Genomic DNA, 110,946 nt, shown 5'->3' with positions numbered 1-110,946 from the left:
CGGAGGATCGCCGACTGGACGATGTACTTCGCGCAGGAGACGGCCGGGCGCCCCTGGCAGGACGTCCTCACCGAATGGTGGCCGCGGCTACTGCCGGGCATCGCCGCGGGCGCCACCCACCCCGTGATCCGGGTCGGCCACGCCGTGCGCACCCTCCTCGGCGGTGAAGCGAACGCGCCCCGGGTCGCCGAGCTCGCGCACGGCCTCGGCTACTGGGCCGCCCGCCACCAGCCGCTGCCCGCGCTGAGCCCACCGGCCTCGCTCGCGCCCGCGCCGAGTGCCGCGGCCGCGCTGGACGCCGTACCGCCGGTGGCCGACCAGAGCGGCGGCATCCGCGACCGGCTGGCGCGGCTCACCACGTTCCCGCTGTGGCCGGAGCAGTTCGCGGACGATCCGGACGAGGCGCGCGCCCGGCTGGCGGAACTGGTCAGGGCCGCGACCCACCGCTACGCCACCCACGGCCACGGCGAACCGGTCATGCTGGTGCACGCCGCGACCGCACCCAACGCCGTGCTGCGTACGCTGCCCGCCCTCCCCCGTGAACTGTGGCCGCAGAGCCTGGTCGCCGCCTGGGCCGCGAGCGCCGCGGTCACCGCCGCGTACAGCCCGGCCGACCCCGTCCCGTGCACCGCAGCGCCGTCGGCATCCTCCGCGGGCGAGATCTTCGCGCGGGCCGCGGCGCACGGCGACGACCACACCATCAAGTTCACCGACACCGCACTGGACGTCGGTGACACGACGGCCCTGGCCGCCGCGCTCCGCTCGATCGAACTGAACCCTCCGGCCCTCTGACCACTCAGCCGAATTGCACCGAGCGCTTCGCGAGCCCCATCCAGAACCCGTCGATGACGCTGCGTCCTTGATCCAGCTCGCCCTCCGAGGCACCCAGCGTCACGAAGAGCGGCGCGAAGTGCTCGGTGCGGGGGTGGGCCAGCCGCCCGGCCGGGGACTTGCGCTCGAAGTCCAGCAGCGCGTCGATGTCCTGCGCCTGCAGCGCCCGGTGCCCCCAGTCGTCGAACTCCACCGACCAGCCGGGGTTGCCGCCGCCCGCGTGCCGCAGGGCTGCCAGGTTGTGGGTGAAGAAGCCGCTGCCGACGATCAGGACGCCCTCGTCGCGCAGCGGCGCGAGCTTGCGGCCGATGTCCATCAGCTTCTGCGGGTCCAGCGTCGGCATGGAGATCTGGAGTACGGGGATGTCCGCGCCCGGGAACATCTCCACCAGCGGGACGTACGCCCCGTGGTCGAGCCCGCGGTCCGGGATGTCCTGGACCGGCGTACCGGCGCCGCGCAGCAGCTTGCGTACGCTCTCCGCCAGCTGCGGGGCACCCGGGGCCGCGTACCGCACGCGATAGTAGTGCTCCGGAAAGCCCCAGAAGTCGTAGACGAGCGGGACGGCCTCGGTCGCACCGAGAGCAAGCGGAGCCTCCTCCCAGTGGGCGGAGACCATGAGGATCGCGGTGGGACGCGGCAGCTCGGCGGACCAGGCGGCCAGCTGGCCGGGCCAGACCGGATCGTCGGCCAGCGGCGGCGCACCGTGGGAGAGATAGAGGGCGGGCATGCGCTCCGCGGTGACAGTCATGACACTCCCCATCCACTACTGCTCAAGGCAAGTCTTCTGCGGCGATGGGATCAGCTTATTGAAGCTTCAAGTTCCCATCCCAGGAGACCTTAGCTCTATCTAGTTCAACTTTCAAGAAAAGGCGTACAGTGGGGTACATGACCACGGCATCCACCGGCGGGACCCGCTGGCTCTCCGACGAGGAACAGAGCGTTTGGCGCGCCTACCTCCACGCAACCACGCTGCTGGAGGACCACCTCGACCGCCAGCTGCAACGCGACGCCGGTATGCCGCACATCTATTACGGACTGCTCGTCCAGCTCTCCCAGGCGCCCCACCGCCGGATGCGGATGACCGAGCTGGCCAAGGACGTCAAGATCACCCGCTCCCGCCTCTCGCACGCCGTCGCCCGGCTGGAGCGGAACGGCTGGGTGCGCCGCGAGGACTGCCCGTCCGACAAGCGCGGGCAGAACGCGGTCCTCACCGACGAGGGGTACGAGATGCTCCGCCGGTCCGCGCCAGGTCATGTCCGCGCCGTACGCCAGGCGATGTTCGACCGGCTCACACCGGAGCAGGTGCGCTCGTTCGGCGAGATCATGCAGGTCATCGCCACCGGCCTGGAGCCGGAGGGTACGGGCGCCGACCTGCCCTGGCTTCGCTGAGCCGCCCTCGCGCACCGATACGGGTCTGCCCCGGTTCCGCCGAGCGGAACCGGGGCAGACCCGTGTTCACATCACTTCACCTCGCGCGTCCCGCGTCAGTGCGCGACGACCGGCACCTTGAACTCGTCCTCGACGCCGTCGGCGTCACCGGAGCCCGAGCCGGCCGGGGCGGTCGGCGGACGCCCGGCGGTGATGAACGTCACCGCGATCGCGGAGGCCACCACCAGGATGCCGACCGCCCACCAGATGGCACCGGTGAAGCCGTGCACCATCGACTGCAGCTTCAGCAGCTGCGGGTCGGTTGCGCCGAGCGCGGCGTGCGAGGTGCCGTATGCCGTCGCGGCCGAGGCGGCGATGGTGTTCAGCAGCGCGGTGCCGATCGCGCCGCCGACCTGCTGCGAGGTGTTGACCATCGCGGACGCGACGCCCGAGTCCCGCGGCTCGACCCCGTGGGTGGCCAGCGACATGGCCGGCATGAACGCCGTACCCATGCCCAGGCCCAGCAGGAGCTGCGCCGGGAGGATGAGCGCCGCGTAGGAGGAGTCGACCTCCAGCTGCGTCAGCAGCAGCATGCCCACGGCGGCGGTCAGGAAGCCCGGACCCATCAGCTTGCGGGCCGGGACCCGCGTCATCAGCCGTGCGCCGATCTGCGTCGAACCGGTGATCATGCCCGCGATCATCGGGAGGAAGGCGAAGCCCGTCCTGATCGGCGAGTAGCCCCTCACGACCTGCAGGTAGTACGTCAGGAAGAGGAACAGCCCGAACATCCCGATGACCGCCAGCCCCAGCGAGAGGTAGACGCCGGCGCGGTTACGGTCCATCACCACGCGCAGTGGCAGCAGCGGCGACGCGACCTTGGCCTCGGTCAGGACGAACGACAGGAGCAGCACACCGGAGGCGACGAACATGCCGACGGTCAGCGGGTCCGACCAGCCGGAGGACTCGGCACGGGTGAATCCGTACACCAGCGAGACCAGACCCAGCGCGGAGAGGACCACGCCCGGGATGTCGAGCGGGGAGCGGTTACGGCTGCCGGCCGGCTCACGGATCACGAAGTACGCGCCTGCGGCGGCGATGACGGCGAACGGGATGTTGACGAAGAACGTCCAGCGCCAGTTCAGCGTCTGGGTGAGGAAACCGCCGAGGATCAGGCCGACGGCGCCACCGCCACCGGCGATCGCCCCGTAGATCCCGAACGCCTTGGCGCGCTCCTTGGCGTCGGTGAACGTCACGGCGAGCAGCGAGAGTGCGGCCGGGGCGAGCAGGGCGCCGAAGACACCCTGAAGCGCACGCGAGCCGAACAGCATGCCCTGGTTCTGCGCCGCGCCACCGAGCGCGGAGGCCAGCGCGAAGCCGATCAGACCGACGACAAAGGTGCGCTTACGGCCCCAGAGGTCGGCGATCCGGCCGCCGAAGAGCAGCAGTCCGCCGAAGGCGAGGGCGTAGGCCGTGATGACCCACTGCTTGTTGGCGTCGGTGATACCGAGGGCCGTCTGGGCGTGTGGCAGCGCGATGTTCACGATCGTGGCATCGAGCACGACCATCAGCTGCGCGAGCGCGATGAAGGCCAGCGCTTTCCAGCGACTGGGGTCGGGAAGTCGGATATCAGCTGTTTTTGACATGGGAGTAGCCACCTAAGGACGCGCGTGGACGCGAGGAGTCGTGAACCGTGATCCGTGACCGTGAAGACGTGCACCCGGTCAGCGGTGAAAGTGGGAGAGGTGAGGGTGGTGGACGTGGACGTGAGGTGAGTCGGGTGGTGAGGGCCTGGCGGACACGCGGCCCGGGGCCTGTCTCAGGAGCCGAGCACGGGCGTCATGAGCGATGCCGCAGATCCTCCAAGGTCGCCGCCGTCCCGGGCAGTTCGGACCGGGCCGGAGCCTCCAGGCCGTCCAGGAACAGCTGGAGATGACGGTGGGTGAAGCGGTCGATGCCCTGGCAGGCGACGCCGGGCAGCGGCCGGGTGAGCTGGGAGAGGCCGACCATGACGTCACCGACGGCGATGTCGGTGCGCAGGCGCCCCGCGGACATGGCGCGCGCCACGAGCCCTTCGACGGCCTCTTCGAGGCGGCGACGCTCGGCGAGCAGTTCGGGATGGTCCCTGTCGAAGCTGCCGGACAGCATCGGGCAGAGCGCACCTATGCGTTCGTCGGCCGCCGCGTGCACGAAGCGGCAGAGCGCGGCGAAGGGGTCGGCCTCCTCGGCCACCGCCTCTTCCGCGCGGTCGGTGGTCCGGGAGGTGACCGAGAGGACGACCTCATGGATCAGCGCTGCCCGGTCGGGGAAGTTCCGGTAGAGCGTGGCGTTGCCGACGCCTGCACGGCGGGCCACCTCGTCGAGCGGCACATCCTGCCCGAACTCGACGAACATCTCGCGCGCGGCCGCGACGATCCGCTCCCGGTTGCGCAGCGCGTCGGCCCGCGGGCGGGGCGTACGGCGCGGCACGGTTCCGGCGGCGGTGCGGTCAGCGGTTTTCACGAGACGGTCCTTCTCTTCCTCTTCCGGGTCTTCCTGGTCGTGCAGCTCCTGCGGTGGCCCCTGCGCGCACAATTTCGCGCAACCGGGGACCACGTCCCCGTTCAGCGGGGGACACCAGGCTTAAACGGGGAATCCGTCCCCGGTTATTTCCCGCCCCACTGTGACCTGCGTCACATCAGATAGGCGGGAAATTACACCGATCGGCGCACCCAACGCGCGGCGCCGTACCGCCCGCCCGAGGGTGATCAGAGAGCGCAGTCAGGGTCGGCCGACTGCCGCGGACCCCGAAGGCGCCTCTATGCAGCAGCCCCGCCGCCGGATACGCAACCAGCGCCACCCGGTCGCACTGGCGGGGGCAAGCGCCCTGGTCATAGGGGCACTGGCCTCCGCCAGCAGCACGCTCTTGCCGCCCGGCCACGCCGGCGCGGGGCCGGTGGCCAGCACCGAGACGGCAGGGGTCGGACCGTGCCGGATATCCGCGACGATGGGCGTGCAGATGTCGGAGGGTATGCCGACACCGGCGGGGTACGTCCATTCCACGGGCCAGGTCCACGCACTGAACCTGATGATCGACTTCCCGGACGCGCCGGGTACGGAGCCGGCGATGAAACGGCTCGCCGAATTCTTCCCGCAGACCACCAACTGGTTCCGTACCAGTTCGTACGGCCGGCTCATCTACCGGCCCGACGCCCCCGTGAAGAGCTGGCTTCGGATGCCTCTGCCGTTCTCGGCGTACGGGATAGGGCGCGGATCACCGTACGAGCCGGGCTACCGGCACCTGGTCCAGGACATCGTGGCCGTCGCCGACCCGAAGGTGGACTTCGGCGCGTACGACCTGGTCAACATCCTGGTCACACCGAACGCCGGGCCCCCGGCCCTGGACACCGTCCTGTCCGTGACCTTCTCCGGCAACGACGACGCACCGCTCGCGGACGGTGTCCCGCTCTCCAACACGTCCTTCATCTACAGCCGCCAGGACGACGACTCGGGCTCGTACCGACAGACCGGCTACCGCGTCCTGCCGCACGAGAACGGCCATGTCTTCGGCCTGCCCGACCTCTACACCATGGAGGGCGGCGGTTCGGTCGGGCACTGGGACATCATGTCCGAGGACTGGGGGGCCAACAACGACTTCCTGGGCTGGCACAAGTGGAAACTCGGCTGGCTCGACAAGAACCAGGTCAGCTGCGCGTCCAAGCCAGGCACCACCGACCACGTCCTCACGCCCCTTGCCACCCGGGGCGGCCGGAAGCTGGCCTTCGTGCCGCTGAACGGGGAGTCCGGCTACGCGGTGGAGGTACGGACCCAGGCGGGCAACGACCAGGCGATCTGCCGACCCGGCGTACTGATCTACAAGGTCAGCTCCGACGTCGACACGGGGCAGGGTCCGGTCTCCGTCGTGGACAGCACCAAGGACAGCGGCGGCTGCACGCGGCTGCCCAATGTGCATGCCGAGCTCTCCGACGCCCCGTTCCAGCCCGGCCAGAGCTTCACCGACCGGACCAACGGCATACACATATCCGTCGTCGACAAGGACTCCAGGGGGAACTACCGGGTCCGCGTCACCCGCCTCTGATCACGCCCCCTCCTCGCCGCGCCTGAGGGCGCGGACCTCCTCGTCGACCACACTGCGCAGCTCACGCTTGAGGATCTTCCCGGTCGGGTTCCGGGGAAGTTGCTCGTCCCGCACAAGGACATGGGCCGGGACCTTGAAGGCGGCCAGGCTCCGCCCGACGTGTGCCCGCAGCTCGTCGGCCGTGACGGTGGCACCGGGCCGCAGCCGGACGACCGCCGCGACCTCCTCGCCCAGGACCGGATGCGGCACCCCCAGCACCGCCGCGTCCTCGACGTCCGGGTGGTCATGGAGCGCGGCCTCGACCTCCACGCAGTACACGTTCTCGCCACCGCGGATCACCATGTCCTTGATCCGGTCGACGATGGTGACCCGCCCGTCGCGCACCAGCGCGAGATCGCCGGTCCGGAACCAGCCGTCCGTGAACGCCTCGGCCGTCGCCGCCTCATCGCGCCAGTAGCCACGGACCAGCGACTGGCCGCGCAGCCACAGCTCGCCGATCTCACCCTCGGGCAGCGCCTCGCCCGCCGGACCGGTGATCCGCACCTCGGTGACGGGTGACGGCCGGCCGACACTGCCCGGGTGGAGCCGGTAGTCGGCGCCGAAGTTGGCCAGGACGCCGCCGCTGGTCTCGGTCAGGCCGTAGCCGTTGCGCGGCTCGATCCGCTCGCCGTAGCGGGCGGTGAGCCGTGCGACCAGGTCGGGCGGGGCGGCGGCGCCACCGGTGTTCAGCATCTGGAGGCTCTCCAGCCGGTCGTCCGCACGCTCGGCGGCGGCGAGCAGCTGAAGGGCGGCGGCCGGGACGCCGGCGTAGTGCGTGACGCCGTGCTCCCGGATCAGCCGGAGCGCCTCCTCTGCGTCCCACTTCCGCATGACCACGAGCGAGCCGCCCGCCGCCATCGCGGCGTAGAAACCGGTGAACGCGGCGACATGGAAGAACGGGAAGGTCATCAGCGTGACAGGAGCGGGCCCCTGCCCCGGGACGACCCCGCGGCCCAGCGCGGAAGCGGCCGCGTAGAACCGCGGGTTGAGTGCGGCCCCCACCTGGGCGAGCTGGGTGGCGACAGCACCCTTGGGCCGCCCCGTGGTGCCCGAGGTGTACATGATCGTCGCGTCGTCCTCGGGCCGGATCTCGACCTCGGGCGGTGCGGCGAACGGGTCGGGCACGGGCAGGTCCTCGTACCGCTCGACCCCCTCCGGCACCGCGCCGTCCCGGTGGTGGAAGACGACGACGCGCGCCCCGGCCTTCTCCGCCCAGGCGGCAACCCGCGGCAGCCGCTCACCGTCCACCAGCAGCACCCGCGGCTCGCAGTCGTCGAGCGCGTATGCGAACTCGCCCTCCGTCCACCAGGCGTTGAGCGGTACGGCGACCAGACCGGCCAGCTGCGCGGCCCAGAAGGCGATCTGCCACTCGGGGTGATTGCGCATCGCGACAACGGCCCGGTCGCCGGGGCGGAGCCCGTACTCCTCGGTCATCCGGCACGCCAGTGCGGATGCGGCGGCGAAGAACTCCCCGTACGAGTAGCTGCGCTCGGCGCCGATCAGGAACGGCTGGTCCCCGAACGCCCAGGTGGTCTCGACGAACTCGCGGAGGGTCCTGGGCCCGCTCGCATAGACGAGCGAGCCCGCCTGCACGCCGTCCTGAGCCCGCACGACAGCGAACGGCGCGCCGGGCCCGGTGAGCGCGGCGTCGATTCGGGCGGCGGACGCCGCGGCAGCGGCGGGCGAGTCGGCGGAGGACGGGGAAGCTGTGGAAGCGGCGGCGGGGGTCGGATCGGGGTGCGGCACGAACGACCCTTCCAAGCGCCTGCTCAGGACTCCGCGACGCTATGCCCGCCCCCACCCCCCGTCAAGACACCGCCCCGCCCCGCGCTCCCCCTCCACCTGCCCCGCTGCACGCCGCCCTCTACACGGTGCGATGGTGAGCAGCAAGTTCGTTGTGTTCTCGACTCGCCACCGCGGGTACTTCCGGCGGGTCTTCCTGCGCTACAGCCACGTCCCCCACGACCAAGAGGGCGGGGAAGCCGCAGTCGCCTCGAACTCGCCTGCGCCATCCTCGACGCCGCCGAAGGCTGCATGGGCGTCCGCTACGACGGGGCCTTCCGCGGCATGCACCGCGACGTCATCGCCCGACGCGGCAAACTCCTCATCAACAAACAGCACAAGGGTGCCGGACCCCGCTACCTGCGCACCCTCGACTACGGCCGCTGCCACCACGAATTCCGGTCCCAGGGCGGCCTCGCCCACGAACGCGTCTTCCTCGACACCGGCACCACCGCTCTCCTGCCGCTACCCGTCCGCAAGTTAGAGCGCCGCGCCAGCCCCCACACCCACCGCTGGTACCACCTGATCGCCATCCCCTGCCCCCGCGGCCCCCACGAACACCGTGAGCCTGTCGGCATCACCACCACCCCTGGTGAACGCGACGACGGACAGAGCGATACCGAAACCGGCTTCCACCGCGCCGAACACCTCCTCCAGATCCCCGAGGCCACCGCCGCCCACCAGCACCTCTACGGCGGCCGCGAAGACACCGAAGCCGGCTTCTCCCAGCTCGACCGCTCCCTCTGGAACCGCCGCATGATCGCCTTCGGTGCCGACGCCCAGAGCCTGGTCATCCTCTGCTTCCTCCTCGCCCAGAACGCAACCAGCGCAGCCCGCTACCAAGAAGACCCCATCTAGGCAGATGCCGACACCGAGACCGCAGAAGACCGCACCCGGTCCGTCAAGAACTGAGCAGCAGAGCCCCACCACGATCCGCTACCCTGTCCCTGGGCTGCCCTCGCGGCAGTCCAGGATCTTGCTCGGGACCAGCCGGACACTCACGCAGAGTATTCAGCCACGTTTCACGCAAGGCCCGCCTTCGTAGCTCAGGGGATAGAGCACCGCTCTCCTAAAGCGGGTGTCGCAGGTTCGAATCCTGCCGGGGGCACTGCGGCCAGGGCCGGTTCAGGGGGCTTGGTCCCCGAACCGGCCCTTCTGCGTGATCGCGTCCGTGCCACGCTGGCACCACGAAGTCCGTTGTGCTGCCACCGACCCGGTGCCCTGGCATCAGCCTTCGTGGGGCACCTTTGGACGGGTGACCGGTACGACGGTGAGGAGGTCGTCCAGCCCTTTGAAGTCGTCGGGGTTGGTGGTGAAGAGGGGAAGGTCCTCAGCCACAGCGATGGCGGCAATCATCAGGTCGGCCACCCGGCGGCGCGGCTTACGGCCCGCACTGATCACCGCGGCACAGATGCGACCGTAGACGCGGGCCGCCTCGGCATCGAAGGGGATGGGGTCGAACTCGTTCTCGGCGCGTTGCAGAACGTCGAGCCTGCGGGCGCGTTCGGCGTGTTCGTCGTAGCCGCTCTGTTCGTCGTTGCGACGGACCTCGTGCGGACCGGCGGACAACTCGGCCAGAGTGACGGCGGTGATCGCCATTTCGTCCGGCAGTTCCTCGGGAGCCACCCACCGGCGCAGAATCATGATGTTGGTGTCGAGGAGTCCCTGCTCGTACGTCGGGCGGTCAGCGGGCATAGGGATCGTCCAGGTAGGTGTCGGCGGTGGCGTCCTGGTCGGCACGGAACGTGTCGAGGTCGATGCCGGGGGCAGTCCTGGACATCGCGGCGAACTCCTGACGGGAGACGAACCGACGACGTCGCCGCAGAGGAACAAGCTGACCGATCGGGTGTCCGTCACGGGTGACGGTGAACGACTGGCCGCCCTGTATGGCATCCATGATCTCTCGGGACCGGTTACGCAGATCCCGCTGGGTGATTTCGGGCTGAACGCTCATACCACTCACGGTAGCACCCGGTGCTACCGGGTAGCACTCACACCTAAGGGCTGCGTTGACAAGCCTCCGACCGTGAACCCAGCGAGTGACCAGGGCGGGTCGGCAGCCGTCATGGGCAGCCTGGAGCACTCCGGCAAGCGTGAACCTCATCGGCGCACCCCAGACCGTGACACGAGTGGCAGAGCTCCTCCCACCTGCGGCGCAGAGCCGACGGGTGGCCGTCTCGCAGGCAGCCCCCGCCGGAACGGATCCAGCACACATGAGGCCGGGAAACCCCGTGAACACGTGAGAACTACGGAGGGGTGTTTCCGCAGGCCAGGTACCGGTCAGGCGACGATTCCACAGGTCACAGCCCCGCCCATGGAAAACTCCTAAAGCGGGGGTCGCAGGTTCGAATCCTGCCGGGGGCACAAGGCCAAGGGCCAGTTCAGAGGCTTGATCTTCTCGAACTGGCCCTTTTCCATGATCACGGCCGTGCCACACCCGTGCCACAGAGTCCGCTGAGAGTCCACATCGCCCCCCTCCTTGCGGATCATCGAGCCGAGCCGATCGGCGATGTCGCGGTCACGCCCGTTGACCATGTGCTGATAGATCAGCGCCGCGCGAGGCGTGCTGTGGCCCATCCTGGTCATCAACTCACGCAGGCTCGCCCCAGACGCGGCGAGGGTGTTCCCCGCGTGCCGAAGATCATGGAAGTGCACGTCGGCCGTGATCCCTGCCTTCTTCCTGGCCTTGATCCAGTCGTCTCGGAAGTTGCTGCGCCGGAGCCGACCGCCCCGAGGGCCGAGGAAGACGTGACCGTCACGACCGGACCCTGCTAAAGCTTCGAGGTGCCGCTTCACGTCCGGCAGGAGTTCGGTCGGGAATGCCACCGGTCGGACACCGGCACCGACTTCGGAGCCTTGTCAAAGAGAGCTCCCGTCTGCATTTGCGCCTGTGAGCGCTGAACCATGAGAACGGAATTCTCGGTGTCGACGTCCCGCCGGCGGAGCGAGGGACACCGGCTCCGGGGTCTTCGCCCTGGCAGTCGCAGCCGTCGCCTTCGGTTTCGGCCCGCTGCGCGCCGCCCCTGCCCGCTGCTCCACCCTCTACGCCCTGATGGCCGGGCTGGCAGTCCTTCTGGTGGACATCTGTCTGTACTGAACCGCCATTAGCCGGTGCCGTCCTCACTTCGTGGAAGCCGTCGGGGTGCGCGGTACGGCGTTGCTCGCCTCAGGCATCAGCGGTGCCGGGTGACCACGCCGTCGGCGTAGCCAGACGTACAGCACCAGGGTCGGCAGCAGCAGTCCGACGACCGTGAGGTCGAGGAACGCTGTGAAGCTGTCGATGTGCTTGACCAGCCAGGCGAAGTTCTGCCCGAAGAAGCCGACCACGAAGGACAACGGAAGGAACACGGTCGCTACGATCGTGAGCCGCTCCATCGCGGCGCTCTGCTGGAGGCTGATCTTGTTCTGCTCGACGGAGACCACCGCGATGTTCGCCTCCAGGACGGTGGCCAGCAGGTCGCGCTGGGCGGCGACCTCCTCGTTGACCAGCAGCAGATGATCGTGAACGTTGTGGAAGTACGGCAGGAGCTCGGCCGGGTACTTGCCGGGCTGCAGCTGCCGGGAGAGCACGGCGAGCAGCGGGTGCACGGCGCGGTAGAAGTCGGTGGCCTCACGACGCAGGAAGTAGATCCGTTCGGTCGGTGCGACCACCCCGGAGAACACCGTGGCCTCGATCTGCTCGATGTCGTGGTCGAGTTCCGCGACGACCGGCGCGTAGCTGTCGACGACCTGGTCGAGGATGGCCCACAGGATTGAGGCGGTACCGGCCCGCAGCAGCTCGGAGCGGCGTTCGAGCCGGGCGCGGGCGCGGTGCAGCTCGCTGGCGATGCCCTGGCGAACGGTGATCACGAAGTGTTCCGCGAGGAAGACGCTGATCTCGCCGGTGTCGATCTCCTCGCGCTCGTCGTCGTAGCGGGCGGTGCGCAGGATGATCAGCTCGGTGCCGTCCTCATACCGCTCTGCCTTCGGCCGGAGGTGGGAGGTCCGGGCATCCTCGACGGCGAGTTCGTGCAGTCCGAAGCACTCGCGCACGTTGTCCATTTCCTCCTGGCCGGGCTCGAAGAGGCCCAGCCAGACGAAGCCGCCCTGCCTGCAGCGGGCGGCGGCCTGCTCCAGTGGCATCGGACCCTCCTGCTGCCGGCGCCCGTCGCGGTAGTGCGCGCAGTCGACGATCATGGCGTTCCTCCTCGCGTCCGGCCGACGTGCACCACCGCTCGCCCACCGACGGCGCCCGTCGCGGCTGCCCTACATCCATGGTTGCCTCCGACCGGTCACGGCGCGCAGGACAGTGTGGGCTGGGCGCCCGTCTCGACCAGCACTTCACCACACGGGCATTCGCTGATTCGGAGTACCCCGGGGGGTCTAACCGCGCGCTTGCGCCTCCGGCCCACATACGCTGAGCTGGCCGTCTCCTGGACAGCCGGCCCGTTTCGCAGCACGAGGGGAGCACAGGATGGCCGCCTCCGCTCCTGCGGGCTCCGAGGCCGGCGGCACGGCGCGGCGGCGCCTGCGCGCGTGGATGCTGGAGGGCTCGGCCGATATCGCCAAGCATCACCCGCAAACCCGCCCTGACCAGCTAGTCAGCACCTCCCGCACAGCGGGGGAAGCTCAGTGCTGAGCTTGCGGCGCGGCTCGATGTAGTGCTCCAGCCAGTCACCGGGCGCAAGGCCCTGGAGCAGCGGCTGAAGTGCTCGGGGACGGCATCAGCACTCTCATCTCCCGGCGGCGGCCGTCGCCCCCCTTCGCCCCTCGTGCCGCATCCCGTGGCAGCCTCGTCACACAGGGCGGACAGTGGAACCAGGGGCATCAGGGAGGCGAGCTGATCATGGACCGTTACCCGCCCATTGCCGACCACGGCCTCGTCGGCGACCTGCAGACCGCTGCTCTGGTGTCGTCCCAGGGGGTCGTCGACTGGTTCGCGGCTCCCCGGTTCGACTCGCCCAGTGTCTTCGCCGCCCTGCTCGACCACGACCGCGGCGGCTACTTCCTGTTCGCTCCGGAAAGCCGGAACACCACCTGCAAGCAGCTCTACTACCCCGACACCGCAGTCCTGGTGACGCGGTTCATGTCGCCCGACGGGGTCGGCGAGGTTTTCGACTGCATGCCACCGGATCGCACTGGCACCCCCACTGACAGACATGTACTGATACGCGGCGTGCGGGCGGTGCGCGGAACGGTGCACTTCACTTTGGAGTGCCGTCCGCGCTTCGACTACGGCCGGGCCACCCACGATCTCGACATGCAGGACGGTACCGCCACGTTCCGGGCACCGAACGTCACCGCCTATCTGCAAAGCACCTTCCCCCTGCAGCAGGACGGCACGGACGTGCGGGGTGCGGTGACCTTGAGGGCGGGTGAGGTGGCTGCGGCGGTGTTCACCGTCTGCGGTCCCGATGGTGCCCCACCGCCGCCGGTCACTCCGGACCGGGCGATGGAACGGTTCTGGGACACGGTGGACTTCTGGCAGCGCTGGGTGCGCTCCTCGCAGTACCGCGGCCGGTGGCCGGGTGTGGTGCACCGCTCGGCCATCACGCTCAAGCTGCTCACCTATGCGCCCACAGGTGCGCCCGTCGCCGCCGCGACCATGGGTCTGCCCGAGCAGATCGGGGGTGAACGCAACTGGGACTACCGCTACACCTGGGTCCGCGACGGCTCCCTGTCCGTGCGTGCCCTGCTCGACCTGGGGTTCGCCGAGGAGGCGGCCCAGTTCACACACTGGATGGGCGATCGCCTCCAGGCCCGGGAGGGCATCGATGGCGAGCCGCTGCAGATCATGTACCGCGTCGACGGAGACCCCGAGGTGCCGGAAGAGGTTCTCGCGCACTTCGAGGGCTATCGGGGTTCGTACCCGGTGCGGCTGGGGAACGCGGCGGCCGATCAGCTGCAGCTGGACATTTACGGGGAGGCGCTCTACGCCTTGTCGGAGGGGCGTGAGGTCACCATGGGAGGCAGCTACCACGGCTGGAAGAACCTCGCGCGGACGCTGGACTGGCTCGCCGACTCCTGGGACCGCCCCGACGAAGGCATCTGGGAGACCCGTGGCGGGCGCCAGGACTACACCTTCAGCCGGGTGATGACGTGGGTGGCCTTCGACCGGGGGCTGCGCCTGGCGAGAGAGCACAGCCGTCCGGCCGACGCTCCTCGGTGGACCGCGGCTCGCGACGCCATCCTCGAACAGGTGATGGAGCGGGGCTGGAACGAGAAGGAGCAGGCCCTCGTCCAGCACTACGGAAGCGATGTCCTCGACGCTTCGCTGCTGCTCATTCCACGCGTCGGGTTCCTGGCGCCCAGGACGGTGAGCTGGCTGTCGACCTTGGACGCGATGGAACGCACGCTGGTGTCGGACAGCCTCGTCTACCGCTATGACCCTGCGGCCTCCCCGGACGGTCTGCGGGGCTCCGAAGGCACCTTCAGCCTCTGCACCTTCCTCTACGTGGACGCTCTCGCTCGCGCCGGGCGGATTCGTCCGGCGCGCTACGCCTTCGAGAAGATGCAGACCTACGCCAACCACGTCGGCCTGTTCGCTGAGGAGATCGGCCCCAGTGGCGAGCAGTTGGGCAACTTCCCGCAGGCTTTCACGCATCTGTCCCTGATCATGGCCGCCACCACCCTGGACGACGCCCTCGACCAGCAGCGCGACTGAGAACCACCCTCAGCCGCCGGTGGCGAAACCAGGGAAGAGGGTCATGCCGCCGTCCACGTAGAGAGTCGTACCCACCACGTAGTCCATGAGGTCCGAGGCAAGCCCGACGACCGCGCGGGCGATGTCCTCCGGATCGCCGACGCGCCCGTAAGGAATCAGCTCCAATAGGTCCTTCTCGGCATCGGAAGTGTCCCAGGCGCTGCGATTGATGGGCGTCCTGATGGCTCCCGGAGCGATTGCGTTGACCCTGACCTTATGGGGCGCGAGCTCCTGGGCGAGCGTCTCCATCATCATCTGCACGCCGCCCTTGGAGGCCGCGTAGTTGACGTGACCGGCCCAAGGGATGAGTTGGTGCACCGAGCTCATGCAGATGATCTTCCCGGCTGCGCGCGACACCTCGGGGACGACCCCCCTTCTCAAGAACTCCTTCGTCGCCTCCCGCGCGCAGAGGAACTGGCCGGTGAGGTTGACGTCCAGCACCTTCTGCCACTGGGCCGTCGTCATCTCGGTGAACGGAGCGTCGCGCTGCAGCCCGGCGTTGGCCACGAGGATGTCGACGGTCCCGAACTCCTGAACCATCCGATCGATCATCGCGACGACCTGGTCCTCCTGGGACACATCGGCCTCGTACGCCATCGCGCGCACCCCGAACCCGGAGATCTCCTCGACCACCTGCTCGGCCTCCTCGCGCCCGGCGACGTAGTTCACGACCACGTCGGCTCCGGCACGCCCCAGGCCGATGGCCGTCGCCTTACCGATGCCCGAGTTCGCGCCGGTGACGAGTGCCTTCTGGCCTTTCAGCAGATGCGCGGGAACGACGCCCTGAGGGGCTTCCTGAGTCATGCTCACGCCGGTTCTCCTCCTCGAGTGGCTGCCCTGACGACCTCATGCGGGTCTGGTCGGCTCCTGCCGACACCGAATCATCCGGGAGCCCAGGCCACATGCCGGGCGCGGTCAGAATGCGCCGATCGGTCGAACGCGACCGGGCCTCGGGGGACATGGGACTCCCGCGCCAATCGGCAGAGCAGCCTTTCCCGGAGTGCGGGCAATGTACGCGCGGGATACGCTGTTTGGCAGGAAGGTCAGGATCTCTGGGCGGTTTTACCCGCCGGTCGCCTTGTACGCGATAACCAATTCCTTCTGCGGCGACCCGACGAGCGCGGTGCATCTCCTATGCGTCCGCGGAGCTGGGCAACGGCTACATCCTTTCTCTCGCGCCGTCTCGCGCCGTCTCGCGCCTTGCGCTCCTTGCGCTCCTTGCGCTCCTTGCGCTCCTTGCGCTCCTTGCGCTCCTTGCGCACCGAGTGGCGCCGGCTTCCGGGCCCGCAGCTTGTAGTCCCTATGGAGGCCGGGATGAGAATTGTCGTTGATCTTTCCCGATGTGAAGGGTATGCGCAGTGCGCGTTCCTGGCTCCGGAGGCGTTCCGGATGCACGGGGAGGAAGCGCTGATGTACGACCCGAACCCCGACGACGCCCGGCGCGACCAGGTACTGCGCGCCGCGGCGGCCTGCCCGGTCCAAGCAATTCTGGTCGACCAGCTTGAGGGACGGGACGCACCGGCGGAGGCGTCGCCGTCATGACCAGCGCCGACAATCTGCAAGCGTTCAAGCGCGATGGCCACATCGTGGTTGTCGGGGCGTCGCTGGCGGGACTGCGGGCCGCGGAGGCGCTGCGCGGCGAGGGTTTCACCGGGTCGCTGACCATGATTGGCGACGAGCTGGGCGAGCCCTACGACCGGCCTCCCCTGTCCAAACAGGTACTGACCGGGTGGGTGCCGGCCGAAGGCACCAAGCTGCCGCGACGTCGTGACATCGATGCGGAGTGGCTGCTGGGCGTGCCCGCCAGCGGGCTGGACCTGGCGACCAACCACGTGCGTCTCGCCGACGGGTGCGAGGTTCCCTTCGACCGGGTGTTGATCTCCACCGGGGTACGGGCCCGGCCATGGTTCGTCGAGAGCGAGGCGGCTCTGGACGGGGTCTTTGTCGTGCGGACGCGTGAGCACGCCGAGGGCCTGCAGCGAGCCCTCGCCGCCGGGCCCTCCCGCGTCCTGGTCATCGGTGCGGGATTCACCGGCTCCGAGATCGCCTCCATCTGCCGCGAACGGGACATCCCGGTGACCGTTGCCGAACTCGCGCCGGCCCCGCTGGTCGGGGCCCTCGGCGCCATGATCGGCGAGGTCGCGGCGGACATGCAGCGCGCACACGGTGTCGACCTGCGCTGCGGTGTCAAGGTGACCCAGCTGGAGGGCGACGCGCAGGGGCGGCTTCGCCGTGCTCACTTCGACGACGGCACCACGATCGACGCCGACGTGGCGGTGGTGGCACTCGGTGGCATCCGCAACACCGAGTGGCTGCAAGGCTCAGGACTGGCGGCGGGTGTCTGGGGAATCGCCTGCGACACGGGCTGCCGCGCCCTCGACCTCAACGGCCTGGTCACCGACGATGTCTTCGTCGCCGGAGACGTGGCACGCTGCCCGAACCCGATCTACGAGTACCGGCTCATCTCGCTGGAGCACTGGGCCAACGCCGTGGAGCAGGCCGAGGTCGCGGCGCACAACATGGTCAGCGGCCAGGCGGACCGCTGGCCCCACCTGTCCATCCCGCTGTTCTGGTCGATCCAGTTCGGCGTCAACATCAAGTCCGTCGGCGTGCCGACCTTCGCCGACGAGGTGGTCGTCACCCAGGGGTCTGTGTCCGACCACCGCTTCGTCGCCGCGTACGGCTATCGGGGCCGTGTCACCGCGGCAGTGAGTTTCAACAACGCGAAGTGGCTGGACCACTACCGGAGGCTCATCGAGACGGCCGCACCCTTCCCGCCTCCCTGTCCCACGCCCGGCCAGCCCGCCGACATGAAACCGGTGCCCGTCGACTTCCCCGGCCCCGTCCTGCTCGCCCAGGGCGCCACTGTGGTCGTCACCGGCCACGACCCGAGTGAGCGGCGCGTCACGGCCGTGCACCAGCACCGATAGGAGGGAAAGCGAGATGACCACGACCGAGACGCCCGACATGCTGCGCCGGATCCTCGACTACTCCTCCCGGGCCGACCCGTATCCGCTGTACGCCGAGCTGCGCAAGACGCCGGTGGCCCGGCAGGAGGACGGCAGCTACGTCGTCAGCACCTATCGCGAGATCACGGACATGCTGCACAACCCGCACCTGAGCTCGGACACTCGCAATCTCTCGCATCCGACGGCCGGAGCCGAGGAGCAGACCACACCGGCGTTCATCAACCTCGACCCGCCCGAGCACGACCGCCTGCGGCGTATGGCGATGCACCATTTCGGCCCCCCGCACACCCCGGGGCTGGTGACCGGCATGGAACCCGTCCTGACCACCACCGTCAGCGGCCTGATCGACGACTTCGCGGGCAAGGAGCAGATCGACGTCGTCGACGACTTCGCCTACCCGTTCCCCGTCACCGTGATCTGCCACCTGCTCGGCGTGCCACGCGAGGACGAACCGAGGTTCCGCCTCTGGGTGGACGACATCATCAACGCGATCGACTACAACCCCAAGACCGACCCCAAGGAAAAGCTGGACAAGGGCGTGCAGGCCCGTGAAGACCTTCGCCAGTACCTCGGCGGGCTGCTGGAGCAACGCCACGGCCGGCCGGGCGACGACCTGTTGTCACGGCTGGCCAACGACGACGGGCCCGACGGGCGGATGACCGACGAGGAAATCGTCAGCACCGCCAATCTGCTGCTGATCGCCGGCCACGAGACCACCGTCAATCTCATCACCAACGGCATGCTGACGCTGCTGCGCCACCCGCAGGTGCTCCAGCGCCTGCGCGACGAACCGGACCTGGTCGTGCCGCTGGTCGAGGAACTGCTGCGCTACGAGCCGCCCGTGCACATCATTCCCTGGCGGGCGGCGTACAGCGACATCACTGTCGCCGACACCGTGATCCCCAAGGGCTCGCAGATCATGCTGATGCTGGCCTCGGGCAACCGCGATCCGGACCGCTTCCACGATCCCGACCGCTTCGACCCCGATCGGCCTGACAATCAGCACCTCGGCTTCGGCAGCGGCATTCACCTGTGCTTCGGCGGCCCGCTGGCCCGACGGGAAACCCACATCGCACTGACCGAGCTGGTACGCCGCCTCGACCGGCCCAGGCTGGTCGCCGACCCGCCACCGTACCGGCGCAGCCCCGTTCTGCGCGGGCCGATCCATCTGCACATCGAGCAGGGCGACGGTTAGCGCGACGATCTCACGTGGCGAGGATGCTGATGCCATCGCCCAGGAGCTTGAGGCCGAGCACGAAGAACAGGACGGCCATGACGGCGACGTTGTGCAGCGCGGCCCAGTCTCGCCAGTTGCCGAGGACGCTTCTGGCATCGGCCATGGCCAGGTAGACGGCGAGTGGTGCAAGCACTCCGAGGGAGGCGATGACCACGAAGATCGCGAGCGTTCCGATCTGCTGTGGCACGGGGAGCCCGGCAGAGCTGATCGAGGCGCCCGCAGCGATGGTCAGGGGCGCGTTTTTGAGATTGGCCGCCGAAAGCAACAGCCCTAGGCCGAGGATCTTGACGGGGGTGAAGCGGTCAATCGCTGCCATCCACTTCGGGAGCTGCGCCTGGGAGGCGTCTTTGGGGCGGCGCTGCCATTGACGGACGCCGAAGAGGGCAAGGAGTGCACCCAGGGCGAGTTTGAGGGCTCCGACCCAAGTGGCTGGGTGCTTGTGGGCGGAGGCTCCGCCTGTGCCACCGACGGCGAGCATGATCGCGCCGAGCGCTGCGAGCCCCAGCACCCAGCCGAGGGCGAACAGCAGTCCGTTGAGGCGCCCCTGCGGGGTGGCCAGGATGAGGATGATCGCCACGATCGGGAGGGGGCTGACTGCGACACCTGCGGCCAGGCCCAGCACATCACCGACAGCGTGTCCCACTACGGCCTCCGGGGAGAGAGACGGATGATCCGGAGCGGACTGCCCATGTCGGCTGACTGGAAGCCGGCATGCCCGGCCCTGGTACGGGCGCAGCCCTCTTCGCCATCGTGAGGGTCTTTGGGCCCGGCATCCATCGGCCGGTGGCAAACGGGTGATCTCTGACCACCGGCCTGAGGGCCTTGTGGAGTGATCCGCACGTCAGATGACTTCTTGCTGCCAGGTCCTGAAGCAGCACCGTACCCAGCAGGACGAGAACGGGAGGTATGGGGGAGTGCCTGGGCGGAGACCGGCAGGGTCTCCACCCGGGAGAACGGAGGGCTGCTCCACCCCCGCCAATGCCGGACGGCGCTTCGTCGATCTGGTACGAGGAGATCGGCCCCCGCCGATCCGTCTCCACAACCTCCGTCACGGCGCCGCAACCCCGGCTGGCGCAGCCGGCGCCGATCTCAAGGACATCCAGGAGATGCTCGGCCACTCCTCGATCACCATCACGTTCGGGCACGTACACGAGCCTGCTCCCCCGAAGCGGACAGCGCGCTCAACGCCAGAGCCGGCCATTGCTCGCGAGGAGGCCGAAGCCCTGCGGGCGCCCGGGCGAAGACGCCGTCGATTGTCGCCCGGGTGGCGGCGAACCCCGCCGCCGGGTCGCTGCTCCTGGAGAACGTGGAACCGGGACAGGGACGAGGGAGTCGCCGATGACCGTGGTCCTAGGCCGGAGATGATGTGTCCGGTGTCCGGGGCCCGCGGGGACAGTACGCTGATTCCGGCGGGATCGGGCCCGCCCGACGGATGTCCGGGAGGAGCGTCATGACTGCCGAGACGGTGGCCCCCGCGTGGATGCATGAGCAGATCACGGCGGAGCAGTACAACTCCTGGTCCGCGGAGCAGTGTGCGGGGATCGAGATCGTGGACGGGATGGTCGTTGTGAGTCCCAGTGCGTCCAAGCGGCCCAACCGCCTCGCCCGGATCCTGGCGAACGCGCTGGATGCCGCGGCCGGACCGGACTGGAACGCCGACACGGACTTCGACGTCCGCCTCCAGGACGTGCCGCTCACCAATCGCCGCCCGGACGTCGTGGTCTACCGCGCGGACACCATCGACGTCACACCCACCCGCCCCGAGCACGTGCTGCTGGTGGCCGAGGTCGTCTCGCCGGGGTCGGAGACCACTGACCGGATTGTGAAGGTGGACCAGTACGCCAAGGCCGGTATCGCCTTCTACTGGCGGATCGAGCAGGCCGCCACCGGCGTCCCGCTTATCTACACCTACGTCCTCGACCCGGCGACCAGGAGCTACCGGACCGGCGACATGTTCACCGGTGTCGTCAAAGTTTCCGCTCCTTTCACCGTGGAAATCGACCTCGGCCGGCTCTGACCTCGCACTCAAGCATCACCAGCGCGAGCTTCCGCGCGTGAGCGATGCGTGAGCGGACGGTCCGGCACGGGACGTCATGAGGAGGATCGGCCGGGTCTGCCTCGCGACGCCGACCAGGAAAAACAGCACCACGCAGCAGCACCGGGCACCACCCGGCAGAGATCCGATCCCACTCCTAAAGCGGGTGTCGCAGGTTCGAATCCTGCCGGGGGCACAGACAGAAGGGCCAGCTCAGGAGGGGTTTCCTCCTAGGCTGGCCCTTCGCTGGGCTGAACCCCGCGACCGTCCACCGGGTCCTAACCCGCTACCGTCTCGCCCGTCTGGCCCATCTGGACCGTGCCACCGGCCGCGTCATACGCCGCTACGAACGCGAACGCCCCGGCGAACTGGTGCACGTCGACATCAAGAAGCTCGGCAACATCCCCGACGGCGGAGGCCACAAGACCCTCGGACGTCAGGCCGGCCGCAAGACCCGATCCGGCGCCGGCTACAGCTACCTCCACAACGCCGTCGACGACCACTCCCGCCTCGCCTACAGCGAGATCCTCGCCGACGAGAAGAAGGAGACAGCCGTCGGATTCTGGCAGCGCGCCCACACGTTCTTCGCCCAGGCCGGGATCACCGTCGAACGCGTCCTGACCGACAACGGCTCCTGCTACAAATCCCACCTGTGGCGCAACTGCCTCACAGAGCAAGGGATTTCACACAAACGGACCCGCCCCTACCGGCCCCAGACCAACGGGAAGGTGGAGAGGTTCAACCGAACCCTCCTCGACGAATGGGCCTACGCACAGCCCTACCGGAGCGAAGCCGAGCGACGCCACGCATACCCCGCCTGGCTGCACACCTACAATCACCACCGCGGACACACCGCGCTCAAGGGCCAACCACCCGCCAGCCGCGTCCCCAACCTCGCGGGTCAGTACAGCTAGGGCAGCCGCTTCTCGTGGTTCTTGTCCTCGTCGGAGTCGTAGACCAGCTTGCTGTCGGCGTCATAACCCTTGATGCGCGGGGCCACGGTGACCTGCTGGTTCAGGACGCCAGCGGCGACGAACCAGCCGTGGTCCAGGGCGGCCTGGCTGGTGGCGCCGCCGTAGGAGACGGTCACCCGGGCCACTGACGGCTCGACGGTGCCAATGACACCCCACCGGAACGGCAGCTTCCAGTTGCCGCGGTCGAGGACCGACTGCTGGTAGAGCTTGCCGCCGTTGATGTCGGCCATCACGGGGCCGGCGCCCGGCACATCGTCGGAGCCTACGCTGGCGCCCAGGCCGTTTACCTCGCCGTCCTTCACGTTGCACATCAGTCGGGTCTGCTTCGGTTGCTCCTTCACCGCGACGACGTACATGCCATCGCCGGGCGCGTTGGAGTCGCCGATGCTGTTCATCGCCAGGATGATCCGGTAATCCTCGGCCGCGCCCAAGTCCGTGCGGAAGCCGGACGGGCCGCGTGTGTGCGACTGGTCGTATGCGAGGCACTTCTTCAGCCCGTCGACGGCCTGCCCGAAGGTGATCCCGTCGAGGAGCTGGTCCTCCGTGGCCGGCCGCGCGGGCCTCGCCGGCGACGCGGACGGCGTCGGTGTCGCTATGTCCGCGGTGTGGCGCTGACCGACGGTGTCGATGCCACCGTGTTCCCACCTGCATTTCCGTCGGCCAGCGCGTACGCCCCCACGGGCATCGCCGCCAGCGTCACCAGGGCCGCCCCGGTCGCCGCCACCCGGCGTCGCCGCTCGATCGTGCCCCGGCGGCGGATCACCGGATACAGCACCGGCGCGGGCCGGATTGTGTTCGCGTCCTCGGCGAGCAGCTCGCGCAGCTGCTCCTCGAAGTCCCCGCTGGTTCCAGTCCCCTGCTGCTTCTGTTCCTCGTTCACCTGCTGCCTTCCTGCCCGGACGGCACTAGGCTGCGGACAGGATCGTCCACGACCTGCGCGAGCCCCGGATACGTACGCAACTTCGCCAGCGCCTTGGACGCCTGGCTCTTGACCGTGCCGGGCGAGCAGCCGAGCACCTCGGCGACCTCGGCCTCGGACAGGTCCTCCCAGTAGCGCATGCCGATCACCGCCCGCTGCTTTGGCGGTACTCCGGCCAGCGCCGCGAGCAGGACGCTGCGCTCGTCGGCCCACGAGACGGCCTCGTCGCGCCCGGCCACCTCCGGCGGCGCCGCGGTTAGAGCCTCCGTAACCCGCCGCTTGCGGAACCGGTCGCTGTTGCAGCTGACCAGTATCCGCCGGACGTACGCATCCGGTCTGTCGCTGCGCGAGACGCGCCGCCATGAGCGGTACGCCTTGGCCAGCGCCGTCTGAGTCAGATCTTCGGCGTAGTGCACGTCGCCCGTGAGCAGATACGCGGTCCGTACGAGATGGGACCACCGCGCTCTGACGAATTCTTGGAACTCGGCCTCTTGTCCGGCCTGCATCAAGCACCCTCCCTCGCCCTCCAGGCCAGAGTTTCGGCGGATTCGGTTGCCCGGGATCCGGTGCCTCTTCGGTCAGGTGAGCGGGGCCACTGACAACCATCAGCTGGAACCGAAATGTCAAGCATCTCCCGGAACCGGACACAAGGCTCTCAGTAGGCGAGTTTCAACCTTCTCTACGGGTTCAAGGCACCCGGCTCCGTTCCGCTCCGCCGGGCGCGCTTCCCGGCTCCGCTCCGCGCAACGCTCCTGCCTTCGGCCCGCTCTGCGCGCGCTGCGCCGATGCGCGCCCACAGTGGATAGGCCCGGGGGCATAAGACGAGAACCAAGCCCGCGGCTTCAGGACATGCCTCCGGCGGGAGCGCTCAGACTCCGGGATGGACGGGGCGCCGTTCGCGAGTGCCCGCCGGAGCGTGGCGAGCGTCGTGGGCTCCCATCCCGACCACCATCGACCCAGGCAGAGCCGAGCAGACGCGGCCCCTGGCGTCCAGGTCGTTCGTACAGTGGCGCGCTCCACCGGGACGCCAGGAACCACGCCCGCTCCACGGTGTGTGGGTCGACGGCGGACGGGATGGGAGCTGGGGAAAGTGGTGGATGGAGGCGAGCGTGAAGGTCGGACGAAGTGGCCTGAAAGGGTGCGACTCCGTCACTTGTCCGCTCGGTAGAGCTCGATGTCCTTGTTGACGAAGAGGTGCACGTAGCCACACCGCCAGCAGATCAGGCCCGTGGCCTTCTCGTCGGCCCATGCCAACTTCATGAACTCCATCCCGGTGCTGTTGAGCAAGACGTCCCGCTCTCGAAACACGTCGCCCTGGCAGACCTGGCACTTGAGCCAGACCTCCCCCAGTGCTGCACGTACCGGCTTCGCCATCGAGTGAACGCCCCCCATCCTTGCCGTGTGGACAGACCGAGACTACGGGACAGCGCTAGCAGCCCACAGCCCACATGAGCGCACAGCAGGGTCGCCTGCGCGGGGACTGCCATCTGGTCGCCGAGAACGCGACAGAGGGGCACATGTGCCCTTTGCGTGCCCGATCGAGCAGCGACCGGCGGGGAACATCGGTGAGCACCCCGCGAACCCGCACGTCAGCGTCTCGCCGGCTCAGCCCCGATCCGCGTACGGGATCTTCCAAACTAGTGCTCCAACCCCAGGTGTTGAACGACGTGATGGATGGGGATGAGCGGGTGGTTCCGCGACGTTCGCCGTGACCATGAAAGGGTGGCCGTCCGTGCGGGTGTCATCGGCCAGAGCGGCGACGACACGGTGAACATGAGGGCAGCCGCTGCGGTTGTCGGTGAGTGAGACGGCGGGGTCGTAGATGCGGCTGTTTTCGGGACCCTGGGGTGAGCTTCGTGTTTTCGCGGACGAGGCTCTTCCGGTGGCTGTGGAGAAGATGGCCGGGGTTCCGGTGCGATTCGGTGCCAGGTTTCGGCCGGCGCTGCTGCGTTTCCCGCAGCGGCCGACGTGGCCGGATGGTGCGTACGTCGCGGTGTGGCCCAAAGAGGGTGTCCTGCCTGATTTGGCTGGGGACGCTGCCGCAGGGGTGCCGGAGGATCTGGCGGGCGTGGTACTGGCCGAACTGATGCACCACACCTGCTTCGTCTGCGCTGCCAGGTTCGAGGCGATCTACTTCGAGGCCGCGATCCCAGTGCTGGGACGCAACCTTGCCCGGCACCGCTTCGTGAGCGGATGCCCTGCTTGCGGCAGCGATTTCGGCCGATCCCGGATTGGCGGCCTTGCTCTGTCGCAACTGCCTTGACCATCGTCACCGGCAGGGGCGACGTTCTTCGATGCCATTGCCCGCAGACATCACTGACGAACGCTGGCCGATGAGCACGCGGGACATCGATGCCCGCGTGAGCGTGGACAAGCCGTCGTGACGGACCGACTGTCGGTGCCCGCAAGCGGGATGTGGCACCGGATACACGGCCTGCAGCCCAGACCCGCAGCGCCCGGCGAAAGGCCTGGATCGGCTTGATCAGCAGGCTGGTGCGAGCGCATGCGACCCGTGGACCAGGAGGGCGCAGGAGCAGGCGCGCAGCAAGGATACGCAATGACTTGGCCAAGTCTTCGCGATGTGGGACGCCACAGCTTGTTAGGTAAACCTTCCCTGACTTATCTTTCGTGCGCTTCTTGTGCACATCAGACCGGAGAGTCCCCCTTGTCCAGCGCAAACATCGCCCTGCTCGGCGCCATAGCAGGCTTCACCATCTACCTCGGCCTCCCCATAGGCCGCCTCCGCACACCCACTCCCCGCCTCAGGGCCGGGCTCAACGCCGTGGCCATCGGCATCCTGATCTTCCTCGTGTGGGACGTACTGACCCACGCATGGGAGCCGATCGACGGGGCGCTGAGCAAGCACGACTGGGGAACCGTTGTCTCGGGTGGGACCACACTGGCCGCCGGCCTGGCGATCGGCCTGGCCGGGCTCGTGCACTATGACAGCTGGATCGCTCGCCGACGTGCCGCCCAGTCGCAACCTGCTGGGCCCGGCGCCGCCTCCACCGCCGAACTCGCCCCGAAGACCCGCAGCCAGGCGGGCTCACTCGCGCTGATGATCGCCACCGGCATCGGCCTGCACAACTTCGCCGAGGGCCTGGCCATCGGCAACTCCGCCGCCCAGGGCGAACTCTCCCTCGCCGTCCTGCTCATCATCGGATTCGGACTGCACAACGCCACCGAGGGCTTCGGAATCGTCGCCCCCCTGGCCGCCGAGGGCGAACGCCCGTCCTGGCTTACGCTGTTGTGGCTCGGCCTGATCGGCGGCGGCCCCACCTTCCTCGGCACGCTCGTCGGACAGCACCTGGTCAACGACACCCTGTCCATCGCCTTCCTCGGCCTCGCCGCCGGATCCATCCTCTACGTCGTCATCGAACTGCTGGCCGTCGCCCGCAAGACCGGACTCAAGACACTCACCACCTGGTGCATCCTCCTCGGCCTCCTGCTCGGCTTCGCCACGGACGCCGTCGTCACGGCCGCCGGCGCCTAACGGCCTCCCCCGGAAAGGCGAATCAGCGACGGCTGCTGTCCCAGGCAGGCAGAGTGCAACCGCGGCTGGCCACCGAGTAGGCGAGCCGCAGCGGTCGCCTCGATGCCGTCCAGTTCCGGCATGCGTACGTCCATCAGCACGACGTCCGGCCGTTCGTGGCGTGCGAGGTCGACCGCTTCCCGGCCGTTCTCGGCCTCGCCCACGGCGATCATGCCGGGCGTGTGGTCGACGAGCACACGAAAGCTGCCGCGCACCATCGCCTGGTCGTCGGCGATCAGCACCCGGACCGAGGTCTCGTCAGTCACCCTTGTCGCTCTCCTTCAACAGGCAGCCGGACGGACACGGCGAATCCGCCATCCGGTCGGGGCCCCGCCGCGAAGCTGCCGCCGTACATCATCGCCCGCTCTCGCATCCCCAGCAGGCCGTGCCTGCCCGGCAGTTCGCCGCCGGGCAGTCGACGGCCGGCCGGTGGGCCCGCGTCGGTGATCTCGATACGGATCTCGCGCGCATCCGCCTCGACCGTGAGGTGGCAGCGGGTTGGGGCCGCGTGCCTCACGCAGTTGGTGAGGGCTTCCTGGACGATCCGGTAGACGGTCAGCTGAGTCCCCTCAGCCAGGCCCTGCGTACCGTTGACCGTCAGGTGGACCACCACCCCGGCCCGGTCCGCCTCCGCGGCAAGCGTGTCCAGGCGGCCGAGGTCCGGAGCCGGCCCAAGGGGCGCACCCGAGGTGCGCAGTACGCCGAGGGTGCGCCGCATCTCGATCAGCGCGGAACGGCTGGTCTCCTCGATGACCTTGAGTGCGGCCCGTGCCTCCTGCGGGGCAGCCTCCGCGACATGACCGGCGACGCCCGCCTTCACAGCGACGCCGCGGCCAGCGCGGCGAGCACAATACCCAGAACGGCGAGCGGCCACCGGCGCCGTACCGCGACCGGCAGGCCGACCGCGGCGGCAACCAGACAGCCCAGCCAGAACGGGCCTGAATAGGCGGGCTGACCGTCATCAGCGGTCAGCCGGACGAAGCTGACGTAGACGGCAGTCAGGGCCAGCGCCGCGGTGAGGTCGAGAGCGTAGAGATGACGGCGGCCCCTGGGCTTCATGCCCCGACCGTATCCGTACGCGCCCACTCAGCCGGCCTGCCCAAGGAGCACCATCAGCTGGAATCGCGCCTGCCAGGTGGTGCGCCCGGCGAGCATCCTTGCCCGGACCCTGCCGGCGTTCCGCTCCTGGCACTGCACCGGAACATGGCGTTGCAGGGGAGCGGCCGACTCCAACCCGCCTCAGCACTGCTGTCCAAGGAGGACTTCGCGATGTGGCCCACCATCATTGCCGTGGTCGGCACACTGCTTGGGGGCGCGCTCACCGGGTCTCGAAGCCCGCGAAGCCCGCGTCGCTGTAACCGCTGACAGCGCACGCAGCCCGGGTCCCTCCAAGTCGGCGGGCCGCAGGTCGGGACACCAGCAGGACGTTGTCCTCGGTGATCACTACACGCACGGCAGCTCCACGGTGATGACGGTCGGCCCGCCCGGCGGGCTGCTGATCTTCATGGTGCCGTCCAGAGCGGCGGCGCGGCGGCGCATTCCGTCCAGGCCGGACCCTCGGGCGGCGTCCGCTCCACCGGTCCCGTTGTCGGCGATCTCCGCGCAGAGCTGCGCGCCGTTGCAGGTGACGCGAACCGAGGCATTGGTGGCCCGGCTGTGTCGGGCGATGTTCGCCAGTGCTTCGGTGACGGCGAAGTAGGCGACCGCTTCGACCGCTGCGGGGATCTCACCGAGCGGGCCGATGTCGATGCGGGTCGGCACCCCGGCCCTGGTGGCCAGGGTGCTGAGCGCGCCGGAGAGGCCCTGGTCAGCCAGCACCGGGGGATAGATGGTGCGGATGACGGAGCGCAACTCGGTCATCGCGTCCTCGGTCTCGGCGTGGGCCTGCCGTACCAGAACGGCGGCCGCGTCGGGGTCGTCGGAGAGGCTTTCGCCGGCCACGGCGAGCCGCATCGCGATGGCCACGAGCCGGGCCTGGGTGCCGTCGTGCAGGTCTCGTTCGATCCGGCGGAGTTCCCCACTGTGCGCCTGCAGGACGTCTGTACGTGTCCGGGTGAGTTCGGTGACGCGTTCGCCCAGTTGCTCCGCGGGCGATGGCGCCAGGACCACGAGGCAGCACCGGGCGTGCGCTCGGGCGAGCAGCGGGAGGGCGATGGCGGCCAGTGCCGCCAGGAACACAAGATTGACCAGGCCGAGCGACAACGCGGTGCCCCAGCTGGTGATGCCAACGCTGAACACGGGCAGCCACGGCGCCGTGGGAAAGGCCCACCACAACGCCGTGATGACGGGAGTGAGAAACAGGTTGCCCAGGCAGAGCAGGGCAAGGGCGCCCGCCGGCAGACCGGTGACCACTTGCGTCACGAGCCACGCAAGGTTGCGGCGGGCGGCGCGGGGGCGCGGCTCTACCGGCTGTCCCAGCAGCACCCCGGCGCGCCGGCGATGCTGCTCCGCCCAGGGCTGGGCCAGCGACGGAATGCACAGCAGGGGCGCCGCGGCGAGCGTCACCGTCGCGACCACCAAGGTGCCCAGCAGGTAACGCCCGCTGCGCCACGTCTTGAGCCGCCGTGCGCGGGCCGCGCCGAGTACGCCGAGCACTTGTTTCGCTTTCCCTCTGTCGTACAGGAGGATTGTGGGAGGCCCCACGTGATTCACCCTAGGTGCCGGGCGACCCCGCGGCACTACAGGTAGCTGTACCTTTCATTCGGCGGTCTGTGGTAGCGACACGCAACCCGATGCTTACCTAGCGTCGGGGTATGAGATCCACAAGCCCGACCGCCGCGCCGCACCACCCGCACACCCCCCTGCCCGACCAGCCCGATCGGCAGCACCGCCGCATCGGCAAACGGTGGCTGGCCGCCGCTGCGGCCGCCCTCGTCACTGCCGGCGCGGCCGTTGCCATCCAGCTGTCAGCCGACGCGCACGAAGCGAACGCGCCCGGATACGGGCAAGACGATCTGCGCCGGGACGCCGACGTCATCCAAGCGCTGGGGGTTACCGGCGTCCAAGCACGGGTGACCACCGGCCCTGGCCGGGATCTGGTCGCCACCAGCGGCGTCGCCGAGGCGGGCACGGACCGTCCGGTGCCCCGCAACGGCTACTTCCGGATGGCCAGCACCGGCAAGGCGCTTGTGGCCACCGTGGTCCTGCAACTGGTCGACGAGGGCAAGTTGGCGCTCGACGACACGGTGGACCGCCGGCTGCCCGGCTTGGTGGACGGCAACGGCAACGACGGACGCCGGATCACCATCCGCCAGCTCCTCCAGCACACCAGCGGCATCCACGACGACCTCCCCGGCTTCACCACCCCGCAGGAGTACTACGAGCGCCGGTACGACACCTACACACCCCAACAGATCGTCGCGCGGGCGATGAGGCACCGCCCGGATTTCCCACCCGGCACCGGGTGGAGCTACTCCAACACCGGCTACGCCCTACTCGACATGATCATCGAGAAGGTCACAGATCGCCCTTGGCACCAGGAGGTCGAGAACCGGGTCCTGAAACCGCTCGGCATGGACCACACCTATCTGCCGGGCAGCACCCCCACACTCCGCCGTCCACACGCCAACGGCTACGTCTTCCCCTCCGGCAAACGTGTCGACGTCACCAAGGTGATCCTCCCCGACCCCGGCGCCTACGTCTCCACCACTGCGGATGTCAACCGCTTCTTCCAGGCCCTGCTCGGCGGCGAGCTGCTGCCCCAGGCACGGCTGGCCGAGATGCAGGACACCGTCCCGGTCAACGAGGAGATGCAGCTGTTCTGGCCACACGGACGCTACGGCCTCGGCCTGGCCAACCGGCCCCTGTCCTGCGGCGGCAGCTACTGGAGCCACGAAGGAGGCGATGGCGGCTACATCACCCTGAACGGCGCCACCGACGACGGCAGCCGCACCGTCACCGTCTCCATGTCCACCGCCCTGAACGACTCGCCCGACAACGCACTCCGACAGGAGCAAGCCGCCAGCAACCTCGTCGACCGCGCGCTGTGCGACGCCCCCGGCAACGGGCAGGGCACGTAGCGGCCTTGCCCGGCATCCGGGTATGGGCGACGGTGGACGGTGTCGTCGGCACATCGTGATCGCCCGCGCCCGCCACCCCGCCAGCAGCTTCTCCGAGTAGCCGCCGAGCATGACCGCCATCACCGCGATACCGAGCAGTGTTGCCTTGCGCTCACCGCGGCCCGGAGGCCCGCTGCACCGCTCAGCGAAGTTCCTCCGGGCACGGTGTGCCCGGCGAGAGCTGGTACGGCGCTGCCAGCCGGTACACCCCGGCGCGCGGCGCGAGCAGTTCCGTCCACTCGTCGCCGTCGGCGTCCTCGTCCACCTTGATCAGGCAGCCGTTGGTGTTGACGAAGGTCCGCGGGCTGTCCTGGTCCGCGCGCTGCTTGGACGCCTCGGTCTCCTGCGGCCGCTCCACACTCTTGCCCTCGTCGTCGACCAGGGCGAGCCAGCGCGAGTACGGAATCCGGATCAGCACCCGGCCCGCCCGCTTCACATGGATGGTCAGCTCGTCCGCACCGGCCCGGTCCACGGTCGCCGGCGGATCGGCCAGCGGCACCGGGCTGTCGACCTCGAAGAGCTGCCAGTTGGAGTCGGACCAGATCCTGCGCAGATACGGCTGCCCCTTCTGGACGAGATCCGCCTCCTGCACCGCGCCGGTGGCGTCCGGTTGCCCCTTGGGCAGTACCACGTAGTGCACGGCCCAGCGGTCGAGCCACTGGCGGTAGTTCGCGGGGTTCAGGGTGTCGTCGTAGAAGAGCGGGTTGCGCTCCATGTCGGCCTGCCGGTTCCAGCCGCGGGCCAGGTTGACGTACGGCGCGAGTGCGGACGCCTCGCGGTGGCTGCTCGCGGGCACGACCTCGACCCTGCCGCGCTCGGCGCCGACTTCCTGAAGCTCGTTGACGAGCGGGGCCAGCTCGCGCGTCCAGGAGGCGGTGGGGGCGGTTCGAACGATGTCGTCGACGCCCTTGAAGCCGATCCAGAAGTTCAGCCCGACGAACGCGAGGACCAGCGCGTACCAGCGCCGGGAGCGCGGCACCGCGTACGGCAGCGCGGCGAGCAGCACCACACCGGCGAACAGCATCGCCATCCGGGTGACGTTCGAGCCGATCTGCGAGTCGACCACATAGGTCAGCAGCGTCCCGACGCCGTACACGCCGGCTGCGGTACGGACCGTCTTCCAGTCACGCGGTACGAGGACGAGGACGAGGGCCGCGAAGAGGAACGGCAACGACACGGTCCCGATCGACATCGGCTGCTTACCGGAGAAGGGGAACAGCCACGCGGACAGCGCCACGACCGCGACCGGGGCCAGGCCCAGCGCGTACGCCCCGGGGCGCCGCTTGTTCAGGAACAGCGCCGCGGCGACCACACCCAGGAAGAGTCCGGCCACGGGGCTGCTCGCCGTCGCGAGTCCGGCCAGCGGGGCGGCGACGGCTGCCTTCGCCCACCGCGTGTACCGCCAGCGGTAGGGCCAGCAGAACACCGCGGCCACCGCACCCACCGCGAACATCAGGCCGAGCCCGAACGTCACGCGTCCGGACAGCGCGTTGCACAGATACGCGAACACCCCGGCGAGCGAGCAGGCGAGCGGATTGCGGACGGCCCGCACCCGAACCAGGATCAGCGCGGTCAGCGCCGCCGACACGGTCCCGGCGACCATCATCGTCGTACGCACGCCGAGCACCGACATCACATATGGCGACACGACGCTGTACGAGACGGGGTGCATGCCCCCGTACCAGGCGAGGTTGTACGCGGTGCCCGGATGCCGGCCGACGAACTCGGCCCAGGCATCCTGCGCCGCGAGGTCGCCGCCGCTGTTCGCGAAGAAGAAGAACCAGAGGATGTGGGTGACCGCGGCGGCCGCCGTCGCGATGGTGACGGGGTGACGCAGCAGCCGCCGGGCGCGGATCCGCCGTGGCACCTCGGCCCGGGGTTCGGGGGTACGCGGGGCGGGTAGCCGGGCGCCCGTGTTCCCGCCACCGCTGCCGCTCGTCACGTCGCCTCGCACATCGCTGCTCCCGGCCGCTGCACGGCCGGATCTCGGCTCCGCGGTGGTCACTACGGTCTCTCCCCGTCTCCGCCGGCCCCGTACCCCTGTTCCCGTACTTCGTGCCCGTGACCCCCACTCGGTACACGTGTGAGGACGCGGTCCTGCGCTCCCCGGTTGTCCGGGGACGCTAACACGTACGCAACAGGGAAGGGGGTGCCGGTCCCGGCACCCCCTTCCCTGTTGCACGTCAGCTCATACGGGTCAGCTTCTTGCCGAATCCGGGCTCGGCCAGATCGCTCTGCAGCGCCACCGCGACCTTCACCTGACTGGCTCCCTCACCGACGGTGAGCGTGCCCACATGGGTCCCGGCCACCGCCGAGTGCGGGATCGGCTTTCCGTCGTCGGTCAGTTCGAGCTTGACCGTGAGACCGGGCCAGCCGACCGCCGCCACGTCCTCGGTCGCGACCACCGGGGTGCTGCCGCCCAGCCCGTCGGAGACGGTGCCGACCACATCGCCCTTCTTCACGACCTTGGCGCTCGTCAGCAGATCCTGGGTGGCGATCATGGCTTCCTTGCTCACCGCGTTGACGGTGTCGATGATCGAGGGCTTGTGCTGGCCCAGCACCGCACCGACGATCAGCTGGTCGGTGTCGCCGACCATCTTGTGCGCGGCGAAGAGCAGGTTGCCGCCGGCCTTGGTGGTGGAGCCGGTCTTGATGCCGAGCGCGCCGTTGTACGGAACGAGGGTGTTGTAGTTCCGATGGAACTTGCCCGACGGGTCGGTCCACGACGGCAGCTTGGTGATGGCCATCAGCGCCGGGATCTCCACCAGCTTCTGGCCGAGCTTCACCTGGTCCTCGGCCGTGCTGACCGTGGTCGCGTTGAGACCGGACGGATCGGTGTAGGTGGTGTTCGTCATGCCGAGCGACTTGGCGGTGTCGTTCATCTTCTTGACGAACGCCTCCTCGGAACCCGCGTCCCAGCGCGCCAGCAGCCTCGCGATGTTGTTCGCGGAGGGGACCATGATCGCGGAGAGCGCCTCCTGCTCCGTGAGCTCATCACCGGCCTTGACGGTGTTGAGCGTCGACTCGCCCTCCGAGTCCAGCTTGCCTTCCGACTCCGCCTTGGCGTCGATCTTGACGGAAGGGCCCTTCTCGCCCTTCTTCAACGGGTGGTCCTTGAGCACGATGTATGCGGTCATCGCCTTGGCCACGCTGCCGATCGGCACGGCCTTCTGCTCGCCGAACGAGTCCACCTCGCCCAGTCCGGTGGCCGCCATGTAGCCCTGGCCCTCGTCGGGCCACGGCAGCGACGGCTTGTTGCCCTTGAAGGTGTACGTCGGCTTCGCCGTCAGTTGCAGCTTGGGCGCCGGCAGCGGGCGCACAGCCTGCACGATCGCAAAGACGACCAGGAGGAGCAGGACCAGCGGGGTCCAGATCTTGACCCGGCGAACGGCGGTACGGACCGGCGTCTCCGGGGGCGGGGGCGTGTTCGTCAGCTCGGCCAGCAGGTCGAGCGGCGGCCGGGGCGGCATCGGCTGCTGCCGGGTGCGCTCGGCTCCGCTGAGCGAGGGAGCGGCGGCCGACGCTGGGCTCGGCCGGGCGGCCGGGGCGGCTGCGGATCCAGTCGTCCCGGGCTTGCGGGGCGCCGGGGCGGGGCGTGCGTCGTCGCGGCGGAGCGGTACGAACTGGCTGGTGCGCTCGGCGGGGCTCTCGGGCTCCGGCTTCTCCTCGGGCTTCGCTGAGGGACGGGTGATCTTCAGCGCGGTCGTCGGCTGGTCGATCCGGTCGCGCCGGACCGCCTTGAAGACGGCCGTGGGCTGATCGATTCCGCGCTTGTCCGCAGTGGGCTCGGTGCCGTCGGTGTCACTGGTGTCGTCGGCGTCCTCGGCGGGGTCCGCGACGTCGGCGCCGGTGGTCCTGGGGCCCTTGGTCGCGTCGGCGGCGTCAGCCGCCGCGGGTTCGCTGTCACCGGTGTCGCCGGCGTCCTCGGCGGAGTCCACGCCGCCTGCGCCGCTGGTCTCGGCACCCTTGGCCGCGTCGTCAGCGTCAGCGCCGTCAGCCACCGCGGGTTCGCTGTCACCGTCGCTCTTGTTGCCCTCGGAGTCCGAGTCGTCCGCGGCGTGGCTCTCCTCGCGCCCCTCGGAGACCCGGGTCTCGTCGGAGGCGTCGCCGGAGACCGCAGGCTCGTCCGCGTCCGCGTCCGCGTCACTGGTTGCGGCTGCGGCTGTGGCTGTGGCTGCGGCGCCATCGGACGCAGCAGGCTTGTCGGCGGCCTCGTCATCCGCATCGTGATCGGAGTTTGCGTCTGTTCCCGCGGCGTCGTCCGCCACTTCAGCCACATCCGCCACGTCCGCGCTCGATGCAGCCGGTTCGTCCGCGGTCGCGTCGGCGGAGTCCGTCCCACTCTCGCCCGCCTCTTCCGCCGGCGCAGGCGCGTCGCTCTCCGCGACCGCCTCGGGCTTCGCGACGTCGTCGGCGGCCTCGGGTTCCTCGACAGCAGCGCCTGCGGCGTCGCCGTCACCCTTCTCCACCCACGCAGCCACCACCGCACGCAGCCGCGCGTCGCCCTCATCGGGCTCGGCGGGCCCGGATGGCGTGGAAGTCGCCTCGGGACCCTCAGAGGTGTTCTCCGTGCCCTCGACGTCCTCGGCGTGCTCCGCGTCCTCGCCGCTCTCGACCGGCTTCGTACGGAAGACCGCCGTCGCCGTGTCCTGCTTGCCGCCGGACTCCGCCGGGGAGGCCGATTCACGGAAGACGGAAAGCCGCGGATCGCGTTCGCTCCGAGCCGTTCCCGACGACTTCTGCTGCTCCGACTTGTCGGGGGACTCGCCCGCCACCGATGCCTCCTCCTGCGCTGCGGGGCCGCCCCCGCGCTGTCCGAACCATCTACCAGTGTCCTGCGTGAACCCTCGGCTGCGGTGCCAGACGAGAACGACATACCTGCCGGTTCCCGTACGAAGCACCCAGGCACTCTCGACAGACCAATGTGAGAGGGGTCACTCTGTCATTCATCCACGCGGGGAGGCATGGATGGGCAGGAGCCGCAGAACAATTCCGGAGGAGCTTCTGCTGCTCGCTCTGGACCCGACCACGGGTACCACAGCGCAGCCGCAGTCGCTCGACCTCGGCCTCGCCGGAGCTCAGCTAGTGGAGCTGGCTCTGGCAGGACGGATAGCCCCTGACGGGGATCGTATCGCCGTGGTGATGCCACGGCCGACAGGAGATCCGACACTGGACTCCGCACTGGAACTGCTGCGCCGACGCGGCAGCCCGGTTCGGGCCGTCCACTGGATTGGCGGGCCCCGACTGGGGTTGCGCCAGACCTATCTCTCGCATCTGGAGCGGTGCGGCATGGTGCATGCCGTGGCGGGCCAGATGTGCGGGGTGCTGCCGACGACTCGCTACCAGGCGACGGACACGGCGATCAGCCGGGAGATCAGATCCCGGCTGGACAGTGCGATCCGCACCGGTGTACCGCCGGACCCGCGGACCGCGGCGCTCGCCGCACTGGCCCACGCGGTCGGACTCGGCAAGCACCTCTACCCCGGGAACGAGGGGCGCTCATCGCGCTCCCGGCTCCGGGACCTGATCAGACACGACCCGATGGGCGGTCTCGTGGCGCACGCCGTGATGGACGTCCAGAACGGGGCGATCGCCCAGCCACGCCGCAATCAGGCGGCGGGAGGGCCGTTGCAACCGCAAGTGCAGTCGCAGTCCCGTCGCGACAGCATGGTGCACACCGCCGCCCACTGAGGCACCACCGCACCACCGCACCGAAGACCGCCGCACCGACGTCCCCAAGACCCGGTTCGGGAGCCGCACCACGCGCGGGGCAGCCGGCCCACCGGCCGCCCCGCGCGCCTGCGTGTGGCCATTTCCCAGCGCAACCGACCCCACGGGTGGCAATCTGCTGAGCAGTAGATACGCACAGCTACATAGCCGGAGGTGCCGTTTCCGTGCCGTCCAACGTCAATCCCACCGTCAGGCGACGCCGGTTGGGCCAGGAATTGCGCCGACTGCGCGAGCTCAAGGGCATGACGGCCGAGGAGGTGGCGGAGCGACTGCTCGTCTCGCAGTCGAAGATCAGCCGCCTGGAGAACGGCCGCCGTTCGATCAGCCAGCGCGATGTCCGCGATCTCTGCGGGGTGTACGAGGTCGAGGACCACCGGATGGTCGACTCGCTCATGCAGATGGCCAAGGACTCCCGGCAGCAGGGCTGGTGGCATGCCTTCGGCGACATCCCGTACAGCGTCTACATCGGCCTGGAGACCGACGCCGAGTCACTGCGGGTGTACGAACCGCAGGTGGTCCCCGGCCTGTTGCAGACCCGGAGTTACGCCGAGGCGCTGATCAACGGCGCGCTGCCGGAGGCACCGCCGACCGACATCGACAAGCGCGTCAGCGTCCGTGCGCGCCGCCAGGACCGGATCACCACCCAGGAGGGGCCGCTGCGGCTCTGGGCGGTCATCGACGAGGCGGCGCTGCGCCGGATGGTCGGTGGCAAGCAGGTCATGATCGAGCAGTTGGAACAGCTCGTCGAGCTGTCGCACCTGCCCCATGTGACGGTTCAGGTACTGCCGTTCGACATGGGTGCCCACCCGGGCATCAACGGGCAGTACGCCATCCTGGAATTCCCGGATGCCGCGGACTCCAGCGTCGTCTATATCGAGGGCGTCACCAGCGACCTCTATCTGGAAAAAGCCAACGATGTACACCGGTACAGCGTCATGTACGAGCACTTGCGGGCACAGGCACTGAACGTGGAGCAGACCCGGCACTACATCGCCGACATCGCGAAGTCGTACGCCCAGCTCAGCACCGGATGACCGGCTGAACCAGACATTCCGCAAAGTCCGGTATGCGGGAAAAGGGACGATGTTACGGGTGAGGCGACGGCACGGTACACCGTCGCCACATCAAAGCGGAAGGCTCGCACGGAATATGCCATCCGGTCGAGTGAACGGCCCTCTCACCCGGCAATGTTGGCGAGTAGCGTCGATCCCGCCAACAGATGCGCAGTTGGTGCGACTCACACAACTCTCTGAATCCGAACCGGAGTGAACATGGCTATTCGTCAGGGTGCCGCGGACAATTGGACGAAGTCGTCGTATTCCGGGGGCAACGGCGCTTGCGTCGAGGTCAAGTCCCCCCTCGTCCAGTCGATCGCGGTGCGCGACTCGAAGGCCCCCGAGGGTCCTTCGATCACCTTCGTGCCCGGCGCGTGGAACGCCTTCGTGTCCGACATCGCAAAGGGCTCCGTCGACGTCTGACCCATGCCCACCCACAGAATGCGGTGCGGCACCGAAACGGTGCCGCAGGAAGCCCCCTCGACCGGTCCGCCGTCCTGGCCGAGGGGGCCCACCGCCGGACGGACCGCTCAGCGCAGCTGATCCACGTACCTGTCCGTGCCGGCCACGGTCGGAATGAACGGCGCCACCAGCTCCACCCGCCCCAGGCCGGATTCCACAACCGCCGCGTCGAGCCCGGTGAAGTGCTCCGTCCAGCACTCCCGCGGGTCCTCCTGGAGGAACCAGAGCAGGGTGAGCCGGGTGTCGACGCCCTCGACCTGCTTCACATAGGTCATCCGGTCGCCCGGCAGCGGCGTGGGACGGAAGGCGGTCACCATCGCCGCCGGTGAGCCGCCAAGCCGCTTCGGCAGATGCCAGGAGCGCAGGCTCAGTCCGGCAGCACCGGCAGCAGCTCCGGAAGGTGTCCGTCGGACGCGGCAGCCGCCGCCACCCGCTCCTGCGGCACGTCGCCGTACAGCGTCGTACGCGGCTTCGCCGGACGGCCCGCGAGTTCCGCGATCGCGACGAGATCCTGGACGGAGCGGTACGAGCCGTAACTGGAGCCCGCCATCCGGGAGATGGTCTCCTCCATCAGCGTGCCGCCCAGGTCGTTGGCGCCCGAGCGCAGCATTTCGGCCGCACCCTCCGTGCCGAGCTTCACCCAGCTGGTCTGGATGTTGGTGATGTGCGGGTGGAGCAGCAGCCGGGCCATGGCGGTGACGGCGCGGTTGTCGCGGTCGGTCGGGCCGGGGCGGGCGATGCCTGCCAGGTAGACCGGGGCGTTGGTGTGAATGAACGGCAGCGTCACGAACTCGGTGAAACCGCCGCTCTCCTGCTGGAGGTTGGCCAGGGTCCGGAGGTGGCCGAGCCAGTGGCGGGGCTGGTCGACATGGCCGTACATCATGGTGGAGGAGGAGCGCAGACCCACCTCGTGGGCCGTCCTGATGACTTCCAGCCAGGTCGCCGTCGGCAGCTTCCCCTTGGTGAGGACCCAGCGGACCTCGTCGTCCAGGATCTCCGCCGCCGTGCCCGGGATCGAGTCGAGCCCGGCCTCCTTCGCGGCGATCAGCCAGTCGCGGATGGACATGCCGGTGCGGGTCGCGCCGTTGACGACCTCCATCGGCGAGAAGGCGTGTACGTGCATGCCGGGGACGCGCTCCTTCACCGCCCGCGCGATGTCGAAGTACGCCGTGCCGGGCAGGTCCGGGTGGATGCCGCCCTGCATGCAGACCTCGACGGCCCCGACGTCCCACGCCTGCGCGGCCCGGTCAGCGACCTGGTCCAGGGAGAGGGTGTACGCGTCGGCATCGGTGCGCCGCTGGGCGAAGGCGCAGAAGCGGCAGCCGGTGTAGCAGACGTTGGTGAAGTTGATGTTCCTGGTGACGATGTACGTGACGTCGTCTCCGACCACGTCCCGGCGCAGAGTGTCCGCGATCCGGCACAGTTCGTCGAGCGCCGGGCCTTCCGCGTGGAGCAGGGCGAGGGCCTGGTCGTCGGTGAGCTTCGTCGGGTCGTCGGCGGCCTGGCCGAGCGCCTGGCGTACGTCGGCGTCGATGCGGGACGGGACCATGCCGGGGGCCGCCGCCTCGCGCAGGGCCTCCCAGTCCCCGTACACCTCGTCGAAGTCGTCGCGGCGGTCGCCGGTGCGGCCCTCCGTGTCGATGGTGCGGTGCAGGTCGGTGCGGCCGGAGGCGCCGAACTCCTCGTCCGGCTCCTGCCAGGGCAGGCCGGCGGGGATCGCGCCCTCCTTCGCGAGGCCCGTCTCCGGGTCGGCGAGGGCGCGGACGTGCGGGAGGAGGCGGGGGTCGAGCCAGGGCTCGCCGCGCTGGATGAACTCCGGGTAGATGGTGAGGCGTTCACGGAGCTCGAAGCCCGCCTCGGCGGTCTTCGCGGCGAGTTCGTCGATGTGCGGCCATGGACGCTCGGGGTTCACATGGTCGGGGGTGAGCGGCGAGACGCCGCCCCAGTCGTCGATCCCAGCGCCGATGAGCAGTGCGTACTCCGCGTCGACGAGGTTCGGCGGGGCCTGGATGCGCGCGGAGGGGCCGAGGATGTGCCGGGCCACGGCAATGGCGGCGGCCAGCTCCTCCAGTTCGGCGTCCGGCATCCCGCGCATCGCCGTGTCCGGCTTGGCGCGGAAGTTCTGGACGATGACCTCCTGGATGCCGTGGTAGGCGCGGGCGGTCTTGCGCAGCTCGAAGAGGGAGTCGGCGCGCTCCTCGTACGACTCGCCGATCCCGATCAGGATGCCGGTCGTGAACGGAACGTTGGACCGGCCCGCGTCTTCGAGGACGCGGAGGCGGACGGCCGGTTCCTTGTCCGGGGAGCCGTGGTGCGGGCCGCCCGGCTCGGACCACAGGCGGGTGGCCGTCGTCTCCAGCATCATGCCCATCGAGGGGGCGACGGGCTTGAGCCGCTGGAGGTCGGTCCAGGTCAGCACGCCCGGGTTGAGATGCGGGAGGAGGCCGGTTTCCTCCAGGACCCGGATCGCCATGGCGCGTACGTACGCGAGGGTGTCGTCGTATCCCTCCGCCTCCAGCCACTCCTGTGCCTCGGGCCAGCGGTCCTCGGGGCGGTCGCCGAGCGTGAACAGTGCTTCCTTGCAGCCCATGGCCGCGCCCTTGCGGGCGATGTCCAGCACTTCGTCGGGTGACAGGAACATCCCGTGCCCGGCCTTGCGGAGCTTGCCGGGGACAGTGACGAAGGTGCAGTAGTGGCACTTGTCGCGGCAGAGCCGGGTCAGCGGGATGAAGACCTTGCGGGAGTACGTGATGACACCTGGCCGACCGGCGGCTTCGAGGCCGGCGTCGCGCACCCGGGCGGCGGACGTGGCAAGGTCCGTCAGATCGTCGCCGCGTGCCTGGAGCAGGACGGCGGCCTCGGTCACATCGAGGGCGACACCGTCACGGGCCCGTTTGAGCGCGCGCCGCATGGAGTTGGTGGTCGGGCGTCCGCGCTGAGGATCGGTCATGAACCGAGCATACGAGCGATGCCCCTGCCCCGGGCCCGGGCCTCCACCCCGTCACCTGCTACGGGCGACGGCGCCCATCCAGCGTGGGCCGGCGCCCACCCCGCGTGGGTCGACGCCCATCCAGGCTGGGCCGCCCACCCAGCCGGGCATCGGTGGCCGGTGACCACCCGGACGGGCATCGGTGGCCGGACTACTCCGGCCGGTCCGCGCGGAGCGACAGGTTCAGGCGGTCGCTCGCCAACCGCATGTGTTCGGTCATCGCCGCATCCGCCTCCTCGGGATCCCCCGCCCGGATCGCATCCAGCACCGCCCCGTGCTCATGCAGCGTCCCGCTCACCGTGCCCTCGATGTCGCCCGCCCGCTCCATCCAGACCTGGAGCAGCGCCCGGATGGAGTGCAGGATGTCGCTCAGCACCGTGTTACGGGCGATGTTCGCGGTCTCCAGGTGGAACGCGACGTCGGCGTCGATGAACGCCTTGACGTCCGTCCCCGCCTCCCGCATCCGCGCCAGATGCCCTTCGAGACGTTCGACGTCCGCCGGCTCCGCCCGTTCCGCGGCGAGGCGTGCGGACATGCCCTCCATGAACGTACGGACCTCCACGAGGTCCTGCGTACGGCGCTGACCGAGCATCAGGCCCCAGTTGATGGTCCGCGGCAGGAACTCCGACGTGCCGCCGCGCACGTACGACCCCGAGCCCGGCCGGATCTCGATGATGCCGAGCACGTCCAGTGCGGAGAGTGCGCCCCGGACGCTGGACCGGGCGACGCCGAGCGCCTCGGCGAGCTGCCGTTCGGCGGGCAGTCGGGTGCCTGGCTTCAGGTTGCCCGCGGAGAGGTGGTCGAGGAGCCGCTTGGCCACCTCGCTGACCGAGGACTCGCGTACGACGGGGCGCAGGAGCGAGGTGAAATCGGGCGCTTCGGGCTGCATGGACACGTCGTCCAGTACATCAGACGTCGCCCGATGTGCACGGGTCGGGCGGACCATATCGCGCTCATCGGTCCTACCGGGGTGCTCGTCGGAGCGACGTCCGTCACTTTGGTTAATTGGTGACCACTTTTGTCCAACTTTCCCCGACGCCTGCCTGATCGCGATGGACTACGGCCGCGAGTCGATCGTCCGCGACGACTGGAAGAACGCCTTCGACGACGAGCTCGACGAGGTCATCACAGTCGGGGACACACCCGCGGAGGCCTCGTTCTTCGCCGTCTACTCCGGCGCAGACCTCCCGCCCGAGGTACAGAAACTGGTGGACGGCTCATGATGCGGAGCGTGACACGAGCACAGCCCGTCACTACGGGGCAATGCTCAGGGCGCCTGCGCACTGTGGAGATCCAGGTAATGCCGACTCATCGTGAGGAACACCCCGCAATCGACGGCACGTTCGGGGAGAAATACCTACCCAACCTCACCCCACCCGGCCCGTCACTCACATGGGTGAGGTTCGCCAACTGGGCTGGATGTCGAGCCGGTTGGCTGGCATATGCTCGCCGCGACAACCACAGACATGCGTCGGCCCCCGGCCGGGACTGCAATCCCGATCGAGGGCCTGACCACCGAGGAAGTTAGGCCCTTCCCGATGGATACCCAGCAGATTAGCGTGCCCTCGCACGCCCCGTCCCGCGTACCCGGGGGCGCCGCGCCGTCGTCCGGCGTCGTGCACATCAACTCCCGGCACACCAGCCGCTTCACGTCGTCGGCAACCATCTCGCCCAGCACCGGGAGCTCTCGCTCCTCGCGATCGGGCTCGGCCTGCACATCCAGTCGCTGCCCGCCGGAGCGAAGGTCGGCATCAAGGTCCTCGCCGAACGCTTCCTTCCAGACCTGCGACGGCTGCGAGCGAGCCTTCCGCTCACCCACCCCTGGCCGCTGCCGGGACTGCCGGACCGACGATCCCCACCCACCCGTTGCCCAGGTGATCGCTTCCAAGGGGTAGGCAATCGCACGGGTCAGCGACCGAGCGGTGTGAAGTAGCAGGCAGCCATATGGCTCGCGGGAAAACGCCCCACGGCGTCGGCCCGGCCCGCCTCAGAGGGCTGTCGGTGGGCGGCCGCGCTCGTCTTCGGTGCTCCGGTGCGTGAGCAGGTCGCCCGGCTGGCAGTCGAGGACCTCGCAGATGCGGGTCAGCGTGGTGAAGCGGATCGCGCGGGCCCGGCCGTTCTTCAGGATGGACAGGTTCACGTTGGTCACGCCGACCCGGGAGGCGAGTTCCGCGAGGGTCATGCCGCGCTCGCTGAGCATGCGGTCGAGATGGACCTCGATCGCGTGGCTGTCGTTGTCGTCCGGCGCCATCACACCGCCCCTTCCAGATCCTCCCGCATGGCCACCCCGGCGCGCAGGACGCGGGCGAACGTGAGGATGCCCAGAGCTGTGAAAACGAGTGCGTAGGGCGGCTGCCAGATTCCCACATCGAAGGTATCGAAGGTGTAGTCCTGGGTCAGGGTCGCCAGTAGCGCCGCGTGCGCGCCGGCTTCCACCACCTCTGCGACCAGGCAGCCGAGCAGCAGCCACCAGCCTGCGACCCGCAGGTGCTTCACGGTCCGTGCGGTGAAGACTCCCTCGCGGGACGCGCCCTGTATCAAGCGGTTGAGCAGGAACAGGATACCCAGGACCAGCAGCAACGACGGAAAGCTGCCGAGGAAGTCGAACAGCCGCTGGGCGCTGTCGGCGTGGTCGGTGCAGTACGACGGACGAGCCATGACTTCGACCCCTGCATGGGGTCGGAACATGCCGGTGATCCCGTCCGTGCTGAAGTCCGAGCGGGACTCGGCACATACGTACGGACCACCCCACATCAGGCCCAGCTTGGTGCCGGCCAGGGGTCTCACGGCGCCCACGACGAGGCCCACGAGAAACAGCCGGTAGACGCCCCGGACCACAGTGGCGACCGGCTCCAGCAGCCTGGCCTCGGCACGGTCTTCATGTGACGTGGAGCTCTGTACCTCAGCAGACACCAGCAACCGCCCCTCGTATCGAATATCGATGTTATCGAAGAACGATAAGAGCAACTGCATCAGTGGTCAATAGGCCTGAGCAACCGTCACCGCGCATCGTGAACAGGGAGCCTGGTCGTGCATCTGCCGGACGCCGGCGACGAGTTCGGAATGTCCCATGGGCGTCAGCGAACCGCTTGCGCCCCGTTGTCAGAGCCGTGTCCTAGCCTTCCCCCATGACAAAGCCTCTGCGCTACACGGTCACGATCGCCGCGAGTCCCCAGCAGGTGTGGGACACCCTGACCACGTCCGAGGGGACGAAGGCCACGCTCTTCGGCTGTCTGATCGAGTCATCCTTCGCGGTCGGCAGCCGCGTGGACTTCGTCGGCTACGGCCCCGATGGCGAACGGATCGTGCAGGTCTACGGCGACATCGACGTGTTCGACCCGCTCAGGGAGTTCACCTACATCCAGCATCCGGGACCGGCGCACAACGAGAAGCATGCCGAGACCAGTTGCCGGATGGCCCACCGGCTGACACCCCGCGGGGACTCGACGGAACTCGAACTGACCGTCGACCAGTGGAGCGACGGCAATCCGGCGTACGAACACGCCGCGAGCAGTTATCCCGAGTCCGATTACCTCAAGGGCATCAAGGCGCATGCGGAGAAACTCGCCTCCTGACGTGCTCCGCGGCGTCATGACCGGGTCCGACGGCACCCGCTTGCCGCCGGGCCCGTTGCGCCGGCGACCGGCCGGCGACCGCCAAGCGGGGCCATTGTTTCGGTCGAGCCCGCCAGAGATCCGTCCTGTAGGTCCCAGACCATGGGCCCCAAGGACAGAGCAGCAAAGATCACGCCACCCGAAAGTGAACCACCAGGGCAACCCTGACTCGGGTCACCGGCCGGTGGCAGGCGCGTCCCAGGACCGGGGTCGAATGAGCGCCTGCCACTCGCCCCGGAGCAGGGCAAGCACCGCGACGTCGTACCGTCGGCCCCGATGCAGGCAGGCGGAGCGGCGCACCCCCTCCTGGACGAACCCAGCCCTGGCCAGGACGCCGAGGGCCGCGGTGTTGGTGGTATGGGTGACAGCCTGGACGCGGTGCATGGGCAGTTCACCGAACGCGAAGTCGACCAGCGCGTCCACGGCGTCCGCGCCATAGCCCCGGCCCCGGTGGTCGGGGTCCAGCATCAGCATGATCTCGGCTGTGCCGTCGACCATGTCCTGGTCCGTCAGGGCGATGTGTCCGATCGGCGTGGCGTCGGGGAGCAGGACGAGGAAGTCATCGCGGTCGTGCTCGTCGCGGTCACGCTCGATGCGCTCGCGCACGGCGGAGAGGGAACGCGGCCAGATGCCGACCTCGTGGGCGGCCACGGGGTCGGCGCGCCAGACATGGACCAGCTCCGCGTCGTCGACGTCGAGCGGCGCGAAGGCGACACCCCTACCCCGCCAGCAAACCTCCCGGGGCGATCCCGTGTCCCTGTCCTCCGATTCCTCCCCGGCAACGCGCCCAGTCACAGCCTCTGTCGTGTCCTCGATCATGGGCGGATGCTACGGCCGCCGGGACCGGTGGACCAGTCAATTCCGCCCCCGGACGGTCCGCTGCCCCTGGCCCGCCCGCTGCCGGGATCACGCACCACGGCGCACACGGCACGCCCCGCCTCCAGCAGGGCGGCGGCCACCGCGCCGCCCTGGCCTCCGGTCGCTCCGAGTACCGCGATGGACATGGGTTCTCCTTGATCGAGGGGCATGGGCCCATGCTGACCGGCAGCGGCCCGAAATGCCACCAGGAGGGGAGGGTCGTGACCCACCCGGCCTCACCCCTGTCCTCCTCGATCGCCAGTGAGGTCGCACGCGGCAAGCCCGCCCCCGATCTCTTTCTCCACGCGGCCCGGCGGATGGGGGTCGAGCCGTCCGCCTGCGTCGTCGTCGAGGACAGCAAGTACGGTGTCCAGGCCGCCCGTTCGGCCGGGATGCGGTCGCTGGGCTACGCCGGTGGGCTGACCCCCGCGCACTGGCTGGAAGGCCAGGACACCGTGGTCTTCGACGACATGCGCAGACTGCCGATGCTCCTGTCCGAAATCTGAGCGTCACGCCTGCATGAGGCAATCGCGGAGCAGCAGGCGGACCATACCCGTACGCGAAAGGGCCGGGCGCACCTCCACAGGTGAGGCGCCCGGCCCTTCCGATCCCACCGCCGATGTCAGCGGGCGACCGCCTTCGTCGCCTTGCTGGTGGCCGAGCCGCTGGTGTGACCCGTGCGGCGGGCGGTGACCTTCACGGTGATCTTCTTGCCGCGCTGGGCGGACTTGAGCGTCAACGAGGACTTGGTGGCTCCCGTGATCGCCTTGCCGTTCGCGTACCACTGGTAGGCGTACGAGGTGGGGGCGGGCGTCCAGGTGCCGTGGGCGGCCTTGAGGGTGCGGCCCACCTTCGCGGTGCCGGAGATCGTGGGCGCCTTGGTGGCCTTCGGTGCGCTGCCCGCGGCGATCTTCACCGAGGCGGGCGTCGCGGAACCGTCGGCGTGGCCGGTGCGGTGGGCCGTGACGGTGACGGTGAGGTACTTGCCGAGCAGCGACGCCGGGACGGTGTACGTCGACGCCGTCGCGCCGTTGATGGCCTTGCCGTCGGCCTTCCACTGGTAGCCGTAGGAGGTGGCGGGCAGCGTCCAACTTCCGCTCGTGGTGGTCAGCTTGGCGCCGACCTTCACAGTGCCGGTGATGTTCGGGGTGGTCGTCACCCTGGGCGCCGCGCCCTTGGCGACCGTGAGCGCCGCCGAGGTGGCCGGGACGTCCGCCGTGCCGGTGCGGTGGGCCGTGACGGTGACGCCGATCTTCTTGCCGAGCAGCGAGACCGGGACGGTGTACGCGGCGGCGGTGGCCCCGGTGATCGGCTGCCCGTCGGCGTTCCACTGGTACGTGTACGAGGTCGGGGCGGGGGCCCAGGTGCCGGGGGCCGCGGTGAGGCGGTCGCCGACGCGGGCGGTGGTGCCGATGGTCGGCGGTGCGCTGTTGCGGAGCGGGGCCGAGGTGACGGTGAAGTCGCCCCGCGAGTACTCCCCGCCGTTGTGGGTGATGACGCTCGCACTCCAGGCGCCCTCGGCCGCCCCGGTCAGGTCCAGCTCGGCGGTCAGGGTGCGGCGGTCGGGCGAGACGGAGACCGTGGTCCCGGTGATCTCCCGGCCGGAGTTCCGCAGCACGAGGCGGTGGTCCTTGTGCAGGGCCGTGCCGGTGACCGTGACCGTCGTCCTCGTACCGGAGACGCCGGTGGCCGGGGTGAGCTTCGTGACGGTCACCCGCTCCATGCCGCAGTAACCCGGGCAGACCGCCTCGGCCTTGTACGAGGTCCGCGAGGCCTTCTCCGGCAGGGAGAGGACCAGGATGCTCGGGGTGAGCTCCCTGGAGATGCTCTCGATCACCCTGCACGAGTAGCCGCTGGAGGTGGAGTACGTGCAGCCGTTGTCGAGGCTCGGGTCGTACAGCGCGGGCACCGCCGTATCGGTGGCGCCCGTCGTGTCGCTGATCTCCATCGTGAAGCGGTCGCTGTACGCGGTGGGCAGCGCGGCGCAGACGGCGGTGTGCTCCTCGTCGAGGGTGCCGGTGACCGGGCCGTAGCCGTACGCGATGCTCGCGACCTTCTCGCACTCGGCGGCCGGTCCGTCCGGGCCCGCGATGCGCAGGGCGTCGAAGCGGTACGAGTCGGGGGCCTTCAGCGTCGCGGGGACGGTGACCAGGACCTGGTAGTGGGTGGAGCCGGTGACGGCGCACGCCTGGTTCCTGTTGCACAGGTCGGTGCCGTCGGCGCCGTACACCACCACGTTGGCGGTGCCGAGCGGGTCGCGGACGTTGATGTGCAGGGTGTCCTTGGCGTCGGCGGTGGTGACCTGGCGGCAGCGCAGCTCGCCGGGCGCGCCCATGGTGCCGCCGGTGGACGGGCCGCCGGGCTTCGTCGCCGGGTTCGCGGCGCAGCCCTTGGCGGTCGCGGTGACGTCGCGGCGGGCCAGGACGTACTCGGCGGGGGCATCGCGGCCGGCGACCAGCACGGTGTGGGCGACGCCCGGGGTCAGCGCGCAGGTCGTCCAGGTGGAGACGGAGGCGCGGGCCGAGCAGATCTGCTTGCCCTGGACGTCCAGGACGGTGAACTGGGCGGCGACGCCGGTCGCCACCTGGAGCTGGATGTTCTCCTGGGTGCTGTGGTCGTCCGCCGGGATGCTCAGGCAGCGCGAGAAGACGCCGTCGCCGGTGGTGACGCGGGCGGTGGGGCCGGTCGCGGTGAAGTCGCCCGCCGGGAAGGCCGGGCAGTCGGCCGCCGCGTCGGTGCGGTGCAGGGCGAGGGTGTACGGGCCGGTCGGCTTCGAGTAGCTGTCGGTGAAGACCAGGGCCCGGAACGGGGCCTTGCCGGTGAGTCCGCAGGTCCCGTCGGCGAGGCGGGACGGGTCGCAGCGCTGGATGCCGTCGGCGTCGACGAGGGTCACGTCCGGATGGGGCCCGGGACGGTAGAGGGCGTCCAGCACCGCCAGCCGGGCGCCCTCGGGAAGCGGCAGGGACAGGCAGTCGATCTCGCCGCCGACGGTGAACTCGGAGCGGTGCACGCCGAGTTCGACCGGCTCGCAGCCGGTGGTGGCGGAGTGGTCGATGACGAGGGTGGGGGCGTCGGTGAAGACGGTGTAGTCACCGGCGGCGGGGAGGGTGCAGACGTCCCAGGTGGCGCAGGCGGTCCTTCCGTCCCGGTCGTACACGGCGAGCGCGGAGCGTACGCCGTCGTGGACCGCGTACGCGTCGTAGCGTCCGGCGGCCGGGGCGGTGAAGGTCCGGCATCCGTGGGACGGGTCGGCGGCGGTGGGGCCGGAGTTGTATCCGTTCAGCGCCGGGTGGGTGCAGCCGGCCGGCTCGGAGATGCGGCGGATGGCGAGGGTGTACTCGGCGGGGGCGTACGCCTGGGCGGCGCCCGCGGGAATCAGTAGCGAGAGCAGGACCGACAGGGCGAGCAGCAAGGCGGTGTACGCCGCGGATCTCGCGGCCGTACGTGGGCGGCTGGGCATTCCGTTCCCCCGGACCGGTGAAGTGAAGGGTGCGCGGCGGGACTTCACGGACGACGCGCGAACGCGCTGCGGCCCCAGGCGCACACCACATGTGTGTGATGCGTAAAGAATCCACGCGATGATCGCACAGATACTCCACCGAACAGATACCCATTCCCGCCGGGGTGCCGGCGGGCCCACTCCGCGAGGCGCCCCGGACATCCTTGGGGCGGAGCACGACAGCCCCGTCGGAGGGTGGAGGCGGGACTACTTGCCCAGCACCGCCTGCATCACGCGCTTCGCGATCGGGCCGCCGAGGCGGCCGCCCGAGATGTCGGTGCGGGAGATGTCCATGTCCGTCGGGTCGATGAAGACCGCGACCGCCACCGACTGCCCGTCGGCCTTCTTGCCGTAGGAGACGAACCAGCCGTACGGCACCTTGTCCTTCACGTTCACTCCGCGCTGCGCCGTGCCGGTCTTGCCGCCGACCGTGACGCCGTCGATGAGGGCCCGCTGCGCGCTGCCTTCCTTCGCGGTGAACTCCATCATTTCCTGGACCTTCTTCGCCGTCCCCTCTGACACGGCCTGGCTCTTGAGCTTCGGCTCGTGCTTCTCCAGCAACGACACGTCGGGGCCGCGCAGCTCTTCGACGAGGTAGGGCTGCATCAGCTTGCCGTCGTTGGCGAGGGCGGCGGTCACCATGGCCATCTGCATCGGTGTGCTGGTGAGGCTGCCCTGGCCCATGCCGGTCAGAGCGGTTCCGGGCTTGTCCAGGCCGGTCGGGTAGAGGCTCCTGGTGGCGAGCATGTCGCCGAACTCGTCCGAGTAGACATCGGAGTTGAAACCGAACTTCTCCGCCGTCTCGCGCATCTTGTCCGCGCCGACCTTGGACGCCGCGTCGAGGAAGACGTTGTTGCAGGAGTGCTGCATGGCGGTCTTCATCGACGCCTTGTTGCAGACGGCGTCACCCGCCTCACTGCTGATCCTGTTCGAGGAGAGCGGCAGGGGGTACGGGGAGACCGCGTCGGACGCGGCGTCGACATCCGTGACCACGCCGTTCTCCAGGGCCGCGGCCGCTGTGAGGATCTTGAAGGTGGAGCCGGGCGGGAAGGTCTCGCGCAGTGGGCGGTTGGCCAGCGGCTTGCTCTTGTCCTCGACGAGCGCCTGGAACCGGTCGCCCTCCTTGAACGTGTTCCCGGCGAAGACGGACGGGTCGTACGAGGGGGTGGAGACGAGCGCCAGGACCTTGCCCGTACGCGGATCGAGCGCGACGACCGCGCCCCGGGCGCCGAGGTCGGTCAGTCCCTTGTACCCGGCTTCCTGCGCCTTGGGGTTGATGGTGGTGATCACATCGCCGCCGCGGCGCTCCTCACCGGTGAGGATGTCCTTGGCGTGCCGGAAGGCGAACCGGTCGTCCTGGCCGCTGAGGATGGTGTCGTACGTCTTCTCCAGGAGGGACATGCCCTGCGCCTGGGAGGCGTAGCCGGTGACGGGGGCGTACATCGCGCCCTGCTTGAAGGTCCGCTGGTACTTGAAGTCCGTGCCGTCGACCGCTTTGGAGCCGGTGATCGCCTTGCCGTCGACGATGATGTCGCCGCGCGGAGTGGCGAACTGGGCGATCTGCACCCGGCGATTGTGCTTGTCGGTGGAGAGCGCCTCGCGCTGGAAGTACTGAAGCCAGTTCGTCCGCAGCAGCAGGGCCAGCACCAACAGCCCACAGAAGATGGCTATGTGCCGCAATGGCCTGTTCATCGTCCCCCCACTCCCCGGAACCGTTTCGATCTTCAACAGTGGAAGATGCGCATGCCGGGCGAACGGTTGCACCGGGGGCGGGCCCGCGGAAGGGGGCGCGGGCCCGCCCGGCCGGGGTTGTCGATCATTCCCGATCACCGACCCCCGAGAGGCATGGCGCGCCCGTCCTCCCGGAGGTGCGCACCGGACATCACCCGAGCGGTCCCCGCCCGCGGTACCGTCCCGGCCCTGCCCGGCAGGCGCGGCCTTCTCGTCCGGACCGCCGCCACCGCCCTGACGTCCTCCCCCACGACAGGGACTGGGCTCCCGACGCCCTGCGACTCTGCTTGCTGATCCACTCCCCATCGTGGGGGAGTCCGTAACGTTGCCCACTGTGAGCTTCACGAACGCCGCACCCGGCAAGGACGGAGGCACGGACCGGGCCGACCTGACGAAGACCGTGCGCGGCACCCTGCCGACCGGGTCGCCGGACTTCGTCTATCTGCCGGTCGACGTGCCCAGCGGCGTACGGGAGATCGCCGTCTCGTACGCGTACGTGAAGACGCCCGTCCCGGCCGGCACCCCGGGCAACGCCCTCGACATCGGCATCTTCGACGAGCGCGGCACGGAACAGGGCGGGCGCGGATTCCGGGGCTGGTCCGGCGGGGCGCGCGCCGGCTTCTTCATCCGGGCGGACGAGGCGACACCCGGCTATGTCGCGGGTCCGGTGCGGGCCGGGACCTGGCACATCGCGCTGGGCCCGTACACCGTCGCACCCAAGGGTCTCCCGTACGAGGTGACGATCACCCTCCGTTTCGGCGAGGCCGGCACCACTCCTTCGCCCGTGTACCCGCCCGAGCGCGCCGGAGGACGCGGCCGCGCCTGGTACCGCGGAGACTGCCATCTGCACTCCGTCCACTCGGACGGCAAGCGCACCCCCGCCGAGATCGCCACCGCCGCGCGCGCCGCCGGGCTCGACTTCATCAACAGCAGCGAGCACAACACCCACACCGCGCACAGCGCCTGGCAGGGGCTGTGGGGCGACGATCTGCTCATCCTGACGGGCGAGGAGATCACCACGCGCAACGGTCATGTGCTCGCGCTCTCCACCGACCCCGGCACCTTCGTCGACTGGCGCTACCGGGCCCGCGACAACCGCTTCGGGCACTACGCGAAGACCGTCCGCCGGGCGGGCGGCCTGGTCGTCCCCGCCCATCCGCACGCCACCTGCGTCGGCTGCCACTGGAAGTTCGGCTTCGGCGAGGCGGACGCGGTGGAGGTGTGGAACGGGCCGTACACCCCGGAGGACGAGATCGCGCTCGCCGAGTGGGACAACTCCCTCGTGGCGGCCGTCCGCGCGTCGAAGCCGTGGATCCCGGCGATGGGCAACAGCGACGCACACCGCGAGCCGGACACGGTGGGGCTGCCGCAGACCGTCGTCCTCGCCGAGGAGCTCTCGCGCGACGCGATCCTCGCGGGCATCCGGGCCGGGCACTCGTACATCGCCGAGTCGTCCGCGGTCACCCTCTCCCTCGGCGTATCGGACGGGCGCGGCGGGCACGCGGGGATCGGTGAGCGGCTGCGGGCCGGCGCGGACACTCCGGTCACCGTACGGCTGGAGGTCACCGGGGTGCCCGGCTGCACCGCCCACTTCGTCACGGACCAGGGCACGCTGTTCACCTCCCCTCTGCCGGAGTCGGGCTCGGGCACGGTGGAGTGGCGTACGACCCCGATGTACGCCGCCTATGTCCGCGCCGAGGTCCGCCACCCGGTCACGGTGCCGGGGCTGCCGGGGGCACTGGCGGCGCTCACTAATCCGGTGTTTCTGGATATCTCCTAGCGGTGTGCGGCGGCCCGGCTCGGAAAGGCGAGCCGGGCCCGCTTCTCCGGCTTCTCGATCTCCGGGTGGGCGATGCCGAGCTCTGGTTCGACGGCCGGGTGCCGCTGTCACCGGCCCCCGCGCCATGAATCGCCACACGTCGCGATGACCGGGGAACGAATCCCCGGTCCGGCTCCTCTGTGGGGTGACGCATCCCGTCACCCGTTCTTCGCAGAGGAGTCGTCATGCGCCCGACCCGCCCCCTCGCCACCCCCACCGCGCGCGCCGCCGCCATCGCCGCGGTCCTGACCACGGACGCCCTGCTGCACCTCTTCTGGTCCACCGGCTCCACCTGGCCCGCGCAGGACGTCACGACGCTCTCGTACGCGGTACTGGGCGCCGACGTGCCGTTCACCCCGCCGGCCCTGCTCCCCCTGGCCACCGTGCTGCTGACCGGATCCGCACTGGTCGTGGCCCGTGCCCGGCTCGGCCGCCGCCACCGCCTCGGCCGGCTCCTGCAGGCCGCGACACTGGCGGTCGGCTGCGGTACGGCGGTCCGCGGACTGGCGGGCGTCGCCTGGGCGTTCGGCGTACGGGCGGGTCTCGACGACGGGGCGGGAGACACGTTCTACTGGCTCAACCTGGCCCTGTACACGCCCCTGTGCCTGGCCATGTCCATGGCCACGTTCCGCTTGGCGGCAACGGACGACTCCACGAAGAACGAGACCGCGACGGAGGAAGCCCCCGCCCGTGTCCGATGACCACGACCGCGCGGTGCTGCTGGTACGCGCCGCCCAGCGCGGCGACACGATCGCCATGAACGAACTCCTCGACATCCTCACCCCGTACGCGGGCCGCATCTGCACGCCCATCGCGCTCGCCGACGGACCGGACGCCGTGCAGGAGACCCTGGTCGCCGTCTTCCGCGGTCTGCGGACGCTGAAGGAACCGGCCGCGCTGTACGGCTGGGTGCGCGCGATCGCCTGCCGCGAAGCGGTCCGTGTCGCCCGCCGCACCGCCCGCGCCGTCCCCGCCGACCTCACCTCGCTGCCCGGCCGCGGCGACCCGCAGCTGGCCGCCGACATCGACGACACCCTCGCCCGGCTCTCCCCCGAACACCGCGCGGTCCTGGTCCTGCGCGACATCGAGGGCTTCGACGAACAGTCCGCCGCCGCACTGCTCGGCCTGCGCGTAGGCACCGTGAAGTCACGGCTGCACCGGGCTCGGGACTCCTTCAGGAAGGCTTGGTCGTCATGACCGACAACCACCCCGCCCCGGGCTCCGTCCCGCAGCCCGTCGCAGCCGGCCTCGACCCGGTCCGCCGCCTGCACGCCCTCGCGGCGGGCGTCCGCGGGGCCCGTGTCACCACCCGCGAGATCGCCGCCCCGTACGACACGATCGCCCCGCTCCTCGCGGACCTGGACGGCGAACTGGCCCGGCTGGTCCCGGACATGCGCGGCCTGCGCCTGACCCGTGCGGACGGCGACCGCATCGAGGCCGTGGCCGTGGGCCGCCTCGGCCTGCGGGCCCGTTTCGACGGCATCCGCCGCCCCGGCTGGGTATGGCTGCAGAGCCGCTTCCTCCTGATCGGCATGGCGGCCACTGCGTCCGCCACCGCTCCGGATCACACCCTGGTGGCGTTCACCGGCGGCGTACGCGTCCCGGGCCGCGCCGCTCTGCTTCCCGTGGCCGTGGGGCGGGCGGGGCTACGGGTGCTGGGACGGCTGGAGGAGCGGGTGGCGGGGTGACCGCTCGGGGCAGGCCGTCAGTCCTCGACGACGAGCGCCGGGGTGTCCTTCGTCAGCACCTCGCCACGGAAGAACGAGGGGCTCCTGCGCTGCATCGCCATCATCAGCACCACGCCGAGCAGCAGCAGCCCCACACCGATCACGAACACCGAACCGACCCCGAAGACCGCCGAGCCGGAGCCGTAGGCCGGGTTCCACATGTCGTAGAGGGTCTTGCCGAAGACCGCGGTGAGCAGGATGCCGCCGAGGACCGGGAAGAGGCCCTTGAAGGCGAAGTCACGGGCGGAGCGGAAGATCTCGTTGCGGAAGTACCAGGCGCAGGCGAAGGCGGTCAGCGCGTAGTAGAAGCAGATCATCAGGCCGAGCGCGTAGATCGTGTCGACCAGGACGTGCTCGCTGACCAGGGACATGACCGTGTAGAAGACGCCGGTGGAGACACCCGCGATGACCGTGGCCTTGCCGGGGGTCTTGAAGCGGGGGTTGACCCGGGCGAAGGAGGCCGGCAGGGCCTCGTACGTGGACATCGCCAGGACCGTACGGGCGACCGGGAGGAAGGTGGTCTGCAGGCTGGCCGCGGCCGAGGCGAGGACGGCGACGAACAGCAGGATGCCGAGGCCCGGGCCCATGATCGGGCCGGCCAGTGCGGCGAAGACGTTGTCGGAGGTGTCCGGGTTGGCCAGGCCGAGACCGGTGGTGCCGGAGCCGACGGCCATCTGGGCGGCGATGCCGGTCGCCAGGTAGGAGCCGACCAGGACGACCATCGCGATGAGTGCGGCGCGGCCGGGGGTCTTCTCGCTGCCGACGGTCTCCTCATTGATGGTCAGGCAGGCGTCCCAGCCCCAGTACATGAAGATCGACAGGGAGAGGCCGGCGGTGAAGGTGGCGAAGGAGTCGACGGCGAAGGGGTTCAGCCAGGACAAGGAGAAGTCGGCGCCGGTCGGGAAGTCGATGCTGCCCGCCTTCTGGATGGCCATGACCACGAAGATCGCGAGGACCGCGAGTTGGAGGCCCACCAGGGCGTACTGGACGCCCTTGGTCGCGGTTATGCCGCGGTAGCTGATCGCGGTCGCGACGGCGATGAACGCGAGACAGGTGACGATGTGGACGGCCTTGTTGCCGTCCAGGGCGGCGATCTGGTCGCTGCCCGTGATCTCACCGGCCAGCAGCCAGAAGAACGAGGTCGCGACCCCGGCGAGGTTCGACAGCACGATGATCGTCGCAATGACCAGGCCCCAGCCGCACATCCAGCCGATCTTCGGGCCGAAGGCCTTCACGGTCCAGGTGAAGGAGGTGCCGGCGTCCGGCATGACCTTGTTGAGCTCGCGGTACGCGAAGGCGACCAGCAGCATCGGCAGGAAGCCGGCCAGGAAGACCGCGGGCATCTGGACGCCGACCTCGCCCGCGGTGGAGCCGAGGGTGGACGTGAGGCAGTAGACGGGGGCGACGGTCGAGATGCCGATGACCGCACTGCCCATCAGACCGACGGAGTTGCCGCCCAGGCCCTTGCTGCGAACACCGCCGTCGGCCGGGGTGGTGCCCCGGCCCGTGTCTCCGGCCTGCGGCCGCGCGTCCAACTGAGTCATAAAGAGGACGGTATGCGCTGCGATATCCACATCCGGAGTCTGAGACTCCGGCGTCTCACCCTTGGATTGGTGGGTCAATTATCGCCAAACGGAGGTGAATTGAATGTGAACATTGCAGATCGCCACTCAATTGATGGTCCCGCTCGATTAGATCATCGTACGAGAACCGCAGCACTGTCCGATTTATGATGATTCGAAATTTTCCCGCACTTGTCCGATATCCGAACGGACGCCCCGCCCCGACGCTCAGCCCGGCCAGACGATCGCCTGGAGTTCGCTGTACGCGCGCAGCGCGTACGAACCCACGTCACGCCCCACCCCGCTCCTCTTGAACCCGCCGAACGGGGCCTCCATGTTCCGGCCGGTCGTGTTCACCCCGACCCCGCCCGCGCGCAGCCGCCGCGCCACCCGGAACGCCCGCGCCACGTCCCCGGACCAGACGTAGTCGATCAGTCCGTAGTCGCTGTCGTTGGCGAGTGCGATGCCCTCCTCCTCGTCGTCGAAGGGGACGACCACGACGACCGGGCCGAAGATCTCCTCCCGGACGACCCGCATGTCGTTGGTGCAGTCGGCGAGGAGCGTCGGTGCGACATAGAAGCCGCGGTCGTGTCCTGCCGGCCGCTCGCCGCCCGTGACGACCCGGGCGCCCTCCTTCCGGCCCAGCTCGACGTACGACTCGATGCGGTCGCGGTGGGCCGCGGAGATGACCGGTCCGACGACCGTCCCCTTCGCCGCCGGGTCGCCGACCGGCAGATGACCCGCGTACGCGGTGAGCCTCTCGACCAGCGCGTCGTGGACGCCCCGTTGGACGAGGACGCGCGTCGGAGCCGTGCAGATCTGGCCGCTGTAGAAGGAGAACGTCGTACCGATGCCCGCCACCGCCGCGTCCAGGTCGGTGTCGTCGAGGACCACCGCGGCGCCCTTGCCGCCCAGCTCCATCAGCTGCCGCTTCATCCCGCGCCCGCACACCTCGGCGATGCGCTGCCCGACGGCCGTGGAGCCGGTGAAGCTGACCATGTCGACGTCCGGGGAGTCGACGGCCGCCTCGCCCGCCGCGGGGCCCGAACCGGTGACGACGTTGACGACGCCCGCCGGTACGCCCGCCTCCGCGAGCGCCTCGGCCATCCGGTAGACGGAGAGCGGGTCCTGCGGGGCGGGCTTCACGACGACCGTGTTGCCCATGGCGAGCGCGGGTGCGACCTTGCCGGCCGGGTTGGCCCAGGGATTGTTGTACGAGGTGATGCAGGTGACGACGCCGACCGCCTGGCGTACGGCGAGTGCGCCGAAGACACCCGCTCTGCCCATCGGCCCGGCCTCGTTGATCTGCGGGGGGATCGCCTCCTCGACCGGCTCCAGGGCGCCCCTCGCGTACCGCCGGAAGCGGGCCGCGCCGACCGCGACCTGCATGGACCGGGCTGTTCCCGTCGTCGCGCCGCTCTCCGCCCGGGCGAGTTCGGCGTTGGCGGCGAAGTCGCGCTGCATCAGATCGGCGGCGCGGTCGAGGATCGCCGCGCGTTCCTCGGGGCGGGTGCGGGACCACGGAGGACGTCGTCGGTCTCGCGCCCGAGGCAAGCCGCGCGCAGGTGTACGCGGCGGCCGCCGCGCGCCCGCCGAAGTCCGCCCCGAGCGCCTCGAACTCCTCCCGCACATGCCCGGCCCCGACCCCGAGGATCAGCCGGCCGCCGGACAGATGGTCGAGCGTGGCGTACTGCTTGGCGGTGGCGAGCGGATGGCGCAGCCCGACGACGGCGACATGACTCATCAGCAGGACGCGCTCGGTGATCCCGGCGAGAAAGCCGAGAGTGGCCACCGGGTCGTACCAGACGGTGCCCATGACATCGGCGAGCCGCCGCGGAATCGCGACGTGGTCGCAGCTCGCCAGATAGGCGAAGCCGGTGCGGTCGGCGGTGCGGGCGATCTCGGCGAGATCGCCGGGCCCGGCCGAGGCCTCCCACGCTTCCGTATAGATGGCGCTCTGCGACTGGACCGGCAGCTGCATCCCGTACGACAGCCGCCCGGCGGGCAGTATCGGCACCGGGTCGCCTCCCTTCCTCCGCTTTCACCCCGACCGGATCCGGATCTGACACTTCGTCATTTTCGAGGCGGGTGCCATCGTCGTACCTGACGATTCATCAGACAAGGGAAGGGGAGAAGAACGGCGGATCCGTCACACCGACCGGCAGCCGGACCGCCATGGACCACGCTTGAATGCCGTCCTCAAGGACATCGCTGAGGCCGACGGTCCGTGAGTGTCAGAGGTGCGCGGTACGGTCCCCATCACCCGCCTCGGACCGAGGAGAAGCCATGTCGACCAGGTGGACCGTGACGCTCGAATGCGCGCAGCCGGCCGGGCTCGCGGAGTTCTGGGCGCTCGCCCTCGGCTACGTGCCGAAGCCTCCGCCCGCCGGTTTCGGCAGCTGGGAGAAGTGGTTCGCCCACCACGGCGTCCCGGAGGAGGAGTGGGACGACGGCGCGTACCTGTGCGACCCGGACGGCGTGGGGCCGACGCTGTCCTTCGTCAAGGTGCCGGAGCCGAAGGTGGCGAAGAACCGGGTTCATCTGGACGTACAGGCCGGCGGCGGCCGGGACACGCCGTGGGAGGAGCGGTGGCCGCGCGTCGTCGAGGCGGTCGAGCGCCTGACCTCAGCGGGTGCGACGGTGGTGCGCGAGCACGACATGGACGGCAGGCCCGATCACGTGGAGATGGCCGACCCGGAAGGCAACGAGTTCTGCGTGCTCTGACTCCGGCTCCGTCACTCCGTGCGTGATCCACCGGGCGACGTCCGCGCATCGCGGCGGAACAGGGCCGTCCACAGGAACGGTTCACCGAAGTACGGGGACTCGGGCGGTTCGTCGTGCATGCGGCGCAGTTCGACCTCCGTCAGATCGGAGAAGATCCGGCGCAGGGACTCCGGTGTGTAGGCGAGCCCGCCGTGGAGGCCGGACCGGCGGTAGAACTCCGCGTCCGGGAGTTCGGAGCCCATCGCTCCGGCTGCGAAGCAGGTGAGGGCGAGATGGCCGCCCGGGGCGAGGGCGCGGTCGAGCAGCGCGAGGTAGCTGATGCGGCGGTGCGGCGGCAGGTGATGGAAGCAGCCGGAGTCGTGGATCAGGTCGTACGGGCCGCCCAACTCGTCTTCGGCGAGGGCGAAGGCGTCACCGCAGCGGAACCGGATGTCGGCGCCGGCCTCGCGGGCGCGCTCCTGTGCCCAGGAGATGGCTGCCGGGGAGAGGTCGACGGCGTCCACCTGGAAGCCCAGGGAGGCGAGATGAAGGGCGTTACGCCCCGGACCGCACCCGAGGTCGAGCGCGCGGCCCGGCGTGATCAGGGATCGGTCGAGGTACGAGACCAGGTTCTCGTCCGGCTTCGCCACGAAGAACGGCACGGGCTTCGAGCGGTCGGTGTAGAAACCGTCCCACCAGCCGGCCCCGTCCGCCGTCCAGCGATCGGCCTCCGGCGCGAACAGGCCGTCCAGCAGCTTCAGCACGTCGTCGACCGTGCGTATGTTCCGGTCCATCGGATCCCCTTTCACGATGGGGAAACTGTAGGGCGGCGCGACGTGGAAGCCCAGGCCAGAGGCGCTTGCGCGCCGTCGCGGACGGCCGCCCGAGAGGCTGCGCGGGGTGCCGCACCATCACCCCCACGACCATGGCCACAGGGTTGCCGATACCCCCGCCGGACGCCGTCGAGGCGGCATTCCCGATGACGCTCGCGCACGTTTCCGGACGGATTTCCGCGCGAACTCCGTGTGCTGTCCCGCCCCGCGCACACCTCGCCCGGGCGGTCCCGCCCTACCCCTGCCGGGGAACGGGCGGGACCACCCACCGGACCGTCAGCAGTTCGGAATCACCGTGCCATTGTTGTCGCGCGCCTCGTCGTTGCCCCAGCGCGAGAGGTAGTACGCGCAGACGTACGCGCCGCGACCGTTCTTGCCCGCGTAGACCGTGTCCAGGTCAGTCTTCAGCCACCAGTGGTTGTAGGCGCTGCCCGAGCCGACCTGGGCGCCCCACACCTTGCAGTAGACTTAGTTCGTGCCCGCGTTCAGTACGCCCTGTGCGTCAGCGGTGTTGGCTGCGGCGTACCCCGTCGCATTGGCGAACGTGTCCACCCAGTACTTTCCGCCACCACAACCGTTGTCGCTGGTCAGGTACTTGCTGTAGTACGAGCCGGGGTACGGGGCCAGCGACTGGCCGTTGATCGCGATGGTCTGACCGACACCGTTGTACAACTGCTCGTAGTGGATGTGGGCGCCGGAGCTGTTGCCGGTCGTGCCCGTCACGCCGATCCGCGCACCGGATCGGCATGGCCGGCCATTCCATCGGCGACAACGCCACCGCCACGACCATGGCCGCCGACCACCGCGTGCGCGCCGGGGTCGACATGGACGGCACCTTCTTCGACCCGGTCCCCGCCGGCGGACTCGGCGGCAGGCCGTTCCTGCTGCTCGGCACCACCTCCTACCACCATCCCGGCGGCGAGGACGACGGCTGGACGCGGCTGGACGACTGGAAGCGCTGGCTGACCGTCACCGACTCCGGCCACTTCACCTTCACCGATGTCCCCGCGTTGGCAGGCCAGTTGGGCATGGTCGACCCCGAGGCACCGCTCTCCGGCGAACGCTCGATGCGGATCACCCGGGACTACGTCGCGGCCTTCTTCGATCTCCATCTGCGGGGCACACCCCAACCGCTCCTGGACGGCCCGACACCGGACAACCCCGAGGTCGGGTTCCAGCAGCCCTGACCCGCCCCGGACGGGACGTCCGGGCCAAGCGGGCGGGTCTCGGCCTGGATGCGATCCGGGTTCTGGTCTCCGCTGCGGAGGCTGTGGCCGTTACGCGGTGACCGACACGCTCACCTGCTGCTCCGCGGAACAAGGCACCATGATCCGCCGCTACATCGTCTGGCGAAACAAGCACACCGCCGATATTCGCTTGCGCGCCATCGCCAATCGGGTCAACGTCGCCTGACATCTTACGAAGGCAGAGACGATGACCACGCAAACCCACCACGTCGACCACGAACTCATTCGGGCCGCGGCCCACGTCGCGCGCACTCGCTGTCGGGGCGACAACCACACCATGGCGGCTGCGGCCCGCGCCCAGGACGGCCGGATCATCACCGCGGTGAACGCTTACCACTTCACGGGAGGCCCCTGTGCTGAGCTGGTCCTCATCGGCGCGGCAGCCGCCCAAGGCGCCTACGAGCTGAACACGATCGTCGCCGTGGGCGACCGTGACCGGGGCGTCGTTCCCCCCTGCGGCCGGTGCCGACAGGTCCTTCTCGACTATTTCCCGGCCGTCAAGGTCATCGTCGGTGCAGACGACCGCCTCCGGACTCTTTCCATCATCGACCTGCTTCCCGAAAGCTACGTCTGGGCCGATCACCAGCTCGACGCTGAGCAAACCGAGCCACTCAGCCCAAGCTGACACCGCCCGACGACAACAGGGCGAACGTTGCCTGATGCGGCTAGCAGGCAGGTAGACGCGGTTAATCCGGGGGAGGTTCACCGGCTCCCCACCGCATGGTGAACCGTCTCATCCGGTTGAGTAGCTCCGCCAACGGAACGTGCCCCACACCCAATCAAGGGTGCAGGGCACGTTCCGGACGAACCAGGGGACGTCAGGCGGCGGCAACCACAACCTGCGGCTCGTCCACGGGGGACGACGTCGCCGTGTTGTACCGGTCGAGGTCGAGGATCTTCTCGCGGGCCGAGACGATCACCGGGATCAGCGCCTGGCCGGCCACATTGGTGGCCGTACGCATCATGTCCAGGATCGGGTCGATGGCCATCAGCAGACCCACGCCCTCCAGCGGCAGACCCAGCGTCGACAGCGTGAGGGTCAGCATGACCGTCGCACCGGTGAGACCGGCGGTGGCCGCCGAGCCGATCACCGAGACGAACGCGATCAGGATGTAGTCACCGACACCCAGCTGCACGTCGAAGATCTGGGCGATGAAGATCGCCGCCAGCGCCGGGTAGATCGCGGCGCAGCCGTCCATCTTCGTGGTCGCCCCGAACGGGACGCTGAAGCTCGCGTACTCCTTCGGGACGCCGAGACGCTCGGTGACCTTCTGGGTGACCGGCATCGTGCCGACCGAGGAGCGGGAGACGAAGGCCAGCTGGATCGCGGGCCAGGCGCCCTTGTAGAACTGGACCGGGTTGACCTTGGCGACGGTGGCGAGCAGCAGCGGGTACACACCGAACAGCACCAGGGCGCAGCCGATGTAGACGTCGGCGGTGAACGTCGCGTACTTGCCGATCAGGTCCCAGCCGTAGTCGGCGATCGCATAGCCGATGAGGCCGATGGTGCCGATGGGGGCCAGCCGGATGACCCACCACAGGGCCTTCTGGAGGAGCTCCAGGATCGACTCGCTGAGAGTGAGGATCGGCTGGGCCTTCTCGCCGAGCTGGAGCGCGGCGATACCGGCGACGGCGGCCATGAAGACGATCTGCAGGACGTTCAGCTCGGTGAACGGGGTGATCACGTTCTCCGGGATGATGCCGGTGAGGAAGTCGAGCCAGGAGCCGGCGTGCTCCGGCAGCTTGCCGTCCTTCGGCGTGAGGCCGGTTCCGGAGCCCGGGTTGGTGATCAGGCCGATCGCGAGGCCGATGGCGACCGCGATCAGCGAGGTGATCATGAACCAGAGCAGTGTGCGGGTGGCCAGCCGGGCGGCGTTGTTGACCTTGCGCAGGTTGGTGATCGACACCAGGATCGCGAAGAAGACGAGGGGTGCGACGGCCAGCTTCAGCAGCTGGACGAAGATGTGGCCGACCTTGTCGAGCGTGGTGTAGAGCCAGCTGATGTCCTGGCTACGGGCGAGCCACCCGAGCAGCACGCCGAGGACGAGACCGGCGACGATCTGGGCCCAGAACGGGACCTTGGGTATACGGAAACCGGAGCCGGACGGCTTGCCGGCGGTGGCGGACGCGGGATTCGCGGACACGGACACACTCCTGATGTGACGCATCGGGGCGCACAAAAACGAGACGGGGGGACGGGGGTGCGGCGCCCGCGTCAGGGGCGGCGCCGCTGCATGGTGCCGGTTCGACGTTGCGGCTAACAGACCGCGGACATACAGCGGCAGAGGTCGACATGCAGGCGCGCCACGAGCGGAATGCTCGCCGAACGGCGGGGGCGCACAGCTGTCTTCATGCCGAACACGTTAACACTTGAACTTTGAGATCCTCAAAGGTCTTCTTTGGGGAAACCATGACCTGCCCGGACCCGGCAAACGACGGAACCCCAGTACGCGAGCGGGAAGCTCGGTACTGGGGTTCCGAAGAAGATCTCTGCGGGTGTGAGGAAGCTTACGTGTCCCTTGCCCGACCCCCACGCGGCCCTCACGGGCTCCACGCGCCCGCTACGCGACGTCGTCCTCCTGGCCCTGGTTCGCCACCAGTCGCGCCTTGGCACGGTCGATCCTGGGGGCGATCTGCGCGGACATCTCGTCGCGCTGCTTGCGCAGCAGGACGTAGCTGAGGGGCGCGGAGAGAACCAGGGCCAGCAAGATGACCCACATGACGTTGGATCCGCCGAGTCCGGAGGGCAGCAGACCGTACGTGACAGCCACGGCGACGACGGCGAGGCAGCCGACGAAGATGCTGAGGCGCATCAGGGTGTACCGGATCGTTGCGCTCGGCTTGGCAGCGGACACGGCTGGCCTTCTCTCTACGTACGACAATCCTGCCCGACCAGTGAAGCATGCCCCGATATCGAATGCTTCGGCGGGCAGGTTCAGCCCGATGACCCCTGCGGTCAGCCCAGCGGGAGCAGCATGATGATGTCGTCGCGGTCGTCCCCGTCGGCGACCCGGATCGCGCCCGGCACCCGCCCGACCTCCTTGTATCCGCACGCCATGTAGAAGCTGTCGGCGCCGGTGCCGCCCCGACAGGTCAGCCGGATCGCCTCGATGCCCTGGAACCCGCGGGCCGCTTCCGCCACGGCGGACATCAGGCCGCGGCCGTAGCCCTTGCCCTGGTGTCGGGGGTGGACCATCACTGTGTAGATCCAGAGCCAGTGGGTCATCAGCCGGTGCGTGTTGTGGGTGAGGAAGGCGGTGGCGGCGACGGCGCCCTCCTCGTCGTACCCGACCAGCAGCCGGGTGTGCCCCTCCGCCATCGAGACGAGGTGCTTGACCAGTTCGGGCCGGATCTCCTCGGTGGTGACGGGCGGTATGAAGCCGACGGCTCCGCCCGCGTTGGAGACATCGGCCCAGAGCGCGATGATGCCGTCCCGCAGCGTGCCGTCAAACGTGGGGTCGAGCTCGAAAGTAAGTGCCATAGGGGCAGATTAACCATTACCGAATGAGCGGCTCAAGAACCGTCCGGTACGCGAGAAAGCCCCGGCCGGGGACGGAGGCCGGGGCTTTCGTACGCAGCGGTACGCAGGGGCGTGCCGGACGTCAGACGCGCATCGGCTGCGGCGCCTCGCGACGGTCCGCGTCCGGCCCCGGGTACTCGCGGATGATCTCGTACCGGGTGTTGCGCTCGACGGGGCGGAAGCCCGCGTCCCGGATCAGGTCCAGCAGGTCGTCACGGCCGAGCTTGTTCGGCGTGCCGTAGTTGTCCGCGTCGTGCGTGATCTTGTACTCGACGACCGAGCCGTCCATGTCGTCCGCGCCGTGCTGCAGCGCGAGCTGGGCGGTCTGCACGCCGTGCATCACCCAGAAGACCTTGACGTGCGGGACGTTGTCGAAGAGCAGACGCGAGACCGCGAAGGTCTTCAGCGCCTCGGCGCCGGTCGCCATCGTCGTCCGCGCCTGGAGCTTGTTGCGGACCTTGCCGTCCTTCATGTCCACGAAGTCGTGCTGGTAGCGGAGCGGGATGAAGACCTGGAAGCCACCGGTCTCGTCCTGCAGCTCGCGCAGTCGCAGCACATGGTCGACGCGGTGACGCGGCTCCTCGATGTGCCCGTACAGCATCGTCGCCGGGGTCTTCAGACCCTTCTCGTGCGCGAGGCGGTGGATGCGCGACCAGTCTTCCCAGTGGGTGTTGTGGTCCACGATGTGCTGGCGGACCTCCCAGTCGAAGATCTCCGCGCCGCCACCGGTCAGCGACTCCAGACCGGCCTCGATCAGCTCGTCGAGGATCTCGGATGCGGAGAGCCCGGAGATGGTCTCGAAGTGGTGGATCTCGGTGGCGGTGAACGCCTTGAGGGAGACCTGCGGCAGGGCTTCCTTCAGCGCGCTGAGGGAACGCGGGTAGTAGCGCCACGGGAGGGTGGGGTGCAGCCCGTTGACGATGTGCAGCTCGGTGAGGTTCTCGCCCTCCATCGCCTTCGCGAGGCGGACGGCCTCCTCGATGCGCATCGTGTACGCGTCCTTCTCGCCCGGCTTGCGCTGGAACGAGCAGTACGCGCACGAGGCGGTGCACACGTTCGTCATGTTGAGGTGCCGGTTGACGTTGAAGTGCACGACGTCGCCGTTCTTGCGCGTGCGCACCTCGTGGGCGAGGCCACCGAGCCAGGCCAAGTCGTCCGACTCGTAGAGGGCGATGCCGTCCTCGCGGCTCAGCCGCTCCCCCGCACGGACCTTCTCCTCCAGCTCGCGCTTGAGCCCAACGTCCATGCGGCTGCCTCCCAGATGTTTCTGACGTGCTGTGCGTTCCACCGGATTCCGCCGTGACACCGGCAGAAACCCCCGGTCCCCCGGGGGCTCCACCACGTTACGCCTACGACTCCTCGGGGAGTTCCCCGACCCGGTTCTCCCACTTGGTGGAGAGCACGATCGTCGTACGGGTCCGGGAGACGCCCTTCGTGCCGCTGAGCCGGCGGATGGTCTTCTCCAGGCCGTCGACGTCACCGACCCGCACCTTGAGCATGAACGAGTCCTCGCCCGCGATGAACCAGCAGTCCTCGATCTCGGCGAGGTCCTTGAGCCGGCGCGCGACGTCCTCGTGGTCGGCGGCGTCGGAGAGCGAGATGCCGATCAGAGCCGTGACCCCGAGCCCGAGCGAGGCGGCGTCGACAGTGGCGCGGTAACCGGTGATGACACCGGCGGTTTCCAGCCGGTTGATGCGGTCGGTGACGCTGGGCCCGGAGAGCCCGACGAGCCGTCCCAGCTCGGCGTACGAGGCCCTGCCGTTCTCCCTCAGAGCCTGGATGAGCTGCCTGTCCACCGCGTCCATATGACTGAAACCTTCCATTGTTCAGCAGTACCGCGAGTCTACGTGTAGAATCTAAGGCATACAGAGCTCACGCCCTGTAAATCTTTCAGATATTCCAAGAAGTGCTTTCGAATCCTCAGGAGTGAAAACACCGTGTACACGATCGAGATGGCCTACGCCCGGATGCGCGAGCTGCAGGACCTGGCCAACCGCTCGCGTGCCCACCAGCCCGCCGCCGCGCACCGGATCGACAAGACCCGCACCCCGCGCGCCCCGAAGAAGCGCTGAGTCCCGCCGGGGCGAACCCGGCCTCAGTCACGGGAGCCACCGAGCTTCCCCTCCCACCGGCGGTACAGCTGGTGCGGCACCCCTGCCGCGTCCAGCACCCGCCCCGCGACGAAGTCCACCAGATCCTGGATGTGCGTCGCGCCCGCATAGAACGCCGGAGAGGCGGGCAGCACCACGGCGCCCGCCTCGTCCAGGGCCACCAGATGCTTCAGCGTCGATGCGTTCAGCGGAGTCTCGCGCACCGCGACGACCAGCTTCCGCCGCTCCTTGAGCGTCACGCTCGCGGCCCGCTGCAGCAGATCCTTCGAGAGCCCGAGCGCCACTCCGGCCACACAGGCCGTCGAGGCGGGAACGATCAGCATCCCCTTCGCCGGGTACGACCCCGAGGATGGCCCGGCCGCGAGATCACCGGCCGCCCAGTGCCGTACGCCGTCGAGTTCCGCATCGCCCACCTCGAAGGTGTCCGGCTTCCCGTCCGCGCCGCGTGCCAGCCAGCTCCGCAGGTCCTCCTGCCAGCGTGCGTCGCGGAAGGCGATCCCGGTCTCGTCCAGCAGCGTCAGCCGCGAGGCCCGACTCACCACCAGGTCGACGCTCTCGCCCGCGGCCAGCAGACCACGCAGCACGGCGGCGGCGAATGGTGTACCTGAAGCGCCCGAAACCCCGACAATCCAAGGCTGCCGCTGCTGCTGACTCACTGAAGTCCCGGATTCCACACCCCCGAGCCTATCCGGCGCAGGAGTTGCGGAACCCAGCGAGGGGCTCCGCGCGTTCCGACAGATGAAGGACAGGCCGTCGACGGCCATGGACAGGCCAAGGACAGGGGGCGGCCGTGACCGGTACCCGTACAGGCACCTCCGCGCGGGCGACGACGGCCGGCGCGGTGATGCTGGGCTGGATCGCACTGCTGTGGGCGCTCGAAGGCATCGACACGGCGACCGGCCAGGCACTCGACACCTATGGCATCACCCCGCGCGAGCCGGCCGAACTCCTCGACATCGTGCCCGCCGCGTTCCTGCACAGCGGGTGGGAGCATGTCGCCTCCAACACGGTCCCGCTGCTGATCCTCGGCTTCATCGCCGCCCTCGGCGGGATACGCCGGTTCGCCGCCGTCGTCCTCACCGTCATCGTCGTCAGCGGCTTCGGCGTCTGGCTGACCGCGCCGCCGCACACCGTCACGCTCGGCGCGTCCGGCGTCGTCTTCGGCCTCTTCGGTTATCTGCTGGTCCGCGGCTTCGTCGACCGGCGGCCGCTCGATGTCGTGGTGGGCGTCGTGATCGCCGCGGTCTACGGCTCACTGCTGTGGGGAGTCCTGCCGACCGACTCCGGGATCAGCTGGCAGGGGCATCTGTTCGGGCTGATCGGAGGAGTGGGCGCGGCGTTCGCGTTCCGCCGCCCGCGCCCTACGACCCGCCCCGTACCCCCCGCCTTCAGGGTGTGAGGCCGCGCACCAGCAGGTCCAGCAGAGCACATGCGAACAGCGCGATCCCGATGAATCCGTTGACGGAGAAGAACGCCCGGTTCAGCCGGGACAGATCGTGCGGCCGCACCACGCGGTGCTCGTACACGAACGCCACGGCGACGATCACCATCCCGATCCAGTAGAACAGCTCCGCACCCGTCGCCAGGCCGAACCAGACCAGCAGCCCGGTCGTCACCGCATGGCAGACCCGCGCCCCCCACAGCGCAGCCGGGATCCCGAAGCGGGCCGGGACCGAGAACACACCGTGCGCGCGGTCCGCCTGGACGTCCTGGCAGGCGAAGATCAGGTCGAAGCCGCCGATCCAGACGCCGACCGCGAGACCGAGTATCACCGCGTCCCACGACCAGCTGCCGGTGACCGCCAGCCAGGCACCGATGGGCCCTATGGCCTGCGCGATGCCGAGGATGGCGTGCGGGAAGTGGGTGAACCGCTTCCCGTACGGATAGACGACCATCGGCACGACGGCGATCGGCGCGAGCGCCAGACACAGCGGGTTCAGCAGCGCGGCGGCGCCGAGGAAGACGACGACCGCGACGAGCGCGCCCGTCCACGCCGACTTCACGGAGACGGCACCGGTGACCAGCTCACGGCCGGCGGTACGCGGATTACGGGCGTCGATCTCGCGGTCGATGATCCGGTTCGCGGCCATGGCGAACGTGCGCAGCCCGACCATCGCGAGGGTGACGAGCAGCAGGCGCACCCAGTGGATGTTCTCGTCGAGGTGGAACATCGCGGTCAGCGAGGCGATGTAGGCGAAGGGCAGCGCGAAGACCGAGTGCTCGATCATCACGAGCCGCAAGAACGCCTTGACCCTGCCGGTCGGTTGCGCGGGCCCGGGGCCCAGCGTCGCTTCGGCCGCACTCACAGCCCGTACTCCTTCCACCGGCGGTCGACCTTCGCCGCCGTCTCCGGGTCGGACTCGACCATGTCCGGCCAGCCCCCGTCCCGGTTGTAGCCCTCCTCGGGCCACTTCTTCGTCGCGTCGATGCCCGCCTTGCCGCCCCAGAACTGCTGGTAGGAGGCGTGGTCGAGATGATCGACCGGGCCTTCGGTGACGGTGAGGTCCCGGGCGTAGTCGGTGTTGCCGAGCGCCCGCCAGGCGACCTCGTGCAGATCGTGGACGTCGCAGTCGGAGTCCACGACGACGATCAGTTTGGTCAGCGACATCATGTGCGCGCCCCAGATGGCACTCATCACCTTCTGGGCGTGCTTCGGGTACTTCTTGTCGATCGAGACGATCGCACAGTTGTGGAAGCCGCCCGCCTCCGGCAGGTGGTAGTCCACGATGTCCGGCACGATGATCTTGAGCAGGGGCAGGAAGAACCGCTCGGTGGCCCGCCCCAGCGGCCCGTCCTCGGTCGGCGGCCGGCCCACCACGATCGACTGGAGCAGCGGACGCTTCCGCATGGTCACGCAGTCGATGGTCAGCGCGGGGAACGGCTCCTGCGGCGTGTAGAACCCGGTGTGGTCGCCGAACGGCCCCTCGGGAAGCATCTTCCCGGGCTCCAGCCACCCTTCGATGACGACCTCCGCCTGCGCCGGGACCTGCAGCGGCACGGTCTTGCAGTCGACCATCTCGATCCGCTTGCCCTGGATGAACCCGGCGAACAGGTACTCGTCGATGTCCCCGGGCAGCGGGGCGGTGGACGCGTACGTCACCGCGGGCGGCGCCCCGAACGCGATCGCGACGGGCAGCCGCTCCCCGCGCTTGGCGGCGACCTGGTAGTGGTTGCGGCTGTCCTTGTGGATCTGCCAGTGCATCCCGATGGTGCGTCGGTCGTGGCGCTGGAGCCGGTAGAGCCCCAGGTTCCGCACGCCGGTCTCCGGGTGCTTGGTGTGGGTGAGCCCCAGGTTGAAGAAGGAGCCGCCGTCCTCGGGCCAGGTGAAGAGTGCGGGCAGCCGGTCCAGGTCCACGTCGTCGCCGGTGAGGACGACCTCCTGCACGGGGGCGCTGTCCGACTTCACCTTCTTCGGCGGCACGTGCACCATCGAGCCGAGCTTGCCGAACGCCTCGCGCACTCCGACGAAGCCGTGCGGCAGCTCCGGCTTCAGCAGGCCGCCGATCCTGTCGCTGATATCGGCGTACGACTTCAGCCCGAGCGCCTTCAGCAGCCGCCGGTCGGTCCCGAAGACATTCATGGCCAGGGGCATCGACGAGCCCTTGACGTTCTCGAAGAGCAGCGCGGGCCCGCCCGCCTTGTTCACCCGGTCGACGATCTCGCCGACCTCCAGGTAGGGGTCGACCTCGGCCTTGATGCGCTTGAGCTCGCCCTCGCGCTCCAGCGCCCGGAGGAGGGAACGAAGATCGTCGTAAGCCATGCGGACCAGTATCGGCCACGGGCTACCCTGGCCCCGTCACCGGGGCGGGACAGCGCCCCGCCATCTCTCCGCGGGGGGACCCTTCCACCATGTTCCGGGCCTTGATCTATCTCCTGCCTTTTGCACTGACGATCTACGCGTTCATCGACTGTCTGAACACCCCGGAGGACGAGGCCAAGCACCTGCCGAAGATCGCCTGGGTCTTCATCATCCTGCTCTTCTGGGTCGTCGGCCCGATCGTGTGGCTGGCCGTCGGCAAGCTGCGTCAGGCGCCCGCCGGAGGCCGTACGCCCTCCGAATGGCACCGCAGCCACCGCTACGAGTGGGTGGCGCCGGACGACAATCCGGATTTCCTGAAGACGCTGAAGGAAGAGAACAAGAAGGACGAGTCGCTCCTCAAGGACTGGGAGGCGGATCTGCGCCGCCGCGAGGAGGAGCTCAAGCGCCGGGAGAGCGGGGCGGGTCCCGAGGGGTCCGCTCCGCCCGCCTCGTAGCGCGCAGGAGCACGGCTACAGCGGCTGCCCCGGCCGTTCGAGCAGGGGCAGCCGTGCTGTCCGCTCCTGCGGGCCGAGCGCTTCGAGGGCCGCGTGCACCACGCGCATCGATCGGCGGTCCGGGGGCGGGCCGCGCCCTCGGTGCAGTGGCCGCGGGTGAAGGCGTCGCTGCGGGTGTCGGGGGCCGGCGGCTGGATCTGTCTGGACAATCACGGCAACCCGTACAACAAGGCGGTGCCGGTGGTGGAGCTGGTCCCCTCCGGGCAGGCGACCGTCTCCCAGCGGTTCGTGGCGATCGCCTGGCCGGAGGCGAAGCCCCCGGCTCAGAACTGCTTGCCGCCGTCCTCCGCACCGTAGCTCTCACGCAGCTCCCGCCATCGGGCCAGGGTCCACCGTGACCAGTCGGCGGGGTGCCCGTCCAGGGCGTCCACCAGGTACTCGAAGTGGTTGTGCCAGCCCGCCAGGCAGTCCAGCCGCAGCGCGTCGTCGCCGTGGAACTCGTTGCTGAAGCGCAGGAGCACGTGTTCGCCGCGCGGCGGCTCCAGGTGGAAGCGGATCCGGCCGTGCACCCCTTCGAGGGTGTACTCGGCGACGCGCTCGACGTCCCAGGCGGTGACGGTGCCGGAGGCGACCGTGGCGTTCCCGTCCGGGTCGGTATTGAGCCATCGCAGTGTGATCGCCCCGCCGATGCGTGGCTCGAACGGGTCGGCGGCGGCGAGCCAGCCCCGCAGCCCCTCGGAACTGGCAACGGCTGCCCACACCCGTGGGACGGGGTGGGGCAGCCGGAGCACGAACCGCAGGAGGTGGTGGTCACCGTGGGTCTCGGCGATACCACGTTCGATCACGGGGAGTGCGTCGGTCATGGTTCCAGCGTGGCCCGGTGGGGCGCGTTCCGCACCCGTACGCGGGAACGGTCAGACGCCGGCGTAGGAGTGCTTGCCGGTGACGAAGATGTTCACGCCGTAGTAGTTGAAGAGCCAGCAGCCGAACGCGATCAGCGCCAGGTAGGCGGCCTTGCGGCCCTTCCAGCCTGCGGTGGCGCGGGCGTGCAGGTAGCAGGCGTACGCGACCCAGGTGATGAAGGACCAGACCTCCTTGGGGTCCCAGCCCCAGTAGCGGCCCCAGGCGTCGCCCGCCCAGATCGCGCCCGCGATGATCGTGAACGTCCAGAGCGGGAAGACGGCGGCGTTGATGCGGTACGAGAACTTGTCGAGGGTCGCCGCGGCGGGCAGCCGGGACAGCACGGACTGGGCGAAGGAGCCGGGCTCGGTGCCGTTCGCCAGCTTGCTCTCGTAGCTGTCGCGGAACAGGTAGAGCAGCGTGGCGACCGCGCCGATGTAGAAGACGGCGCCGCAGATGATGGCGGTGGAGACGTGGATCCACAGCCAGTACGAGTGCAGTGCGGGCACCAGCTGGTCGCTGGAGGTGTACAGCACGGTGGTCGCGATGCCGAGGTCCAGCAGGACGGTGGTGACCAGCAGCAGGCCCATCCAGCGGACGTTCTTCTTCAGCGCCATCAGGATCAGGTACGCGGCGACGGCCACCGTGGAGAAGGTGATCGAGAACTCGTACATGTTGCCCCAGGGGGCACGCTGCACGGACATCGCGCGGGCGATGACACCACTGGCCTGGACGAGGAAGGCCACGACGGTCAGGGAGACCGCGATCCGCCCGTACAGGTCACCCTTGAACGTGCCCCCGGCGGCACCGGGGCCGTCCGGGACGTCCCGCGAGCCGGCGGCGGACCTCGTGATGATCTTCGGCCGGTCCAGTACGGCGGTGGCGCCGCCCTTCTGCGCGACCTGGACCTGGATCTTTGCCGAGGAGGCGGCGGCCCCGTCCCCGGTCAGCGCGGCAGCGGTGCGGCCGACCTTGCTGCGGCTGCCGAACACCCACTCCGCGATGTGCGCGAAGAAGGCCAGGGTGTAGACGGCCATCGACGAATAGATCAGCACATTGCTGGTGTGTGCCAGATTCTCGTTGGTTGCGGCGGCGAGATTCACTTCTCAGCCCCTTCGGCAGGTTCTTCGGAAAGTGCTTCGGCAGATGCGTCGTCGGGCGCGGTGGGCGCCATGTCATGGAGGGTGACCGCGAGATCGGCCAGCTCCTCGGGAAGCTTCGCGGACTCGCTGCGGCCCAGCCCCGCCATCTCCACGACGGTGACGCCGTCCGCTCCCCGTACGGCCCGGACCCAGACCCGGCGCCGCTGGATGAACAGCGACCCGGCCAGACCGGCGATCGCCCCGATGGCTCCGGTGAGCGCCCAGCCGCTGGCGGGCTGCTGCGAGATCTGGAAGCTGGCCCACTGCTCGACGCCTTCGAAGGTGATCGATCCGGCGCCGTCGGGCAGCTTCATCGTCTCGCCGGGCAGCAGCCGCTGCTTCAGCTTGTCGCCCTTGCTGTCCTCGAACGGCTTCATCTTCGAGGTGTTCAGCTGGTACACGTTCTGCGGCAGTCCGGAGTCGACACCGAGGCTGCCGTGGTACCCGTTGAGGGCCAGTACCGGGAAGTCCGCGGCCGGGAACTGGGAGAACATCGTCCCCTTGCCGTTGCCCGCGAACGTCGGCACGAAGAACGCCTGGAAGCCCAGCTGGTCCCTCTTGCCGGTCCCGTCCTTGTAGCCGTCCATCACCTTGATCGCACCGGTCGAGGTGACATTCGAGTCGATCGGCAGCAGCGGCACGGCGGCCTTGTAGACCTCCTTGCCCCTGCCGTCCTTGACGGAGACGACCGGGGCGTAGCCGTGCCCGATCAGATAGACCTTGGAGCCGTCGACCACCAGCGGCTCGTTGACCTTGATGACCGCCTTCTTCGGCTTGCCGTACGCACCCTCGGAGTACGTGACGTGGGCCTCGTACTTGCGGGGCGTGCCGATCTGCGGGCCGTTGCGCTCGTACGTGCCGACGAACTTGTCGAGGGTGAAGCTGAACGGGGCGAGCGAGTCGGTGTCGTACAGCGAACCGGACTTGAAGTCGTCGTACTGCGTCAGCGTGTTGGAGAAGCCGTCGCCCTGGACGATCAGCTTGCCGCCCTCGGACTTGAAGAGCTGCCCGGTGGCGAAGGCCACCAGCATGACGATCAGCGCGATATGGAACATCAGGTTCCCGGCCTCGCGCAGATAGCCCTTCTCCGCGGCGACCGCATCGCCGTCCACGTGCGCCCTGAAGCGCCGCTTGCGCATCATCGCGAGCGCGGCCTCGCGGACCTGCTCGGGTTCGGCGTCGGTGCGCCACGTCGTGTAGGCAGGCAGCCGGGTCAGCCGCTTGGGGGCGCCCGGCGGCCGGCTGCGCAGCTGGCCGATGAACTGGCCGGTGCGCGGCACGATGCAGCCGATGAGGGAGATGAACAGCAGGATGTAGATCGCGGAGAACCACACCGAGCTGTAGACGTCGAAGAACTGGAGCTTCTCGTAGATCGGCGTGACGGTGGTGTGGGCTTCCTTGAAGGTCTGCACCTTCAGCTCGTCCACGCTGTTCTGCGGGATCAGCGAGCCGGGGATGGCCCCGAGCGAGAGCAGGAAGAGCAGGATCAGCGCGACCCGCATCGAGGTGAGCTGGCGCCAGAACCAGCGCACCCAGCCGATGACGCCCATGGCGGGCAGCGTGGCCAGGGCCTCCTCGCGCGGGGCGGTGGACAGCTGCGAGCCGGCCGCGCCGAGCTCGGCCGCGTTCTCCCGCTCCTGCCGGCTCTCACGCTCGCGCTCGTTCGCGCGCTCTTCGGCCGCGTTGGTCTTGGTGTCGCTCATTGGAACTCAGATCCCCACCGTGAAGCCGTCGGACCAGCCCTGCAATTCCTGCATCATGCTGCCCCACACACCGGTCAGCAGAAGCAGCCCGGTCGCGATCATCATGACGCCGCCGATCCGCATGACCCATGCGTAGTGGCGCTTGATCCAGCCGAACGCGCCGAGCGCCTTGCGGAAGGCGACCGCGGCGAGCACGAAGGGCACACCGAGCCCGAGGCAGTAGGCGATGGTCAGTATCGCCCCGCGTCCGGCGGTGCCCTGGTCCATCGCGAGGATGCTCACCGAGCTGAGCGTCGGACCGAGGCACGGGGTCCAGCCGATCCCGAAGAGGGCACCCAGCAGCGGTGCGCCCGCCAGCCCGGTCACCGGCCTCTTGTGGATACGGAATTCGCGCTGCGTCATCCACGGCATCAGGCCCATGAAGAAGATCCCCATCAGGATCATCAGCACACCGAGGACCTTGGAGAGCGTGGTGCTGTGAGCCTGGAGCGTCTGGCCGAAGAAGCCGAAGAGCGCGCCGCCGGAGACGAACACGGCGGTGAAGCCGAGCACGAAGAGCGAGGCTCCGGCGACCATGCGTCCCCGCCTGGCCTGCGCCAGATCGGTGCCGCTGACGCCGGTGACGTACGAGAGATAGCCGGGCACGAGAGGCAGGACGCACGGCGAGAAGAACGAGACGAGCCCGCCGAGTACGGCGATGGGCAGGGCGGCGATCAGCGCCCCGTTCATCACGGTCTCGTTCTGCCCCGTAAGCGCGGCAAGGGTGAGCACGGAATCACTTCTCCGCGATCAGCGGGTCGATCATCTTGTGGAGCTTGACGTCGTCGAGGGCGACGAGGGTGCGGGCCGCGATCTTCCCGTCCCGGTCGATGACCACGGTCGACGGAATGGCCTGCGGGTTCAGCGTGCCCTTGGGGAAGCGCAGGATGAGCTTCCCGATCGGGTCGAAGAAGCTCGGGTAGGTGATGCTGTTGTCCTTCTCGAAGTTCACCGCCGGGCCCTTCTCGGCGTCCCGGGTGTTGATCCCGATGAACTGGACGCCCTGGCTCGCGGTCTCCTTCGACACCTTCGCGAAGTGCTTGGCCTCCAGCCGGCAGGGGCCGCACCACGAGCCCCATACGTTCAGCACGACGACCTTGCCCTTGTAGTCGGCGACGTCGAGGGGCTTGCCGTCCAGCGTCGTTCCGTCGAGCTTCGGCGCCTCCTTGCGGTCCGCCTTGGCCACGGTGGAGATTCCGCCACTACCGGTGACGAAGTGCGAATTGCCGCCACCGCCGGCCTTGTTGCCGTCACCGCCGCAGGCGGTCAGGGTCAACGCCATCGCGGCGGCCGCTGCGGGGGCGGCGAGCAGGGTGAAGCGGCGTCGGGGTGCGCGGCCAGAGCTCATGTGAAAAGTTTCGCATGGCTGTTTCGGGGATCTTGCTCACCCCCCTAGGTGCCCGTAAAGCCCGTTGTCAGGCCCGTTTAAAGAAGGCGTTCCAGCCACCGTCGGGCGACTGGCCGACCTCCAGTGTGCGGAGCTTCGCGAGCACGGCCGGATCCTGGACGTCGAGCCAGTCGACGAACTGCCGGAAGGAGACGAGCCGCACATCCGGCTTCCCCGCGATCCTTTTGAGGGTCTCTTCGACCGCATCCATATAGATGCCGCCGTTCCACTCCTCGAAGTGGTTGCCGATGTAGAAGGGTGCGCGATTCGACCCGTACGCACGGTTGAAAGCGGCGAGGTACGACTGAGTGGCCTGGGTGCGCCATTCCGGATAGCGCGACGGCATTCCCCGGGTGGTGTTCCGTGACTGGTTCGCGAGGATGTTGTAGTCCATCGACAGCACTTCGAAGGTGTGCCCGGGGAACGGCATGCCCTGCAGTGGAAGATCCCATACGCCCTGGCGCTTCGTGGGCCAGATCTGGGTGCCGCCGGGCGAGCTCGCGTCGTAGCGCCAGCCCAGTCGGCGCGCGGTGGGCAGCAGATTGTTCTGGCCGAGCAGACAGGGGGTGCGGCCGCCGACGAGTTCCTTGCGGTAGTCGAAGGGCAGCGGGTCGAGATCGGTCCAGCCGGTATTGGTGCGCCATTCGGTGACGAAGGAGACCGCCTGATCGATTTCGTTCTCCCACTGGGCGGACGTCCAGTGGGCGACCGATCCGGAACCGGCGCAGAAGTGCCCGTTGAAGTGCGTGCCGACCTCATGACCGTCGAGCCAGGCGCTCCGTATGTGGCCCAGCGTCTCCTTGATGTGGGCATCGGTGAGATAGCCGATGTCGGAGGCGCCGATGCGGTTGTTCGGCGGCCGATACAGGGATTTCTTCGACTCGGGCAGCAGGTAGATCCCGGAGAGGAAGAAGGTCATCGCCGCGTCGTGCTCCTTGGCGAGTTCGAGAAAACGCGGGAAGAGCCCGGTGCCGACCTCACCCGCCCCGTCCCAGGAAAAGATCACGAACTGCGGCGGGGTCTGGCCGGGTTCCAGCGGGACCGGCGCGGAAGGCTGGTTCGGCTGCTCCCCGGTGTCCGCGGTGGAACCGTCCCCGATCTCGCGGACGTCCTCGATCCCGGCACCTTCCCCCTCGGCCTTGCCGCCCGCCCTCTCCCCGGGGCCGGGTCCCGGCCGGCCCGTTTCGGAAGAGTGCCGGGAACCGCAGCCCGCCATCCCGATGGCAGCCGCGCCCCCCAGTCCGGCTCCGAGCAGACTCCTTCGGCTGATGTCGCGCATGGCGTCCCTATCTGCGGTCGTTCCGACCCAACTGCATACAAACTGGCGAAGGCTTAGACGCGCGCAACAACGCGGGGGTTCCGCCGGCTAACACACAATTCTGTGCGTGACCAGACCCCACTCCTGACGTGACCTTGTTCCTGACCCGAACGCACCACGGGCCCCGGCCGACACATCGGCAGGGGCCCGTGCGGGTCGAGAAGTCCCGGCTACGCGCCGAACGCCTTGGACTTCCCCTTCACCGGCTTCGCACCGGCCAGCAGGTGCGCAGGGACCAGATCGCGGGCCGGCTCGGTGTAGCCGACCGAGACGATCTTGTCGCCCTGGTACGTGAAGCTGGTCAGCGAGGCCAGCGTGCACTGCCGCTTGCGCGGGTCGTGCCAGAGCCGCCGTCGCTCGACGAAGCTCCGGACGATCCAGATCGGCAGCTGGTGGCTGACGCAGACCGCCTCGTGCCCGCGGGCCGCGTCGCGCGCGGCATCGAGGGCGCCCATCATCCGTACGACCTGCTCGATGTACGGCTCGCCCCAGGACGGGCGGAAGGGGTTGGTGAGGTGCTTCCAGTTGTCCGGCTTGCGCAGCGCACCGTCGCCGACCCCGAAGGTCTTGCCCTCGAAGACATTGGCCGCCTCGATCAGCCGCTCGTCGGTGGCCAGGTCGACGCCGTGCGACTTGGCGATCGGCGTCGCCGTCTCCTGGGCGCGCTCCAGCGGGGAGGCGACGACATGGGTGATGTCGCGCTTCTCCAGGTGCTCGGCCACCCGGTCGGCCATCTGCCGGCCGAGCTCGGAGAGGTGGTAGCCGGGACGGCGTCCGTAGAGCACGCCCTCGGGGTTGTGCACCTCCCCGTGCCGCATCAGATGAACGACAGTGATGTCCTGACGCGCACTGTCTGCACGGCTGGTCTCGCTCATGCGGTGGCCTCCGAGGCGGCGCGGGCGGCGGCGGGCAGGGCGGCGGCGATCCGCTCGACGGCCTGCGTGTCGTGGGCGGTGGAGACGAACCAGGACTCGAACGCGGACGGCGGCAGATAGACGCCCTGCGACAGCATCGAGTGGAAGAAGGCGGTGAAGCGGAAAGCTTCCTGCTTCTTCGCGTCCTCGTAGTCACGCACCGGCTGCTCCGTGAAGAACACGGAGAACATGTTGCTCGCCGCGGACACCGTGTGCGCGACGCCCTCCTTGGTGAACGCCTCGCTCACCAGGGACCGGATCTCCGCGGAGACCGCGTCGACCTTCGCGTACGCCGCGTCGTCGAGCAGCCGCAGCTGGGCGAGACCGGCGGCGGTGGCGATCGGGTTTCCGGAGAGGGTGCCCGCCTGGTAGACGGGGCCGACCGGGGCGAGGTGCGCCATCACGTCGGCGCGCCCGCCGAAGGCCGCGGCCGGGAAGCCCCCGCCCATGACCTTGCCGAAGGTCATCAGGTCGGGCCGCACGCCGTCGATGCCGAACCAGCCGGCCTTCGAGGTACGGAATCCGGTCATGACCTCGTCGGAGATGTACAGCGCCCCGCCCTCGGCGCAGAGCTCCTTGAGCCCGGCGTTGAAACCGTCCAGCGGCGGCACCACGCCCATGTTGCCGGGCGAGGCCTCGGTGATCACACAGGCGATCTCACCGGGGTGCGCGGCGAACGCGGCCCGCACGGCCTCCAGGTCGTTGTACGGCAGCACGATCGTGTCGCCGGCCTGTGCGCCGGTGACGCCCGGGGTGTCCGGCAGACCGAAGGTCGCGACCCCGGACCCGGCGGCGGCAAGCAGCGCGTCGACGTGCCCGTGGTAGCAGCCGGCGAACTTCACGACCTTCGCCCGGCCGGTGAATCCGCGGGCCAACCGGATCGCGGACATGGTCGCCTCGGTGCCCGAGGACACCAGCCGCACCTGCTCCACGGGCTCGATCCGGGCCACGATCTCCTCGGCGAGCGCGACCTCGCCCTCACCGGGCGTACCGAACGAGGTGCCGCGGGCGACAGCCTCCTGGACTGCGGCGATGACCTCGGGGTGGGAATGGCCGAGGATCATCGGCCCCCACGAGCACACGAGGTCGACGTACTCACGGCCGTCGGCATCGGTGAGGTACGGACCGGCACCGGACACCATGAAGCGGGGCGTACCGCCCACGGCCCGGAAGGCACGTACGGGAGAGTTCACGCCGCCGGGCGTCACGAGGGACGCGCGGTCGAAAAGCGTCTGCGAAACTGGGGCGTCATAGGGAAAGCTCACACAAGCCATGGTGTCAGAGCCTCCGGCGGTCTTGCGGACAGGTGTTTCACACCACGCCCGCGGGGGAGGTCACTGGCACGATGATCAGGTTGCGCGGCGGGGGCTGTGTCTCCATAAGTAGTAGTCGGATGGATGAGATATGCATCGCGGTGGCGAAGTGGGCGAAGGGACCGGCGACCTGGGGCCCGAGCCTGCCCGCCGAGGCCGGCACCGGCGTGAGGCCGAGCGTCGGCAGGGCATACAGGCCGGCAGTGCGCGGTCCGGAAGCGGGAGTGGTGGCCGGGTGGGGGTGACGTACAAATACTTCGGGGCCCCCGACGGAGCCACGGCCGCACGGGTGCCCATTTCCATGCGCCCCGAGGAACTCGGCGGCGACGAGCTGGGCATGGGCGGCATGTTCACCAAGATCAAACCGGAGACGGTGGCGGCCATGGTCCTCACCGGAATCCAGGGCATACCCCTGCACCGGGTCCCCCCGCTGGAACTGGTCGTCCTGCACCCCGACTACGCCGTGGTCAAACTCCCCATGACGGTCGTCGACCCGCTGCGCGGCGTCGGCGAGGAATCGGTCGGCGCCGCGGCCTTCATCTGGTCCACGGTCCCGGACCGCGGCGGCCCGCGCGACGCGTTCAACGTCTACCAACTGCTGCACGAGTGGCAGGATTTCAGCCATCGTCTGCATGACGCGGGGCATCAGGCGTACTGCCTGGTCTGGCCCTGAGCCGGGGTTCCCGCACGTCCCGACCTGCCCCGAGCCGGCCCCCGACCCCACCCCGTAGCGCGGCTGTCACCCCTGGGTTCTACGGTTCTCCCCTGTTCTGGTGCACGCCGCAGGCTGCACGTTCGGGAGGGGAACCATGATCACCAGCGCCGTTACCGCGCGTCTTGTCGCCACATTCACCGCGCCCCTGGACCGGGAGCGCGACGCCGCGTACGCCCCGTCAGTTCTGCGGTGGCCGGACCGGCGTCTGCTGATACAGCGGGGCGATGTCGAGGCGGTCGCCGTCGGCCTGGACGACGGGTCCGTCCCGCGGACCCGCTTCCCGGCGCCGTGGCCGCGCCGTTTCGGTACGTTCACAGTGGCGCCGGGCGGGGATCTCGCGGTCTTCTCGGGGGTGCATGCGGTGCGCGCCGTCGATCCGGCGGGCGTGGTGCGCTGGGAGGTGCGGCACGGCTGCTGGGAGGGCGGCTGCCGCGTCCTGCACGAGTCGTACGAGGAGTACGCGGACGACAGGGCGCATCTGTACGCGGACAGCGGCTCGGCGGTGTTCTCGGCGGACGGGTCGCTCGTGTGGGCCCATGTCCGCGGCCCCGTCGCCTCGGCCGGGCCGGATCCGGAAGCGCTGGACGAGTGGCTGGTCATCGACGCCGCCGACGGGCGGGTGCTGGGCCGGGCGGACGCGGAGACCGTGGCCGCGGGCTCGGAGCACGTACCGCACCCGGATCCGGCACAGATGGGGCTGAGCGTCGGCGAGGGCCAGGACGGGGCACCGCTGCTGTGGGGGCGGTGGGACGGGGTGGAGCTCTGCGTGGAGCAGTTCGGCGAGCAGGAGCGGATCCTGACGTCGGTGAGCCCCACGGGTGAGTACTTCCTGACCGTGGCCCACGACCTGGACTCGCTCGCCCTGCACCGGGTCGCGGACGGCGAGGTGGTGGCCGAACTGGAGGCGGAGGACGCCGTGCCCCGTCATCCCGACGCGGATCCGGACGACTATGACGCCGACGACGTGATGTGGGACTACGAGTGCGGCTTCCTGGACCGGGAGACCGCGATCACCAGCACGGACCAGGAGGAGGAGTTCGGCCCGGTCCGGCACTGGCTGCTGGAGACGGCGGGAATGCGACCGGCCGGGCAGATCGCGTACCCTTTCCCGGTCTGCGGCACGCCCACGGCGCTCGGCGACGGCACCTGGTACACGGTGTCCAGGGACGGGGATGCCCTGCACGTGTGGACTCCGGACAACCGGAGGGTGTCCGGTTGACGCCCACATCCGGCCATTCATCGGCCGAAGAATGATCTTCAGCCGGCCTGCCGGACATGCCGATGCCCCGTACAGCCCACGTGCTCGTGTACGAGGCATCGACCTCGTGTACGGGGCATCGACATCGAGGAGGCCTGCCATGGGTGACACGCTGCTGGCCCTGTCCATCCCCCTGCTGGTCTTCGCCGCCGGGATCTACGCAGGCTGCGAGAGCTGGTGGCGGCGCCGGCACCCGGAGCCGCCGTCGCCGTACACCCATCAGGCGGCCCGCCTCGCCGAGCGCGAGATGACCGAGGCGGCGAGGGAGATCGTCGACGAGGCGTACGCGACGCTCGGTGCGCTCTACGGCGCGGCGGGAGCACCGGAACCGGCCGCGCAGAGGCCGACGCCGGCGGAAACCATCGGCGCCGCAAGCGCCCCGGGCGTCCCCGGGGTCATGCCCGGGGCGGCTGCCAGCCCGGGTCGCGGCCCGTCGTACCCAGAATCCGCTCAAAGGGGCTAGCACTGTCCGGTACGGGGAAGGGTTCGCCGTACACCTTCGCCTTCCGCGCGTTCGGCGCCATGTCGGCGACGCCGGGCCCCAGTTCGCGCACCACGGCCTCGTCCGGAACGAATTCCTGCCCGGTGGCGCGCGCCAGGTCCCATGCGTGCACGGTCAGATCGCCCAGCACCATCTGCGCGACGGTCCTGGCGGGGAACCCCATGGAACCCGCGGTCCCCTCGTCCGCACCCGGCGCGCCCCACGCCGCCACCAGCTTGGCCGTCTCCTCGCCGAAGCGGCTGCGCCAGTCGCCAGTGACCGCGGTCGGCTTCGCGCCGAAGTCCGGCTCCTCCCTGGCCGCCAGGGCCTGGAAGTTGACGACCACCTGGAAGAGGTGGTCGACCAGGGCCCGCACGTCGTACTCCGCGCACGGCGTGGGGTCGCCCAGCTGGCCGTCGTCGATCCCGCGCACGACAGGAATCGCCCGCTCCGCGGCCACGTCCAGCAATTCACTGATCTTCTTCATGCTTCAACCATGCATCCGGCAATCGCCCGCGTCTTGAAGAAACGCGACACGGATGACTCGAACCTTTGTGCGGCATAGGATCGCCGCCATGTCAGGTCCTCGACGCGACTACCGGGGCATCGTCGACGCCCGCGAACTCCTCTCGCACGTGCGTTTCCGCCGCCGCGAGCCGGCCCCCGGGCTGCGGACGCAGGTGGCGAGCTACTGGCTGATCGACTGGGACCTGCCGGAGCCTTACATCTCGCACGTGGTGCCGCACCCTTCGGTGAACCTGGTCTTCCAGCACTACGAGAGCACCGGCGAGCCCGCCTTCGCGGAGGTCGCGGGCATCGGGCTCCAGCTCTTCAGCAAGAAGCTGGACGGCCGGGGACGGGTCTGCGGGGTGAAGTTCCGGCCGGGCGGCTTCCGGCCGTTCGCACCGGACCACCCTGTGTCGCGGTGGTCGGGCCGACGGCTGATGGCGGACGAGGTCCTCGCCGTACCCGCGCCCGTGGCGGCCGTGCTGGACCCGGCCGAGGAGGACGCACGGGTCGCGGCGCTGGACGCGTACCTGCTGGCGCTCGCCCCGGAACCCGACCCGCAGGCCGAGCATGTGATGGCGCTGGTCGAACGCGTCCGCACCGACCGCACGATCCGCCGCGTCGACGAACTCGCCCGCAGCGAAGGGCTGTCGGCGCGGTCGCTGCAGCGGCTCTTCGCCACCTATGTGGGCGTCGGCCCCAAGTGGGTCATCCTGCGCTACCGCATCCACGAGGCGCTGGAACGCGCCGAGACCGACCCCGAGGTGGACTGGGCCACGCTCGCGGCGGAACTCGGTTACAGCGACCAGGCGCACCTGGTCAGGGACTTCACGACGACGCTCGGAGTGCCGCCGACGGCACTCACCGGGCGCTGATTGTCAGTGCCGCGTCCTACTGTTGCCGCATGGAGCACACTCCCCCGTCATCGGCGCCTCCCGTACGGATCGAGCCCTGGTCGGACGGCGACCTGGAGCTCCTGCGCCGGGTCAACGCGCCGGAACTGATGGATCATCTGGGCGGTCCCGAGTCGGAGGAGCAGCTCATGGTGCGCCACGGCCGCTATGTGGAGCTGAGCGCGGACCGGACGGGCCGGGGCAGGATGTTCCGGATCACCCTGGCCGACGGAAGCGGGGGCGAGGCCGTGGGGACGATCGGTTTCTGGGAGCGCACCTGGCGGGGCCATGAGGTGTACGAGACGGGGTGGGCCGTCCTCGCCGGCCACCAGGGGCGGGGCATCGCCACGGCCGCGACCAGGGCCGTCGTCGAGCAGGCGCGGGCCGAGCGCAAGCACCGCCATCTGCACGCCTACCCGTCCGTCGACAACGGCGCGTCGAACGCGGTGTGCCGCAGGACGGGCTTCATCCTGATCGGCGAGTGCGACTTCGAGTACCCGCCCGGCCATACGCTGCTGACGAACGACTGGCGACTGGACCTCACTCTGGAGCCCGGTTCCGGGCCCGGCCCCGGGATCAGTCCGAATTCCGGGCCAGAGGCTTGTTGAAGCTGAACGCGACGATGTCCAGCCGCTCCCGCAGGTAGAAGCGGTGGGCATCGGTGCGATGCGTGCCCGAGTCCAGACTCAGGTCCAGGCAGCCGGCCTCCCGGGCACGCTGCTCCAGATACCCCAGGAGCCGGTGGCCGACACCGGTGGACCGGGCGTGCTCGGCGGTGACCAGATCGTCGACGTACAGCTTGCGGATCTGGCTGGTGTTGTCGACGATCCGCCATCCGGCCGCACCCACGCATGCGCCGTCGCCGTCGTGGACGGCGGTGAAGCGGAGCCCCTGCGAGTACCCCTTGTCGTACACCTCGCGGAAGAGGTCCTCCGTCAGATGCGGACGCAGTTCGCGCAGCACGGGAAGAAGGTCCGTGGTCAGTCGGGGGTCGCCGGGTTCGAGGTCGGTGATCTTCATGCGGGAACTTTAGTGCCCCTCCCGGCAAGCTTTGCCCCGTCGCGCCGCCCAGCACGCCCGCTTGCCGCGTTGCCGAAATGTCCTAGTAGCTCCGCTACGAGGACATCCCGCCGCCTTGGAATCGCACGCACCAGGCCGCGGCCGCTATCCGATCGAAGGTCACCCGACAGGCTCTGAGCCGGACCACCCGCCTCCGGCTGCCCCTCGCCCATGAATTCCCTGGCTCACGCAGACCGCCCGGTGGCATGCTGACGACGTGAACGGACCGGAGATCCACCTCGAAGTCGACCCTGAACTGCGGCTCTTCGTTGCCCATGAACGCCGCAACGGCCGCACGTCAGTGACCACCGACGGCGCCTCGACGCTCGGCCATGTCGTGGAATCGCTCGGCGTCCCGCTCACCGAGGCCGGCCAACTGCTCGTGGACGGCCGCCCCGTCCCCGTCTCGCACATCCCGGGCGCGGGCGAACTGGTGGAGGTGCGCGCGGTGGCGCGCCCCCAGCGCGTCGAGGGCGCGCCGCTGCGCTTCCTGCTCGATGTCCACCTCGGCACGCTCGCCCGGCGGCTGCGGTTGCTGGGCGTCGACGCCGCGTACGAGAGCGAGGACCTCGGTGACCCGGCGCTGGCCGCCCTGTCGGCGAAGGAGCAGCGGGTACTTCTCTCCCGGGACCGGGGACTGCTGCGGCGGCGGGAGATCTGGGCGGGGGCGTACATCTACAGCGACCGTCCGGACGATCAGCTGCGGGACGTGCTGGAGCGGTTCGCACCGGAGCTGGCCCCGTGGACCCGGTGCACGGCCTGCAACGGGCCGCTGACCGACGCGGACAAGGAATCCGTCCGGGAGCAGCTGGAGCACGGCACACAGCAGTCGTACGACGTCTTCGCACAGTGCACGGAGTGCGGTCGGGTGTACTGGCGCGGCGCCCACCACACCCACCTGGAGACGATCGTCGCCGACGCGGTGCTCGAGTTCGGCGCCGGGGATCAGGCCGGTCCGGTCCGGTAGGGCTGTCCGGCGGGGCACGGCCGGACACGATCCGCACGGCACACCTGACGAATCGCCCTACGACCCGCCTTGCGCCGCATCGAACTTTCCGCTCCGCAGCCGCGCGATCTGGCCCGCACCGAGCAGATAGCGCTGGACGGTGGGCGCGAGCCAGGCGATCACCTCGTCACGAGGTCAGAAGACGTACTCGTCATCGGTGGCGGGCGCCAGCACCTCATGCCGGTTGTTGCCGGGGTGCCGGTCGGTCGCGCCACCGTTCCAGACGGTGTCGATCCGTACGACCACCTCGTCCGGCCGTCTCGCGAGCTGCAACTCGAGCGCGAGCTGGCGGCCCGCCCACCCGTCCGCCCTCAGCGGACCCGTCCGGCACAGTACGGTTCGGGCGTCCGCCTGCAGACACTCGACCGGCATCTCCTGGCGGCCACTGAGAGGCACCGAGAAGCGGAACCGTACGGTCACGCTCGCCAGATTCGACGGGCCGTGGTTCTCGCTGTGCAGCCAGACCCCGAGCCCCCTGCCCCACAGCGAGACATGCCCGTGGTGCGAGACGTCCGCCTCCCGCGCCACCCGCCGGTCCACCGGCGCGGGCACGGGCCCCGTCGCGACCGCCTGTCCCGCCCCCCATGCCGCCGTCGACACCGTTGCCGCCATCGCCGCCGCGGCGGAGACCGCCAGCCGAGCCTTACGCGTGACTACCATGCCCCGAAGATACCGATCACCCCGAATTATCCGTATTTACACACCAGCTCCGCGCTCCACTCCACCCGCTTGCCCCACCCATCCGAACCCACCCATCCCACATGAAACGCTGCTCCCATGGTCGTCGCCCGCTCTGTCGCACTCTTCGCTGTTGCCGCGCTCTTCGAGATCGGCGGCGCCTGGCTCGTCTGGCAGGGCGCGCGGGAACACCGGGGCTGGATCTGGATCGGCGCCGGAGTCATCGCCCTGGGTGCGTACGGCTTCGTCGCGACGCTGCAGCCGGACGGTGAGTTCGGCCGCATCCTCGCCGCGTACGGCGGTGTCTTCGTCGCGGGCTCGATCGCCTGGGGCATGGTCGCCGACGGCTACCGCCCCGACCGCTGGGACGTCACCGGCGCGCTGATCTGCCTGGCCGGCATGGCCGTGATCATGTACGCCCCCCGCAACCACTGAGAAACAGCATCTCACCGGCCACGTCGACACCCACCACCGACCGACGGCCGCACACACCGACAGCCCCACCGATCGGGCGCCGACGGCAGACCACATCGACACCTGGGCTCCGGCGGCGCCACTCTCCCGCCCCGGCCGCCTCGGGAGACGCGGCCGCCGGACGCCCCGTACAGCGCGGCCGCCGAACGGGACCTCGCGCCGCCTGCCTATCCTGACCCCGTACCGATCAGCTGTCCGAGGAGTCGAGTCCGCATGGCCGCCACCCCCATCGCCGTCATCACCGGAGCGAGCAGCGGCATCGGTGCCGCGACCGCCCGGCAGCTGGCCGCCGCCGGCTACCGCGTCGTCCTGACCGCCCGCCGCAAGGACCGCATCGAGGCGCTCGCCGCCGAGATCAACGAGGCGGGCCACGAGGCCACGGCGTACGCCCTGGACGTCACGGACCGCGAGGCGGTCGAAGCTTTCGCCACCGCCTTCCGCTCGCTCGCCGTCCTCGTCAACAACGCGGGCGGCGCGCTCGGCGCGGACCCGGTCGCCACCGGCGACCCGGCCGACTGGCGCCAGATGTACGAGACGAACGTCATCGGCACGCTCAACGTCACCCAGGCCCTGCTCCCCGCCCTCACCGCGGGCGGCGACGGCACGATCGTGATCCTTTCCTCGACGGCGGGCCTGTCCACGTACGAGGGCGGCGGTGGCTACGTGGCCGCCAAGCACGGCGAACACGTCCTCGCCGAGACCCTCCGCCTGGAGATCGTCGGCACCCCGGTCCGCGTCATCGAGGTCGCCCCCGGCATGGTCAAGACGGAGGAGTTCGCCACCACCCGCTTCCGCGGCGACACCGAGAAGGCCGCCAAGGTCTACGCCGGCGTCGAGGCCCCCCTCACCGCCGACGACGTGGCCGACACGATCACCTGGGCCATCACCCGCCCCAGCCACGTCAACATCGACCTCCTGGTGGTCCGCCCCCGCGCCCAGGCGTCCAACACCAAGGTCCACCGCACGCTCTGAAACCATCGGCCCGCACGGACGAGCCCCGGACCACCACCACGGCGGGTCCGGGGCTCGTCTTCGCAGCGGCGTCAAGGGCACTCAGCCCTTCACGCACACCACCTGCTTCAGCTTCGCGACGACCTCCACCAGGTCCCGCTGCCGCTCGATGACCTGCTCGATCGGCTTGTACGCACCCGGGATCTCGTCCACGACGCCGGAGTCCTTACGGCACTCCACACCCCGCGTCTGCTCCTCCAGGTCCCGCGTCGAGAACCGCCGCTTGGCCGCATTGCGGCTCATCTTCCGGCCGGCCCCGTGCGAGGCCGAGTTGAACGACTTCGCGTTCCCGAGCCCCTTCACGATGTACGAGCCAGTGCCCATCGACCCCGGGATGATGCCGAAGTCACCCGAACCGGCACGGATCGCCCCCTTACGGGTGACCAGCAGATCCATGCCCTCGTACCGCTCCTCCGACACATAGTTGTGGTGGCAGGAGATGACCGGTTCGAAGGTGACCCGGGCCTTCTTGAACTCCTTGCGGACGACGTCCTGGAAGAGCCCCATCATGATCGCGCGGTTGTGCTTCGCGTACTCCTGGGCCCAGAACAGGTCGTTCCGGTACGCCGCCATCTGCGGGGTGTCCGCGATGAAGACCGCCAGGTCACGATCGATCAGGCCCTGGTTGTGCGTCAGCTTCTGCGCCACCCCGATGTGGTACTCGGCGAGCTCCTTGCCGATGTTCCGGGACCCGGAGTGCAGCATCAGCCACACCGAACCCGACTCGTCGAGGCAGAACTCGATGAAGTGGTTTCCGGATCCAAGCGTTCCCATCTGCTTGGTGGCACGTTCATGACGGAATTTGACCGCATCCGCAATCCCGTCGAACCGTCCCCAGAAGTCGTCCCAGCCCGCGGTCGGGAAGCCGTGCAGTCGGCCGGGGTCCACGACGTCGCCGTGCATGCCCCGGCCCACCGGAATGGCCTGCTCGATCTTCGACCGAAGCCGCGACAGGTCGCCCGGAAGGTCATTGGCCGTCAGGGACGTCTTCACCGCGGACATGCCGCACCCGATGTCCACTCCCACCGCCGCCGGACAGACCGCACCACTCATCGCGATCACCGAACCGACGGTCGCACCCTTGCCGTAATGCACGTCGGGCATGACGGCCAGCCCCTTGATCCAGGGCAGCGTGGCAACGTTCTGCAGCTGCTGCATCGCGCCGTCCTCGACCGAGGCCGGGTCGGCCCACATGCGGATGGGGACCTTCGCCCCCGGTACCTCTATGTACGACATAGTTCCTCGATTCCCCCGAAAAGTCTGAAAGCGCAAAACCGGTGCCAAGGTCGGCAAAAGAGTCGGCCGACCGGCAATCACAGCGGCGCGTGCGATACACATTGTGTCCACCGGCCGCCATCGAGCGGCAACTTCTTTTCGCTCGAAGGGAGCCCGGACCGTGCGACGAATGGCGTACGTACCCGGCGTCACACTCCTCGCAGTGCTGACCGCCGGCTGCACCGGTGGCACCGGTACCGAAGGCCCCGCCGCCGACAGTAAACCCGGCAGCCCGAGCATCGCCGCCGCTCCGGCGGGCAAGTACCGCACGCTTCCCGAGCCCTGTCGCTCCATCACGCGATCCACGCTGGAGGATTTGCTTCCGGGCATCGCCGAACTGCCGGAGAACCAGCAGGAGAAGGCGTTCACGGGCACGGCCGCAGTCACCTATGACACCGACCGCCGGGTCGGCTGCCAGTGGAAGTCGGAGGCCGCGGCCTCATCCCGTTCCGTCGTGCTCGACTTCGAGCGCGTCGTCTCGTACGACACCTCGGTGAGCGACGAGGACCGCGCGCGCGAGGTGTACGGGAAGAAGGAGACCGCGGCCCACCTGCCGTCCGGCACCTTCGCCCCCGGCGACGCGGAGAAGGTGACGGCCTCGCCGACGGACTCCCCGTCGGGCCCCCGGTCGGACTCCCCCTCCGGCTCGCCACAGGACACCGGCGGCGACCCGGGCGCAGGCTCCGAGGACCTCCGTCCGCGCACGCTCGACGACCTCGGAGATACCGCATTTCTGGACGATCTGCTCACTCGGGCAGGATCCAGCGCACAACGCCGCACGGTGAGCGTGGTATTCCGCACATCGAACGTCATCGTGACCGTCCGGTACGCCGAGCAGCCCGCCTTCGCGAGCCAGGTCCCGGACAGCAAGGAACTGCAGGAGAAGGCCCAGGCACTGGCCCGGAAGCTGGTCGACAAGTTCGGCGAATAGCCCGCCACCGGGCGCCCCCGACCCGCGCCGCGCCGGTCTGCGGAGCGTCCGGCCGAGGCGGCATCCGGCCGCCGTCCGTCGTACCGTGGCCCTCCGGAACACCTGCCCGAGCACCATGCCACCCGCCCGTCGCGCCACCCGAGCGAAGGAACCATGCACCGATCAGCCCCGCGACTCACCCGCATACTCGCCTGCGCCGCCGTTCCGGTGATGCTCGTCGTCGCCGGCTGCTCGTCGGACTCCGGCAGCAAGAAGGAGTCGGACTCGCCCTCGGCCTCCGCTCCGAGCGCACAGAAGACGGAGGCGACGGTCGAGCCGGCGAAGTTCGCCGAGCTGCCCGACCCGTGCCACGCGATCTCCGCGAAGACGATCACCTCGCTGGTGCCCAAGGCCAAGAGCAAGGCCGGTTCGCCGGCCCGGTCCAGCGACACCTCGGCGCGCGCCGGCTGTTCCTGGAACGGCCTCGACGACAACGGCGTCAAGGGTTCGCAGTACCGCTGGCTCGACGTCGGCTTCACCCGCTTCGAATCGGACCAGGCGCTCGGCAGCGGCGCCAAGCGCGCCCAGGAGGACCTCGCGAACCAGGTCGCCAAGACCAAGGCGACCGAGGGCGCCAAGAAGCTCGTCGAAGCCCCCGTCAGCGGTATCGGCGACCAGGCCACCATGGTCACGTACGACCTCACCAAGACAAAAGAGGACTTCAAGTACGCGACGCTTGTGGCCCGTACGGGGAACGTCGTCATCACCCTGACCTACAACGGCGCGGGTTACGCGGGCGCGAAGACGCCGTCCGGCGACGACATCCTGAAGGGCGCCGAGAAGGCCGCCAAGGAGGTCGTCGCGGCGGTCGCCGATGCCAACGTGAAGAAGTCGAGCCCGTCCGCGAGCACGTTGAAGTCTCCGACGGCGACGAAGTCCGCGGCGTCCGCGAAGTCCGGGGCGTCCCCCAAGTCGGCAAAGTCCGCGGCGCACACGTCGTAACACCGCACCACCCGCCCGCCGGGCATTCCCGCGAGGCCCACGGCAGGTACCCCAACAACCCTGCGCAGAAGCAGTTTTACGAAGCCCGGCCCTCCCCCGAGAGCCGGGCTTCGCCCCTCCCCGCGCACCGCACCCCACACGCATGTGCCAGGCTGTGCCCGCCAGGAGTCGAAGTCGGGAACACAGGGAGGGGATCGCGGGTGGCCGCGATGCAGCTGACACGCACGCACCGGATACTCATCGGGGTCGTCGTCGCCGGCGCGGCAGTCATCGCCGCGATCGGCTTCGCGGGCTCGTACGCCGCGGTGCGCGCACTTGCGGAACAGAAGGGCTTCGGGAACTTCGCCCTGGTCTTCCCGATCGGCATCGACGCGGGCATCTGCGTACTGCTGGCGCTGGACCTGCTGCTGACCTGGATGCGGATCCCTTTCCCGCTGCTGCGCCAGACGGCCTGGCTGCTGACCGCCGCGACGATCGCCTTCAACGGCGCCGCGGCCTGGCCCGATCCGCTGGGCGTCGGCATGCACGCGGTGATCCCGGTGCTCTTCGTGGTCGCCGTCGAGGCCGCCCGGCACGCGGTCGGCCGGATCGCCGACCTCACGGCCGACAAGCACATGGAGGGTGTCCGCCTCACCCGCTGGCTGCTCTCCCCGGTCCCGACGTTCAAGCTGTGGCGCCGGATGAAGCTCTGGGAGCTGCGTTCGTACGAGCAGGTCATCAAGCTCGAACAGGACCGGCTGATCTACCAGGCACGCCTCCAGGCCCGCTTCGGCCGCAACTGGCGCCGCAAGGCGCCGGTCGAGTCCCTGATGCCGCTGCGGCTGGCGAAGTTCGGTGTCCCGCTGGCCGACACCGGCCCGGCCGGGCTGGCCGCGGCGGGCATCGAACCGCAACTGCTGCCGCCTCAGCCCGCGCCGCCGGAACTGGAGTCCAGGGCCGTCCAGGCGATGACGCCCGCCACGGCGGCCGAGGAGGGGCCGAGCCAGTGGTTTGCCACCCCGCAGGGCGTGCAGTACCAGGGCAGTTACGACCCGAACTATGAGCCCCCCACGTACGCGCCTCCGCAGGAGCTGCAGTCCTTCTACAACGGGCAGCCCCAGCAGATCCCGGTGCCGCAGCCCCGCGCGGCCGAGCCCAAGCCGGCTCCGGAGCCAGTGCCTGAGCCGGTCCAGGAGCAGGCACCGGAGCCGCACGTCCAGGTGCCGAACGGCGCGGGCGGCACGCGGCCGCTGGGCGAAGGCGCACCGAAGGCACCGTCGGACGAGGATCTGTACCAGGTGTTCCGGTACTCGATAGACGGCGAGGGCATGCCCACGCCCGGCGCCTTCGCCTCGAACGTCGAGGCCGCGTACGGGCTGCGTCTCCAGTCTCGCGAGCTGAACCAGTACATGGACCAGTTCACCGCCCGTCTCAACAGTGAGCTGATGGAAGACCACATCGCGTAACCGCCCCGAGTCCGTCCGCCGCACGCGAACGGACCGGGACCGGCAGAACAAAGGGCCGTCACCCGCATCACCGGGTGACGGCCCTCCGTATGACCGGCTCCTACGCGCCCAGCAGCTTCCGCACCCGGTCCGCGCCGACGGCCAGCAGCAGCGTGGGCAGCCGCGGACCGGTGTCACGGCCGACCAGGAGCTCGTACAGCAGCACGAAGAACGACCGCTGCGCGGCCTTCAGCTCGGGGGTCGGCTTGGCGTCCGGCCCCAGCCCCGCGAGGACCTTCGGCACCCCGTAGACGAGCGTCGTGAGCCCGTCCAGCGACCAGTGCGTGTCCAGCCCGTCCAGGAGCAGCCGCAGCGACCGGCGCCCCTGGTCGTCCAGCGAGCCGAGCAGTTCCTTGTCCGGCTCGCTGCGGACGACGGTGCGGGCGTCGGCGGGGACCTGGTTGGTGATCCAGTTCTCCGCGCGGTCGAGGCGCGGCCGCGCCTCGTCGAGCGAGCCGATCGGGTTCTCCGGGTCCAGCTCGCTCAGGATGCGCAGCGTCTGCTCGTCGTGGCCGGCGGTGATGTCGACGACGGACGCGAGCGTGCGGTACGGCAGCGGGCGCGGCGTGCCCGGCAGCTCACCGGCGGCCGTGCCGATGGCACGCGCGTACGCGGCGGCGTCGGCGGGCAGCACGGAGCCGTCGGCGACCTTGCGCGCCAGTGAGTCCCACTCGTCGTACAGCCGCTGGATCTCCTGGTCGAAGGCGATCTTGAAGGACTGGTTGGGCTTGCGGCGCGCGTACAGCCAGCGCAGCAGCGGTGCCTCCATGATCTTCAGCGCGTCGGCCGGGGTCGGTACGCCGCCCTTGCTGGAGGACATCTTCGCCATGCCGGAGATGCCGACGAAGGCGTACATCGGGCCGATCGGCTGCACACCGTCGAAGACCTCGCGGACGATCTGGCCGCCGACGACGAACGACGAACCGGGCGAGGAGTGGTCCACGCCGCTGGGCTCGAAGATCACTCCTTCGTATGCCCACCGCATCGGCCAGTCGACCTTCCAGACCAGCTTGCCGCGGTTGAACTCGTTGAGCCGGACGGTCTCGGCGAAGCCGCAGGCGGTGCAGGTGTAGTTCATCTCGGTCGTGTCGTCGTCGTACGACGTGACCGTGGTCAGGTCCTTCTCGCAGTTGCCGCAGTAGGGCTTGTACGGGAAGTAGCCGGCCGAGCCGCCACTGCCGTCGTCCTCGCTCGCCGCGCCGGAACCCGCCTCGGCCTCCAGCTCGGCCTCGTCGACCTTCTTCTGCTGCTGCGGCTTCTTGCCGCCCTTGGCACCTGCCGCCGGGTCCTTCTTCGTGCGGTACCGGTCGAGGACCGCGTCGATGTCGGCGCGGTGCCTCATCGCGTGCAGGATCTGCGCGCGGTACGTCCCCGCCATGTACTGCTCCGTCTGGCTGATGCCGTCGTACTCGACGCCCAGCTCGTCCAGCGCAGCCGTCATCGCGGCCTTGAAGTGCTCCGCCCAGTTCGGGTGCGCGGACCCGGCCGGTGCGGGCACGGACGTCAGCGGCTTGCCGATGTGCTCGGCCCACGACTCGTCCACGCCGGGGACGCCGGCCGGGACCTTCCGGTACCGGTCGTAGTCGTCCCACGAGATCAGGTGGCGGACCTCGTGCCCGCGGCGGCGGATCTCGTCCGCGACCAGGTGCGGGGTCATGACCTCGCGGAGGTTGCCGAGGTGGATCGGGCCCGACGGGGAAAGACCGGACGCGACGACGACCGGTTTGCCAGGCGCACGACGCTCCGATTCGGCGATGACATCGTCCGCGAAGCGGGAGACCCAGTCGGCCTCGGTGCTGCTCTGACTCTGAGCCACGGTCGGCACGTCCTTCTCTCTGGTAGGGCTCGTAAGGGCACTGCCCATTCTCCCAGGTCCACCCGGCAGCGCGAAAACGGCTTTACAGTGCGTGGGATACTGGGCGTGATCCCTTGTACCCCTACGGAAACGGCAGCCATCCCATGGCCTCGGTCAATTCCCTCGCTTCCACGCTCCAGCAGCAGCTCGCGGACGCCCTGACGGCAGCACTGCCGGATGCCGGCACCGCGGACCCGCTGCTGCGCCGAAGCGACCGGGCCGACTTCCAGGCCAACGGGATCCTGGCCCTCGCCAAGAAGCTGAAGGGCAACCCGCGCGAGCTGGCGTCCCAGGTGACGGCCGCGATCCCGGCGGGCGACCTGATCAAGGAGATCGAGGTCTCCGGCCCCGGCTTCCTGAACATCACGCTCAGCGACAAGGCCATCATCGAGACCCTCGCCGCGCGCGCCGCGGACGACGAGGGCCGGCTCGGTGTGCCGTACGCGCAGAACGCCGGCACGACGGTCGTCGACTACGCGCAGCCGAACGTGGCGAAGGAGATGCACGTCGGGCACCTCCGCTCCGCGGTGATCGGTGACGCGATGGTGCAGATCCTGGAGTTCACGGGCGAGACCGTGGTCCGGCGGCACCACATCGGCGACTGGGGCACTCAGTTCGGCATGCTCATCCAGTACCTGATCGAGCACCCGCACGAGCTGGACCACAAGGGCGCCGACGAGGCGGACGGCGAGGCCGCCATGTCCTCCCTCAACCGGCTCTACAAGGCGTCGCGGGCGCTCTTCGACTCCGACGAGGAGTTCAAGGCCCGCTCCCGGGACCGGGTGGTGGCGCTCCAGGCCGGTGACGAGGAGACGGTCACGCTCTGGCAGCGGTTCGTCGACGAGTCGAAGATCTACTTCTACTCGGTCTTCAACAAGCTCGACATGGAGATCCGCGACCCCGACATCGTCGGCGAGTCCGGCTACAACGACATGCTCGAGGAGACCTGCCGGATCCTGGAGGAGACGGGCGTCGCCGTCCGCTCCGAGGGTGCGCTGTGCGTGTTCTTCGACGACGTGAAGGGCCCGGACGGCAACCCGGTCCCGCTGATCGTCAAGAAGACGAACGGCGGCTACGGCTACGCGGCGACCGACCTCTCCGCGATCCGTGACCGGGTCCAGAACCTCAAGGCGAGCACCCTGCTGTACGTCGTGGACGCGCGGCAGTCGCTCCACTTCAAGATGGTCTTCGAGACGGCCCGCCGGGCAGGCTGGCTGAACGAGGACGTCAAGGCCGTGCAGCTCGCCTTCGGCACGGTGCTCGGCAAGGACGGCAAGCCGTTCAAGACCCGTGAGGGCGAGACGGTCCGGCTGCAGGACCTGCTGGACGAGGCGATCGACCGGGCGTCCACCGTCGTGCGCGAAAAGGCGAAGGACCTCACCGACGAGGAGATCACCGAGCGCGCCACGCAGGTCGGTATCGGCGCGGTGAAGTACGCGGACCTGTCGACGTCGGCCGCCCGCGACTACAAGTTCGACCTGGACCAGATGGTGTCGCTGACCGGCGACACGAGCGTGTACATCCAGTACGCGCACGCCCGGTCCCGCTCCATCAAGCGCAAGGCGGGCGAGCTGAAGTCCCAGCCGCACCCGGAGCTGGAGCTGGCCCCGGCCGAGCGCGCGCTGGGCCTGCACCTGGACCTGTTCGGCGAGGTCGTGGCCGAGGTCGCCGCCGCGTACGAGCCGCACAAGCTGGCCTCGTATCTCTACCAGCTGTCGTCGCTCTTCACGACGTTCTACGACCAGTGCCCGGTGCTGAAGCCCGAGGTTCCGGGCGATGTGGCCGAGAACCGCCTCTTCCTCTCGGACCTCACCGCCCGCACCCTGCACCAGGGCATGGAGCTGCTCGGCATCAGGACCCCTGAGCGCCTCTGACCCCCGAGCTCCTCCGAGCCCCGTCCGCGCGCGCGGGCACCGGCCCAGTGGCCGTGACCGTTACTCCTTGGTCACCCACTGGGCCGTGTCGTGCCGGTACAGGTACTGCGGCCGCGTCTTGATGCTGCTGGTACGAAACGGCTTCCCGCCGTCGTCGATGCGCAGCGTCCCCTCACGGCCGCCGCTGCTCCACTCCAGCTCCAGGTACCAGCTGACGTCGTGCCCGTCGACGTGTGCATTGAGGTCGAACACCTCCACATCGGTGGAGGACACCCGGAACGGGAAGTCCTTCGGCGGCACCCGCTTGTCCCCCTGCTGCCCCGCAACCGGGGTGAGGGTCGGCCGACTGTCGTCGAGGTCGATATCGAAGGACTGCGGTGTGATACCGCTCCCGCAGCCTTCCCCCATCGAGTACGCCGACCACGCCAGCGGTTCCTTGCGGGACAGCGTCCGCACGTGCAGCCCCTGGAGCACGACGGCCTGATCGGACTTTCCCTGCACGGTGAGTTCGAGCAGCAGGCTGCCGCCGTCCACCCCGCCGAGCGCCCTGGCCCAGCCACGGGTGTCCTGCGGCGCGGGCGGCGGGGGCACCTCGTTCGGTTTCTGGTCCAGCACGTAGTACTGGCCGCAGGGCGCATCCCAGTGGTAAGAGCTGATGGTGGCGTTCAGGGGCACGCCCCCGCCCGTCTGCGCACCCGGCCCTGCTCCCTCTCCCGCGCTGTGCCCGGTGGACGCGGAGGCGGAGGCGGCACCTGACCCCAGGGACGGGGCGGTCGCTGCACCGGACTTGCCGGGCTTGGCAGGCTTGCCCGACGGATCCGGCGTGCCGGGCGACGCGGGCGCGCTCTCGTCGTCGGGCAGTGCGGGTACGCCGTCCACGGCGGGAGCATCGCTGAGGCTGCCGCTGTCCGTGCCCGAGAGATTGCTGACGATGATCGTGGTGGGCACGGTGAGCGCGACGACGGCGACGGCCGCGAGCAGGACGCGCGCCCGCGGGGAGGACCAGAACCGCCGGGGCCGGCTCGCCCCGGCCGTCACGACCTCGGGCGCGAGCGCGTCGCCATCCTTGTCCTCGCCTCCGTCCCGGTCCTCGGGCGAAGCCACAGCCTCAGCCACAGCTCCCGGCTCGGGAACGGACTCGGAATCAGAAACGGGAGCAGGAGCCGGAACCGGAACGGAATCGGGAACGGCAACAGGGCGCCGTCTCGCCGCATCGGCCACGATCCACCGCCGGTGCAGCTCCACCAGCTCGTCGGGGCTCGCCCCACACAGCCGCCCCAGCCGCTCCACCGGCGCGTACTCATTGGGCACGGCGTCACCGTTGCAGTACCGGTGGAGCGTCGACGTGCTGACGTGCAGTCTTCCGGCGAGAACCCCGTAGCTGTGCCCCGAACGGTTCTTCAGTTCCTTCAGCAGAGCCGCGAATTCCCCGGCCTCCGGCGTCGCCACTGCGGCGTTCCCCCTCCTGGTTCGTCCCGGAACACCGTTCCAGGGACGCGGAATCTGCCCAGGTCACAGTACGCGCAAGCATTCCAGCTTCCCCAATGGGCCATTCGGCGTTGCGGCCGGAATTTGCCGTCCCGCAGTCTGTGACCACACCGCAGAGACCACCGGGACGACGCAGTGCGAACCCATGTCCGCATCGAGCTGATCGATGCCGCGGCAATCGGCGTAGTGATCGTGTCGACCACGATCGTCATGGTCCTGATCTGCCATCACTGACTGAACGACCTCACCAGCACATACGGGGAGTACCACCACCATGCGCAACAACCGCGTCCGCACCACCGCCCTCGCCGCGACCGCCCTCCTGGCCGCCCTTTCGCTCACCGCCTGCGGTGACAACGGCAGCGGTGACAACGGCAAGGCGGGAGCGGCGGCTCCGGCAGGGAGCACCGCCGACCAGCAGTCCCCGGCGGCCACCGCGCCGGACTCGGGCAAGGACGCCAAGGACACCGACAGCACGTCCAACGCCCCTGCAGAGAAAACGGCGGCCCACTCCAAGGGCTCCACCTCCGGCGCGGGCGGCCAGAAGAGCAACACCGGCGCCACCGGCAACAAGGGCACCGGCAACAGCTCCCCCGTCACCTGCACCGGCGAGAACACCAAGGTCACCGTCAGCAAGGTGAGCCGCCCCATCAACCACCTGCTGCTCACCGCGACCAACACGGGCAACCGCCCCTGCTACGCGTACCACGCGCCGGCGCTCCGCTTCGACGACGCCCAGGCCGCCTTCCCGGTCCTTCGCGACAGCATCCCGCAGGCCGTGGTCACCCTTGAGCCGGGTCAGTCCGCCTACGCCTCCATCGGGCTGTTCGGTGAGTCCGACGGCAAGGACCTGAACAAGAGCACGCACCTGACGGTGTACTTCACCTCGAAGAGCGACTCGGGCTCCACGGGCTCCCCGGCAGAACTGACGCTCCCGGCCGACACGTACTGGGGCAGCAACGGCTTCGTCACCTACTGGCAGAGCGACATGGCCGACGCCCTCACCTACTGACCCCCCTCGCGCAGCAAGCGCCAACCCGACTTCCCCCAAGGGCAGTAGATCGTAGAATCCCGGATCGAGGCCTGAAGGGGGAGGCGTGCGTACGAACAGAGGTGTCGGACCGACGTCAACGGCGATCCGGGCAGCAGCGGCCACCGCGGCCCCGGCTGCCACGTCGCTGGCGCTGCCCCCGGATCAGTCCCGGTAGTCCGGCGCCACCCGGTCCAACAGGCGCAGCATCGCCGCCCAGGCCAGGTCGTACGCCCCGTCGTCCTGGAAGTCCGCGTCCGCCTCGCCCGCGAGCTGACGAGCGGTGTACTCGCAGGTCTCGGGGGAGGGGACGATCAGCGGTCCGCCGCCCGCCTGGGCGGTGACCTGGATCTCGCACGCCTTCTCCAGGTAGTACATGCGCAGGAATGCCTGGGCGGCGCTCTCTCCCACCGTCAGCAGACCGTGGTTGCGCAGGACCAGCGCCGGGTGGCTGCCGATGTCGTCGACCAGGCGCCTCTGCTCGTCGAGGTTGAGGGCGACGCCCTCGTAGTCGTGGTAGCCGACGCGGTTGTAGAACTCCATCGACATCTGGTTGAGCGGCAGCAGCCCGTCGCGCTGCGCGGCCACGGCGCAGCCGGCCTTGGTGTGGGTGTGCAGCACGCAGTGGGCATCCTCGCGAGCAGCGTGGATCGCGCTGTGGATGACGAAGCCCGCGGGGTTTACCGGATACGGGGTGGGCTCGACCGGGTTGCCCGCCAGATCGATCTTGACCAGGTTGGAGGCGGTGATCTCCTCGAAGAGGAGACCGTAGGGGTTGATGAGGAAGTGGTGATCGGGCCCCGGAAGCCGCAGCGAGATGTGCGTGAAGATCAGGTCGGTCATCCGGAAGTGCGCCACGAGCCGGTATACGGCGGCGAGTTCGCGCCGCAGCCGCGTCTCCTCGTCGACGGATGCGTCGGCGGATGCGTCGGCGGATGCGTCGGCGGTCTGCACGTCGGTCATGAGGGGGCTCCTTCGAGGGTCGGGTCGACCACGGGGGTGAGGGGTCGCCCGGTGCGGTGCCAGGCAATGACGTTCTCGGCGGGTGCGCACACGTACGCCCGCTGCGACGCGTCGGACAGATAGGCACTGTGCGGGGACAGCTGGATGCGCGGGTGGCTGCGCAGCGGGTCGTCGAGCGGCGGGGGTTCGACCGGGAACACGTCCAGCGCCGCCGCCCCGAGCCGTCCGCTGTCCAGGGCGGCCAGCAGGGCCGCTGTGTCGACGAGTTCGCCGCGGGCGACGTTCACAAGAAAGGCCCCGGGCCGCATCCGGGCGAGCAGCGCCGCGTCGACCATGCCGCGAGTCTGCGGGGTCAGCGGTGTGTGCAGGGAGAGCACGTCGGAGGCGGCGACCAGTTCGTCCAGGCCGAGCCGTTCGACGCCGTCGGGCCACCCGGCTGCGTCGGCGTGCGGGTCGTACGCGGCCACGCGCCCGAAGACGGGGGCCGCGATCCGGGCCAGGACCCGCGCGATGCGTCCGAATCCCAGCAGTCCGAGCGTCAGCTCCCCCGCCCGGCGCGGCAGCGCGGCGAATTCGGTGTTCCAGCCGCCGCCGCGCACGGTGGCGTCGGCCTGGGGCAGCGCGCGCACCAGGCTGAGCGCGCTGGCGAGCGCGTGCACGGCGACGTCCTCGGTCGCGGCGTGCGGAAGGTTGCTCACCCACAGCCCGCGTCGCCGTGCCTGCGCCGTGTCGATCATGTCGTACCCGGCGGACATGGTGGCCAGCATCCCGACACCGGGGAGGCGGTCGAGCAGCGCGGCGTCCACGCTTGCGTAGCCGACGATCAGCGCGACGGCGTCACGCGCGGCGGCGGCGATCGCGTCCGGGTCGCGGCTGCCGACGACGCGCGTGTCGAATCCCGCGTCGGTCAGCAGTCGTGCGCCCGGACCGACATCGAGTTCCTCGGGGTCCGTGAACACCACCAGGGGCCGGCTCATCCCATCCTCCTCAAGTTCCTCAGAGCGTCACGCAAAGATGATTCGTTCGCCACGCTCGCGCAGAACCTACGTTTCATCCGGCAGAATTGTCCAGCGATGGCGATGCGATCGTCAGCGGTGCGCGCCGTCCGGGTCCGGCCCCCGTACCCCGGTGGTCGAGAATGGACCCCGCCCCGGGCGCACCCGCCCCGGGCTGTCGAGCCGAGGGGAACCGCTCAGGTGGATCTGGACCACACCGATCTGGCCGTCGTCCGCGAACTGCAGACGGACGGCCGCCTGACGTACGAGACGCTGGCGCAGCGCGTCGGCCTCTCCCGGCCCGCCACCCGCGCCCGGGTGCAGCGGCTGCTCGCGGGTGGTGGTGTGCGGGTGGTGGCCGTCGTGCATCCCGCCGTACGGGAGCTGACCGCGTCGGCCCACCTGTCGATCGGCGTGAGCGGCCCGGCCGAGCCGGTGGCCCGCGCGATCGCCGCCATGCCGCAGGCACCGTTCGTCACGCTCACCGCGGGCAGCCGCGCCATCATGGCGGAGCTGCGCACCAAGGGACTGGCCGAGCTGGACCGGGCCGTGGAGTCCATCCGCTCCCTGAAGGGTGTGGACGTGGTGGATCCACTGATCTCCCTGGAACATCTCAAGGATCCGTATCTGCTGGCAGGCCGGCCCGAGGTGCCGGAACTGGACGAGACGGACCGGCTGATCCTGGACGAGCTGGAGCGCGACGGGCGGCTGCCCTTCGCGGAACTCGCCGAGCGCGTGGGCCTCTCACCCGGCGCCGCCCGCGCCCGCACGCTGCGCATCCTCGACGGCGGCGTCGCCAAAGTGCTCGCACTGGTGCGCCCGGAGCTGCTGGGGCTGGGCTTCCTGTGCGGGTTCGCCGTACGGCTGGACGGCGAACGGGACCCGGTCGCCCGACACCTGGCGGCCTGGGACCGGGTCTCGTTCCTCTCCGCCTGCGTGGGGCGCGCGGAGCTCGTCGGAACGATCAGCGCGGAGTCGCTCGCGGCGGTGCGCGACACGCTGGAGGACATGCGGGCCTGTACGGGCGTACGGGCGGTGGAGAGCTGGATCCATCTGGAATTGATCAAGGAGCGCTACGACCTCACCACCCACCCGTCCTGACGAGAAGCCCCTCCCCCTACGGCCGCGCCGGACGATACGGAAGCCACATCCGCCATTGCATTACGAAAAATTTGTGCATGAAGGGTCTAGGCAAGGCATCGTTCGCTGCATATCGTCCATGCGAACGAATCAGCCGTTGCGGACTCCCCGCACGTACGGCTCCTCATGGACGTCCCCCGGTCGAAAGCAGGCCCCCTCATGCACCACCCCCTCGACGACGCCGACCGCACGCTCCTGGTGACCGGCGCGGCCGTCGCCGCGCCCGGCACCTCCGTACGCGCCGAGGCGCTGGCCGTCCGCGGCGGCCGGGTCGTCCACGTCGGCACCGCCGAAGACGCCCGCACCGCGCTCGGCGGCCGCGCCGACGACGTCCTCGACCTCGACGGTGGTCTCGTCCACCCCGGATTCGTCGACGCCCACTGCCACCCGGTGATGTACGGGCAGGCACTCGCCTGGGTCGACTGCCGCCCCGAACGCGTACCCGACATCGAGACGCTCGTCGCCGTTCTCACCGACGCCGCCCGCGAACTGCCCGCCGGGGTCCCGGTGCGCGGCTTCGGCTACGAGCACCGCCGGCTCGCCGAACGCCGCCACCCCACCTGCCACGACCTGGACCGCGTCGCCACCGACCGCGAGGTCTACGTGATGAACGCCTCCGGCCACGGCGGCGTCGTCAACTCCCACACCCTGCGCACCTGCGGTGTCACCGCAGGCACCCCCGACCCCGACGGCGGCAGCATCGGCCGCTTCACCTCCGGCGAGCCCGACGGCCAGCTCTGGGACGCCGCCTGCGACCTGCTCACCGGCCCCGGCGGCGTGAAGATCGGCAACCACGGCCCGAACTTCCACCTCTCCGAGCCCGACGCCATCATGGCCGACCACCTCCAGCGCGCCCAGGATGTCTTCCTCGCCGCCGGAGTCACCACCGTCGGCGACGCCCAGGCGTCCCGCCGCGAGATGGAGACGTACCTGCGCGCCCGCGCCGACGGCTCCCTGCGCATGCGCGTCTCCGCCTACCTCACCTCCGCCCTTCTCGACACCGCACTCGACCTGGGCGTGGTGAACGGCTTCGGCGACGACCTGTTCCGCGTCCAGGGCGTCAAGTTCTACGCCGACGGGACGCTCGGCGGCTGGACCGCGTACTTCCCCGAGGGGTACGCCGCCGACTGCTGCCACCACGGGCAGCTGTACCACTCGGCGGAGGAGTACGCCGAGATCGTCGCCCGCGCCCACCGCGCCGGACTCCAGACCGCGACGCACGCCCAGTCCCCGTACGCCATCGGTATGGTCCTCGACGCCATCGAGAAGGCACAGGCCGACCGGGAGCGCCCCGACATGCGCCACCGGATCGAGCACTCGGGCCTGCCCACCGACGAACAGATCGCCCGCATGGGCCGGCTGGGCGTCATCCCGGTGATGCAGCCCCAGCACCACCTGCGCACCGGCGACGGCACCCTGACCGCCGTCGGCGACCTCGGCCACCGCTACAACCCGGCGGGCACCTGCCTCACCGCGGGCGTCCCCGTCGTCTTCAGCTCGGACGCCCCCGTCGCGCCGCCCGCCCCGCTGGAGGCCGTCTCCGCCGCCGCGACCCGGCGCACCGTCCTCGGCACCGTTCTCGGCGACGCCTCGCTGCGGATGCCCGTCGCCGACGGGCTGCACGCGCACACCGCCGCGGCCGCCCGCGCCCTGCACCGCGAACACGCCGTCGGCGCCCTGGCCCCCGGCATGCTCGCCGACTTCGTCGTCCTGGCCGACGACCCGCTCACCACCGACCCGGCGGAACTCGCCTCCATCGGCGTACGCGAAACCTGGATCGGCGGCACCCGCGCCTGGTCCGCCCCCGGCCGCTGACCTACCGCTCCCCCACCGCTCCCCCGCTCCCCCGCTCACTCTCCCTTCCGCCGCCCCTCCCGCCCCCGGAGGCACCGTGTCCCCGTCCCCATCCCCATCCGAGTCTCCAACCCCATCCGAGTCTCCAACCCCATCCGCGTCCGCGCGGTCCGCCACCAAGCAGAGCCCGTACAGAGCCGCCGTCGCGGCACTGGCAGGCACCTCCATCGAGTGGTACGACTTCTACGCGTTCGCCACCGCCGCGGCGATCGTCTTCAACGACGTGTTCTTCCCGCCGGACATGTCGCCGTACCTCAGGACCCTGTCCGCCTTCGCGACCTTCGCCATCGGCTTTCTGCTGCGCCCGCTCGGCGGCATCGTCTTCGGGCACATCGGCGACCGCGTCGGACGCAAGAAGACCCTGGTCATCACGTTGGTGATGATGGGCGTCGCGTCCTTCGCCATCGGCCTGCTGCCCACGTACGCCCAGGTCGGCGCACTCGCACCGATCCTGCTGATCGTGCTGCGACTGGTCCAGGGCATCGCGATCGGCGGTGAGTGGGGTGGCGCGGTACTGATCGCCGTGGAGAACGCCCCGCGCGGCAAGGCCGCCTTCTTCGGCTCGTTCGCCCAACTCGGCTCCTCAGTCGGCGCGTTGCTGTCAACCGGCGCCTTCAGCCTGATGAACCTCTTCGGGCACGACGCGTTCATGAGCTGGGGCTGGCGCGTACCGTTCCTGGCCTCCGCCGTGCTGGTGATCGTGGGCCTGATCGTCCGGGTCAAACTGGAAGAGTCCCCGGTCATGGAGGAGGTGCGCAAGGAACAGGACGCGAAGGAGGAAGGGGCGGCCAAGCTGCCCGTCGTGGAGGTCTTCCAGAAGGCCTGGCGAACGGTCCTCATCGGCGTCTTCGCGCTGGCCACCGCGACCGGCGGCTACTACGTCGTCACCAGCTTCCTGCTCTCGTACGGCACCGGGGACCTCCACCTGTCGGAGTCCATGCTGCTGAACGGCCTCACCCTGGCGGCCTTCCTGGAACTCCTCGTCACGCCCTGGCTGTCCTGGCTCGCCGACCGGGTCGGACCGCACAAGGTCGTGATCGCCGGCCTCGCGGGCGTCATCGTCCTCGCCGTACCACAGTTCATGGTGCTGGGCACCGGCAGCGCCTTCCTCATCTGGCTGATGATGCTGGCCATGCGCCTGGTGATGTCCGCGCTGTACGGACCCATCGCGTCGATCCTCGTCGAGGGCTTCGCCACGCACGTCCGCTACACCGGCATCTCCCTCTCCTACCAGATCTGCAACATGATCTTCGGCGGCCTCGCACCACTGGCCGCGGTCTCCCTCGCGGCCGCCGCGGGCGGCCACTACTGGCCACCGGCCGTCATGCTGATGGTGATCTCGGCGATCGGCATCGTCTGCACGACACGCCTGCGCCGGCTCGGCAGGACACAGGTCGAGGGACAGCCCCAGGCACCAGCGGCACGCGAGGCGGTGCCGACCGCTACATAACCGGCTGCGGACACGCGTTCCCCTGCCCGCCCCCGCAGGCAGGGAAACGCGTACGTTCAGGCACTCAAGCGGACAGTCATGCACGAGGCGCGTGGACAACAGCACCACAGAAACCGATGAGGGCCTGTCCGGCGGATCTTGCCGAACAGGCCCCTGGTCCCGAGGAGTGCTCAGCGCTTGAGCGTGAAGGTGAAGTCACCGGAGAGCTTGCCGCTCAGCCGGACTGCCGAAACGAGTTTCCCCTCCGTGATCAGTCTCTCGACCTCGGCCCGCGAAAGACCGCAACCTTCAGCGATCAGTCGCACCGGCCGGACAGGGATCCGCGCCGCAAAGCGGACCGAGACGTCGATCACCTCGCGGTCCAGGTGATCCGATCCACCGGTGTCGAGGCGCCAGGCGTTGTCCCAGTCGAGGGCAATGCGATTACGGCGCCGCACGACCGGATCCTGGAGCAGCTCAGCTGCCAGGCCGGGCTTTCGTCGAAGCGGTGCGGGCGGCATCGGCCAGGGTGGGGGCGAGGTCGGCCAAGAGGTCGACGGCCTCGACGACATAGCGGTAGGCGGTCGTGGTCCCGACGGCGAAGCCGGCAGCGAGCTGGGCGCAGGTGTGTCCCACACGCAGGTGGCGAGTGTTAGGAGGGCCTGGCGGCCCGCGCTCAGGCGCCGCCACCGGGAGCCGATCGCGCGGCGGTGCCGTTGCAGCTGGTGTGTGAGGAAGCGCAGGGTGGAGCTGGACACGTCGACGCCGGACGGGTAGATAAGCATGTGAAGCCTCTGGTGGAGTCGGTTCTCTTGGTCGGGAACCCATCTATCAGGGGCTTCACCCCGTTGCCAGCCCAACTCGACAACCAGCGACTGAAGTTGGATAAGGGCTCAGTCTGTCTTCAGAGGGGCATCTGTCCGGGCCGCTCGTGGCGGACCGTTGTGTGCAGACCTGCACTCCATCAGCAACTGGCTTCCCCGTGGGCCGACCGGGCGAAAGCCTGCCTTGCTCCGCGCCCTGATGGCCCGGCGGTTGGACGCTTCGGGATCGACGGTCACCCGGTCCCATCCCACGACGGTATGGAGGTGCCGGACGAGGGCGCGGGCGGCGTCAGGGCCGCGGCCCTGGCCCTGCGCGTGAGGCAGGAGCACCATGTCGATGCCGCCTTCGTGAGGGCCGGCGGTGACGTACTGGGCGTAACCCACGGAATCGACGCCCTTGAGGACCAGCAACGAGACCACTGCGGGACGCCGCCTTCCGGTGTACTTGGCGGCCACTTCCTCGCGGGTGAGAGGCCGTCCGCCCCAGCTGCGGACGAACTCGGGGTCGGCGAACCACCTGGCCAGCAGCGACAGGTGCTCCTCCGTGGCGGGAATGAGCAAGGTAGCCTCGCCCGCGATGCCGCCCTCTGACGTGTTCTTCATGGAATGCCGACCCCTTTCGTGCGCGTGTCCCGCCCATGGTTCCAGCGTGGGGGCAGTCCGGCGAGGAGACGGTGCGGAGCGAGGGAATCTGTGTTGCACCGATTCGGGACGAGGGAGGATGCTGACATGTCGGAGGTGCTCCAGGTGATCAGTGTTGCGTTGGGACTGACCGTGCGTGACCTGGTGCACGCAGATCTGGCGTCGTGCGGCTGGGCAGGCTCCGCCCGTCATCTCGACGTCGTCGCCGCGCAGTTTGACCGTAGGCGGCACGGCGATGTCGACTATCTGGCTGTCTGCGCCCGCGCCGACATTCCGATCGCCATGGGCGGTGTCGACTACCGGGCCAAGGGCGGCGTGGGCACGCTGTGGCAACTCGCCGTCCACCCTGCACTGCAGTCCTGCGGCGTGGGCACTGTTCTCATCGAGGCTGCGGAACAGCGCGTCAAGAACCGAGGGCTGCGTCAGGCGGAGCTGGGTGTGGAGGAGGACAATCCACGTGCCCGTGCCCTCTACGAGAGGTTGGGCTACCGTGCCTACGACCGTCGGCCAGACGCATGGGACGAACAGGCCCCCGACGGGACACTGCGCCGCCACGAAACGATGTGCACCATGATGCGCAAGGACCTGTCGTAGGACGTCGCTTTCTCGGGGCGAGCCACCGTCCACCACATCGGGGCGCAAAGCCGAGCTCCCGACCGAACCGATTATGCGGAGAGGGAGGCCGAGCGCGTGGATCACCGGGCCGAACGGAGAAGCCTCACAACTGGACGCCCAGAGCGCCAGGTTGGAAAGGGCTCACTGTCGCGGCTCCACGCAGTGAACGGGGCGTTGAAGGTGCCGTCGGCCTTGGCGATGAAGGAAAAGACCTTGTCATTGCCTGCGGAGTAGTCGTACCAGACGGCGATGTCGTCGCGTCCGTCGAAGCGCCGCCAGGAACAAAAGGTCAAGGCGGAAGCGGCACGGGAGGAAGCCGAAAAGAACGAGTCCGATGGATATCGCCCCCAGGACGACTCGTCTAACGACGACGTCCACTTCGATATGAACGACAACGCAGGAGTCCCTGATGGCGTGCGAGATGTTGTTGGCTTCTTCAGCTTGCGGGGGGCGTGGACTACCTTCTCCCAAAAGGCGGCCCGGTCCGGTACATCGAACCTGGGCCATTCAACCGGCCTGCCCAAGAGCCCCCGATTAGCTGATGTGATGAGATGAAGAAGAGCGAAAATAAGCGGACACTACAGGGTGGCGCATTCCTTAAAGGCTCTGCGGCCGGTTTGAGCGAAATGCTTCTTGGGTGGCGATCGCTTTTCCTGGGCTGCGGCGGGACATTGGCCGGATTCATAGGGGCCATCACCAACAAGGGACTCACCACACGATTGACACTCGTAGCGATCGGCTGCGTATCGCTCGCTCTTGCGGCGGTTTCATGGAAATACATGAAGCGTCAGCAAGACGAACGAAATGCCCGACGTGACAATACGTAGACCTTCGACTCCTTAAAACGACCCGCTGCGATACTTGAGTTTGCAGCGAGTGCTGCAACACCTCAGTGCACCTCTTCTGTCCTGTATCGCAGGGGTGAAATGGGGCCGGTCAGGAGTGGTGAGGCGGCGAAGCCCCTCGTCATTGGTGTGGTGATCTCACTCAACACGCCGATGGCAGGGGGCTTCGCTTTTTCCGTACAGGGCTTTGCGAATTCCGGAGTCGCGCGGTCGGGCCGGTTGGGCTTGATAAAGTTCCTGTTGTGCCAGGGATATTGCCGAGTCCAGTCGGTCACCTCCCCGCAGTCCGCCCAGGTTTGCACAGACGAGCAAGACGGAGAAGGCCCATTACGGGCAGCGCGGCCGAGCGGAAGCAGAACCAGAAGCCTGCCGAGGGCGGCCTCGACATGTGCTTGTACTCGTGAGAAGGCAGTGAGTCTTTTTCATCTTGATCAGGTGGCGAGTTCGAGGGCGACGACGGCACGGACGGCGGCGGTGATCCGAGTGGTGCTGCAGCGGAGCTTCCGCAGGAGCCGCCAGCATTTGAGGGTGGCGATGGCGCGTTCGCCGAGGCTGCGGATCTTGGCGTGATCGCGGTTGTGACGGCGGCGCCAGCCGCGCAGGTTCTTGCCCCGGAACGGGACGCGGACAGCATGACCTGCGCCCTGATACGCCTTGTCCGCCCAGCACTTGATGTCGTCGGCGGTCAGAGCGGCGGGAATGCCGTGGGTCCGGGCCGCGGTCAGGTCGTGCACGGCTCCGGGTAGCGCGTCCGAGGCCCAGATCAGACGGCCGGCTGGATCCGCGAGGACCTGCACGTTCATCCCGTGGTGCCTATTCTTCCCCGAGTAGTACGGCTGGTCGGCGGCGATGCGGTCGATCGGCAGCACGGTGCCGTCGAGGATCACGTACGCCTTCCTCCGCACGGTCTGCATCGCCTGCTCCAGCGTGGGCGCCAGAGCAGCCCTGGTACCGCGGCAAGGGACAACCCGAGCTGGTGAAGGCCGGCGGATTCCGACTGGACGACCCGAAGGGCGAGGTGGGGATCGAGTTCATGGCGGTCACCGACACGTCGGGGGACCAGCCGGTCACGTACCAGGTGCCGTTCAGCTATCGCGGCGCACCGATCGTGGGCCCCGACGCAGCGCTCATCGGCACCACCGAGCACGGGGTGCTGGGGCAGCGGTGGGTGTACGACGGAACGCGTGACCCGGTCCTCGTCGCCCAACTGTTCGCGCTGATCGTCGGCGAGGCCGAGCCGCAGATGCAGAGCACGAGCGACACCCCCGACCCTTCCGTCACCGGTTGGTTCGCGGAGTCCGGGACCACGGCGGCGATCGCCTCCACGACCGTGACCGACGACCCGAGCGGTACGGATCTCGTCGTGGAGACAGCACCCGACGGACGCGGGCTGACCATCCACATCAACCGCCTGCTCCACCCCGGCCAGGACACCGAGGAGCAGGGGGCCCTCGGCCACGTCACCACAGACTTGCCGCTGCCCGACGGCACCACGGCACGCACCGCGTTCGCCGTCGTTCACGCACACCCGTAGTCCAAGGCCCGCGCCACCGGCCGCGCCCCACCGCTGTCAGTGGCCGCGTCTGGAGTCGCGGTCATGGCGACGCTCCCGAGCCCGCTCCCTTCACGAGGACGCGGAGCGGCTCTGCGCGGTGCCGCGTTCCTGGGAAGACAGGTTCGGCATACGGGTGATGGCGCTCGGCTTCGCCACTCTCGTCGTCTCGGTAGGGCGCCCGCCCACGACAACGGCCGAGGCCGAAGCACTGACAGCCGAGCACTACGCCTTCTGCGATCACAGCACGCAGCCAGGCCGGCGGGCCGCACGCCTGCGGGCCGCCGACCTGGCGATGGAGCTCATCGACAGAACTCGGCCTGGGCTTTCAATGCGGCTGCGGGCGCTTCGCCCTTGCCGTATTTCGTAGCGCAGACCACTACTCCGGTTTCGGCGTCGATCCACGTGGCGAGTTTCCCGTGGACGGTGATCCCGTCATGACATTTCAGAGACAGGGGCACCGTTACCCTTTCCACCGCCGCATATCCAACGTACGCCTTCTTTTCCTTGACGTCGGACAGGAAACGATCCAGTTCCGAAACGGTATCGCTGCTTCCGGACACGTTGAGGTCCAACTCGCCCTCAATAGCGGCCAGCGCGGCCGGTTCATCGACGCGATCGGATTCCCATTCCACTGTGGCGACGAAAGGTTTATCGACCACGACGTCGCTCTTTTCGCCTCCCCACCGGGGATCCGTCTTCCGAACCGCTGTGAACGTCCAGGTGCGCGGCAGACCCTCCACCGGCGGTGCGGTGACCGCGGCACTGCCGCAGCGCGCCCCGTCGGCCGCGCTCGTGGTGGCCGTCCCGTCGGACGGCTTGGGGCCACCGCCTTTCGTGCAGCCGGTTGCCAACAGGGTCAGCACGGCAACAGCCACCGCGGCCGGAATGGGCTTCATCAGCAGTAGGAGCTCTTGGCGAGAGCGGCCAAACTGCCGGACGGCTGCGTGATATCGCACTGGACCGCCCCCACTTCCTGTACATGGTGCGATCTACCGGTGCCCTGGGCCTGGACGAGAACGCCGGCGTTGCCGCTGGAGCAGTAGCTCTTCGTCCAGTTGCCGGTGACCTGGACGCGTCCCGCGTACGTGACCACGTACTTCTTCGGCTTGACGGTGGCGGTAACGGAGACCGACGAGCTGGAGGTCGAGGATCCGGAGGCGGCGAGCGACAGGCTCGCGCTCGCCGACAACTTACCGATCACCGCGCTGGCCTCAGCCGTGGCGCCAGAAGTGTAGGTGATGCCGGCCGTGAGCGTCAGCTGATGCCCGGTGGTGAAGTTGGACGACATGTCGGACGACGTGCCGTTGTAGTGCCGCGTCGCGTGGGTGACCTTCTTCGGCTTGGCCACGTTGGAGACCGTGTACCACGTACCCGAATAGCCGTCACACGGGATTGACATCACGCCGATATCACCATCGGCGCTCTCGAGAGTCGGCGGCGCAGGCTCGTCTGCGGAAGCCGTCGAGCTCGCCGCGGCCACAGCACCGAGGGCCAGGAGAGCTGCTGCCACAGGCCGGGATATCATACTGAAAGTGCGATTCACGTCACTTCTCCCATTCATGATGTCCGTGAGTTGCAATAAATGCGGAGTCGCGATTGCAGCGCGACTCCGCATTCAAATAGCGAACAGTAAATCAATGCGCATAAACAATCCGACCGACCCATACGCGGAAGGCGACCAAAAATATTCCCCCCGAAGCCGGAATAGAATGCACGCGCACAGCTGAAAGTCACCCGCTTTTTTCATACCTCCAGCGCGGAGCTACGGTAACACCGGCCGATCTCTAAAAAATAGCGATCAGCAGGAATTTGACAGTGGCATATTTCAGGCATCTTTTCTCAAATTGCGCAAATGCGGATCCGGGCGAGCTGGGGATTTGATGATTACTTGAGGTTCTCGCCGCATCGCCATACTGGAGACCCGCGCGGCTGGGAAGTTTTCGTCCCGCGAGCGATCACCAGACGCGAGGTTCACCACCTCCGCGCCGTCGAACAGGTCACCGGCCGGCGGCCCACGGTCGCCCCTGGGGTGGGCGCGGGAAGTCGACCGCGCCCACCGTTGATGCTCCTATTGGCTGTCAAGCGGCGGTTAGCCAGTCGCGGTAGGCGTTGGCGAGGGTGTCGTCGCGGCGGGTGCCGCGTTCGATGCAGGA

Annotated in this window: 104 protein-coding genes, 1 tRNA gene and 14 pseudogenes (1 of these 119 only partly in view); 54 read left to right on the top strand and 65 right to left on the bottom strand. The window is 69.2% G+C overall.

Annotation, left to right across the window (positions count from 1 at the left end; translation table 11 throughout):
- Positions 1-792: the 3' portion of a questin oxidase family protein gene (locus ACGFSA_RS14385; protein ID WP_393303949.1), read on the top strand. Its footprint begins 288 nt before the window's first position; 792 of the gene's 1,080 nt are visible here — the last part of the coding sequence; its start codon lies off the left edge, out of view; it ends in the stop codon at positions 790-792.
- 4 nt (positions 793-796) lie between these two features.
- Here the strand turns inward: ACGFSA_RS14385 and ACGFSA_RS14380 are convergent, their stop codons facing one another.
- Positions 797-1,579 (bottom strand): dioxygenase, encoded by a 783-nt coding sequence (locus ACGFSA_RS14380; protein WP_393303947.1) that lies wholly within the window; start codon positions 1,577-1,579, stop codon positions 797-799.
- A 128-nt stretch (positions 1,580-1,707) separates the two neighbouring features.
- On the opposite strand from ACGFSA_RS14380, the gene ACGFSA_RS14375 reads away from it, so the two are divergent.
- Positions 1,708-2,220, top strand: a complete 513-nt coding sequence (locus tag ACGFSA_RS14375) for a MarR family winged helix-turn-helix transcriptional regulator (protein WP_393303945.1) — start codon at positions 1,708-1,710, stop codon at positions 2,218-2,220.
- Positions 2,221-2,315: 95 nt separating this feature from the next.
- Here the strand turns inward: ACGFSA_RS14375 and ACGFSA_RS14370 are convergent, their stop codons facing one another.
- Together ACGFSA_RS14370 and ACGFSA_RS14365 are read right to left on the bottom strand one after the other, a co-directional pair.
- Positions 2,316-3,842, bottom strand: coding sequence for an MFS transporter (locus tag ACGFSA_RS14370; protein WP_393303943.1), 1,527 nt, complete (start codon positions 3,840-3,842; stop codon positions 2,316-2,318).
- 193 nt (positions 3,843-4,035) lie between these two features.
- Positions 4,036-4,698: a TetR/AcrR family transcriptional regulator gene (locus ACGFSA_RS14365; RefSeq protein WP_393303941.1), complete on the bottom strand. Its 663-nt coding sequence runs from the start codon at positions 4,696-4,698 to the stop codon at positions 4,036-4,038.
- 298 nt (positions 4,699-4,996) lie between these two features.
- Between ACGFSA_RS14365 and ACGFSA_RS14360 the strand changes: the two genes are divergently transcribed.
- Positions 4,997-6,274 (top strand): M6 family metalloprotease domain-containing protein, encoded by a 1,278-nt coding sequence (locus tag ACGFSA_RS14360; protein ID WP_393303939.1) that lies wholly within the window; start codon positions 4,997-4,999, stop codon positions 6,272-6,274.
- On the opposite strand, the gene ACGFSA_RS14355 is transcribed toward ACGFSA_RS14360, so the two are convergent.
- Positions 6,275-8,059, bottom strand: coding sequence for a class I adenylate-forming enzyme family protein (locus tag ACGFSA_RS14355; protein WP_393303937.1), 1,785 nt, complete (start codon positions 8,057-8,059; stop codon positions 6,275-6,277). It lies immediately after the preceding gene.
- A gap of 288 nt (positions 8,060-8,347) precedes the next feature.
- On the opposite strand from ACGFSA_RS14355, the gene ACGFSA_RS14350 reads away from it, so the two are divergent.
- Both ACGFSA_RS14350 and ACGFSA_RS14345 read left to right on the top strand, forming a co-directional pair.
- Positions 8,348-8,953, top strand: a complete 606-nt coding sequence (locus ACGFSA_RS14350) for a hypothetical protein (protein ID WP_393303935.1) — start codon at positions 8,348-8,350, stop codon at positions 8,951-8,953.
- Positions 8,954-9,130: 177 nt separating this feature from the next.
- Positions 9,131-9,203: transfer RNA gene (locus ACGFSA_RS14345), tRNA-Arg, on the top strand.
- A gap of 119 nt (positions 9,204-9,322) precedes the next feature.
- Here ACGFSA_RS14345 and ACGFSA_RS14340 read toward each other — a convergent pair.
- The 4 genes from ACGFSA_RS14340 to ACGFSA_RS14325 form a co-directional block, all read right to left on the bottom strand.
- Positions 9,323-9,790 (bottom strand): type II toxin-antitoxin system VapC family toxin, encoded by a 468-nt coding sequence (locus tag ACGFSA_RS14340; RefSeq protein ID WP_393303933.1) that lies wholly within the window; start codon positions 9,788-9,790, stop codon positions 9,323-9,325.
- Positions 9,780-10,049 (bottom strand): type II toxin-antitoxin system prevent-host-death family antitoxin, encoded by a 270-nt coding sequence (locus tag ACGFSA_RS14335; RefSeq protein ID WP_365823162.1) that lies wholly within the window; start codon positions 10,047-10,049, stop codon positions 9,780-9,782. The genes ACGFSA_RS14340 and ACGFSA_RS14335 overlap by 11 nt, the downstream gene beginning before the upstream one ends.
- A 371-nt stretch (positions 10,050-10,420) precedes the next feature.
- The gene (locus ACGFSA_RS14330) at positions 10,421-10,891 is read right to left on the bottom strand and encodes a tyrosine-type recombinase/integrase (protein ID WP_393303930.1); all 471 of its coding nucleotides are present in this window, start codon (positions 10,889-10,891) and stop codon (positions 10,421-10,423) included.
- A gap of 324 nt (positions 10,892-11,215) precedes the next feature.
- Positions 11,216-12,271: a magnesium and cobalt transport protein CorA gene (locus ACGFSA_RS14325; RefSeq protein ID WP_393303928.1), complete on the bottom strand. Its 1,056-nt coding sequence runs from the start codon at positions 12,269-12,271 to the stop codon at positions 11,216-11,218.
- Between the two features lie 649 nt (positions 12,272-12,920).
- Between ACGFSA_RS14325 and ACGFSA_RS14320 the strand changes: the two genes are divergently transcribed.
- Positions 12,921-14,738, top strand: a complete 1,818-nt coding sequence (locus tag ACGFSA_RS14320; protein ID WP_393303926.1) for a glycoside hydrolase family 15 protein — start codon at positions 12,921-12,923, stop codon at positions 14,736-14,738.
- A gap of 9 nt (positions 14,739-14,747) precedes the next feature.
- Here ACGFSA_RS14320 and ACGFSA_RS14315 read toward each other — a convergent pair whose 3' ends face one another.
- Positions 14,748-15,581 (bottom strand): SDR family oxidoreductase, encoded by an 834-nt coding sequence (locus ACGFSA_RS14315; RefSeq protein ID WP_393304036.1) that lies wholly within the window; start codon positions 15,579-15,581, stop codon positions 14,748-14,750.
- A 510-nt stretch (positions 15,582-16,091) separates the two neighbouring features.
- Here ACGFSA_RS14315 and ACGFSA_RS14310 point away from each other — a divergent pair.
- Genes ACGFSA_RS14310 through ACGFSA_RS14300 form a run of 3 tightly spaced genes read left to right on the top strand, consistent with a single transcriptional unit; the run spans position 16,092 to position 18,941 of the window.
- A complete protein-coding gene (locus ACGFSA_RS14310) occupies positions 16,092-16,319 on the top strand; it encodes a ferredoxin (RefSeq protein WP_376346409.1) in 228 nt (75 codons plus the stop codon).
- Positions 16,316-17,707, top strand: a complete 1,392-nt coding sequence (locus ACGFSA_RS14305) for an NAD(P)/FAD-dependent oxidoreductase (protein WP_393303924.1) — start codon at positions 16,316-16,318, stop codon at positions 17,705-17,707. Before ACGFSA_RS14310 ends, ACGFSA_RS14305 begins: the two co-directional genes overlap by 4 nt.
- 13 nt (positions 17,708-17,720) lie before the next feature.
- The gene (locus ACGFSA_RS14300; RefSeq protein ID WP_393303922.1) at positions 17,721-18,941 is read left to right on the top strand and encodes a cytochrome P450; all 1,221 of its coding nucleotides are present in this window, start codon (positions 17,721-17,723) and stop codon (positions 18,939-18,941) included.
- A gap of 10 nt (positions 18,942-18,951) precedes the next feature.
- Here ACGFSA_RS14300 and ACGFSA_RS14295 read toward each other — a convergent pair whose 3' ends face one another.
- The gene (locus ACGFSA_RS14295) at positions 18,952-19,626 is read right to left on the bottom strand and encodes a GAP family protein (protein ID WP_393303920.1); all 675 of its coding nucleotides are present in this window, start codon (positions 19,624-19,626) and stop codon (positions 18,952-18,954) included.
- Between the two features lie 202 nt (positions 19,627-19,828).
- Between ACGFSA_RS14295 and ACGFSA_RS14290 the strand changes: the two genes are divergently transcribed.
- From ACGFSA_RS14290 to ACGFSA_RS14280, 3 genes and pseudogenes are all read left to right on the top strand, one after another.
- Positions 19,829-20,437, top strand: a complete 609-nt coding sequence (locus ACGFSA_RS14290; protein WP_393303918.1) for a tyrosine-type recombinase/integrase — start codon at positions 19,829-19,831, stop codon at positions 20,435-20,437.
- Positions 20,434-21,000, top strand: coding sequence for a Uma2 family endonuclease (locus ACGFSA_RS14285; RefSeq protein ID WP_393303916.1), 567 nt, complete (start codon positions 20,434-20,436; stop codon positions 20,998-21,000). Before ACGFSA_RS14290 ends, ACGFSA_RS14285 begins: the two co-directional genes overlap by 4 nt.
- Before the next feature lie 188 nt (positions 21,001-21,188).
- A pseudogene (locus tag ACGFSA_RS14280) lies at positions 21,189-21,932 on the top strand (IS481 family transposase); the annotation flags it as partial.
- On the opposite strand, the gene ACGFSA_RS14275 reads toward ACGFSA_RS14280, so the two are convergent.
- The 4 genes from ACGFSA_RS14275 to ACGFSA_RS14260 form a co-directional block, all read right to left on the bottom strand.
- Complete coding sequence (locus ACGFSA_RS14275) at positions 21,929-22,387, bottom strand: hypothetical protein (protein WP_393303914.1); 459 nt, start codon at positions 22,385-22,387, stop codon at positions 21,929-21,931. The pseudogene ACGFSA_RS14280 and the gene ACGFSA_RS14275 sit on opposite strands and share 4 nt — an antisense overlap.
- A 197-nt stretch (positions 22,388-22,584) precedes the next feature.
- Positions 22,585-22,872 carry a hypothetical protein gene (locus ACGFSA_RS14270; protein WP_393303912.1) on the bottom strand — a complete coding sequence of 96 codons (288 nt, stop codon included), beginning with the start codon at positions 22,870-22,872 and terminating at the stop codon, positions 22,585-22,587.
- Complete coding sequence (locus ACGFSA_RS14265) at positions 22,869-23,417, bottom strand: SigE family RNA polymerase sigma factor (RefSeq protein WP_393303910.1); 549 nt, start codon at positions 23,415-23,417, stop codon at positions 22,869-22,871. Before ACGFSA_RS14265 ends, ACGFSA_RS14270 begins: the two co-directional genes overlap by 4 nt.
- Before the next feature lie 643 nt (positions 23,418-24,060).
- On the bottom strand, positions 24,061-24,285 hold the full coding sequence (locus ACGFSA_RS14260; protein WP_393303908.1) for a hypothetical protein: 225 nt from the start codon (positions 24,283-24,285) through the stop codon (positions 24,061-24,063).
- Positions 24,286-24,793: 508 nt separating this feature from the next.
- Between ACGFSA_RS14260 and ACGFSA_RS14255 the strand changes: the two genes are divergently transcribed.
- Positions 24,794-25,174 carry a hypothetical protein gene (locus tag ACGFSA_RS14255; RefSeq protein ID WP_393303906.1) on the top strand — a complete coding sequence of 127 codons (381 nt, stop codon included), beginning with the start codon at positions 24,794-24,796 and terminating at the stop codon, positions 25,172-25,174.
- Between the two features lie 402 nt (positions 25,175-25,576).
- The gene (locus tag ACGFSA_RS14250; RefSeq protein WP_393303904.1) at positions 25,577-26,404 is read left to right on the top strand and encodes a ZIP family metal transporter; all 828 of its coding nucleotides are present in this window, start codon (positions 25,577-25,579) and stop codon (positions 26,402-26,404) included.
- Positions 26,405-26,466: 62 nt separating this feature from the next.
- Here the strand turns inward: ACGFSA_RS14250 and ACGFSA_RS14245 are convergent.
- The 5 genes and pseudogenes from ACGFSA_RS14245 to ACGFSA_RS14225 all read right to left on the bottom strand — a co-directional run.
- Positions 26,467-26,709 (bottom strand): annotated as a pseudogene (locus ACGFSA_RS14245) (response regulator transcription factor); the annotation flags it as partial.
- The gene (locus ACGFSA_RS14240) at positions 26,706-27,263 is read right to left on the bottom strand and encodes a sensor histidine kinase (protein ID WP_393303902.1); all 558 of its coding nucleotides are present in this window, start codon (positions 27,261-27,263) and stop codon (positions 26,706-26,708) included. The gene ACGFSA_RS14240 and the pseudogene ACGFSA_RS14245, both read right to left, overlap by 4 nt.
- Positions 27,260-27,502, bottom strand: a complete 243-nt coding sequence (locus tag ACGFSA_RS14235) for a hypothetical protein (protein WP_393303900.1) — start codon at positions 27,500-27,502, stop codon at positions 27,260-27,262. Before ACGFSA_RS14235 ends, ACGFSA_RS14240 begins: the two co-directional genes overlap by 4 nt.
- Before the next feature lie 259 nt (positions 27,503-27,761).
- On the bottom strand, positions 27,762-27,896 hold the full coding sequence (locus ACGFSA_RS14230) for a hypothetical protein (RefSeq protein WP_393303898.1): 135 nt from the start codon (positions 27,894-27,896) through the stop codon (positions 27,762-27,764).
- Positions 27,887-29,038, bottom strand: coding sequence for a sensor histidine kinase (locus tag ACGFSA_RS14225; protein ID WP_393303896.1), 1,152 nt, complete (start codon positions 29,036-29,038; stop codon positions 27,887-27,889). The genes ACGFSA_RS14230 and ACGFSA_RS14225 overlap by 10 nt, the downstream gene beginning before the upstream one ends.
- Positions 29,039-29,196: 158 nt before the next feature.
- Between ACGFSA_RS14225 and ACGFSA_RS14220 the strand changes: the two genes are divergently transcribed.
- Positions 29,197-30,462 (top strand): serine hydrolase domain-containing protein, encoded by a 1,266-nt coding sequence (locus ACGFSA_RS14220; RefSeq protein WP_393303894.1) that lies wholly within the window; start codon positions 29,197-29,199, stop codon positions 30,460-30,462.
- Between the two features lie 181 nt (positions 30,463-30,643).
- Here the strand turns inward: ACGFSA_RS14220 and ACGFSA_RS14215 are convergent, their stop codons facing one another.
- A complete protein-coding gene (locus ACGFSA_RS14215; protein ID WP_393303892.1) occupies positions 30,644-32,506 on the bottom strand; it encodes an MFS transporter in 1,863 nt (620 codons plus the stop codon).
- 178 nt (positions 32,507-32,684) lie between these two features.
- Entirely contained in the window at positions 32,685-35,276 is a 2,592-nt protein-coding gene (locus ACGFSA_RS14210; protein ID WP_393303890.1) for a D-alanyl-D-alanine carboxypeptidase, read from the bottom strand.
- A gap of 193 nt (positions 35,277-35,469) precedes the next feature.
- Between ACGFSA_RS14210 and ACGFSA_RS14205 the strand changes: the two genes are divergently transcribed.
- From ACGFSA_RS14205 to ACGFSA_RS14195, 3 genes are all read left to right on the top strand, one after another.
- A complete protein-coding gene (locus tag ACGFSA_RS14205; RefSeq protein WP_393303888.1) occupies positions 35,470-36,192 on the top strand; it encodes a GPP34 family phosphoprotein in 723 nt (240 codons plus the stop codon).
- Positions 36,193-36,395: 203 nt separating this feature from the next.
- On the top strand, positions 36,396-37,265 hold the full coding sequence (locus ACGFSA_RS14200; RefSeq protein WP_393303886.1) for a helix-turn-helix domain-containing protein: 870 nt from the start codon (positions 36,396-36,398) through the stop codon (positions 37,263-37,265).
- Between the two features lie 237 nt (positions 37,266-37,502).
- Complete coding sequence (locus ACGFSA_RS14195) at positions 37,503-37,709, top strand: DUF397 domain-containing protein (RefSeq protein WP_393303884.1); 207 nt, start codon at positions 37,503-37,505, stop codon at positions 37,707-37,709.
- Positions 37,710-37,816: 107 nt separating this feature from the next.
- On the opposite strand, the pseudogene ACGFSA_RS14190 reads toward ACGFSA_RS14195, so the two are convergent.
- The 3 genes and pseudogenes from ACGFSA_RS14190 to ACGFSA_RS14180 all read right to left on the bottom strand — a co-directional run.
- Positions 37,817-38,113: pseudogene (locus tag ACGFSA_RS14190) on the bottom strand (hypothetical protein); the annotation flags it as partial.
- A gap of 2 nt (positions 38,114-38,115) precedes the next feature.
- The gene (locus tag ACGFSA_RS14185) at positions 38,116-40,698 is read right to left on the bottom strand and encodes a bifunctional FO biosynthesis protein CofGH (RefSeq protein ID WP_393303882.1); all 2,583 of its coding nucleotides are present in this window, start codon (positions 40,696-40,698) and stop codon (positions 38,116-38,118) included.
- Between the two features lie 190 nt (positions 40,699-40,888).
- On the bottom strand, positions 40,889-41,626 hold the full coding sequence (locus tag ACGFSA_RS14180; protein ID WP_393304034.1) for a FadR/GntR family transcriptional regulator: 738 nt from the start codon (positions 41,624-41,626) through the stop codon (positions 40,889-40,891).
- 139 nt (positions 41,627-41,765) lie between these two features.
- Here ACGFSA_RS14180 and ACGFSA_RS14175 point away from each other — a divergent pair.
- Both ACGFSA_RS14175 and ACGFSA_RS14170 read left to right on the top strand, forming a co-directional pair.
- Positions 41,766-41,960, top strand: a pseudogene (locus tag ACGFSA_RS14175) (phosphogluconate dehydrogenase C-terminal domain-containing protein); the annotation flags it as partial.
- Between the two features lie 315 nt (positions 41,961-42,275).
- Positions 42,276-42,544: pseudogene (locus tag ACGFSA_RS14170) on the top strand (helix-turn-helix domain-containing protein); the annotation flags it as partial.
- A gap of 180 nt (positions 42,545-42,724) precedes the next feature.
- On the opposite strand, the gene ACGFSA_RS14165 reads toward ACGFSA_RS14170, so the two are convergent.
- A complete protein-coding gene (locus ACGFSA_RS14165; protein ID WP_393303880.1) occupies positions 42,725-42,988 on the bottom strand; it encodes a helix-turn-helix domain-containing protein in 264 nt (87 codons plus the stop codon).
- On the bottom strand, positions 42,988-43,650 hold the full coding sequence (locus tag ACGFSA_RS14160) for a DUF2975 domain-containing protein (RefSeq protein ID WP_393303878.1): 663 nt from the start codon (positions 43,648-43,650) through the stop codon (positions 42,988-42,990). The genes ACGFSA_RS14165 and ACGFSA_RS14160 overlap by 1 nt, the downstream gene beginning before the upstream one ends.
- A gap of 215 nt (positions 43,651-43,865) precedes the next feature.
- Here ACGFSA_RS14160 and ACGFSA_RS14155 point away from each other — a divergent pair, with 215 nt between their 5' ends.
- Entirely contained in the window at positions 43,866-44,312 is a 447-nt protein-coding gene (locus ACGFSA_RS14155; RefSeq protein ID WP_393303876.1) for an SRPBCC domain-containing protein, read from the top strand.
- A 213-nt stretch (positions 44,313-44,525) separates the two neighbouring features.
- On the opposite strand, the gene ACGFSA_RS14150 is transcribed toward ACGFSA_RS14155, so the two are convergent.
- Complete coding sequence (locus tag ACGFSA_RS14150; protein WP_393303874.1) at positions 44,526-45,170, bottom strand: GNAT family N-acetyltransferase; 645 nt, start codon at positions 45,168-45,170, stop codon at positions 44,526-44,528.
- The gene (locus ACGFSA_RS14145; RefSeq protein WP_393303872.1) at positions 45,167-45,355 is read right to left on the bottom strand and encodes an NmrA family NAD(P)-binding protein; all 189 of its coding nucleotides are present in this window, start codon (positions 45,353-45,355) and stop codon (positions 45,167-45,169) included. Before ACGFSA_RS14145 ends, ACGFSA_RS14150 begins: the two co-directional genes overlap by 4 nt.
- Before the next feature lie 111 nt (positions 45,356-45,466).
- Between ACGFSA_RS14145 and ACGFSA_RS14140 the strand changes: the two are divergent.
- Positions 45,467-45,715: pseudogene (locus ACGFSA_RS14140) on the top strand (HAD family hydrolase); the annotation flags it as partial.
- 116 nt (positions 45,716-45,831) lie between these two features.
- On the opposite strand, the gene ACGFSA_RS14135 reads toward ACGFSA_RS14140, so the two are convergent.
- Both ACGFSA_RS14135 and ACGFSA_RS14130 read right to left on the bottom strand, forming a co-directional pair.
- Complete coding sequence (locus tag ACGFSA_RS14135; protein WP_393303870.1) at positions 45,832-48,669, bottom strand: hypothetical protein; 2,838 nt, start codon at positions 48,667-48,669, stop codon at positions 45,832-45,834.
- Between the two features lie 246 nt (positions 48,670-48,915).
- Entirely contained in the window at positions 48,916-50,400 is a 1,485-nt protein-coding gene (locus tag ACGFSA_RS14130; protein ID WP_393303868.1) for a peptidoglycan D,D-transpeptidase FtsI family protein, read from the bottom strand.
- Between the two features lie 298 nt (positions 50,401-50,698).
- Between ACGFSA_RS14130 and ACGFSA_RS14125 the strand changes: the two genes are divergently transcribed.
- From ACGFSA_RS14125 to ACGFSA_RS14110, 4 genes are all read left to right on the top strand, one after another.
- Positions 50,699-52,219 carry a CehA/McbA family metallohydrolase gene (locus tag ACGFSA_RS14125; RefSeq protein ID WP_393304032.1) on the top strand — a complete coding sequence of 507 codons (1,521 nt, stop codon included), beginning with the start codon at positions 50,699-50,701 and terminating at the stop codon, positions 52,217-52,219.
- Between the two features lie 224 nt (positions 52,220-52,443).
- Positions 52,444-52,959, top strand: coding sequence for a DUF3995 domain-containing protein (locus ACGFSA_RS14120; protein ID WP_393303866.1), 516 nt, complete (start codon positions 52,444-52,446; stop codon positions 52,957-52,959).
- A complete protein-coding gene (locus tag ACGFSA_RS14115; protein ID WP_393303864.1) occupies positions 52,949-53,455 on the top strand; it encodes an RNA polymerase sigma factor in 507 nt (168 codons plus the stop codon). Before ACGFSA_RS14120 ends, ACGFSA_RS14115 begins: the two co-directional genes overlap by 11 nt.
- Positions 53,452-53,946, top strand: coding sequence for a hypothetical protein (locus ACGFSA_RS14110; protein WP_393303862.1), 495 nt, complete (start codon positions 53,452-53,454; stop codon positions 53,944-53,946). The genes ACGFSA_RS14115 and ACGFSA_RS14110 overlap by 4 nt, the downstream gene beginning before the upstream one ends.
- Positions 53,947-53,963: 17 nt before the next feature.
- Here the strand turns inward: ACGFSA_RS14110 and ACGFSA_RS14105 are convergent, their stop codons facing one another.
- The 3 genes and pseudogenes from ACGFSA_RS14105 to ACGFSA_RS14095 all read right to left on the bottom strand — a co-directional run.
- Positions 53,964-55,529, bottom strand: coding sequence for an APC family permease (locus ACGFSA_RS14105; protein ID WP_393303860.1), 1,566 nt, complete (start codon positions 55,527-55,529; stop codon positions 53,964-53,966).
- A 246-nt stretch (positions 55,530-55,775) separates the two neighbouring features.
- On the bottom strand, positions 55,776-57,101 hold the full coding sequence (locus tag ACGFSA_RS14100) for an aldehyde dehydrogenase family protein (RefSeq protein WP_393303858.1): 1,326 nt from the start codon (positions 57,099-57,101) through the stop codon (positions 55,776-55,778).
- 31 nt (positions 57,102-57,132) lie between these two features.
- A pseudogene (locus ACGFSA_RS14095) lies at positions 57,133-57,564 on the bottom strand (LLM class flavin-dependent oxidoreductase); the annotation flags it as partial.
- Between the two features lie 269 nt (positions 57,565-57,833).
- On the opposite strand from ACGFSA_RS14095, the gene ACGFSA_RS14090 reads away from it, so the two are divergent.
- Positions 57,834-58,271, top strand: coding sequence for a VOC family protein (locus ACGFSA_RS14090; protein ID WP_393303856.1), 438 nt, complete (start codon positions 57,834-57,836; stop codon positions 58,269-58,271).
- 11 nt (positions 58,272-58,282) lie between these two features.
- On the opposite strand, the gene ACGFSA_RS14085 is transcribed toward ACGFSA_RS14090, so the two are convergent.
- A complete protein-coding gene (locus tag ACGFSA_RS14085) occupies positions 58,283-59,044 on the bottom strand; it encodes a class I SAM-dependent methyltransferase (protein WP_393303854.1) in 762 nt (253 codons plus the stop codon).
- Between the two features lie 315 nt (positions 59,045-59,359).
- Positions 59,360-59,821 (bottom strand): annotated as a pseudogene (locus ACGFSA_RS14080) (M23 family peptidase); the annotation flags it as partial.
- Between the two features lie 8 nt (positions 59,822-59,829).
- On the opposite strand from ACGFSA_RS14080, the gene ACGFSA_RS14075 reads away from it, so the two are divergent.
- The 3 genes and pseudogenes from ACGFSA_RS14075 to ACGFSA_RS14065 all read left to right on the top strand — a co-directional run bounded on the left by ACGFSA_RS14075 (position 59,830) and on the right by ACGFSA_RS14065 (position 60,955).
- Positions 59,830-60,270, top strand: a complete 441-nt coding sequence (locus tag ACGFSA_RS14075; RefSeq protein ID WP_393303852.1) for a hypothetical protein — start codon at positions 59,830-59,832, stop codon at positions 60,268-60,270.
- A 124-nt stretch (positions 60,271-60,394) separates the two neighbouring features.
- Positions 60,395-60,496 (top strand): annotated as a pseudogene (locus tag ACGFSA_RS14070) (transposase); the annotation flags it as partial.
- 21 nt (positions 60,497-60,517) lie between these two features.
- Positions 60,518-60,955 carry a cytidine deaminase gene (locus ACGFSA_RS14065; RefSeq protein ID WP_393303850.1) on the top strand — a complete coding sequence of 146 codons (438 nt, stop codon included), beginning with the start codon at positions 60,518-60,520 and terminating at the stop codon, positions 60,953-60,955.
- 193 nt (positions 60,956-61,148) lie between these two features.
- Here the strand turns inward: ACGFSA_RS14065 and ACGFSA_RS14060 are convergent, their stop codons facing one another.
- The 5 genes from ACGFSA_RS14060 to ACGFSA_RS14040 all read right to left on the bottom strand — a co-directional run bounded on the left by ACGFSA_RS14060 (position 61,149) and on the right by ACGFSA_RS14040 (position 65,655).
- A complete protein-coding gene (locus ACGFSA_RS14060; protein WP_393303848.1) occupies positions 61,149-62,498 on the bottom strand; it encodes a dicarboxylate/amino acid:cation symporter in 1,350 nt (449 codons plus the stop codon).
- 393 nt (positions 62,499-62,891) lie between these two features.
- Complete coding sequence (locus ACGFSA_RS14055; protein WP_393303846.1) at positions 62,892-63,185, bottom strand: DUF4229 domain-containing protein; 294 nt, start codon at positions 63,183-63,185, stop codon at positions 62,892-62,894.
- A gap of 101 nt (positions 63,186-63,286) precedes the next feature.
- Positions 63,287-63,811 carry a GNAT family N-acetyltransferase gene (locus ACGFSA_RS14050; RefSeq protein ID WP_393303844.1) on the bottom strand — a complete coding sequence of 175 codons (525 nt, stop codon included), beginning with the start codon at positions 63,809-63,811 and terminating at the stop codon, positions 63,287-63,289.
- Between the two features lie 121 nt (positions 63,812-63,932).
- Positions 63,933-65,096, bottom strand: coding sequence for an aminofutalosine synthase MqnE (mqnE, locus tag ACGFSA_RS14045; protein WP_393303842.1), 1,164 nt, complete (start codon positions 65,094-65,096; stop codon positions 63,933-63,935).
- A 103-nt stretch (positions 65,097-65,199) separates the two neighbouring features.
- On the bottom strand, positions 65,200-65,655 hold the full coding sequence (locus tag ACGFSA_RS14040) for an Lrp/AsnC family transcriptional regulator (RefSeq protein WP_393303840.1): 456 nt from the start codon (positions 65,653-65,655) through the stop codon (positions 65,200-65,202).
- A 132-nt stretch (positions 65,656-65,787) separates the two neighbouring features.
- Here ACGFSA_RS14040 and ACGFSA_RS14035 point away from each other — a divergent pair, with 132 nt between their 5' ends.
- Positions 65,788-65,922: a hypothetical protein gene (locus tag ACGFSA_RS14035; RefSeq protein WP_266984549.1), complete on the top strand. Its 135-nt coding sequence runs from the start codon at positions 65,788-65,790 to the stop codon at positions 65,920-65,922.
- A gap of 23 nt (positions 65,923-65,945) precedes the next feature.
- Here ACGFSA_RS14035 and ACGFSA_RS14030 read toward each other — a convergent pair whose 3' ends face one another.
- Entirely contained in the window at positions 65,946-66,617 is a 672-nt protein-coding gene (locus ACGFSA_RS14030; protein WP_393304030.1) for a UbiX family flavin prenyltransferase, read from the bottom strand.
- A gap of 188 nt (positions 66,618-66,805) precedes the next feature.
- Between ACGFSA_RS14030 and ACGFSA_RS14025 the strand changes: the two genes are divergently transcribed.
- Positions 66,806-67,360 carry a rhomboid family intramembrane serine protease gene (locus ACGFSA_RS14025; RefSeq protein ID WP_393304028.1) on the top strand — a complete coding sequence of 185 codons (555 nt, stop codon included), beginning with the start codon at positions 66,806-66,808 and terminating at the stop codon, positions 67,358-67,360.
- Here ACGFSA_RS14025 and mqnP read toward each other — a convergent pair.
- Positions 67,350-68,267 carry a menaquinone biosynthesis prenyltransferase MqnP gene (gene mqnP / locus ACGFSA_RS14020; protein ID WP_393303837.1) on the bottom strand — a complete coding sequence of 306 codons (918 nt, stop codon included), beginning with the start codon at positions 68,265-68,267 and terminating at the stop codon, positions 67,350-67,352. The genes ACGFSA_RS14025 and mqnP overlap by 11 nt on opposite strands.
- Positions 68,264-69,721: a menaquinone biosynthesis decarboxylase gene (locus ACGFSA_RS14015; RefSeq protein ID WP_393303835.1), complete on the bottom strand. Its 1,458-nt coding sequence runs from the start codon at positions 69,719-69,721 to the stop codon at positions 68,264-68,266. The genes mqnP and ACGFSA_RS14015 overlap by 4 nt, the downstream gene beginning before the upstream one ends.
- 89 nt (positions 69,722-69,810) lie before the next feature.
- Here ACGFSA_RS14015 and ACGFSA_RS14010 point away from each other — a divergent pair, with 89 nt between their 5' ends.
- Entirely contained in the window at positions 69,811-70,215 is a 405-nt protein-coding gene (locus tag ACGFSA_RS14010) for a PLD nuclease N-terminal domain-containing protein (protein WP_393303833.1), read from the top strand.
- 141 nt (positions 70,216-70,356) lie between these two features.
- Positions 70,357-70,572: pseudogene (locus tag ACGFSA_RS14005) on the top strand (hypothetical protein); the annotation flags it as partial.
- On the opposite strand, the gene ACGFSA_RS14000 reads toward ACGFSA_RS14005, so the two are convergent.
- The 8 genes from ACGFSA_RS14000 to hemL form a co-directional block, all read right to left on the bottom strand.
- The gene (locus ACGFSA_RS14000; RefSeq protein ID WP_393303832.1) at positions 70,539-71,078 is read right to left on the bottom strand and encodes an SRPBCC domain-containing protein; all 540 of its coding nucleotides are present in this window, start codon (positions 71,076-71,078) and stop codon (positions 70,539-70,541) included. The pseudogene ACGFSA_RS14005 and the gene ACGFSA_RS14000 overlap by 34 nt on opposite strands.
- A 51-nt stretch (positions 71,079-71,129) precedes the next feature.
- Positions 71,130-72,218 (bottom strand): c-type cytochrome biogenesis protein CcsB, encoded by a 1,089-nt coding sequence (gene ccsB, locus ACGFSA_RS13995; protein ID WP_393303830.1) that lies wholly within the window; start codon positions 72,216-72,218, stop codon positions 71,130-71,132.
- The gene (locus ACGFSA_RS13990; RefSeq protein WP_393303828.1) at positions 72,215-73,960 is read right to left on the bottom strand and encodes a cytochrome c biogenesis protein ResB; all 1,746 of its coding nucleotides are present in this window, start codon (positions 73,958-73,960) and stop codon (positions 72,215-72,217) included. The genes ccsB and ACGFSA_RS13990 overlap by 4 nt, the downstream gene beginning before the upstream one ends.
- Positions 73,961-73,966: 6 nt before the next feature.
- Positions 73,967-74,689 carry a cytochrome c biogenesis CcdA family protein gene (locus ACGFSA_RS13985; protein ID WP_393304026.1) on the bottom strand — a complete coding sequence of 241 codons (723 nt, stop codon included), beginning with the start codon at positions 74,687-74,689 and terminating at the stop codon, positions 73,967-73,969.
- A 46-nt stretch (positions 74,690-74,735) separates the two neighbouring features.
- Positions 74,736-75,347: a TlpA family protein disulfide reductase gene (locus ACGFSA_RS13980; RefSeq protein ID WP_393303826.1), complete on the bottom strand. Its 612-nt coding sequence runs from the start codon at positions 75,345-75,347 to the stop codon at positions 74,736-74,738.
- Between the two features lie 67 nt (positions 75,348-75,414).
- A complete protein-coding gene (locus tag ACGFSA_RS13975; RefSeq protein WP_393303824.1) occupies positions 75,415-76,665 on the bottom strand; it encodes a hypothetical protein in 1,251 nt (416 codons plus the stop codon).
- A 209-nt stretch (positions 76,666-76,874) separates the two neighbouring features.
- Positions 76,875-77,579: a histidine phosphatase family protein gene (locus ACGFSA_RS13970; protein WP_393303822.1), complete on the bottom strand. Its 705-nt coding sequence runs from the start codon at positions 77,577-77,579 to the stop codon at positions 76,875-76,877.
- Complete coding sequence (hemL, locus tag ACGFSA_RS13965; protein ID WP_393303820.1) at positions 77,576-78,892, bottom strand: glutamate-1-semialdehyde 2,1-aminomutase; 1,317 nt, start codon at positions 78,890-78,892, stop codon at positions 77,576-77,578. The genes ACGFSA_RS13970 and hemL overlap by 4 nt, the downstream gene beginning before the upstream one ends.
- Before the next feature lie 130 nt (positions 78,893-79,022).
- Here hemL and ACGFSA_RS13960 point away from each other — a divergent pair, with 130 nt between their 5' ends.
- From ACGFSA_RS13960 to ACGFSA_RS13950, 3 genes are all read left to right on the top strand, one after another.
- Positions 79,023-79,604, top strand: a complete 582-nt coding sequence (locus ACGFSA_RS13960; protein ID WP_393303818.1) for a hypothetical protein — start codon at positions 79,023-79,025, stop codon at positions 79,602-79,604.
- Positions 79,605-79,740: 136 nt separating this feature from the next.
- Positions 79,741-80,865, top strand: coding sequence for a hypothetical protein (locus tag ACGFSA_RS13955; RefSeq protein WP_393303816.1), 1,125 nt, complete (start codon positions 79,741-79,743; stop codon positions 80,863-80,865).
- Between the two features lie 139 nt (positions 80,866-81,004).
- Positions 81,005-81,367 (top strand): hypothetical protein, encoded by a 363-nt coding sequence (locus ACGFSA_RS13950; RefSeq protein WP_393303814.1) that lies wholly within the window; start codon positions 81,005-81,007, stop codon positions 81,365-81,367.
- Here the strand turns inward: ACGFSA_RS13950 and ACGFSA_RS13945 are convergent.
- Positions 81,300-81,872 carry a TIGR03086 family metal-binding protein gene (locus tag ACGFSA_RS13945; RefSeq protein WP_393303812.1) on the bottom strand — a complete coding sequence of 191 codons (573 nt, stop codon included), beginning with the start codon at positions 81,870-81,872 and terminating at the stop codon, positions 81,300-81,302. The genes ACGFSA_RS13950 and ACGFSA_RS13945 overlap by 68 nt on opposite strands.
- Before the next feature lie 88 nt (positions 81,873-81,960).
- Between ACGFSA_RS13945 and ACGFSA_RS13940 the strand changes: the two genes are divergently transcribed.
- Complete coding sequence (locus tag ACGFSA_RS13940) at positions 81,961-82,767, top strand: DUF6597 domain-containing transcriptional factor (RefSeq protein WP_393303810.1); 807 nt, start codon at positions 81,961-81,963, stop codon at positions 82,765-82,767.
- Positions 82,768-82,796: 29 nt separating this feature from the next.
- The gene (locus ACGFSA_RS13935; RefSeq protein WP_393303808.1) at positions 82,797-83,393 is read left to right on the top strand and encodes a GNAT family N-acetyltransferase; all 597 of its coding nucleotides are present in this window, start codon (positions 82,797-82,799) and stop codon (positions 83,391-83,393) included.
- Here the strand turns inward: ACGFSA_RS13935 and ACGFSA_RS13930 are convergent.
- On the bottom strand, positions 83,362-83,805 hold the full coding sequence (locus ACGFSA_RS13930; RefSeq protein ID WP_393303806.1) for a GNAT family N-acetyltransferase: 444 nt from the start codon (positions 83,803-83,805) through the stop codon (positions 83,362-83,364). The genes ACGFSA_RS13935 and ACGFSA_RS13930 overlap by 32 nt on opposite strands.
- 256 nt (positions 83,806-84,061) lie before the next feature.
- On the opposite strand from ACGFSA_RS13930, the gene ACGFSA_RS13925 reads away from it, so the two are divergent.
- Positions 84,062-84,811 (top strand): Mut7-C RNAse domain-containing protein, encoded by a 750-nt coding sequence (locus ACGFSA_RS13925; protein ID WP_393303804.1) that lies wholly within the window; start codon positions 84,062-84,064, stop codon positions 84,809-84,811.
- Between the two features lie 174 nt (positions 84,812-84,985).
- Here ACGFSA_RS13925 and ACGFSA_RS13920 read toward each other — a convergent pair whose 3' ends face one another.
- Positions 84,986-85,510, bottom strand: a complete 525-nt coding sequence (locus ACGFSA_RS13920) for a hypothetical protein (RefSeq protein WP_393303803.1) — start codon at positions 85,508-85,510, stop codon at positions 84,986-84,988.
- 117 nt (positions 85,511-85,627) lie between these two features.
- Between ACGFSA_RS13920 and ACGFSA_RS13915 the strand changes: the two genes are divergently transcribed.
- The gene (locus ACGFSA_RS13915) at positions 85,628-85,963 is read left to right on the top strand and encodes a YnfA family protein (RefSeq protein WP_393303802.1); all 336 of its coding nucleotides are present in this window, start codon (positions 85,628-85,630) and stop codon (positions 85,961-85,963) included.
- 252 nt (positions 85,964-86,215) lie between these two features.
- On the top strand, positions 86,216-86,974 hold the full coding sequence (locus tag ACGFSA_RS13910; RefSeq protein ID WP_393303801.1) for an SDR family NAD(P)-dependent oxidoreductase: 759 nt from the start codon (positions 86,216-86,218) through the stop codon (positions 86,972-86,974).
- Positions 86,975-87,055: 81 nt separating this feature from the next.
- Here the strand turns inward: ACGFSA_RS13910 and ACGFSA_RS13905 are convergent, their stop codons facing one another.
- A complete protein-coding gene (locus ACGFSA_RS13905; RefSeq protein WP_393303799.1) occupies positions 87,056-88,249 on the bottom strand; it encodes an RtcB family protein in 1,194 nt (397 codons plus the stop codon).
- Positions 88,250-88,418: 169 nt separating this feature from the next.
- On the opposite strand from ACGFSA_RS13905, the gene ACGFSA_RS13900 reads away from it, so the two are divergent.
- The 3 genes from ACGFSA_RS13900 (at position 88,419) to ACGFSA_RS13890 (ending at position 91,645) form a co-directional block, all read left to right on the top strand.
- Positions 88,419-89,219 carry a DUF3558 domain-containing protein gene (locus ACGFSA_RS13900; protein WP_393303797.1) on the top strand — a complete coding sequence of 267 codons (801 nt, stop codon included), beginning with the start codon at positions 88,419-88,421 and terminating at the stop codon, positions 89,217-89,219.
- A gap of 153 nt (positions 89,220-89,372) precedes the next feature.
- Positions 89,373-90,200: a DUF3558 family protein gene (locus ACGFSA_RS13895; RefSeq protein ID WP_393303795.1), complete on the top strand. Its 828-nt coding sequence runs from the start codon at positions 89,373-89,375 to the stop codon at positions 90,198-90,200.
- 209 nt (positions 90,201-90,409) lie between these two features.
- Positions 90,410-91,645: a DUF2637 domain-containing protein gene (locus ACGFSA_RS13890; protein WP_393303793.1), complete on the top strand. Its 1,236-nt coding sequence runs from the start codon at positions 90,410-90,412 to the stop codon at positions 91,643-91,645.
- A gap of 100 nt (positions 91,646-91,745) precedes the next feature.
- On the opposite strand, the gene lysS is transcribed toward ACGFSA_RS13890, so the two are convergent.
- Positions 91,746-93,509 carry a lysine--tRNA ligase gene (gene lysS / locus ACGFSA_RS13885; RefSeq protein WP_393303791.1) on the bottom strand — a complete coding sequence of 588 codons (1,764 nt, stop codon included), beginning with the start codon at positions 93,507-93,509 and terminating at the stop codon, positions 91,746-91,748.
- Positions 93,510-93,643: 134 nt separating this feature from the next.
- Between lysS and argS the strand changes: the two genes are divergently transcribed.
- A complete protein-coding gene (gene argS / locus ACGFSA_RS13880; RefSeq protein WP_393303789.1) occupies positions 93,644-95,413 on the top strand; it encodes an arginine--tRNA ligase in 1,770 nt (589 codons plus the stop codon).
- A 60-nt stretch (positions 95,414-95,473) separates the two neighbouring features.
- On the opposite strand, the gene ACGFSA_RS13875 is transcribed toward argS, so the two are convergent.
- Positions 95,474-96,862, bottom strand: a complete 1,389-nt coding sequence (locus ACGFSA_RS13875) for a helix-turn-helix domain-containing protein (protein WP_393303787.1) — start codon at positions 96,860-96,862, stop codon at positions 95,474-95,476.
- Between the two features lie 313 nt (positions 96,863-97,175).
- Here ACGFSA_RS13875 and ACGFSA_RS13870 point away from each other — a divergent pair, with 313 nt between their 5' ends.
- Positions 97,176-97,913 (top strand): DUF4232 domain-containing protein, encoded by a 738-nt coding sequence (locus ACGFSA_RS13870; protein WP_393303786.1) that lies wholly within the window; start codon positions 97,176-97,178, stop codon positions 97,911-97,913.
- A 183-nt stretch (positions 97,914-98,096) separates the two neighbouring features.
- On the opposite strand, the gene ACGFSA_RS13865 is transcribed toward ACGFSA_RS13870, so the two are convergent.
- Positions 98,097-98,894, bottom strand: a complete 798-nt coding sequence (locus ACGFSA_RS13865; protein WP_393303784.1) for a class II aldolase/adducin family protein — start codon at positions 98,892-98,894, stop codon at positions 98,097-98,099.
- Positions 98,891-99,871 carry a C-terminal binding protein gene (locus ACGFSA_RS13860; protein ID WP_393303782.1) on the bottom strand — a complete coding sequence of 327 codons (981 nt, stop codon included), beginning with the start codon at positions 99,869-99,871 and terminating at the stop codon, positions 98,891-98,893. The genes ACGFSA_RS13865 and ACGFSA_RS13860 overlap by 4 nt, the downstream gene beginning before the upstream one ends.
- Positions 99,872-100,090: 219 nt before the next feature.
- Between ACGFSA_RS13860 and ACGFSA_RS13855 the strand changes: the two genes are divergently transcribed.
- The 3 genes from ACGFSA_RS13855 (at position 100,091) to ACGFSA_RS13845 (ending at position 104,333) form a co-directional block, all read left to right on the top strand.
- Positions 100,091-100,990: an Lrp/AsnC family transcriptional regulator gene (locus tag ACGFSA_RS13855; RefSeq protein ID WP_393303780.1), complete on the top strand. Its 900-nt coding sequence runs from the start codon at positions 100,091-100,093 to the stop codon at positions 100,988-100,990.
- A 198-nt stretch (positions 100,991-101,188) separates the two neighbouring features.
- Complete coding sequence (locus tag ACGFSA_RS13850; protein WP_393303778.1) at positions 101,189-102,844, top strand: amidohydrolase; 1,656 nt, start codon at positions 101,189-101,191, stop codon at positions 102,842-102,844.
- Positions 102,845-102,920: 76 nt separating this feature from the next.
- Positions 102,921-104,333, top strand: a complete 1,413-nt coding sequence (locus tag ACGFSA_RS13845) for an MFS transporter (protein WP_393303776.1) — start codon at positions 102,921-102,923, stop codon at positions 104,331-104,333.
- A 170-nt stretch (positions 104,334-104,503) separates the two neighbouring features.
- On the opposite strand, the pseudogene ACGFSA_RS13840 reads toward ACGFSA_RS13845, so the two are convergent.
- The 3 genes and pseudogenes from ACGFSA_RS13840 to ACGFSA_RS13830 form a co-directional block, all read right to left on the bottom strand.
- Positions 104,504-104,806, bottom strand: a pseudogene (locus tag ACGFSA_RS13840) (DUF1062 domain-containing protein); the annotation flags it as partial.
- Positions 104,805-105,097 (bottom strand): annotated as a pseudogene (locus ACGFSA_RS13835) (transposase family protein); the annotation flags it as partial. The pseudogenes ACGFSA_RS13840 and ACGFSA_RS13835, both read right to left, overlap by 2 nt.
- Positions 105,098-105,205: 108 nt before the next feature.
- A complete protein-coding gene (locus tag ACGFSA_RS13830) occupies positions 105,206-105,739 on the bottom strand; it encodes a GNAT family N-acetyltransferase (protein ID WP_393303774.1) in 534 nt (177 codons plus the stop codon).
- A gap of 126 nt (positions 105,740-105,865) precedes the next feature.
- Here ACGFSA_RS13830 and ACGFSA_RS13825 point away from each other — a divergent pair, with 126 nt between their 5' ends.
- Together ACGFSA_RS13825 and ACGFSA_RS13820 are read left to right on the top strand one after the other, a co-directional pair.
- A complete protein-coding gene (locus ACGFSA_RS13825; protein WP_393303772.1) occupies positions 105,866-106,372 on the top strand; it encodes a GNAT family N-acetyltransferase in 507 nt (168 codons plus the stop codon).
- Positions 106,373-106,944: 572 nt separating this feature from the next.
- Positions 106,945-107,220 carry a hypothetical protein gene (locus ACGFSA_RS13820; RefSeq protein WP_393303770.1) on the top strand — a complete coding sequence of 92 codons (276 nt, stop codon included), beginning with the start codon at positions 106,945-106,947 and terminating at the stop codon, positions 107,218-107,220.
- A gap of 449 nt (positions 107,221-107,669) precedes the next feature.
- On the opposite strand, the pseudogene ACGFSA_RS13815 reads toward ACGFSA_RS13820, so the two are convergent.
- A pseudogene (locus ACGFSA_RS13815) lies at positions 107,670-108,182 on the bottom strand (transposase family protein); the annotation flags it as partial.
- A gap of 32 nt (positions 108,183-108,214) precedes the next feature.
- Between ACGFSA_RS13815 and ACGFSA_RS13810 the strand changes: the two are divergent.
- Complete coding sequence (locus ACGFSA_RS13810) at positions 108,215-108,772, top strand: 1,4-alpha-glucan branching protein (RefSeq protein ID WP_393303768.1); 558 nt, start codon at positions 108,215-108,217, stop codon at positions 108,770-108,772.
- Between the two features lie 91 nt (positions 108,773-108,863).
- Positions 108,864-109,160 (top strand): annotated as a pseudogene (locus tag ACGFSA_RS13805) (DUF4253 domain-containing protein); the annotation flags it as partial.
- Here the strand turns inward: ACGFSA_RS13805 and ACGFSA_RS13800 are convergent.
- Positions 109,093-109,689, bottom strand: a complete 597-nt coding sequence (locus ACGFSA_RS13800) for a hypothetical protein (RefSeq protein ID WP_393303766.1) — start codon at positions 109,687-109,689, stop codon at positions 109,093-109,095. The pseudogene ACGFSA_RS13805 and the gene ACGFSA_RS13800 overlap by 68 nt on opposite strands.
- The gene (locus ACGFSA_RS13795) at positions 109,689-110,141 is read right to left on the bottom strand and encodes a hypothetical protein (protein WP_393303765.1); all 453 of its coding nucleotides are present in this window, start codon (positions 110,139-110,141) and stop codon (positions 109,689-109,691) included. Before ACGFSA_RS13795 ends, ACGFSA_RS13800 begins: the two co-directional genes overlap by 1 nt.
- Positions 110,142-110,946 lie beyond the last annotated feature (805 nt).

Origin of the sequence: Streptomyces sp. NPDC048496, from assembly GCF_043200055.1 — a bacterium.
In the GTDB taxonomy this organism is placed as follows: Bacteria; Actinomycetota; Actinomycetes; order Streptomycetales; family Streptomycetaceae; genus Streptomyces.
This window is presented reverse-complemented; position numbering and strand designations above follow the sequence as displayed.

Excerpts from the sequence above, each read along its gene's own strand:
- ACGFSA_RS14380 (WP_393303947.1), bottom strand. The coding sequence starts at position 1,579 with ATGACTGTCACCGCGGAGCGCATGCCCGCCCTCTATCTCTCCCACGGT.
- ACGFSA_RS14370 (WP_393303943.1), bottom strand. The coding sequence starts at position 3,842 with ATGTCAAAAACAGCTGATATCCGACTTCCCGACCCCAGTCGCTGGAAA.
- ACGFSA_RS14360 (WP_393303939.1), top strand. The coding sequence starts at position 4,997 with ATGCAGCAGCCCCGCCGCCGGATACGCAACCAGCGCCACCCGGTCGCA.
- ACGFSA_RS14350 (WP_393303935.1), top strand. The coding sequence starts at position 8,348 with ATGGGCGTCCGCTACGACGGGGCCTTCCGCGGCATGCACCGCGACGTC.
- ACGFSA_RS14340 (WP_393303933.1), bottom strand. The coding sequence starts at position 9,790 with ATGCCCGCTGACCGCCCGACGTACGAGCAGGGACTCCTCGACACCAAC.
- ACGFSA_RS14335 (WP_365823162.1), bottom strand. The coding sequence starts at position 10,049 with ATGAGCGTTCAGCCCGAAATCACCCAGCGGGATCTGCGTAACCGGTCC.
- ACGFSA_RS14325 (WP_393303928.1), bottom strand. The coding sequence starts at position 12,271 with ATGATCGTCGACTGCGCGCACTACCGCGACGGGCGCCGGCAGCAGGAG.
- ACGFSA_RS14320 (WP_393303926.1), top strand. The coding sequence starts at position 12,921 with ATGGACCGTTACCCGCCCATTGCCGACCACGGCCTCGTCGGCGACCTG.
- ACGFSA_RS14315 (WP_393304036.1), bottom strand. The coding sequence starts at position 15,581 with ATGACTCAGGAAGCCCCTCAGGGCGTCGTTCCCGCGCATCTGCTGAAA.
- ACGFSA_RS14310 (WP_376346409.1), top strand. The coding sequence starts at position 16,092 with ATGAGAATTGTCGTTGATCTTTCCCGATGTGAAGGGTATGCGCAGTGC.
- ACGFSA_RS14305 (WP_393303924.1), top strand. The coding sequence starts at position 16,316 with ATGACCAGCGCCGACAATCTGCAAGCGTTCAAGCGCGATGGCCACATC.
- ACGFSA_RS14300 (WP_393303922.1), top strand. The coding sequence starts at position 17,721 with ATGACCACGACCGAGACGCCCGACATGCTGCGCCGGATCCTCGACTAC.
- ACGFSA_RS14290 (WP_393303918.1), top strand. The coding sequence starts at position 19,829 with ATGACTTCTTGCTGCCAGGTCCTGAAGCAGCACCGTACCCAGCAGGAC.
- ACGFSA_RS14285 (WP_393303916.1), top strand. The coding sequence starts at position 20,434 with ATGACTGCCGAGACGGTGGCCCCCGCGTGGATGCATGAGCAGATCACG.
- ACGFSA_RS14275 (WP_393303914.1), bottom strand. The coding sequence starts at position 22,387 with ATGAACAGCATCGGCGACTCCAACGCGCCCGGCGATGGCATGTACGTC.
- ACGFSA_RS14265 (WP_393303910.1), bottom strand. The coding sequence starts at position 23,417 with ATGCAGGCCGGACAAGAGGCCGAGTTCCAAGAATTCGTCAGAGCGCGG.
- ACGFSA_RS14260 (WP_393303908.1), bottom strand. The coding sequence starts at position 24,285 with ATGGCGAAGCCGGTACGTGCAGCACTGGGGGAGGTCTGGCTCAAGTGC.
- ACGFSA_RS14235 (WP_393303900.1), bottom strand. The coding sequence starts at position 27,502 with ATGAAGCCCAGGGGCCGCCGTCATCTCTACGCTCTCGACCTCACCGCG.
- ACGFSA_RS14220 (WP_393303894.1), top strand. The coding sequence starts at position 29,197 with ATGAGATCCACAAGCCCGACCGCCGCGCCGCACCACCCGCACACCCCC.
- ACGFSA_RS14205 (WP_393303888.1), top strand. The coding sequence starts at position 35,470 with ATGGGCAGGAGCCGCAGAACAATTCCGGAGGAGCTTCTGCTGCTCGCT.
- ACGFSA_RS14195 (WP_393303884.1), top strand. The coding sequence starts at position 37,503 with ATGGCTATTCGTCAGGGTGCCGCGGACAATTGGACGAAGTCGTCGTAT.
- ACGFSA_RS14185 (WP_393303882.1), bottom strand. The coding sequence starts at position 40,698 with ATGACCGATCCTCAGCGCGGACGCCCGACCACCAACTCCATGCGGCGC.
- ACGFSA_RS14180 (WP_393304034.1), bottom strand. The coding sequence starts at position 41,626 with ATGCAGCCCGAAGCGCCCGATTTCACCTCGCTCCTGCGCCCCGTCGTA.
- ACGFSA_RS14165 (WP_393303880.1), bottom strand. The coding sequence starts at position 42,988 with ATGGCGCCGGACGACAACGACAGCCACGCGATCGAGGTCCATCTCGAC.
- ACGFSA_RS14155 (WP_393303876.1), top strand. The coding sequence starts at position 43,866 with ATGACAAAGCCTCTGCGCTACACGGTCACGATCGCCGCGAGTCCCCAG.
- ACGFSA_RS14150 (WP_393303874.1), bottom strand. The coding sequence starts at position 45,170 with ATGATCGAGGACACGACAGAGGCTGTGACTGGGCGCGTTGCCGGGGAG.
- ACGFSA_RS14145 (WP_393303872.1), bottom strand. The coding sequence starts at position 45,355 with ATGTCCATCGCGGTACTCGGAGCGACCGGAGGCCAGGGCGGCGCGGTG.
- ACGFSA_RS14135 (WP_393303870.1), bottom strand. The coding sequence starts at position 48,669 with ATGCCCAGCCGCCCACGTACGGCCGCGAGATCCGCGGCGTACACCGCC.
- ACGFSA_RS14130 (WP_393303868.1), bottom strand. The coding sequence starts at position 50,400 with ATGAACAGGCCATTGCGGCACATAGCCATCTTCTGTGGGCTGTTGGTG.
- ACGFSA_RS14120 (WP_393303866.1), top strand. The coding sequence starts at position 52,444 with ATGCGCCCGACCCGCCCCCTCGCCACCCCCACCGCGCGCGCCGCCGCC.
- ACGFSA_RS14110 (WP_393303862.1), top strand. The coding sequence starts at position 53,452 with ATGACCGACAACCACCCCGCCCCGGGCTCCGTCCCGCAGCCCGTCGCA.
- ACGFSA_RS14105 (WP_393303860.1), bottom strand. The coding sequence starts at position 55,529 with ATGACTCAGTTGGACGCGCGGCCGCAGGCCGGAGACACGGGCCGGGGC.
- ACGFSA_RS14090 (WP_393303856.1), top strand. The coding sequence starts at position 57,834 with ATGTCGACCAGGTGGACCGTGACGCTCGAATGCGCGCAGCCGGCCGGG.
- ACGFSA_RS14085 (WP_393303854.1), bottom strand. The coding sequence starts at position 59,044 with ATGGACCGGAACATACGCACGGTCGACGACGTGCTGAAGCTGCTGGAC.
- ACGFSA_RS14075 (WP_393303852.1), top strand. The coding sequence starts at position 59,830 with ATGGCCGGCCATTCCATCGGCGACAACGCCACCGCCACGACCATGGCC.
- ACGFSA_RS14065 (WP_393303850.1), top strand. The coding sequence starts at position 60,518 with ATGACCACGCAAACCCACCACGTCGACCACGAACTCATTCGGGCCGCG.
- ACGFSA_RS14060 (WP_393303848.1), bottom strand. The coding sequence starts at position 62,498 with ATGCGTCACATCAGGAGTGTGTCCGTGTCCGCGAATCCCGCGTCCGCC.
- ACGFSA_RS14050 (WP_393303844.1), bottom strand. The coding sequence starts at position 63,811 with ATGGCACTTACTTTCGAGCTCGACCCCACGTTTGACGGCACGCTGCGG.
- mqnE (WP_393303842.1), bottom strand. The coding sequence starts at position 65,096 with ATGGACGTTGGGCTCAAGCGCGAGCTGGAGGAGAAGGTCCGTGCGGGG.
- ACGFSA_RS14040 (WP_393303840.1), bottom strand. The coding sequence starts at position 65,655 with ATGGACGCGGTGGACAGGCAGCTCATCCAGGCTCTGAGGGAGAACGGC.
- ACGFSA_RS14025 (WP_393304028.1), top strand. The coding sequence starts at position 66,806 with ATGCTGGGCTGGATCGCACTGCTGTGGGCGCTCGAAGGCATCGACACG.
- ACGFSA_RS14015 (WP_393303835.1), bottom strand. The coding sequence starts at position 69,721 with ATGGCTTACGACGATCTTCGTTCCCTCCTCCGGGCGCTGGAGCGCGAG.
- ACGFSA_RS14010 (WP_393303833.1), top strand. The coding sequence starts at position 69,811 with ATGTTCCGGGCCTTGATCTATCTCCTGCCTTTTGCACTGACGATCTAC.
- ACGFSA_RS14000 (WP_393303832.1), bottom strand. The coding sequence starts at position 71,078 with ATGACCGACGCACTCCCCGTGATCGAACGTGGTATCGCCGAGACCCAC.
- ACGFSA_RS13990 (WP_393303828.1), bottom strand. The coding sequence starts at position 73,960 with ATGAGCGACACCAAGACCAACGCGGCCGAAGAGCGCGCGAACGAGCGC.
- ACGFSA_RS13985 (WP_393304026.1), bottom strand. The coding sequence starts at position 74,689 with ATGAACGGGGCGCTGATCGCCGCCCTGCCCATCGCCGTACTCGGCGGG.
- ACGFSA_RS13980 (WP_393303826.1), bottom strand. The coding sequence starts at position 75,347 with ATGAGCTCTGGCCGCGCACCCCGACGCCGCTTCACCCTGCTCGCCGCC.
- ACGFSA_RS13975 (WP_393303824.1), bottom strand. The coding sequence starts at position 76,665 with ATGCGCGACATCAGCCGAAGGAGTCTGCTCGGAGCCGGACTGGGGGGC.
- ACGFSA_RS13970 (WP_393303822.1), bottom strand. The coding sequence starts at position 77,579 with ATGAGCGAGACCAGCCGTGCAGACAGTGCGCGTCAGGACATCACTGTC.
- hemL (WP_393303820.1), bottom strand. The coding sequence starts at position 78,892 with ATGGCTTGTGTGAGCTTTCCCTATGACGCCCCAGTTTCGCAGACGCTT.
- ACGFSA_RS13960 (WP_393303818.1), top strand. The coding sequence starts at position 79,023 with ATGCATCGCGGTGGCGAAGTGGGCGAAGGGACCGGCGACCTGGGGCCC.
- ACGFSA_RS13955 (WP_393303816.1), top strand. The coding sequence starts at position 79,741 with ATGATCACCAGCGCCGTTACCGCGCGTCTTGTCGCCACATTCACCGCG.
- ACGFSA_RS13950 (WP_393303814.1), top strand. The coding sequence starts at position 81,005 with ATGGGTGACACGCTGCTGGCCCTGTCCATCCCCCTGCTGGTCTTCGCC.
- ACGFSA_RS13945 (WP_393303812.1), bottom strand. The coding sequence starts at position 81,872 with ATGAAGAAGATCAGTGAATTGCTGGACGTGGCCGCGGAGCGGGCGATT.
- ACGFSA_RS13940 (WP_393303810.1), top strand. The coding sequence starts at position 81,961 with ATGTCAGGTCCTCGACGCGACTACCGGGGCATCGTCGACGCCCGCGAA.
- ACGFSA_RS13935 (WP_393303808.1), top strand. The coding sequence starts at position 82,797 with ATGGAGCACACTCCCCCGTCATCGGCGCCTCCCGTACGGATCGAGCCC.
- ACGFSA_RS13930 (WP_393303806.1), bottom strand. The coding sequence starts at position 83,805 with ATGAAGATCACCGACCTCGAACCCGGCGACCCCCGACTGACCACGGAC.
- ACGFSA_RS13920 (WP_393303803.1), bottom strand. The coding sequence starts at position 85,510 with ATGGTAGTCACGCGTAAGGCTCGGCTGGCGGTCTCCGCCGCGGCGGCG.
- ACGFSA_RS13915 (WP_393303802.1), top strand. The coding sequence starts at position 85,628 with ATGGTCGTCGCCCGCTCTGTCGCACTCTTCGCTGTTGCCGCGCTCTTC.
- ACGFSA_RS13910 (WP_393303801.1), top strand. The coding sequence starts at position 86,216 with ATGGCCGCCACCCCCATCGCCGTCATCACCGGAGCGAGCAGCGGCATC.
- ACGFSA_RS13905 (WP_393303799.1), bottom strand. The coding sequence starts at position 88,249 with ATGTCGTACATAGAGGTACCGGGGGCGAAGGTCCCCATCCGCATGTGG.
- ACGFSA_RS13900 (WP_393303797.1), top strand. The coding sequence starts at position 88,419 with ATGGCGTACGTACCCGGCGTCACACTCCTCGCAGTGCTGACCGCCGGC.
- ACGFSA_RS13895 (WP_393303795.1), top strand. The coding sequence starts at position 89,373 with ATGCACCGATCAGCCCCGCGACTCACCCGCATACTCGCCTGCGCCGCC.
- ACGFSA_RS13890 (WP_393303793.1), top strand. The coding sequence starts at position 90,410 with ATGCAGCTGACACGCACGCACCGGATACTCATCGGGGTCGTCGTCGCC.
- argS (WP_393303789.1), top strand. The coding sequence starts at position 93,644 with ATGGCCTCGGTCAATTCCCTCGCTTCCACGCTCCAGCAGCAGCTCGCG.
- ACGFSA_RS13870 (WP_393303786.1), top strand. The coding sequence starts at position 97,176 with ATGCGCAACAACCGCGTCCGCACCACCGCCCTCGCCGCGACCGCCCTC.
- ACGFSA_RS13865 (WP_393303784.1), bottom strand. The coding sequence starts at position 98,894 with ATGACCGACGTGCAGACCGCCGACGCATCCGCCGACGCATCCGCCGAC.
- ACGFSA_RS13860 (WP_393303782.1), bottom strand. The coding sequence starts at position 99,871 with ATGAGCCGGCCCCTGGTGGTGTTCACGGACCCCGAGGAACTCGATGTC.
- ACGFSA_RS13850 (WP_393303778.1), top strand. The coding sequence starts at position 101,189 with ATGCACCACCCCCTCGACGACGCCGACCGCACGCTCCTGGTGACCGGC.
- ACGFSA_RS13830 (WP_393303774.1), bottom strand. The coding sequence starts at position 105,739 with ATGAAGAACACGTCAGAGGGCGGCATCGCGGGCGAGGCTACCTTGCTC.
- ACGFSA_RS13825 (WP_393303772.1), top strand. The coding sequence starts at position 105,866 with ATGTCGGAGGTGCTCCAGGTGATCAGTGTTGCGTTGGGACTGACCGTG.
- ACGFSA_RS13820 (WP_393303770.1), top strand. The coding sequence starts at position 106,945 with ATGAAGAAGAGCGAAAATAAGCGGACACTACAGGGTGGCGCATTCCTT.
- ACGFSA_RS13800 (WP_393303766.1), bottom strand. The coding sequence starts at position 109,689 with ATGAAGCCCATTCCGGCCGCGGTGGCTGTTGCCGTGCTGACCCTGTTG.